The organism is Kitasatospora sp. NPDC096077 (genome assembly GCF_040303245.1).
Classification (GTDB): Bacteria; Actinomycetota; Actinomycetes; order Streptomycetales; family Streptomycetaceae; genus Kitasatospora.
On record NZ_JBEOSV010000006.1, the window covers coordinates 1 to 115,343 of the forward strand.

General features: G+C 75.4%; 68 protein-coding genes (1 of these 68 running past the window's edge). 31 read left to right on the forward strand and 37 right to left on the reverse strand.

Features of this window, described 5'->3' with window-relative positions; translation table 11 throughout:
• Positions 1-96: 96 nt before the first annotated feature.
• Positions 97-1,305, reverse strand: coding sequence for an RsbRD N-terminal domain-containing protein (locus ABTZ03_RS08290; RefSeq protein ID WP_350512076.1), 1,209 nt, complete (start codon positions 1,303-1,305; stop codon positions 97-99).
• Positions 1,306-1,405: 100 nt separating this feature from the next.
• Between ABTZ03_RS08290 and ABTZ03_RS08295 the strand changes: the two genes are divergently transcribed.
• Positions 1,406-3,088 carry an FAD-binding dehydrogenase gene (locus tag ABTZ03_RS08295; RefSeq protein WP_350512077.1) on the forward strand — a complete coding sequence of 561 codons (1,683 nt, stop codon included), beginning with the start codon at positions 1,406-1,408 and terminating at the stop codon, positions 3,086-3,088.
• Positions 3,089-3,113: 25 nt separating this feature from the next.
• Here the strand turns inward: ABTZ03_RS08295 and ABTZ03_RS08300 are convergent, their stop codons facing one another.
• Positions 3,114-3,911: a hypothetical protein gene (locus ABTZ03_RS08300; RefSeq protein WP_350512078.1), complete on the reverse strand. Its 798-nt coding sequence runs from the start codon at positions 3,909-3,911 to the stop codon at positions 3,114-3,116.
• A gap of 171 nt (positions 3,912-4,082) precedes the next feature.
• Entirely contained in the window at positions 4,083-6,845 is a 2,763-nt protein-coding gene (locus ABTZ03_RS08305) for an SdrD B-like domain-containing protein (protein ID WP_350512079.1), read from the reverse strand.
• Between the two features lie 459 nt (positions 6,846-7,304).
• On the opposite strand from ABTZ03_RS08305, the gene ABTZ03_RS08310 reads away from it, so the two are divergent.
• The gene (locus ABTZ03_RS08310; protein ID WP_350512080.1) at positions 7,305-8,012 is read left to right on the forward strand and encodes a TetR/AcrR family transcriptional regulator; all 708 of its coding nucleotides are present in this window, start codon (positions 7,305-7,307) and stop codon (positions 8,010-8,012) included.
• Between the two features lie 66 nt (positions 8,013-8,078).
• On the opposite strand, the gene ABTZ03_RS08315 is transcribed toward ABTZ03_RS08310, so the two are convergent.
• Positions 8,079-9,716, reverse strand: coding sequence for an amidohydrolase (locus ABTZ03_RS08315; RefSeq protein ID WP_350512081.1), 1,638 nt, complete (start codon positions 9,714-9,716; stop codon positions 8,079-8,081).
• Between the two features lie 68 nt (positions 9,717-9,784).
• On the reverse strand, positions 9,785-11,203 hold the full coding sequence (locus ABTZ03_RS08320; RefSeq protein ID WP_350512082.1) for an APC family permease: 1,419 nt from the start codon (positions 11,201-11,203) through the stop codon (positions 9,785-9,787).
• A 256-nt stretch (positions 11,204-11,459) separates the two neighbouring features.
• Between ABTZ03_RS08320 and ABTZ03_RS08325 the strand changes: the two genes are divergently transcribed.
• Positions 11,460-13,382 (forward strand): glycoside hydrolase family 5 protein, encoded by a 1,923-nt coding sequence (locus tag ABTZ03_RS08325; RefSeq protein ID WP_502894417.1) that lies wholly within the window; start codon positions 11,460-11,462, stop codon positions 13,380-13,382.
• Positions 13,383-13,552: 170 nt separating this feature from the next.
• Positions 13,553-14,749: a cytochrome P450 gene (locus ABTZ03_RS08330; protein ID WP_350512255.1), complete on the forward strand. Its 1,197-nt coding sequence runs from the start codon at positions 13,553-13,555 to the stop codon at positions 14,747-14,749.
• 6 nt (positions 14,750-14,755) lie between these two features.
• On the opposite strand, the gene ABTZ03_RS08335 is transcribed toward ABTZ03_RS08330, so the two are convergent.
• Genes ABTZ03_RS08335 through ABTZ03_RS08345 form a run of 3 tightly spaced genes read right to left on the reverse strand, consistent with a single transcriptional unit; the run spans position 14,756 to position 17,648 of the window.
• Positions 14,756-15,577: an ABC transporter ATP-binding protein gene (locus tag ABTZ03_RS08335; protein ID WP_350512084.1), complete on the reverse strand. Its 822-nt coding sequence runs from the start codon at positions 15,575-15,577 to the stop codon at positions 14,756-14,758.
• A complete protein-coding gene (locus tag ABTZ03_RS08340) occupies positions 15,574-16,653 on the reverse strand; it encodes a FecCD family ABC transporter permease (RefSeq protein WP_350512085.1) in 1,080 nt (359 codons plus the stop codon). The genes ABTZ03_RS08335 and ABTZ03_RS08340 overlap by 4 nt, the downstream gene beginning before the upstream one ends.
• On the reverse strand, positions 16,650-17,648 hold the full coding sequence (locus ABTZ03_RS08345) for a FecCD family ABC transporter permease (protein ID WP_350512086.1): 999 nt from the start codon (positions 17,646-17,648) through the stop codon (positions 16,650-16,652). Before ABTZ03_RS08345 ends, ABTZ03_RS08340 begins: the two co-directional genes overlap by 4 nt.
• Positions 17,649-17,730: 82 nt before the next feature.
• On the opposite strand from ABTZ03_RS08345, the gene ABTZ03_RS08350 reads away from it, so the two are divergent.
• On the forward strand, positions 17,731-18,714 hold the full coding sequence (locus ABTZ03_RS08350; RefSeq protein ID WP_350512087.1) for an ABC transporter substrate-binding protein: 984 nt from the start codon (positions 17,731-17,733) through the stop codon (positions 18,712-18,714).
• 188 nt (positions 18,715-18,902) lie between these two features.
• Positions 18,903-19,415: a signal peptide protein gene (locus ABTZ03_RS08355; RefSeq protein WP_350512088.1), complete on the forward strand. Its 513-nt coding sequence runs from the start codon at positions 18,903-18,905 to the stop codon at positions 19,413-19,415.
• Between the two features lie 66 nt (positions 19,416-19,481).
• On the opposite strand, the gene ABTZ03_RS08360 is transcribed toward ABTZ03_RS08355, so the two are convergent.
• Complete coding sequence (locus ABTZ03_RS08360) at positions 19,482-20,915, reverse strand: FAD-dependent monooxygenase (RefSeq protein WP_350512089.1); 1,434 nt, start codon at positions 20,913-20,915, stop codon at positions 19,482-19,484.
• A 70-nt stretch (positions 20,916-20,985) separates the two neighbouring features.
• Between ABTZ03_RS08360 and ABTZ03_RS08365 the strand changes: the two genes are divergently transcribed.
• The 5 genes from ABTZ03_RS08365 to ABTZ03_RS08385 all read left to right on the forward strand — a co-directional run bounded on the left by ABTZ03_RS08365 (position 20,986) and on the right by ABTZ03_RS08385 (position 27,419).
• Positions 20,986-21,630: a TetR/AcrR family transcriptional regulator C-terminal domain-containing protein gene (locus ABTZ03_RS08365; RefSeq protein WP_350512090.1), complete on the forward strand. Its 645-nt coding sequence runs from the start codon at positions 20,986-20,988 to the stop codon at positions 21,628-21,630.
• A gap of 235 nt (positions 21,631-21,865) precedes the next feature.
• Entirely contained in the window at positions 21,866-23,701 is a 1,836-nt protein-coding gene (locus ABTZ03_RS08370) for a phospholipase C (RefSeq protein ID WP_350512091.1), read from the forward strand.
• 115 nt (positions 23,702-23,816) lie between these two features.
• Positions 23,817-24,773, forward strand: a complete 957-nt coding sequence (locus ABTZ03_RS08375) for a TAXI family TRAP transporter solute-binding subunit (protein ID WP_350512092.1) — start codon at positions 23,817-23,819, stop codon at positions 24,771-24,773.
• Positions 24,774-25,258: 485 nt separating this feature from the next.
• Positions 25,259-26,932 carry a hypothetical protein gene (locus tag ABTZ03_RS08380; protein WP_350512093.1) on the forward strand — a complete coding sequence of 558 codons (1,674 nt, stop codon included), beginning with the start codon at positions 25,259-25,261 and terminating at the stop codon, positions 26,930-26,932.
• A gap of 1 nt (position 26,933) precedes the next feature.
• Positions 26,934-27,419: a hypothetical protein gene (locus ABTZ03_RS08385; RefSeq protein ID WP_350512094.1), complete on the forward strand. Its 486-nt coding sequence runs from the start codon at positions 26,934-26,936 to the stop codon at positions 27,417-27,419.
• A 47-nt stretch (positions 27,420-27,466) separates the two neighbouring features.
• Here the strand turns inward: ABTZ03_RS08385 and ABTZ03_RS08390 are convergent, their stop codons facing one another.
• The 4 genes from ABTZ03_RS08390 to ABTZ03_RS08405 all read right to left on the reverse strand — a co-directional run bounded on the left by ABTZ03_RS08390 (position 27,467) and on the right by ABTZ03_RS08405 (position 31,696).
• Entirely contained in the window at positions 27,467-28,834 is a 1,368-nt protein-coding gene (locus tag ABTZ03_RS08390) for a sensor histidine kinase (RefSeq protein ID WP_350512095.1), read from the reverse strand.
• On the reverse strand, positions 28,831-29,577 hold the full coding sequence (locus tag ABTZ03_RS08395) for a response regulator transcription factor (protein ID WP_350512096.1): 747 nt from the start codon (positions 29,575-29,577) through the stop codon (positions 28,831-28,833). The genes ABTZ03_RS08390 and ABTZ03_RS08395 overlap by 4 nt, the downstream gene beginning before the upstream one ends.
• Before the next feature lie 25 nt (positions 29,578-29,602).
• Positions 29,603-30,961, reverse strand: coding sequence for an MFS transporter (locus tag ABTZ03_RS08400; RefSeq protein ID WP_350512097.1), 1,359 nt, complete (start codon positions 30,959-30,961; stop codon positions 29,603-29,605).
• Between the two features lie 117 nt (positions 30,962-31,078).
• A complete protein-coding gene (locus ABTZ03_RS08405) occupies positions 31,079-31,696 on the reverse strand; it encodes a WD40 repeat domain-containing protein (RefSeq protein ID WP_350512098.1) in 618 nt (205 codons plus the stop codon).
• 86 nt (positions 31,697-31,782) lie between these two features.
• Between ABTZ03_RS08405 and ABTZ03_RS08410 the strand changes: the two genes are divergently transcribed.
• Both ABTZ03_RS08410 and ABTZ03_RS08415 read left to right on the forward strand, forming a co-directional pair.
• A complete protein-coding gene (locus ABTZ03_RS08410) occupies positions 31,783-32,304 on the forward strand; it encodes a DUF6584 family protein (RefSeq protein ID WP_350512099.1) in 522 nt (173 codons plus the stop codon).
• An 84-nt stretch (positions 32,305-32,388) separates the two neighbouring features.
• Complete coding sequence (locus ABTZ03_RS08415) at positions 32,389-32,829, forward strand: PPOX class F420-dependent oxidoreductase (RefSeq protein ID WP_350512100.1); 441 nt, start codon at positions 32,389-32,391, stop codon at positions 32,827-32,829.
• A gap of 40 nt (positions 32,830-32,869) precedes the next feature.
• Here the strand turns inward: ABTZ03_RS08415 and ABTZ03_RS08420 are convergent, their stop codons facing one another.
• The gene (locus ABTZ03_RS08420) at positions 32,870-34,471 is read right to left on the reverse strand and encodes an alpha/beta hydrolase (RefSeq protein ID WP_350512101.1); all 1,602 of its coding nucleotides are present in this window, start codon (positions 34,469-34,471) and stop codon (positions 32,870-32,872) included.
• 323 nt (positions 34,472-34,794) lie between these two features.
• On the opposite strand from ABTZ03_RS08420, the gene ABTZ03_RS08425 reads away from it, so the two are divergent.
• A complete protein-coding gene (locus ABTZ03_RS08425; RefSeq protein ID WP_350512102.1) occupies positions 34,795-35,484 on the forward strand; it encodes a Tat pathway signal sequence domain protein in 690 nt (229 codons plus the stop codon).
• 146 nt (positions 35,485-35,630) lie between these two features.
• Positions 35,631-36,884 (forward strand): threonine/serine exporter family protein, encoded by a 1,254-nt coding sequence (locus tag ABTZ03_RS08430; protein ID WP_350512103.1) that lies wholly within the window; start codon positions 35,631-35,633, stop codon positions 36,882-36,884.
• Positions 36,885-36,915: 31 nt separating this feature from the next.
• Here ABTZ03_RS08430 and ABTZ03_RS08435 read toward each other — a convergent pair whose 3' ends face one another.
• On the reverse strand, positions 36,916-38,094 hold the full coding sequence (locus ABTZ03_RS08435) for a PP2C family protein-serine/threonine phosphatase (protein ID WP_350512256.1): 1,179 nt from the start codon (positions 38,092-38,094) through the stop codon (positions 36,916-36,918).
• A gap of 439 nt (positions 38,095-38,533) precedes the next feature.
• On the opposite strand from ABTZ03_RS08435, the gene ABTZ03_RS08440 reads away from it, so the two are divergent.
• Both ABTZ03_RS08440 and ABTZ03_RS08445 read left to right on the forward strand, forming a co-directional pair.
• Complete coding sequence (locus ABTZ03_RS08440) at positions 38,534-38,869, forward strand: GNAT family N-acetyltransferase (protein ID WP_350512104.1); 336 nt, start codon at positions 38,534-38,536, stop codon at positions 38,867-38,869.
• A gap of 149 nt (positions 38,870-39,018) precedes the next feature.
• Positions 39,019-39,741 (forward strand): sigma 54 modulation/S30EA ribosomal C-terminal domain-containing protein, encoded by a 723-nt coding sequence (locus tag ABTZ03_RS08445; protein WP_350512105.1) that lies wholly within the window; start codon positions 39,019-39,021, stop codon positions 39,739-39,741.
• A gap of 173 nt (positions 39,742-39,914) precedes the next feature.
• Here the strand turns inward: ABTZ03_RS08445 and lpdA are convergent, their stop codons facing one another.
• Positions 39,915-41,321 carry a dihydrolipoyl dehydrogenase gene (lpdA, locus tag ABTZ03_RS08450; RefSeq protein ID WP_350512106.1) on the reverse strand — a complete coding sequence of 469 codons (1,407 nt, stop codon included), beginning with the start codon at positions 41,319-41,321 and terminating at the stop codon, positions 39,915-39,917.
• A gap of 267 nt (positions 41,322-41,588) precedes the next feature.
• The gene (locus ABTZ03_RS08455) at positions 41,589-43,139 is read right to left on the reverse strand and encodes a M28 family metallopeptidase (protein ID WP_502894418.1); all 1,551 of its coding nucleotides are present in this window, start codon (positions 43,137-43,139) and stop codon (positions 41,589-41,591) included.
• A gap of 225 nt (positions 43,140-43,364) precedes the next feature.
• On the opposite strand from ABTZ03_RS08455, the gene ABTZ03_RS08460 reads away from it, so the two are divergent.
• Positions 43,365-43,541 carry an antitoxin gene (locus tag ABTZ03_RS08460; protein WP_350512108.1) on the forward strand — a complete coding sequence of 59 codons (177 nt, stop codon included), beginning with the start codon at positions 43,365-43,367 and terminating at the stop codon, positions 43,539-43,541.
• 39 nt (positions 43,542-43,580) lie between these two features.
• Here the strand turns inward: ABTZ03_RS08460 and ABTZ03_RS08465 are convergent, their stop codons facing one another.
• On the reverse strand, positions 43,581-43,766 hold the full coding sequence (locus ABTZ03_RS08465; RefSeq protein WP_350512109.1) for a hypothetical protein: 186 nt from the start codon (positions 43,764-43,766) through the stop codon (positions 43,581-43,583).
• A gap of 73 nt (positions 43,767-43,839) precedes the next feature.
• Here ABTZ03_RS08465 and ABTZ03_RS08470 point away from each other — a divergent pair, with 73 nt between their 5' ends.
• The 3 genes from ABTZ03_RS08470 to ABTZ03_RS08480 are packed head-to-tail and all read left to right on the forward strand — an operon-like array spanning position 43,840 to position 46,362.
• Positions 43,840-44,442, forward strand: coding sequence for a TetR/AcrR family transcriptional regulator (locus ABTZ03_RS08470; protein ID WP_350512110.1), 603 nt, complete (start codon positions 43,840-43,842; stop codon positions 44,440-44,442).
• Positions 44,439-45,806, forward strand: a complete 1,368-nt coding sequence (locus tag ABTZ03_RS08475; protein ID WP_350512111.1) for an MFS transporter — start codon at positions 44,439-44,441, stop codon at positions 45,804-45,806. Before ABTZ03_RS08470 ends, ABTZ03_RS08475 begins: the two co-directional genes overlap by 4 nt.
• A 49-nt stretch (positions 45,807-45,855) precedes the next feature.
• Positions 45,856-46,362 (forward strand): hypothetical protein, encoded by a 507-nt coding sequence (locus tag ABTZ03_RS08480; protein WP_350512112.1) that lies wholly within the window; start codon positions 45,856-45,858, stop codon positions 46,360-46,362.
• A gap of 59 nt (positions 46,363-46,421) precedes the next feature.
• Here ABTZ03_RS08480 and ABTZ03_RS08485 read toward each other — a convergent pair whose 3' ends face one another.
• The 5 genes from ABTZ03_RS08485 to ABTZ03_RS08505 all read right to left on the reverse strand — a co-directional run bounded on the left by ABTZ03_RS08485 (position 46,422) and on the right by ABTZ03_RS08505 (position 87,750).
• Positions 46,422-46,934, reverse strand: a complete 513-nt coding sequence (locus ABTZ03_RS08485; RefSeq protein WP_350512113.1) for a GNAT family N-acetyltransferase — start codon at positions 46,932-46,934, stop codon at positions 46,422-46,424.
• 128 nt (positions 46,935-47,062) lie between these two features.
• Positions 47,063-47,266, reverse strand: a complete 204-nt coding sequence (locus ABTZ03_RS08490; protein ID WP_350512114.1) for an MbtH family protein — start codon at positions 47,264-47,266, stop codon at positions 47,063-47,065.
• A 57-nt stretch (positions 47,267-47,323) separates the two neighbouring features.
• Positions 47,324-67,258: a non-ribosomal peptide synthase/polyketide synthase gene (locus ABTZ03_RS08495; RefSeq protein WP_350512115.1), complete on the reverse strand. Its 19,935-nt coding sequence runs from the start codon at positions 67,256-67,258 to the stop codon at positions 47,324-47,326.
• A 13-nt stretch (positions 67,259-67,271) separates the two neighbouring features.
• Positions 67,272-86,138: a non-ribosomal peptide synthetase gene (locus tag ABTZ03_RS08500; RefSeq protein ID WP_350512116.1), complete on the reverse strand. Its 18,867-nt coding sequence runs from the start codon at positions 86,136-86,138 to the stop codon at positions 67,272-67,274.
• Positions 86,139-86,388: 250 nt separating this feature from the next.
• The gene (locus ABTZ03_RS08505; protein ID WP_350512117.1) at positions 86,389-87,750 is read right to left on the reverse strand and encodes a serine hydrolase domain-containing protein; all 1,362 of its coding nucleotides are present in this window, start codon (positions 87,748-87,750) and stop codon (positions 86,389-86,391) included.
• A 980-nt stretch (positions 87,751-88,730) separates the two neighbouring features.
• Between ABTZ03_RS08505 and ABTZ03_RS08510 the strand changes: the two genes are divergently transcribed.
• The 4 genes from ABTZ03_RS08510 (at position 88,731) to ABTZ03_RS08525 (ending at position 92,231) form a co-directional block, all read left to right on the forward strand.
• Entirely contained in the window at positions 88,731-89,207 is a 477-nt protein-coding gene (locus ABTZ03_RS08510; protein WP_350512118.1) for a flavodoxin family protein, read from the forward strand.
• A 184-nt stretch (positions 89,208-89,391) separates the two neighbouring features.
• A complete protein-coding gene (locus ABTZ03_RS08515; protein ID WP_350512119.1) occupies positions 89,392-89,931 on the forward strand; it encodes a PadR family transcriptional regulator in 540 nt (179 codons plus the stop codon).
• A gap of 228 nt (positions 89,932-90,159) precedes the next feature.
• The gene (locus tag ABTZ03_RS08520) at positions 90,160-91,035 is read left to right on the forward strand and encodes a class I SAM-dependent methyltransferase (protein ID WP_350512120.1); all 876 of its coding nucleotides are present in this window, start codon (positions 90,160-90,162) and stop codon (positions 91,033-91,035) included.
• Between the two features lie 314 nt (positions 91,036-91,349).
• A complete protein-coding gene (locus tag ABTZ03_RS08525) occupies positions 91,350-92,231 on the forward strand; it encodes an isocitrate lyase/PEP mutase family protein (protein WP_350512121.1) in 882 nt (293 codons plus the stop codon).
• Positions 92,232-92,445: 214 nt separating this feature from the next.
• Here the strand turns inward: ABTZ03_RS08525 and ABTZ03_RS08530 are convergent, their stop codons facing one another.
• The 6 genes from ABTZ03_RS08530 to ABTZ03_RS08555 all read right to left on the reverse strand — a co-directional run bounded on the left by ABTZ03_RS08530 (position 92,446) and on the right by ABTZ03_RS08555 (position 98,114).
• Positions 92,446-92,919 (reverse strand): hypothetical protein, encoded by a 474-nt coding sequence (locus ABTZ03_RS08530; RefSeq protein WP_350512122.1) that lies wholly within the window; start codon positions 92,917-92,919, stop codon positions 92,446-92,448.
• A gap of 83 nt (positions 92,920-93,002) precedes the next feature.
• The gene (locus tag ABTZ03_RS08535; RefSeq protein WP_350512123.1) at positions 93,003-93,845 is read right to left on the reverse strand and encodes a hypothetical protein; all 843 of its coding nucleotides are present in this window, start codon (positions 93,843-93,845) and stop codon (positions 93,003-93,005) included.
• Positions 93,842-95,650 (reverse strand): GMC family oxidoreductase, encoded by a 1,809-nt coding sequence (locus ABTZ03_RS08540; protein ID WP_350512124.1) that lies wholly within the window; start codon positions 95,648-95,650, stop codon positions 93,842-93,844. The genes ABTZ03_RS08535 and ABTZ03_RS08540 overlap by 4 nt, the downstream gene beginning before the upstream one ends.
• Positions 95,647-96,144, reverse strand: coding sequence for a hypothetical protein (locus ABTZ03_RS08545; protein WP_350512125.1), 498 nt, complete (start codon positions 96,142-96,144; stop codon positions 95,647-95,649). Before ABTZ03_RS08545 ends, ABTZ03_RS08540 begins: the two co-directional genes overlap by 4 nt.
• Positions 96,145-96,338: 194 nt before the next feature.
• Entirely contained in the window at positions 96,339-97,385 is a 1,047-nt protein-coding gene (locus ABTZ03_RS08550) for a TIGR03617 family F420-dependent LLM class oxidoreductase (protein WP_350512126.1), read from the reverse strand.
• 111 nt (positions 97,386-97,496) lie between these two features.
• Positions 97,497-98,114 carry a TetR/AcrR family transcriptional regulator gene (locus ABTZ03_RS08555; RefSeq protein WP_350512127.1) on the reverse strand — a complete coding sequence of 206 codons (618 nt, stop codon included), beginning with the start codon at positions 98,112-98,114 and terminating at the stop codon, positions 97,497-97,499.
• A gap of 110 nt (positions 98,115-98,224) precedes the next feature.
• Here ABTZ03_RS08555 and ABTZ03_RS08560 point away from each other — a divergent pair, with 110 nt between their 5' ends.
• On the forward strand, positions 98,225-99,715 hold the full coding sequence (locus ABTZ03_RS08560; protein ID WP_350512128.1) for a carboxylesterase/lipase family protein: 1,491 nt from the start codon (positions 98,225-98,227) through the stop codon (positions 99,713-99,715).
• A 70-nt stretch (positions 99,716-99,785) separates the two neighbouring features.
• Here the strand turns inward: ABTZ03_RS08560 and ABTZ03_RS08565 are convergent, their stop codons facing one another.
• From ABTZ03_RS08565 to ABTZ03_RS08575, 3 genes are all read right to left on the reverse strand, one after another.
• The gene (locus ABTZ03_RS08565) at positions 99,786-101,231 is read right to left on the reverse strand and encodes an RtcB family protein (RefSeq protein WP_350512129.1); all 1,446 of its coding nucleotides are present in this window, start codon (positions 101,229-101,231) and stop codon (positions 99,786-99,788) included.
• Positions 101,232-101,254: 23 nt separating this feature from the next.
• A complete protein-coding gene (locus tag ABTZ03_RS08570) occupies positions 101,255-101,710 on the reverse strand; it encodes an archease (protein WP_350512130.1) in 456 nt (151 codons plus the stop codon).
• Between the two features lie 99 nt (positions 101,711-101,809).
• On the reverse strand, positions 101,810-102,766 hold the full coding sequence (locus tag ABTZ03_RS08575) for a CPBP family intramembrane glutamic endopeptidase (RefSeq protein WP_350512131.1): 957 nt from the start codon (positions 102,764-102,766) through the stop codon (positions 101,810-101,812).
• Between the two features lie 112 nt (positions 102,767-102,878).
• Between ABTZ03_RS08575 and ABTZ03_RS08580 the strand changes: the two genes are divergently transcribed.
• Complete coding sequence (locus tag ABTZ03_RS08580) at positions 102,879-104,147, forward strand: sensor histidine kinase (protein ID WP_350512132.1); 1,269 nt, start codon at positions 102,879-102,881, stop codon at positions 104,145-104,147.
• Positions 104,135-104,794 carry a LuxR C-terminal-related transcriptional regulator gene (locus ABTZ03_RS08585; RefSeq protein ID WP_350512133.1) on the forward strand — a complete coding sequence of 220 codons (660 nt, stop codon included), beginning with the start codon at positions 104,135-104,137 and terminating at the stop codon, positions 104,792-104,794. Before ABTZ03_RS08580 ends, ABTZ03_RS08585 begins: the two co-directional genes overlap by 13 nt.
• Positions 104,795-104,802: 8 nt before the next feature.
• On the opposite strand, the gene ABTZ03_RS08590 is transcribed toward ABTZ03_RS08585, so the two are convergent.
• Together ABTZ03_RS08590 and ABTZ03_RS08595 are read right to left on the reverse strand one after the other, a co-directional pair.
• Entirely contained in the window at positions 104,803-106,035 is a 1,233-nt protein-coding gene (locus tag ABTZ03_RS08590) for a styrene monooxygenase/indole monooxygenase family protein (RefSeq protein WP_350512134.1), read from the reverse strand.
• 144 nt (positions 106,036-106,179) lie between these two features.
• Entirely contained in the window at positions 106,180-106,932 is a 753-nt protein-coding gene (locus ABTZ03_RS08595) for a thioesterase II family protein (RefSeq protein WP_350512135.1), read from the reverse strand.
• Positions 106,933-107,260: 328 nt separating this feature from the next.
• Between ABTZ03_RS08595 and ABTZ03_RS08600 the strand changes: the two genes are divergently transcribed.
• The 3 genes from ABTZ03_RS08600 to ABTZ03_RS08610 all read left to right on the forward strand — a co-directional run bounded on the left by ABTZ03_RS08600 (position 107,261) and on the right by ABTZ03_RS08610 (position 110,268).
• Positions 107,261-108,268, forward strand: coding sequence for a glycoside hydrolase family 113 protein (locus tag ABTZ03_RS08600; RefSeq protein ID WP_350512136.1), 1,008 nt, complete (start codon positions 107,261-107,263; stop codon positions 108,266-108,268).
• 73 nt (positions 108,269-108,341) lie between these two features.
• The gene (locus ABTZ03_RS08605) at positions 108,342-109,937 is read left to right on the forward strand and encodes an AMP-binding protein (protein WP_350512137.1); all 1,596 of its coding nucleotides are present in this window, start codon (positions 108,342-108,344) and stop codon (positions 109,935-109,937) included.
• Between the two features lie 148 nt (positions 109,938-110,085).
• Positions 110,086-110,268 carry a hypothetical protein gene (locus ABTZ03_RS08610; protein ID WP_350512138.1) on the forward strand — a complete coding sequence of 61 codons (183 nt, stop codon included), beginning with the start codon at positions 110,086-110,088 and terminating at the stop codon, positions 110,266-110,268.
• A 7-nt stretch (positions 110,269-110,275) separates the two neighbouring features.
• On the opposite strand, the gene ABTZ03_RS08615 is transcribed toward ABTZ03_RS08610, so the two are convergent.
• The 3 genes from ABTZ03_RS08615 to ABTZ03_RS08625 form a co-directional block, all read right to left on the reverse strand.
• Positions 110,276-111,265, reverse strand: coding sequence for an ABC transporter ATP-binding protein (locus ABTZ03_RS08615; protein ID WP_350512139.1), 990 nt, complete (start codon positions 111,263-111,265; stop codon positions 110,276-110,278).
• 103 nt (positions 111,266-111,368) lie between these two features.
• Complete coding sequence (locus ABTZ03_RS08620) at positions 111,369-114,194, reverse strand: hypothetical protein (protein WP_350512140.1); 2,826 nt, start codon at positions 114,192-114,194, stop codon at positions 111,369-111,371.
• Positions 114,191-115,343 carry the final stretch of an ABC transporter permease gene (locus ABTZ03_RS08625; RefSeq protein ID WP_350512141.1) on the reverse strand. The gene runs 2,222 nt beyond the window's last position, so only the last 1,153 of its 3,375 coding nucleotides appear in the window; the start codon falls outside the window, past its right edge; the stop codon is at positions 114,191-114,193. Before ABTZ03_RS08625 ends, ABTZ03_RS08620 begins: the two co-directional genes overlap by 4 nt.

A 115,343-nucleotide genomic window follows, 5' to 3' on the forward strand; every position in this document is an offset into this window, starting at 1 on the left:
TGCAGATGTCGCAATCCACACCGAGCCAGAAGGCCCTTACTCATTTCAAGACCACCCGACCGTGAACCCCGTCACCAACCTCTGTGGTCAGTACACCTAGCGCGGGCCGGCCAGCAGGGCGGTCTGGAAGACGAAGCGGTTCCACGGGGTCCGCGGATCCCGGCCGGTGACGGCGGCCAGCCGGCGCAGCCGGTAGCGGACGGTCTGCGGGTGGAGGTGCAGCCGGGCGGCGGCCGCGGCGGCGCCGTCGGCGTAGATCACGGTGTCGAGCGTCCGCCGGGTGGTCGCGTCCGCCGCGAGCGGACCGAGGACGGCTTCGACGACCCGGGCGGGGTCGGCGTCCGGGTGTCCGGTCACCAGGGCCACCACCTCCAGGTCGCCGCGGTCGAGCACCCGGCGCTCGGTCCACACCAGCGGCGGGGCGTGCCGCAGGCCGTGGACGGCGAGCCGGTAGGAGCGCGGCGCGGTGGCGGCGGTGACGCCGGTGAGCAGCGCGCCGGTGAGCCCGTGCCCGTCGGCCAGCCGGTGCAGTTCCGCCGGGTCGACGGCCTTGACCAGGGCCACCCCGACGCCGTCCAGGACGGTGTGCAGCGCGGAGATCCCGGGGCCGGCCGGTTCGCCCGCGGCCCGGGCGTCCAGCGACTCGGCCACCAGCGCCGCCGCGCCCGCCACGTCCTCCCCCGCCGGGGAGACCACCGACAGGTCGAAGGCGGCGGGCAGTTCCGCGTCCAGTTCGCGCAGCCGGGCGCGCAGGGTGCCGGCGTGGCTCTGCCGGCCGAGCAGCAGGTCGGTGAGCAGTGCGCGCAGCGAGCGCTCACGGTCCTCGCCGAGGCGGCGCCCGGTGGACTCGTAGCCGTCGAAGATCGCCTCGGAGGACTGGTCGAGCACGGTCAGCCAGACCCGGGCGAGGGCGCTCAGGTCCCGGACGGTGACGGCGTCGTCGAAGCGTTCGCCGATCCGCTCGAAGAAGGCCAGTGCGGCCACCCGGTAGGCGCGCAGCACCGCCGCCAGCGGGCGGGCGTCGCGCGCCCTGACTGCGCCCACGCCGCGGAACATCCGGAGGTCCTCGGCTTCCAACTCCCCGTCCGACGCCCAGAGTTCGAGCACCCGGCGGAAGGTCCAGACGATGATCGAGCGGACCTCGTCGAGCTGCCGGGGGTCCAGGTTGGCGTAGGCCGGGATCTCCCGGGCGACGGCGGCCAGGAAGGCCTCCACCATGCCCGGCTCGTCCGCCAGGATCCGCGCCACGGCCCGGTGCCGCTCCGCCGAGGGGTCTTGTGCCGGCGGCACAGTCTTCTTCGTCACCACCTGACAAGCCTAGTGTCGGCGCCCGCGGCCCGCCCGCGACCATGGGAGGGCACGGCCGTCGCGCCCGGCGACGGCGACTGCCCGGAGGGAGAGCCGCATGCCGTTCCAGCCCGAGGTGATCGTGGTCGGGGCCGGACTGGCCGGACTGGTGGCGGCCCACGAGCTGGCGCTGGCCGGCCGGCGGGTGCTGGTGGTCGAGCAGGAGAACCGGCGCAATCTGGGCGGCCAGGCCTTCTGGTCGCTCGGCGGCCTGTTCTTCGTGGACAGCCCGGAGCAGCGCCGGTTCGGCGTCAAGGACTCGCTGGAGCTGGCCCGGCAGGACTGGTTCGGCTCGGCGGCCTTCGACCGGCCGGACGACGAGGACCTGTGGGGGCGGCGCTGGGCCGAGGCGTACCTGGCCTGGGCGGCCGGCGGCAAGCGCGAGTACCTGCGCGGGCTGGGCCACCGGGTGGTACCGCTGGTGGGCTGGGCGGAGCGGGGCGCCGGTTCGGCGACCGGCCACGGCAACTCGGTGCCGCGCTTCCACATCACCTGGGGCACCGGGCCCGGGGTGGTGGAGGCCTTCCTGCGGCCGGTGCTGCGGGCGGAGCGGGCCGGGCTGGTGCGGTTCGCCTTCCGGCACCGGGTGGACGAGCTGCTGACCGAGGACGGCGCGGTGGTCGGCGTCCGGGGTTCGGTACTGGCGCCCGACGACTCCGCACGCGGGGTCAGCTCCTCCCGCGAGGAGGTCGAGCCGTTCGAGCGGCGGGCCGCGGCGGTGGTGGTGACCTCCGGCGGCATCGGGCACAACCACGCGCTGATGCGCGCCAACTGGCCCGTCGAGCGGGTCGGCCCGGCGCCCGAGCACCTGATCTCCGGTGTGCCCGCCCACGTGGACGGCCGGATGCTGGCGATCACCGAGCGGGCCGGCGGCCGGGTGGTCAACCGCGACCGGATGTGGGCCTACACCGAGGGCGTGCACAACTGGGACCCGGTCTGGCCGGACCACGCCATCCGGATCCTGCCCGGCCCCTCCTCGATGTGGTTCGACGCCGAGGGGCGCCGGCTGACCGGCATGTCCGGGGTGCCGGGGGCCGACTCGATCGGCGCGATGAAGCAGATCCTGGCCACCGGTCACGACTACTCGTGGTTCGTCCTGACCCAGTCGATCATCGAGAAGGAGTTCGCGCTCTCCGGCTCGGAGCAGAACCCCGATCTGACCGGCCGGGACCTGGGGTTCGCGCTGCGGAGCCGGCTCGCCAAGGGCGCGCCCGGCCCGGTGGAGCGGTTCAAGCGCTACGGCGAGGACTTCGTGGTCGCCCGGACCCTGCCCGAACTGGTCGCGGCCATGAACGGGATCGCCCGCGGCCCGAAGCTGGACGCCGCCGACATCGAGCGCCAGATCGTCGCCCGCGACCGGGAGTTGGACAACGAGTTCAGCAAGGACGTGCAGGTGATGGCGATCCACAACGCCCGCCGCTCGCTGACCGACCGGATCGCCCGGGTGGCCAGGCCGCACCGGATCCTGGACCCGGCGCACGGCCCGCTGATCGGGGTGCGGCTCAACATCCTGTCCCGCAAGACCCTCGGCGGCCTGCAGACCGACCTGGACTCCCGGGTCCTCGGCGACGACGGGGCCCCGGTCCCCGGGCTGTACGCCGCCGGGGAGGTGGCCGGCTTCGGCGGCGGGGGCGTGCACGGGTACAACGCGCTGGAGGGCACCTTCCTGGGCGGCTGCATCTTCTCGGGCCGGGCCGCCGGGTTGGCGCTGGGCCGGGCCCCGAGGAGCACCGGTCGGTGAACCGGGCCCGGCCGATGGGCCGGCGTCAGTCGGTGAGCCAGGGCGCCTCGGGGAGCTTGGCGTCGGCGTTGCGGCCGGAGAAGTCCATGGCGGTCGGCGTGCCCAGGCCCGGCATCCGCATGGTGAGCCGGCCGAGGGTGCCGTCGCCGTCCACCCAGTAGGTGAGCGGCGAGCGGTTGCCGTCCGGCGCGGCGCCCTGGGCGCGCGGGCCGGCGAAGCGGTCGAAGTCGCGGCCGTCGATCCGGTCCCGGCCGAGCCAGCGGGCGCCGGACTGGGCGAGCAGCAGCGGGTTGTCCGGGCGGTCCGCGCCGACCTGGGTGAGCAGTTGCAGGCCGGCGTCCAGCGGGTCGGCGGTGTAGCCGCGCGGGGACCAGCCGGCCCGGGGGACCTGCTCGGCCTGCTGCCAGTACGGGCTCCGGTCGTCGGCCGGTTCGGGGGCCAGGCCGAGGCCGTCGGTGTCCCAGATGATCAGCCCGTGGTCCAGCGCTCCACCGCCGGCGCCGGTCGACCGGTAGCGGCCCACGCCCCGGTGGGTGCGGTAGTCCACCACGCCCTCGACCCGGATCCGCACTCCCCCGCCCTCGTCGGCGGTGAGCACCACCCCCACCGGACTGGCCTGGTAGAGGTGCAGCCGGGAGAGCGCCAGCCGGGCGGCCTCGTCGGTGGTGACCGGCCGGTCGGCGGCCCCGGCGGAGGTGGCCCGGTACACCGCGAACCCGCCCGCCGCGGCGGCGCACAGCGCGAACGCGATCAGCGCCGTCCACCAGCGGGTGCGGCTGCGCCGGGGCGGTGGGACGGCGGCGGCCTTCGTCTTCCGGGCCATGCTCTCGGGTTCTCCGATCGGTGCGTCGGGTGGGCGGTCGGGCGGGTGGGCGGTCGGACAGCGGTCGGACCGCAGTCGGACAGTGGTCGGACACGGGAATCGGGCGGGTCCGCGGGCCTTCCGGTCCGCGAACCCGCCCGGTCCGGGCGTCACCCCGTCAGTGCGGGTCGGTCATCGGTGCTGGGCCCGGCGTCGGCGCACCAGCACGAACAGCGCCGTGCCGAGCACGATCAGCGCCGCGGCGCCGGTCGCGATCAGCGGCATCCCGCTGCTGGCGCCGGTGTGCGGCAGTTCGCCGCCGGGAGCGGGCGCCGGTGGGGCCGGCGTGCTCGGCGGGGAGCTCGGGGTCGGGGTCGGGGTCGGCGTGGGTGTCGCCGACGCGGTGGGTGTCGGAGTGGGGATCAGCTTGTTGACGGCCGTCACGCTGACCCCGTCGTCCAGGTTGTCGGCGGTGAGCACCAGCGGTCCGAAGACCGTGTTGTCGGGCGCCGAGTAGCCGTCGGGCGGGCTCAACTCCTGCCAGTAGTACGTCCCGGGCACACCGCTGCCCTGGCAGAGGCCGTCGGTCCCGGTGGTGCAGGGGTCACCGACGGGCGTGTCGGGCGTGGTACCGGTGGTCTGCAGGCCGTCGGTGCCGTTGGTCTCGTGCCACAGCTGGAACTTGGCACCGGCCAGCGGCTTGCCGTCCTGGTCGTTCTTCACCAGCTTCAGCGCGCCCTCCTGCTGGCGGTAGCCGAAGTCGAAGGTGTGGTCGTTCTCGCCCGGACCGCCGGTGGTCAGCGCCCGTTCGGGGAACCTGGCCCCGGCCGGGACGATGCCCTTGGAGTCGATGAAGTGGTTGTCGCCGACGTCGTGGTCCGTGGGCACCCAGTGGTACAGCGGGCCGCCCTTGGCGTAGTCGGCGGGGTTGTCGATCCTGATGGTGTACTTGGTGTGCGGCTTGAGGCCGCCGGGGACGTCGCTGTCGTCGAAGTAGTACTCGCCGCGCACCGTCGTCTTGGTGGTGCCGACCACCTTTCCGGACTCGTCGTAGAGGTTGACGGTGGCTCCGGCCACCGGCTTCTGACCCGGGTTCTGGATGCCCTTGCGCTCGGGGTCGTACCAGACCCGGTTGCCGATCTGCAGCGGCGCCTGGTCGCAGAGCACTTCGAGGTCACCCATCGCCGCGCCCTTGCCGAACGGCGAGCTGGTGGTCGCCGGGGTCAGCCGCAGGCCGAACTTCGGGTCGTGGCTGCCGTCCGCGCGCTCCATGAAGGAGGTGCCGTAGCCGACCGGGGTGTGGTCCGGGTCGAAGGCGGAGGCCGCCACGGTGCTCTCGACCTTGGAGAGCGCCGCGCCCGCGAACACCGTGTTGTGGTGGCCGACCTCGTCCCAGCCGGTGGAGAAGAACCGGGCGCCGCGGACGGTCTTGCCGCAGCCGAGGTTGACGTCCATCACGTACATGCCGTTCGACGACAGGCAGGCCTTGTCGAGGTCGCCGCCGGACATGACGGTGGCCGAGTTGGGCGCCGGGGCGCCCGGGCCGCGGTCGGCGAACCGGTCCTTGAAGGCCACCAGCATCGTGCCGTCGGTCTCGAACAGGATCTTGCCCAGCTCCGGTTCGGGGAACGCGATGGTGGTGATGTTGCAGGGCTTGCCGTTCTGCGAGGCCGGGAAGGTGCTGGTCCACGGGAACCAGCCCGCCCCGTCGCAGGTGCCCGAACCGACGGTGGACAGCCGCGGGTAGTCCATCGGCTGGTCCAGCACCGGCTTGCCGAACGCCCCGGAACCGAGGTCGAACGGCATCACCAGGGCGCGCACGTCGCCGAGCTTGCCGGTGGACTCGCCGGAGCAGACCCCGCCGAGGTAGCCGACGCCGTCGTTCAGGCCGAGGCCGTACGGACGCCAGTCCCCGGCCGACGGACAGCCGGGGTCGGGGATCGGGTACGAGGCCTTCGGCGCCGCGGCCGTCGGCGCGGTGGCGTCGTAGCGGTAGAGCTTGCGGTCGTTCAGGTTGACGACGAACAGGTCCTTGCCGTCGTCGGTGATCTTGATGCCGCCCAGGCTCTCCTTTCCGGGCACGTCGAGGAAGGCGTCGTCCGTCCCCGTCCCGTGCGCGGTGCTGCCCGCGTTCGGCACGGTGGTGAAGACGGTCGTCTTCGCCGGGGTCTGCGTCATGTCGGTGACGTAGATCCCGCCGGAGCCCGCCGGGCCGTAGTCGGTGGTGCGCTTGGCCGTCGCCGCGGAGAACACCCGCTTGTCGGCCTTGCTCCAGGTGATGCCGAAGATCGTGCCGGTGTCCCCGTCGGTGGCGAGGTTGGTCGTCACCGCGTTGCCCGGCGCGCCGTCCTGGCCGCGCGAGTTGTACGGGTAGGTGACCAGCGTGCGCTGGGCCTTGCCCTGGTACGTCGCGGTCTGGCAGGCGGTCGCCAACGGCGCGTTCTTCTGGCAGTAGTCCGCCGGGTTCCACAGCCCGGTGGTGTAGGAGACGTTCTTGCCCCCGCTGAGGTCGACGAACTCCTCGTTGGAGCTGAGCTGGGTCGGCGCGCCGTCCAGCCCCTGCCGGGAGGCGAAGGCCGGGAAGAGCACGCCCGGCTTCGGGTTGATCACCTGGACCCGGTACTTGCCGCCGGTGGCCTTGCTGGTCGCGGGCGACAGGGTGACCGTGCCGTCCGCCGCCGTGGTGCCGTCGATCGAGACGCCGGCGTCATCGGTGAGGGTCACCTTGACGCCCGCCATGTTCGGTTCCAGCGCGGGCGTCCAGGTGCCCGAGTTGTCCACGGCCCGGATCACCCGGACCGTGACCGAACCGTCGCCGGTCTGCGAGACCGCCGAGGGGACCGCCGCCAGCGAGCTGCCGCCGACGACGATGGCGAGCGCCGCGATGCGGCCGACGGCGCGACGGCCGGACCGGCCCGGCCGCGGCCGGTCCGGGCCGCATGCGGCGCCGTTCATCAGTTCATTCGTTGTTCTCATCCCTGCTCTCATCGTCCGAAAGGCCTAATGGCCCGACTATCTGAGGAGGCCCACAGCGTGGCCTGAAACCGCCGTGGTTAACGTGAGCTTAAAGGGAATTCACCCAACTGGGTGGCAGAACGTGGAACTTTGACGATCCCTCAGACGTCTCCATGACGCAGCCCCTCAGTGGGTACTCCCGGCGCGGCCGGTCCGACCAGCGCGAATCGGGCTCCGGACACACTCCGGACACGGAACAAGCGGTAAGTCGACAAAGATGCTCGACTGCGGAGGGTGACCGCACCTCGAACAGCACTACGAATGCCCCGGAAATTCGGCACAGCCCGCACAGAACCGCGCACGATTCATTCCAACCCACCAGCCCCAGGAGCAACCTTCGCCCGCGATCCGCGGCCGACCCCTGTTCTCCGTCAACACCGCTGACATAATCTGCGGGGCATGAGCGAACGCGTGGTCCCCGAGCCCCAGCGCCGCCGCCGGCGGCCCACCAAGCAGGGCGTCGTGCTCTCGGCGGAACTGATCATCGACACCGCCCTGCGGCTGGTCGAACAGCACGGCGCCGAAGCCCTCACCGTCCGCCGGCTCGGCGCGGCCCTCGGCGCCGACCCCAGCGCCGTCTACCGCTACTTCCACAGCACCGACGACCTGCTGCTGGCCCTCGCCGACGAACTCATCGGCCGCGCCCAGGACGGCTGGCGGCCCACCGGCGACTGGCGCGCCGACCTGCGCGCCATCGGCCTGCGGATCCACTCCGCCTACCTGGCCCACCCCCAGGCCGCCCTGCTCGCGGCCCACCGCACCACCGGCCGCAGCCACGAGACCGCCGCCGTCGAGGCCATCCTCGGCGTGCTGCGCACCGCCGGCTTCCCCGACCCGGAGGCGGTCCGGATCTATCACGCCTTCGTCGACCAGAGCCTCGGCTTCGCCGCCCTCGACGCCGCCGCCCTCGCCCTGCCCGCCGCAGCGGCCGACGCCGACCTCCGGGTCTGGCAGGCCTGCTACGCCCGGCTCGACACCACCACCCACCCCCACATCGCCGCCACCGCCCACCTGCTCACCACCGACATGCGCCGCAGCGGCTACCCGTACGCCCTCGACCTCCTCCTCGACGCCGCCGCGGCCCGCCTCCCGGCGGAGGCCCGCTGAACAGGACGGATCCGCCGCCCGCCGACCGAGGGCGGCGGGCGGCGGTGCCCGGAGCGGGCGTCCTCCTCACTCGGCGACGTAGACCGCCTCACCCCCCACGTACGTCCGCAGCACCCGGGCGTCGGCGATCTCCTCGGGCGGGGCGGTGAGGATGTCGCGGTCGAGGACGACCAGGTCGGCCAGGTTCCCGACGGCCAGGGTGCCGGCGTCGTCATGGCCGTTCACATGGGCGGAGCCCGCGGTGTACGCGGCGATGGCGGAGGCCAGGTCGAGGCGCTGCTCGGGGAGGAAGACCCGGCTGTCGACGGCGCCCGGTTCCCGCCGGTTGACCGCCACGTGCAGTCCGGCCAGCGGGTCCGGGCTGCTCACCGGCCAGTCGCTGCCCGCCGCCAGGGTGGCGCCCGCCCGCTGGAGCGCGCCGAACGGGTACTGCCGGGCGGCGCGTTCGGGACCGAGGAAGGGGATGGTCAGCTCGTCCATCTGCGGTTCGTGGGCGGCCCACAGTGGCTGGATGTTGGCGACGGCGCCGAGCGGCGCGAAGCGGGCCAGGTCGTCCGGGTGGACCACCTGGAGGTGGGCGAGGTGGTGCCGGGTGCCGCGCCGGCCGTTCTTCGTCCGGGCGGCCTCGACGGCGTCCAGGGCCTCGCGGACGGCGCGGTCGCCGAGCGCGTGGAAGTGCACCTGGAAGCCGAGCGCGTCCAGTTCGGTGACGTACCCGCACAGTGCGGCCGGATCGACGAAGCTGAGGCCGGAGTTGGCGGTGGCACAGCCGCAGCCGTCCAGGTAGGGGCTGGTCATCGCGGCGGTGAAGTTCTCCGCGATGCCGTCCTGCATGATCTTCACCGAGCCGGCCCGGAACCCGCCGTGGCTCAACTCCACTCGCCGCTCGACGAGTTGGGGGATCTGCTCGGCGCCCCGGTCGCGGTCCCACCAGAGCGCGCCGGTCACCCGGGCGGTCAGCGCGCCGGAGCGGGCGGCGGCCAGGTAGGCGTCGGAGGGGTCCGGCTGGCCGTTGAACTCGCCGAGCAGGGCGTCCTGCCAGCCGGTGATGCCGAGCGAGTGCAGCAGGCGCTGGGCCCGGAGCAGGCCGGTCAGCCGCTCGGCGGCGGTGGGCGGCGGCACCAGCCGGGCGACCAGGGCGGTGGCGCCCTCCTGGAGGGTGCCGGCCGGGGTGCCGTCGGGTTCGCGTTCGATCCGGCCGTCGGCCGGGTCGGGGGTGTCGCGGGTGAGCCCGGCGAGTTCCAGCGCCCGGGTGTTGACCCAGGCGCCGTGGTGGTCCCGGTTGGTGAGGTAGACCGGGCGGTCCGGGACCACGGAGTCGAGCAACTGCCGTGTCGGCAGGCCGCCTTGGAAGCTCTCCAGGGACCAGCCGCTGCCGGTGATCCAGGCCTGACCGGGGTTGGCCCCGGCGTAGGCGCGGATCCGGTCCAGGTAGTCGGCCACCCCGACGGTGCCGGAGAGGTCGCAGGCGGCCAGCTCGACGCCGCCGAACACGGCGTGCACGTGGGCGTCCTGGAAGCCGGGCAGCAGCAGCCGGCCGGCGAGGTCCACGACCTCGGTGTTCGGCCCGATCAGCGCGCGGACCTCGTCGTGGCCGACGGCGGTGATCCGCTCGCCGGTGACGGCCAGGCTGCTCGCCCGGGTGCGGGCGGCGTCGCCGGTGTGGACGGGGCCGTTCGTGAGGACCAGATCGGCCTCGGTCATGGGTGGTGCTCCGTTCTCGTGCGGTGGTTCTCGTTGCTGCGGTTCGGGTGCTGCCGTACGGGAGTCGCTCAGCCGGTCGGGTCGAGGAAGTACGGCGAGCGGCGGCGCCATCGCGCCCAGGCAGCCGCCGGGAGGCCGGTGACGACCATCAGTACCACCACGGTCAGCTCGAACCAGCCGTTGTCGGCGGAGAGTTCGAAGTGGTCGGTGGAGTCGTAGAAGGTCCAGGCGAGGTAGCCGCCGACGGCGAGCAGCGCGGCGGCGCCGAGCAGCGGGCCGACCACGGCGCGCAGGCCCTGGAGCGGGTCGGTGCGCAGCAGGTGGCGGAAGCGGACGGCGGCCGCGACGGCGGTGAGCGCGTAGTAGAGGGCGACGATGATGCCGATCGCGTTGACGGCGGCGGAGATCAGGTCGTTGACGGTGGGGATGGCGAGCGAGACGAGGGCGAGCAGCACGGCGATGCCGGTGATCAGCAGGGTGCCGACGGCGGGGGTGGCGTGCCGGGGGTGCAGTCTGGTCCAGACCGGGCCGAGGACGCCGTCGCGCCCCATGGCGTACATGCCGCGCGCGGTCGGGATGACCGAGGACTGCAGCGAGGCGACGGCGGAGAACAGCAGCGCGATCAACGGCAGGGCGGCGAGCGGCTGGTGGGCGAGCCGGGTGCCGAAGTAGGTCAGCCCGTGGGCACCGTTGTCGGCCAACTCGTCGAGCGGGAGCACCCGTTGGAAGGCGGTGCCGGCGAGCAGGAAGAGCAGCAGCATCACCACCAGGGCGAGCAGGCCGCCCCGGGAGGCGTCCCGTGGGTCGCGCACCTCCTCGCCGACGCTGAAGACGGACTCGAATCCCCAGTAGCAGAACACCGCGAGCACCATGCCCTGGGCGACGGCGTCGAAGGAGGGGATGTCGAAGGGGTTGAACCACTGGAGCGAGAACGGCTGGTCGCCGGCGAACAGCCCGTAGCCGCAGAAGCCGAGCAGGACGGCGTACTCGAAGAGCAGCAGCGCCTTCTGCAGCCGGGCGGCGAGGTCGAGGCCGCGGACCGCGACGAGGGCGGCGCCGATCAGCACGACCAGGCCGAGCAGGGTGCACTGGACGGTGGAGTCGGCGTCCAGCCGCAGCCCGGCGACGCTGCGCAGGTGGGCCTGGTCGAGGAGTTGGATGGTCGCCGAGCCGGTGACGGTGGTGGTGTAGGCCATGAAGACGACCGTGCCGACGGTGTTCACCCAGCCGGTGAGGAAGCCCAGCCAGGGGCTGAGCGTGCGGCCGACCCAGCGGTAGCTGCTGCCGGCGTCCGGTTCGACCGCGTTCAGCCGCCCGTAGCCGCCGGCGATGGCGAGCACGGGCAGGAAGGCCAGCAGCATGATCGCGGGCAGGTGGAGGCCGACCACCCCGGCCATCAGGCCGAGACCGATGCCGATGCTGCTGGTGGCGGCCGTGCTGGAGGCGGCGATCGCCGCGCCGTCCAGCAGGCCGATGGAGCGGTGCATGGTGCCGTGCGTCGTGCCGGCTCTCGGGCCGCTGCCCGTGTCGTCCTTGACCGTGGAGGCCAACGGATCACCGCCTTGCTCGTGGGGAAATGTGGGGGTGGGGCGGGGGAAGTGCAGCCATGAAACCGGTGGGTTCGTTTCACGTCAATGCCGTTGTCATAAGGGGTTCAACCGGTCCACGGTCTCGTCCTGAACAGTTGTTTTGACGTACCGTCGACAAACCCCTGCCCCTGTCACCCTCGCCGGAGCATCCGTGATCCCCCTTCGTAGAGCCCGCACCGCCGTGCTCACGGTGGCGGCCCTGCTGGCCGCACTCCTGAGCACCGCCCCCACCGCCCAGGCGATCGCCTCCCCCGCGCCGGTCCCGACCGGCACCCGGCTCGCCGCCTCCTGGACCGGCCCGCTGAGCACCCGCGGCCGGTACGTGGTCGACGCCGACGGCGACCGCTTCAAACTCAAGGCCGGCAACTGGTCCGGTGCCCAAGGCACTTGGGAGGGCAGCGGCTCGACCACCGACCCGGCGGACAACCAGGCCGGCCAGGTCTCCTACGACCTCCCGCTCGGCCTGGACCGGGCGCCGATCGACCGGATCCTGGCGGGCTTCCACGGCCTGGGCCTGAACGCCGTCCGGCTGCCGTTCGCCAACGCGCTGATCCACGACACCAGTACGGTCCCGGACGCCGCCGTCGCCGCCAACCCCCAGCTCAAGGGCAAGACCCCGCTGCAGGTCTACGACGCCGTGGTGGCCGCGCTGACCGCCGACGGCTTCGCGGTCGTCCTCAACGACCACACCACCAGCTACCGCTTCTGCTGCGGCCTGGACGGCAACGAGCGCTGGAACAGCGGCCAGAGCACCCAGCAGTGGGAGGACGACTGGGTGTTCATGGCGCAGCGCTACCGGGCGAACAAGCGGGTGGTCGGCGCCGACCTGCGCAACGAGGTGCGCCGCGACACCTGGGACGACCCCAACTGGGGCCTGGGCGACGCCCATGACGAGTACGGCGCCTTCGAGGAGGCCGGGAACCGGATCCTCCAGGCCGACCCGGACCTGCTGGTCATCATGGAGGGCATCAACTGGTACGGCATCCCGGCCGCCGGGTTCTCCCACGGCCGGCCGATGCTCACCCCGGTGGCGACCCTGTCCAACACCCTGATCCACTCCGACAAGCTGGTCTACGCCGCCCACTTCTACGCCTACACCGGCCCGGCCAACACCGGCGCGGCCGCCGGCAGCCCCGGCTCGACCGGCGACCCGCGCTACGAGGACTTCACCCCCGACCAGCTCGCCCAGGTGGTGGACCAGGAGGCGCTGTTCGTCACGCAGTCCGGCCAGCACTTCACCGCCCCGGTCTGGGTCAGCGAGTTCGGCGCCGCCGGGCGGGGCTCCACGGACGCCAAGGAACAGGCCTGGTTCGACCGCTTCACCGACCTGCTGGCCGCCGACGACACCGACTTCGCGATCTGGCCGCTGGTCGGCTGGCAGCACAACGGCGTCCCCAACGACGACTGGGCGCTGCTCTCCTACGACGCGACCGGCAAGCAGCTCGGCCTGGACGACCCCGGGGACTGGCGCGCCGCCGACTGGCACAAGCTGGTCGACGCCCCCTCGTACACCGGCCAGGTCGCCCCGGCCGCCCGCTGGAACATGCTCGACCTCGACCACGGCGACCAGAACGTGTCCGCCCGGATGCTGGCGCAGTCCGACTGGAGCCCCGGCAACCGCAAGGGGAACTGCCCGGACGGCCAGCGCCTGGCCGGCCTCGGCCGCAGCAGCAGCCGCGGCCTGTGCACCGACGCCGGGCAGCCCGCCCCCGGCACCGGCGACTGGGTGACCGTCACCGACCAGCGCTACGTCACCGAGGGCGACTGGGCCTCCGGCTACGACAAGCTGCAGTGCCCCGACAACACCTTCGCGGCGGGCTACAGCGTGCACGGCAACGCGATGTCCGCGCTGCTCTGCGCCCCGGCCGCCACCGCGCTGCCCACCGGCGGCCGCACCGTCTGGTTCGACCACGGCGACGACCGGCCCGCAGGCGGCGGCTCGACGGCGAGCGACTGGGCGCCGGGCACCTACAAGGGCCAGTGCGCCGACGGCGAGTACGTCGCCGGCGTGGCCGACACCTGGCGCTGGCTGCAGTACGGCGTCCCGGACGCGCTGCTCTGCCGCCCGCTGAGCTGACGGGCGCCGAGCTGACAGACGGCGGGCCGACGGGCGCCGGGCCGACGGGCGCGTAGCCCGGCCCGGGCGCCCGGGGGCGCACACCCGCCACACCCCGGTCGTACTGACCGCGCGGCCCGCGCGGTCAGTACCCTGGCCTCGGCGGCGACCGCACGACCGGGCTGGTGACCATGCCGAAGCAGCTCCCCTTCCACCGGCCCGACCCCCTGGCGGTGGCCCCGGAGTTCCGCGCCCTCCAGCTCTCCGGCGGGATCGCCCGGGTGCGCACCTTCGCCGGGCACCCGGCCTGGCTGGTCACCCGGCGCGCGGACGTCGTGCGGATGCTCTCGGACGACCGCTTCGGCCGGGCCCACCCCGATCCGTCCTCGGCGCCCGTGCTCTCCGCGACCGGGCAGTTCTACGGGCCGCAGGGCACCGACCACGAGCGGCTGGAGGAGGAGTTCCGGATCCTGCGCCGGGTCACCGCGAACTCGCTGTCCGTCCGCCGGGTCCGGCGACTGCGGCCGCGGATCGAGGCGCTCGCCGCCCACCGGATCGACCGCCTGGTGGCCGCCGGTCCCCCGGCCGACCTGCACGCCCTGCTCGCCGAGCCGCTGCCGGTCGACGTGGTCTGCGAGCTGCTCGGCGTCCCGGTCGCGGACCGGGCGGAGTTCCAGGCCTGGACCGCCGACGTGGTCTACCTCGCCGAGCCCGAGCGGGTCTGGACGGCGCTCGGCCGGCTCAACGACTACATGCGGGCGCTGATGGAGCGCAAGCGCGCCGCCCCCGCCGCGGACGCCCTCACCGACCTGGTGCGGGCGCAGGACGAGGGCCTGATCGACGCGAACCTCGCGGTGCTGTGGGCGGTGGCCCTGCTGTTCGCCGGTCACGTCACCACGGTCACCAGGATCGGCACCGGGGTGCTCCAGCTGCTCGCCCGTCCCGAGCAGCTCCGGGCCGTGCCGGCCGACCCGGGGCGGCTGGCCGCCACCGTGGAGGAGCTGCTCCGGGTCGGCCAGCCGGACCTCGGCCTGGTCTGGCGCTGGGCGGTGGTCGACGTCGACACCGCGGACGGCCGGATCGCCGCCGGGGACCTGGTGCTGTTCGCCAACGGCCCGGCCTGCCTGGACCCGACGGCCTACCCGGACCCCGACCGCTTCGACGCCGACCGCTTCCTCGGGGACCGCCCGCAGCCGCCGCACACCGCCTTCGGCGCCGGGCCGCACCTGTGCGTCGGGGCGAGCCTGGCCCGGCTGGAGCTGGAGGTGGTGTTCGAGCAGCTCTTCCGGCGGCTGCCGGGCCTCCGACTGGCCGTCCCGGAGGCCGAACTGCGCTGGCGGGAGAGCCAGTTGACCGGCGGCCTGGCGGAGCTGCCGGTCACCTGGTGAGCTCGCTCAGGCGGTCCGGGCCGCCAGGCCGACCGGGCAGACCACCGGGGTGCCGTGCACCGGGTCGGTGAGGATCGCGCTCTCCACCCCGTACAGCTCGCGCACCAGCTCCGGGGTGACGATGTCACGCGGCGCGCCCTGGGCGGCGATCCGGCCGTCCCGCATCGCGACCATGTGGTCGGCGTAGCGGCAGGCGGTGCTGAGGTCGTGCAGCACCAGCACGACGGTGCGGCCGCGCCCGGTCAGGCCGCGCACCATCTCCAGCACCTCCAGGGCGTGGCCCATGTCCAGCGCCGAGGTGGGTTCGTCCAGCATCAGGATGTCGGTGTCCTGGGCGACGGCCATGGCGATCCAGGCGCGCTGGCGCTGGCCGCCGGAGAGGGTGTCCAGCGGGCGGTCGGCCAGGTCGTGCAGGTCGGCCGCGGTGAGCGCGTGCTCGACCGCCTCGGCGTCGGCGGCGGACCACTGCCGCAGCAGGCCCTGGTGCGGCTGGCGGCCGTAGCGGACCAGGTCCCGGACGGTCAGCCCGTCGGGGGCGGTGGCGGACTGCGGCAGCAGGCCGATGATCCGGGCGATCGCGCGGGTGGAGAGCGAGCCGAGCGGCTTGCCGTCCAGCAGCACGGCGCCGGAGCGCGGGGCGATGGTCCGGGCCAGGCCGCCGAGCAGGGTGGACTTGCCGCAGCCGTTCGGGCCGACGATCACGGTGACCTGTCCGGTCGGCAGCCGGAGGTCCAGCTCGCGCACCACCAGGGTGCGGTCGTGGCCGAGGGTGAGGCCCGCGGTCTCCAGCCGGGGCGCCGGGGCGGTGGCGGTACGGGCGGCGGTCATGCGGTCCTCCGGGGACGGGTGGTGAGCAGCAGCCAGAGCAGGTACGGCCCGCCGACGACGGCGGTGACCAGCCCGGCCGGCACCTCCAGCGGCGACAGGACGGTCCGGCCGAGCAGGTCGGCGAGCAGGGTGAGGGCGGCCCCGGCGGCGGCCGAGGTGAGCACCGGCACCGAGCGCGGGCCGGCGATCCGGCGGGCGGCCTCGGGCGCGGCCAGGGCGATCATGCCGAGCGGCCCGGAGACGGCCACCGCCAGGCCGGCGCAGACCACCGCGACCAGCAGCACGGAGATCCGCAGCCCGCGCACCCGGACGCCCAGCCCGGTGGCGACGGCGTCGGAGAAGCGCAGCAGGGCGAGCCGGCGGCCGAGCAGCATCCCGGCCGGGACGCAGACCAGCAGGCCGAGTTGCAGGTACCCGACCGCCTCGGCGGAGCGGCCGTTGAGGGTGCCGACCGTCCAGGCGTAGGCGGCGTTGGCGGAGTCGATGGCGGCCCGGGAGAGCATCAGATTGGTCACCGCGCCGAACACCGCGCCGACGCCCAGGCCCACCACCAGGAAGCGGTAGCCGTTGCGGCCCGCCCCGCCGCCGAGCGCGAAGGCGAGCGCGGCGGCGGTCGCGGCACCGACCAACGCGGCTGCGGAGGGCAGCAGTTGGGTGGCCGTGCCGGTGACGGAGGCGACCGCGAAGGCGGTGGCGCCGTTGTTGAAGCCGACGGTGTCCGGGGTGGCCAGCCGGTTCTGGGCGAGGGTCTGCATCAGGCAGCCGGCCACGCCGAGCGCGGCGCCGACGGCGAGCCCGGCCTCGGCCCGGGGCAGCCGCAGCCGCTCCACCAGCAGGACGTCCCGCGGGGTGCCGTGGCCGAAGGCGGCGCGCAGGGCGTCGACCGGGTTCAGCCGGGTCTCGCCGACCGACAGCGCGACGGCGGTCACCAGGACCACGACGGCCAGCAGGGCGAGGCCGCCGAGCAGCGGACGGACCGGCAGCAGCACCGAGCGGCCGCCGAACGCGAGCAGCCGGGTGCCGGGCGGGACGGGGAGGGCGGCCGGGCGAGGGGGGTTCGGAGGAGTAGGAGTCACAGCGCGGGCATCCTCTGCGAGCGGACGACGGCGACCAGCACGGGGGCACCGAACAGCGCGGTCATCACGCCGAGCGGCATCTCGTACGGGCGGGCGAACAGCCGGGAGGCCACGTCGGCGAGCAGCACCACGACCGGCCCGAGCAGCGCGGACACCGCGAGCAGCCGGCGCAGGTCGGGGCCGACCAGTGCCCGGGCGGCGAACGGCACCACCAGGCCGACGAAGGAGACCGGCCCGGCGATCGCGGTGGCGGAGCCGACCAGCAGCGCGACGGCGGCCACCGCGAGGGCGCGGGCCCGCCGGGGCTTGTGGCCGAGCCCGGTGGCGACGTCGTCGCCGAGGCTGAGCGCGGTCAGGGCCGGGCCGGCGGCCGCCGCGAGCAGCAGCCCGAGCACCAACACCGGTAGCACGGAGAGGAGTTGGTCGGTGCCGCGGCCGGCCACCGAGCCGATGGTCCAGAACCGGATCTCGTCGGCGGCCCGGGCGTCGGAGAGCAGCAGGACGGAGGAGCCCGCGTTCATCAGTCCGCTGAGCGCGGCTCCGGCCAGCACCAGCCGGACCGGGTCGTCACCGGCGCCGCGCAGCCGGGCGGCGCCCAGGGCGAGCAGGCAGCCCGCCGCGGCGCCGAGCACGGCGACGTACGGGCCGACGCTCGCGGCGCCGGCGCCGAGCACGATGGCGACCACGACGGCGAAGGAGGCCCCGGTGCTGACGCCGAGCAGCCCGGGCTCGGCCAGCGGGTTGCGGGCGGCGGCCTGGAGGACGGTGCCCGCGACGCCGAGGGCGAGGCCGACGGCCACCGCCACGGCGGTGCGGGGGGCGCGCAGTTGGAAGACGGTGAAGCGGGAGTCGGAGTCGCCGTCACCGAGCAGGGTCGCGAGGGCCCGTGACGGTCCCACGTCGCCCGCGCCGAGCAACAGGCTCGCCAGGACGGCGGCGAGCAGCAGGGCGGCGGCGGGTATCAGCCCGCGCAGCAGTAGTGATCGGAAGGTCACACCGGTTCTCCCCGTCAGGGTTTTGCCTTTGGTTAGGCTAACCTCATAATCAATTCGTCCGTAAACTACCATTGCTCGGAGAATGTCCATGCTTGGCACCCGCTTTACCAAGACCCTGCTCGGTGCGGCCGTGGTCGGCGCCCTCTCCCTGGGCCTGACCGCGTGCGGCTCCTCGGGCTCCAAGGACTCCGCGGGTGGTGGCAGCGCGTCCTCCTCGGCCGCCAAGGACGGCAAGGACGCCAAGGACGGCAAGCGCGGCATCGAGACCGCCTTCGGCCGGGTCGAGGTGCCGGCCGAGGCCAAGCGGATCGTCGCCCTCGGCGACACCGCGCTGGACACCGCGCTCTCGCTCGGCTTCACCCCGGTGGGCACCAGCTCCAGCCGCGGCGGCACCACCGCGCCGGCCTACCTGAAGGCCGACGGCATCCCGCTGGTGGCCACGGTCAAGGAGCCCAACATCGAGGCGATCCTGAAGGCGAACCCGGACCTCATCCTGACCTCCTCCAGCGTCGAGAAGTCCCAGTACGAGCAGCTCGCGGCGGTGGCGCCGACCGTGGTGCCCAAGAGCGGCGACTGGCGCTCGGTGCTGGGCGTGTACGGCGACGCGCTCGGGCACAAGGACGACCTGACGGCCAAGCTCGACGCGCTGGACAAGCGCGCCGCCAAGGCGGGCGAGGGCAAGTCCGGCTCCGCCGTGGTGATGCGCTGGATGCCCAGCGGCCCGATCGTGATGAACACCACCAACATGCCCGGCGAGCTGCTGAAGAAGGCCGGCGCCGCCACCCTGCCGATCGCCGACGACCTGGGCGCCCAGCCGCACTCCGACCCGCTGTCGCTGGAGAACCTGGGCAAGGCCGACGCGGACCGGGTGTTCGTCGCCACCCTGAACGCGGAGGGCGAGAAGGCCCTGGAGACGGCCCGCAGCCAGCCCGCCTTCACCCGCCTCAAGGCGGTCGGCGCGGGCCAGGTCGCCGGGGTGGACGGCCAGGTGTGGAGCAGCAGCTCCGGCCCGATCGCGGCGGAGAAGGTCGTCGAGGACATCGAGAAGGCCTTCGGCGCCAAGTAATCCCCCCCCCCCCGCAGCTCCGGCGATCCCCTTCGGAACAGCGGCGACGTGCCCGGCGGATGCGCCATCCGCCGGGCACGTGCAAGGTGGTGGAGTACGAACCGCCCGGCCGGCCACGGTCCGTGGCCCTGCGGACACCGTCCGCCGGGCGACCGGCCCCCAGCCGCCCCTCGACCGAAGGAGGCGCCATGCCGACCAGGACGATCCCGCGTCGGGTGCTGGTGCTGACCGCCGCCGCCCTCGCCGTCCTGCCCGCCGCAGCGCTCACGGCGCCCGCGCGGGCGGCCTCCGCTCCCCCGGCCGCCACCGCCACCACGGCCGGCCGGGCCCCCGCCGCGCCGGTGCGCTTCGTGGACCTGCCCGAATCCGCTCTGCCGACCGACCGGGCGCCGCACAAGATCACCTTCAGATACCGCAACGACACCCCGACGGACCAGACGATCGCCCCGCAGATCCTGCTGGAGTCGCCCGACCGGGGTCCGTACCTCAGCCCGTCGGACTTCCGGCTGGAGCTGCTCGGGACGGACGGCCACTGGCACACCCTGCCGCTCGGCAACCAGACCGGGACGCTCTACACCTCGCTGACCCCGGCCAAGCTGGTGCTGCACTCCGGCCACACCCTCACCGAGAGCTACCGGCTCACCGTGCTCCACGGGCCCGCCCGGGGGACGGTCGAGCCCCGGATCGCGATCTACGCCTGAGCCGGCAGGCGACGGCCGGCGGCCGGCTCCGGCCGACTGGCTCCGGCCGGCCGCCGCCCCTGCCTTTCAGCCCCGCGCGGCCCCGTGGCGGGCCGCGTACTCCGCCAGGCCCGCGGCGTCCGCGCCGGCCCAGCCGACGTAGCCGTCCGGACGGACCAGGAACACCCCGGTGCCGTACGCCCCGTAGGGCGGGATGCGGACCACCGGGACGCCCAGCTCGGGCAGTTCGGCACCGGTGCCGACGGCCAGCAGCGTCCAGTGCGGGCCGCGGAAGGCGTCGAACAGCCGGGTGCCGCCGCGGCGGCCGTCCGGGGCGCGGTCCCCGGCCCGCAGGGCGTCCGCCGGGAGGTCCGGCCGGGTCTCCACCGCGAGCGCGGACTCCCGGTAGCCGAGGCCGAGTTGCTGGGTGGCCCGGCCGCGGCGGACCTCGCCGCGGTGGACCCCGGTGGACAGCGCCAGCATCGCCTCCGCGTTGGCCCGCCGCTCCTCCTGGTAGCTGTCCAGCAGTGCGTCCGCCGCCCGGCCGGACAGCACCGCGGCCAGCTTCCAGCCCAGGTTGTAGGCGTCCTGGACACTGGTGTTGAGGCCCTGGGCGCCCGCCGGGGAGTGCACGTGGGCGGCGTCGCCCGCGAGGAACACCCGGCCCTCCCGGAAGCGGTCGGCGAGCGCCGCGCGCGGCCGGAACTCGGAGGTCCAGCGCACTCCGGCGACCTGGTCGGCGGTCAGGTGGGTGCGCTCGGCGACCAGCGCGCGGATGCCGTCCAGGGTCGGGGTGACGACCTCGCCCGTCGGGAAGCCCGCGACCAACTGGAACTCCTCCGTCCCGGCCAGCGGGCAGAGCGCCAGCAGGCCCTGCTCGGCCTGGAACACGTGCCAGTGGGTGCGGTCGAGCCCCTCGACCCGGACGTCCGCGACCAGCATCGGCGCCGGGTCGACGGTCTCGCCCGTCATCGCGATCCCGAGCAGCCGGCGCACCGTGGAGCGCCCGCCGTCGGCGGCGACGGCGTAGCGCGCCCGGATCCGCCCCCCGTCCGCGAACCCGGCGGTCACGCCGTCCCCGTCCTGGGTGAGGGAGACCAGTTCGCGCCCGAAGGCGACCTCGCCGCCGAGTTCGCGCAGCCGCCCGTACAGCACCTGCTGGGTGCGCCACTGGGGCAGCATCAGGGTCTCGGTGTACGGCTCGGCCTCGGAGGGCTCGGTCGGGTCGTACATCCGGCGTTCGCCCTGCGGCTCGCCGTCCCGCCAGAACAGGTTGGGCGGGTAGTGGCCGGCGGTGGCGCGGATCTCCGCGAGCACGCCGAGGTCGTCCAGCACCTCCAGGGTGCGCGGCTGGAGGCCCTTGCCGCGTGAGCCGGGGAACAGTTCCGCGCCGCGTTCGACGAGCCGGGCGGCGACGCCGTGCCGGGCCAGGTCGACGGCCAGCGCGAGGCCGGTGGGCCCGGCGCCGACGATCAGGACGTCCGTGCGGACCTCGTGGACCTCCGTGTCGTGATCGGTCACGACAACCTCCTTAACGTTGTTAAGTAGCCGGTGCACGCAGCTTGCACTTAACGGCGTTAAACTGTCAACCGTGACGCCGCAGAGAACCCCCAAGCTGGACCGCGCCCTGGTCGTCGACACCGCCCTGACGCTCCTCGACGAGGTCGGCCTCGACGGCCTGACCCTGCGGGCGATCGCCGCCGAACTGGACGTCAAGGCGCCCGCCCTGTACTGGCACTTCAAGGACAAGCAGGCGCTGCTCGACGAGATGGCGACCGAGATGATGCGCCGGATGTACGCCGCGGCCGCCCCGCCCGCCGGCGACTGGCGGCAGGCCTACCTCGGGGCCATGCGCGCACTGCGCGCCGAGCTGCTGCGCCACCGCGACGGCGCCCGGGTGTACAGCGGCTCCCGGTTCACCGACACCTCCTACGCCCCGGGCCTGGACGCCGCGCTGCGCGTCCTGATCGAGGCCGGCTTCACCCCGGAGGCCGCCGCCCGCGCCTGGTACACCGCGTACAGCTACACCGTCGGCTACGTCATCGAGGAACAGGCGATGGGGCCCGACCCGCTCCGGGGCGAGGCCGGCTACGACGTCGAGGCCCGGGCCGAGCGGCTCGCCGAACACCCGCTGGCCGCCGCGGCGGGCCGGGTGATGTTCGATGACTTCGAGCACGGCTTCGAGCAGGGGCTGACCGCGATCCTGGCCGGGATGGAGGCGGTCTTCCTGGCCTGAAACCCTCGGGTCGCGTCCGGCAATCGCCGGATTCGCGGGGCATTCACCGGACTTGTCTGCCGAACGGCAGTCCTGACGCACAGTTCCGTATCCCCGTGATTAACCTCGCGTTCACGTGTACTCGTCAACCGTGTTCACCGCTACGCTCTAGCGTCGTGCCGCCGCGCCGCTCGCACTACGCGCGTCACGGCCCCAACTTCTGACACATATGACGATGACGTCCGAGGAACCGACCATGCACGCAGTTCCCAGCCGCAACAGGTGGCTCCGCCGTGGTGCCGGCCTGATCGGCGCGGTCTCGCTGGCCGCCTTCGGCGGTGCGCCGGCGGCCTTCGCGGCCGACGGCCCGCAGACCGCCACCCCGATCAAGCACCTGGTGGTGATATTCCAGGAGAACGTCTCCTTCGACCACTACTTCGGCACCTACCCGAACGCGGCCAACACCGCCGACGACAAGGTGAAGTTCACCGCCAAGCCCGACACCCCGAAGGTCGACGGCCTCAGCGACGACCTGCTGCACAAGAACCCGAACCGCAACAACCCGGTGCGCCTGACCCCGTCCCAGGCCGTGACCTGCGACCAGGACCACACCTACAAGGACGAGCAGCTCGCCTTCGACGGCGGCAAGATGGACAAGTTCGTCGAGCACACCGACATCGAGAGCTGCAAGGCCCCGATGTACACCGCGCCCGGCCTGGTGATGGACTACTACGACGGCAACACCGTCACCGGCTACTGGAACTACGCCCAGCGCTTCGCGATGAGCGACAACTCCTTCGGCACCAACTACGGGCCCTCCACCCCCGGCGCGATCAACCTGGTCTCGGGCAACACCCACGGCGGCTACCCGGTCAGCCCGAAGGACGGCTCGCAGACCACCGACGCCTACGTGGTCGCCTCCCCGGACGCCAAGGGCGTCGGCACCGTCATCAACGACCCCGACCCGGGCTACGACGAGTGCTCCAGCTCCGCGCACAACCAGCTGGTCATGACCGGCAAGAACGTCGGCGACCTGCTCAACGCCAAGGGCGTCAGCTGGGGCTGGTTCCAGGGCGGCTTCAAGCCGACCGGCACCAAGGACGGCAAGGCCGTCTGCGACGCCGCGCACAACAACATCGTGGGCGCCTCGCAGACCGACTACAACCCGCACCACGAGCCGTTCCAGTACTACAAGTCCACGGCGAACCCGAAGCACCTGGCGCCCAAGGACGTGGCGGAGATCGGCCACGACGGCCAGGCCAACCACCAGTACGACCTGACCGACTTCGACGCCGCCCTGCAGCACGGCGACCTGCCCGCCGTCAGCTACCTCAAGGCCGCCAACTACCAGGACGGGCACGCGGGTTACTCCGACCCGCTGGACGAGCAGCACTTCGTCGTCGACACCCTGAACAAGCTGCAGAAGTCCAAGGACTGGGCCTCCACCGCCGTCGTCATCGCCTACGACGACTCGGACGGCTGGTACGACCACAAGTTCGCCGAGCCCGTCAACGGCTCCGCCGACAAGGCCAACGACAGCCTGAGCGGCGCCGGCCAGTGCGGCAAGGACGCCGGCTGGGGCGGCTACGCCGACCGCTGCGGCTACGGCCCGCGCCTGCCGCTGCTGGTCGCCTCGCCGTACGCCAAGGCCAACTTCGTCGACCACACCCAGACCGACCAGTCCTCGATCCTGCGCTTCGTCGAGGACAACTGGAAGACCGGCCGGATCGGCGACACCTCCTTCGACGAGCACGCCGGCTCCATCGAGGGCATGTTCGACTTCAAGAACCCGCAGTCGGCCACCCTGATCCTGGACCCGGCCACCGGCGCACCCGTCGGCGGCGACACCCCGACCGGCCAGCCCACAGGCGGCGCCTCCACCACCCCGGGCGGCACGGCCACCACGTCCGCCGGCACCGGCACCGGCAGCACCGCCGTCGCTGGGGCCACCAGCAGCGCCTCCGGCCCGCCGCTGGCCGAGACCGGTGCCGACTCCAACACCGGGCCGATCGCCATCGCGGCCGTCGCCCTGCTGGCGGTCGGCGGCGGCGCGGTGTTCGTCGCCCGCCGCAAGCGCGGCACCCGCGCCTGACGCGGCGACGCCCCACCACCGGCACCGCCGGGCCCCGCATTCGGGGGCCCGGCGGTGTCCGCGTTCCACTACCGCCGTGCCGGCGGGCCCGCCCCGGCGGCTACCCTTCCTAGCCATGACCGCCGCCACCCCGCGCCGCCGCACCCTGCTGGGCGCCGCCCTGGGCGCGGCCCTGACCGTCGGGTCCACGGCCGGCTGCTCCGCCGGGGACGACCCGGTGCGCACGCTCCGGCTGGCCACCGGGCCCGAGGGCGGACCGTACAACGCCTTCGGCCGCTCCTTCACCGAGGCCGTCGCGCACAGCGGTCGGCTGACCCTCACCCCGGTCGGCAGTTCCGCCAGCGTGGACAACCTCCGGCAACTCGCCGACGGCTCGGTGGACCTCGCGCTGACCACCGCCGACGTGGCCGAGGACGCGGTGCTCGGCCACGCCGCCTTCGACCGCCCGATCGGCCTCACCGCGCTGGCCCGGGTGTACGTCAACTACCTGCACCTGCTCGCCCCCGCCGACGGACCGGTGCGCCGACTGGCCGACCTGGCGGGCCGCCGGGTGGCGACCGGCGCGGTGGGCTCCGGGAACCAGGTGACGGCCGGCCGACTGCTGCGGCAGGCCGGGATCGACGTCCGGCAGCACCCGCTCGGGCTGGCCGAGTCCCTGGCGGCGCTGCGCTCCGGCGAGTTGGACGCGGTGTTCTGGTCCGGCGGCGTGCCGACGCCCGCGGTGTCCGCACTCGCCCGCGAACTGCCCCTGCGCTTCGTGCCCCTGGACGCGGTCGCCGCCCTGCTGCGGGAGCGCTACGGCCCGGTCTACACCGCGGTCACCCTGCCCGCCGGCGCCTACGGCCTGCCCGACCCGGTCGCCACCCTCGGCGTCGGCAACTACCTGACCGCCCGCCCCGCCGTGCCCGAGGACGCCGTCCGGCGGCTGCTCGGGATCCTGTTCGACCAGTGGGCCACCCTGCTGCGCTCCGTCACGGCGGGCGCCCGGCTGGAACCCCGGTTCGCCGTCTCCACCGGCGCCGTCCCGCTGCACCCGGGGGCGGCGGCCTACTACCGCTCGGTGTACGGCTGAAGCGGCCCCGAGCGCTGACGAACCGTTGACTCGGAGTCGCCCATTCCGCCGACGGCCCCGGCTACCCTGCTTCCTGGCGGTCGACCGCGGGGGAAGCGGCCCGGCCCGCCGACGGCCGACCGGAACTCCGGGACCGGCGTTCAGGGGAGGGACGACAAGTGACGGACAACGGCGACTTCACACACCCCACCGGACCGCCGGAGCAACCGGGTCGGCCACCCGCGGCGCCGTACATACCCCCGCCGCCACCGTACGCACCCGCGCCGCCACCGGGCCCGCCCACGGGGTACGGCCCGCCCGGGGGCTACGGGCCACCCGGGGCGTACGGACCACCCGAGACGTACGGGCCACCCGGGGCCTACGGTCCGCCGCCACCGGCCTGGCCCGGCGGTCCCGGCGCTCCCGGCGGTCCGGCCGAGCCGCGGCCGCCGCGGAAGTGGAAGGGCAAGGCCATCGGCACCGGCGTCGTCGTCCTGGCGGGCGCCGTGGCCGCGGCGGTGGTGTTCTGGCCGTCCTCGCCCGCGAAGCCGCCGGAGCTCAACGAGGTGCCCTTCTACCAGGCGGTCGCCGCCCTGGCCAACCAGCCGGTCGTGCACTACGCGGGCAACCAGGCCGCTGGCACGACGAGTTGGGACATCAAGGCGACCGCCGGCGGCGAACAGCTCGGGACGGTCACCATCGCCGGACAGCAGATGGCGATCCTGAAGGTCGGCGACCGGACCTATCTCAAGCCACCGCAGAGCCTGCTGGGCGGCTCGTCCAAGGGCTCCTCCGCGACCTCCCTCCAGGGTCGCTGGATCACCGGCGACGACCGGCTCACGGCACTGCTCCCGCAGGACCTGAGTGCCCCGCCGGAGCTGGCCCGGTCGCTCTGGCAGGACCTGGCCGCGACCACCGCCTTCCCCCTCCCCGGCGCCCCGACCAGCACGGTCGACGGCGTCACCGCCCTGGAAGTCACCACGCCCGGGGGCGTGTTGGACGTCTCGGCCGGAGCGCCGTACCGGGTGCTGCGGTTCACGCCCACGCCGGGCGGGGGCGCCTCGACCGGGGGCACGCCGGGCGGCGACCCCGGCACGGGCAGCGGGTCGCCCTCCGTCGCGCCCGCCGACTGGTCGGACCGTACGCTCACCGGCGCGGTGCCCGCCGCGGACTCCTCGGGACAGCACAGCTTCTCCCCGATGTCCCCGTCCGACGTCGGGCAGCTGTACAGCGACCTCATCGACCAGACCAAGCAGCTCGCCCAGGCGGTCGACGTCGGCATCAGCTTCGACTTCAACCAGACCGGCAACCTCCAGTGCTCCGAGGCGAGTTGCACGGTCACCGAGAACGTGAGCAGCTCCACCACCAGCCGGCGCCCGGCCAGCCTGTCCGGCACGGTGACGGCGACGATGACCGCCACCCTCACCGTCAACGGCCAAGCGGCAGGCAACTGCACCCAGACCGCCGCCCTGCCGATCAACGGCAGCGGGACGCTCAGCTGCGTCGACCCCGGCATCGCCCCGGTCGTCCAGCAGATCAAGGCGCAGAAGCAGGCGGAGGCCGATGCCGAGGCGAAGGCCACCGGCCACAGCGTCCGGATCCCGTACACCCTGGACAACGAGGCCTCCGTCCAGATCGAGGCCCGCGCCCAGGTCCAGGCCGAGGTCGACAAGGCGGTCCAGGCCGAGCAGGCCGAGCAGGACACCGCGAAGCAGGACCCGCCCCCGCCGCCGAGCTCCGCCCCCTGCCCGGCCGCCCTCGGCGACGGCGGCGCGACCGGCACCCGGGTGACACCCGCACGCTGGGCACCGACCCCCGCCGGGCAGGCGCGGCCCGGTGCCGCCGACGCGCCGCAGATCGTCCCGGCGGGCGACAAGGACCCGCTCAAGTTCTTCAGCGGCTACACCGGCCGCGTCGACCAGTTCACCTCCGCGACCGGCCGGGCGAGCTTCGAGATCCACGTCTACTACAAGGGCAAGGAGTACGGCCTCTACGGCCCGGCCGGCTGGTTCCCCAAGCACGGACTGAACGTGCCCCGGAACCCGCCGCCGCAGCTGGAGTCCGTGCTCAAGGGGTACTCCGTCGACTGGATGCGCCGGGCCGGGGTGATCAAGCCGGGCGATACCATCAAGGGCGACGACTGGAAGCGCCCGGGGCTGACGCAGGGGACGGATTGCTGACATGCAGCTGGTGAGGATCGAGCGGACGGCCACGGGCTTCGCGCTCGATCCTCGCCCGTACCTGGCGCGCCTGCCCGCCCTCCGGCCCGAACTGCCGCCGGGGGCAGAGGCGTTCGCCACCGACCCGGCGCACTACGACTTCGCCTCCGAACGGTGTGTCAAGGACCTCAAGCTGGCGTCGCTGGTGGTGACGGAGGACGCGGTCGTCCTCCGCTGCTCCTTCAACGACGTGGCGCCCGAGCAGCTGGTGATCCGGTACACCGGCGTCACCGCCCTGCTGATCGAGGCGGCACCGCCGACCGGCGCGGGCGGCCCGACCGGCCCGGACGGCCAGGACGGGCTGCGGGAGCGCCTCGGCCCGCTGCAGCTCGACGAAGTCCTGCCGCACCCGCACGGGTGCACCCATGAACTCGGCCACATCGGCGGCACGGTGCGGATCACCGCCGGGGACCTCACCGCCACCTGGCTCCCCCGCCCGCCGGCCTGACCCCTCCCCCATACCGGACGACGATCCGGCCGAACGGCCGGACCGGCTCACGCTCCGGGCAACCGGAACTCCACGGTCAGCCCGTGCGGCCGGGCCGGTGCGACGGTGAGCGATCCACCGCTGGCGCGGGCGAGTTCGTCCGCGATGGCCAGCCCGAGTCCGGTGCCGGGGACGTTCTGGTGCTCCGGCGAGCGGGTGAATCGCCTTAGCAGAAGCGGGAGTTGCTCCGCCGGGACACCCGGCCCGCAGTCCGTCACCCGGACCGCCGCACCCCCCTCGGGCGGGGCGACGGCCACCACCCGGACCCGCTCCCCCGCCGGGACGAACTTGCCGGCGTTGTCCAGCAGCGCGTCCAGGATCCGCCCGGCCGCGTCCGGGAGCCCGAGCGCCCGCAGTCCGGGCGCGAGTTCGGCCGTCAGCTCCAGCCCGCCCGCCTCGAACACCGGCACCCAGGCGGCGACGCGCCCGGCCACCGCCGCGGTGACGTCCTGCTCCGCCACCGGCGCCGCGGCCGCCTCCAGCCGGGCCAACACCAGCAGGCCGTCCAGCAGTTCGCCCAGCCGGTCCGCCTCGTCCAGGGCCAGCGCGTGCGCCTGCCGCCCGGGGCCGGGCCCGACGTGCGGCTCGGCGTTCTCCAGTTGCAGCACCAGGGCGGCCAGCGGGTTGCGCAGCTGGTGCGAGGCGTCCGCGACGAAGTCCCGCTGGCGGCGCAGCGATTCCGCGACGGCCTGCGCCATGCCGTCGAAGTGCCGTCGCAGCCGCAGCAGTTCGGGCGGCCCGGTGTCGGCGGCGACCCGCAGCTCGAACCGGCCGCCGGCCACCGTGGCCACCGCGCGGTCGAGTTCGTGGACCGGCCGCAGCAGCCAGCGGGCGAGCCCGGCGGCGACCAGCGCGGCGGCGCCGAAGGCGGTGACGGCGCCGGCCGCGATCAGCGCCCAGCGGACCAGCACGTCGTGCCGCGCGGCGCCGGTGGGGACGGTCACCAGCACGGCACCGCCGACCCGTTCGTCCTGGCCGACCGGTTCGGCCAGTACCACGGTGTCCGGCCCCCAGGGCAGCACGGTGGGCAGCGCCTCGGTGGAGCGGCCGGTGAGGGCGCGGTCCTCGGCCTGTCGCGCGGCCGGGCCGGTCGGGGCGGGCCCGGCCCGGCCGACGGTGTTCCCGGCGGTGTCGACCACGGTCACCGCGGCGCCGTAGAGCTGGGCGTAGCGGGTGAGTTCGGCGTCGAGTTCGCGGCGGTCGGCGTCGGTGCGGATCCGGTCGGCGAGTTCGGCGAAGCGCACGCCGTCGGCGCGGCGCTGCAGCAGCAGGTGCTCGGTGCGGCCGCGGGCGTAGGAGTCGGCCAGCGGCAGGGCGAGCAGCAGGACGGCGGTGCCGATCAGCGCGGTGAGCACGGCCAGCAGGCGGCGTCTCACCGGCCGTCCGGACCGTTCGCGCCGTTCAGGGTGTTCGCGCCGTTCAGGGTGTTCGCGCCGTCCGGGCCGTCCGGGGTGCCGAGTCGGTAGCCGTAGCCGCGGACGGTGCGGACCAGGGCAGCCCGGCCGGTCTTGGCCCGGATGCCGGCCACGTGGACGTCCAGCGAGCGGGAGGAGGCGAGGAAGGCGTCGCCCCAGATCCGGTCGAGGATCTCCTCGCGCGAGCGGACGTCGCCGGGCTGGGCGGCGAGCAGGGCGAGGACGTCGAACTCCCGGCGGGTGAGCCGGATCTCGGTTCCGTCGACGGTCACCGTGCGGGCGGCCGGGTCGATCTCGACGTCGCCGGTGCGCACCCGCCGCTCCGGGCCGAGCGGTTCCGGAGCGCCGGTGCGCTGGGTGCGGCGGCGCACGGTGTCGATCCGGGCGATCAGCTCGGCCATCCGGAACGGCTTGACCACGTAGTCGTCGGCGCCGGCCCGCAGCCCCTGGAGCACGTCCCGTTCCTCGCCGCGCGCGGTGACCACGATCAGCGGCAGGTCGCACACCGTCCGGAGCTTGCGCAGCAGTTCCAGGCCGTCCAGGTCGGGCAGCCCGAGGTCGAGCAGCACGAACTCGGTCTCCCGGGCGTGCCGCAGCGCCTCCGCGGCGCGCACCACCCGGCGCACGGTGTGGCCGCGCCGGGCGAGCGCGGTGGCGAGGGCCTGGGCCATCCGGTCGTCGTCCTCGACCAGCAGCATGTGCACGGAACCCTCCCCGGTGATGAGGGGACTACCGTACGGTCCCGGCCGCGGCGGGCGCCGCCGGGGTCTCGGCCGGGCTGAGCACGGCGTGCCGGGTGTCCGGCATCAGGACGTAGACGACCAGCGAGACCAGGGCGCAGCCGGAGACGTACCAGAAGAAGCCGGATTCGTGCCCGGCGTTCTTGAACCAGAGCGCGATGTACTCGGCGGTGCCGCCGAACAGCGCGTTGGCGACGGCGTACGGGAGGGCGACGCCGAGGGCGCGGATCCGGGTGGGGAACAGTTCGGCCTTCACCGCCGCGTTGATCGAGGTGTAGCCGGTGACGATGAGCAGCGCGACCAGCGAGAGCCCGAGCGCGGACCAGTAGCCGGAGGCCGAGCCGAGCGCGCTCATCAGCGGGTAGGTGCCGACGGTGCAGCCGAGCGCGAAGGTGATCAGCAGCGGGCGGCGGCCGATCCGGTCGGAGAGCAGTCCGGCCAGCGGCTGGATCGCGGCGAAGACGGCGAGCGCGGTGAAGCTGACCAGGGTGGCGGTGTTCTTGTTCAGGCCCGCGCTGCCGATCAGGTACTTGGTCAGGTACGTGGTGTACGTGTAGTACGCGACGGTGCCGCCGAGGGTGAGGGCCATCACCAGGGCGCCCTGGCGCCGGTGCTCCCACAGGCCGCGCAGGGTGCCCTGGGCGCTCGCCGGGGTGTCCCGGTCGGCGGTGAACGCCTCGGTCTCCGGCAGCCGGCGGCGCAACCAGAGCACCACGACGGCCAGCACGGCGCCGAGCAGGAAGGGGACCCGCCAGCCCCAGGAGTGCAGTTGGGCGTTGCTGAGGGTGTGCTGGAGGACGATCAGGATGCCCAGGCCGAGGAGTTGGCCGACGGTCATCGACACATACTGGAAGGAGGAGCCGAAGCCGCGCCGGTTCGGCGCGGAGGCCTCGGTGAGGTAGGTGGCGCTGGCCGCGTACTCGCCGCCGATGCTCAGGCCCTGGAGCAGCCGGGCGAGCAGCAGGACGACGGCGCCCAGGTAGCCGCTCGCGGCGTAGGTCGGGGCGACGGCGATCAGCACGGCGGCCGCGGACATCATGGTGACGGTCAGGGTGAGGGCGCTCTTGCGGCCGTGCCGGTCGGCGGCCCGGCCGAGCAGCCAGCCGCCGACCGGGCGCATCAGGAAGCCGACGGCGAAGATGCCGGCGGTGTTCATCAGCTTCGCGGTGGAGTTGCTGCCGGGGAAGAAGTCGTCGGCGAAGTAGACCGCGAAGCTGGCGTAGACGAACCAGTCGTACCACTCCACCAGGTTGCCCAGCGATCCGCCGACCAGGGCGAGCCGCCGTCGGGCGCGCTCCTCCCCGGGCGGCGGCTGGGTGGCGGCTTCGGGCCGGGGGGACGGGGACATGGCGGCTCCGGGGGCTGGTACGCGGCGGGTGGGTGCCCAGAGCGTGCCGCCGCCCGCCGGGCGACGGCAAGGAGTGCCGCCCAGAACTTACGTCCCGCTAAGGAAGCGGGGGTCGCCCTACCCCTGGCGGGTGTGGTGACGGCGGGTCGGCGGTGCACTCAGCCGGGCGACGGTCCGACGGGCGGCCTCGCGCTGGTCCGGGCGGGGCGCCGGCCCCCGGGGGCCGGTCAGGTCGCGCTCGGTGAGCGACCCGGCGCCGACCGCCGCCCAGTCGGCCCGGCGCACCACGGCGAGGTGGCCTTCCCGGTGGGCGCCGTCGTCCTCCCAGTCGTCGTACGGCGCCATCAGGACCCGGAGTTCCTGGTCGTTCAGCCACTTGAGGCCGAGGACCTGACGGCCGAAGGCATGGCCGATGAGCGACCGGACGGTGCCGTCCTCCAGATCGACGAGCAGGAGCTCCCCCTCGAAGTGGTAGCCGCCGTCGTACTCCCCCGTTCCCACGGCCAGCAGGGGGCGGGACGGATGGAAGGCCATCGCGTTCACGGGGTACGGCGACCCCAGCAACCAACGGCGCCGGGCCCGGTCGGTGACGTGGAAGAGCCCGACCGTCCTGGCCTCGCCGTGCTCCCGCGCGCCGGCCACGGCGACCAGGCCCCGCCGCTTGTCCGTGACGGCGAGGCAGGGGTCGCCGAGCTCGGCGAAGGGGTCGTCGGCCACGGGCCGGTCCTCGGGCATCGCTGCTCCTCACGTCGGGGTCAGGAGTCTAGCGATCGGTGGTCAACTCCTTTGACCGGGGACGATTCGTCAACGATCATGCTCCGGTGACCGTCGAAAGCACCCTCGTCAAGGTCGACGCGGACCTCCGCTCCGGCCGGATACCGCTGGCCCGGCAACGTCTGCGCGGCCTGGTGGTCTCCTACCCGGCCGACCTGACGGCCAGGCGGCGGCTGGCCGAGGTCTACCGGCTGTACGGCGAGCCGGCCGAGGCGGGCCGCTGGACCTACCTCGACGAGGAGCGGGATCCGGACGAGACGGCGGCCTTCGAAGCCCGGTACGGCGATCCGCTCCACCGGATGGCGGCCGTCGCCTGGCGCGGCCCGGAGGAGTCGGCGCCGACGGCGGCCGCCCGGGCCCGGCTGGCGGTCCTCCGCGAGGCGGCCGCGCTGCACCTGGGTCACCCGGTCGACTGGCGGCCGCTGCCCGAGCCGCTCCCGCACGACGGCCGGCCCGACGGCCAGGAGGACTCGGGCCGCCTGTTCTGCGCCGCTCTCGCCACCGTCGGTGCACTGCTGGCGGGCTTCGCCGTGCTCGGCGTCGTCACCTTCGTCGGCTGGTGGTTCTGAGCCCCTCGTGTCGCGGGCCGGCCACCGGTCGACGCCGCGTAGCCTGCCGGGGCAGCTTTGCGGGAGCGACGTGAGAGGTGGCCGATGAACGGTTGGACGGAGGAGCTCCGGGCCCGGGTGGCGGCCGAGCCCCGGATCTGGTTCGTGGCGACCACCGGGGCGGACGGCGCCCCGCACGTCACCCCCATGTGGCTCGGGCTGGAGGGCGACCGGGTGTACTTCAACACCTCGATCGGCCGGATCAAGGAGCGCAATCTGCGCCGCGATCCCCGTGTCTGCCTGTCCGGCGCCGCCCCGGCCGACCCGTACGACCGGATCCAACTCCACGGTCGGGCAGTCGAGTTCGTGACCGGCGAGGCGGCCGACCGGCAGATGGACCGCCTCGCCCGGAAGTACCTCGGGGTCGAGCGGTACGGCTGGCGCATCCCCGGCGAGCGGCGGGTCACCGTGTTCGTCGAGCCCACCCGGATCCGCCGGATCGTCGGGGTCGAACCGCTGCCGGCCGCCGCCCGGCACGCGGACTGACCTCGTCGCCTGACGACGGATCGCTCCGCCGCCGGGGCGGCTACTGGAACGGCCGCCGGTCCGGCGCGCAGACCTGACCGCGCGGCGGCAGCGCGCCGTCCACCAGGTAGCGCTCCTCGTAACCGGCCGCGCAGGCGCTCGGGTTGCCGAGCACGGTGTGCCCGTCGCCGTCGACGGTCAGCAGTCGGCCCCGGGCCAGGGTGTCGGCCAGCGCCCGCGAGCCCTCGTAGGGCCAGACCGGGTCGCCGGTGTTGGCGACGACCAGGACGGGTGCGGCGGTGCGGCGGTCCCAGGGGCCGTCGTAGCGGTCCCGGGCGGCCTCGGCCGGCCAGTCGGCGCAGCGCTGGGTCGGCCAGACCCAGGACGGGCCGAGCTCGCCGGAGCGGTCCCGGGCCAGGTCGGCGAACGCCGAATGGTCGGCGCCCGCGGGCGGGTTGACGGTGTCGGCGCACAGCGTGCCGAGGACCTGGGCCTGGTGCGCCGGCGCGCCGGTCGGCAGCGCCGCCGCCGGGGTGTCCGGCGCGGTCCACAGGCTCTGCAGCCAGCCGCCCAGACCGGCCCAGCCGGGGGTGCCGAACGTCGCCACCGGCTGGGCGCCGTACAGCAGTTGGGAGACGGTGGTGACGGCGGCGGCCTCGTCGTACGTGACGGCCTGCGGTCCGGTGCCGACGGTGATCGGGCCGCGCTCCAGCCGGTCCATCAGCGCGGCGTACCTGGCCCGGGTCGCCTCCGGGCTGCCCGCCGAGAAGGCGCAGCCGGCCGGGGCGGCGGCGCCGCAGCGGTCCAGGAAGGTGTCGAGGGAGCGGGCCGAGGCGAGGTCGCTGCCGGCCCGCAGGAAGGGCGGCAGGGCGGCGTCCGCCGGGGTGCGGCCGGTGGACCAGGCGACCGGGTCGACGGCGCTGTCCAGGATCATGGCGCGCACCCGGCCGGGGAAGAGGTTGGCGTAGGTGGCGCCCAGGTACGTCCCGTACGAGGTGCCGAGGTAGTTCAGCCGGCGGTCGCCGACGGCCTGGCGCAGCAGGTCGAGGTCGCGGGCGACGTCCGCGGTGGACAGGTGGGCGAGCAGGCCGGTGCGGTCGTTCTCGGCGCACTGCCGGCCCAGCCGCGCGTAGGCGTCGGCCCACTGGGACTGCTGCGCCGCTCCGATCGGGTAGCCCGCCGGGAGGCCGCCGAGCAGGGCCTGTTCGCCGGCCTCCTGGCCGTCCTGGTCGCCCGTCCGGTCGGGGAAGCAGTTCAGCGTGGTGGAGGCGCCGATGCCGCGCGGGTCGAAGCCCACCAAGTCGAAGCGCCGGCGCAGTTGTGCGGGGAGCAGCATGGCCGCGGCGGGCAGTGCCGTGGTGCCGGGGATCCCCGGCCCGCCCGGGTTGTAGAACAGTGTGCCGATCCGGTGCGCCTGGTCGTCGGCGGGGCGGCGGATCAGCGCCAGGTCGACGGTGCGGCCGTGCGGGTCCCGGTAGTCCAGCGGCACCTGCGCGGTGTCGCACTGGAAGCCGGGCGCGCAGGGCTTGCTCCAGGTCAGGGCCGGTACGGGTGGGGCGGGCGCGGCGGCCGAGGCCGCGGCCGGGGTGAGGCCGGCCAGCAGCAGGCCGGCGGCGGTGGCGGCCGCGGCGCGGAGGGGGGCGGTGAGGCGGGGTCGGGGCATGGGCGGCGCTCGCTCGTGGGTCGCAGGGCCCGGCTGCCTCCGAGGGTTTCGGAGGAGTCATCCGGTCGGACGGCACGGAGTCTTTCGTCCGCCACGGTCAGGACACCCACAGCTCACCGGCAGATCACCGGCAGATCGCTGTCATGTCGTCGGTGGCCGGGGCGTTGCGTCCAGGTGTTGTTGACGAAAAGTCAGCAAGTTGACCGCAGCGCCTTGACGGCGCACCGACACGGTCCTAGAACGTAGTCAGCTCCCCGTTCCCCGCCTCCCGGGAGCAGTGAAAGTTCGTCTTCTCGCCCCCTCACCGAGGAAGAGGCTTTCCCATGCGCGCATTCCCCCACCGCACCGCCCCGGCGGCCCTCGCCGCGCTCGCCGCACTCGCCCTGGTCGCGGCGGCCCCCGCCTCCGCCGCCCCGACCGCCCCGACCGACGCCACCGGACCGGTGCTGACCGCGGGCGGCGCCGCCGTCGCCGCGGGTGACGCCCTCGCCGCGCCGCTCGCCGCCGGTGCCAGCGCCACCTTCTACTCCACCGCGACCAGCACCACCGGTGTCACCTGCGCCACCTCCCAGCTCAACGCCACCGTGCTGACCAACCCGACCGCCCCCGGCACCGCCACCGAGTCCCTCACCGGGCTCACCTTCGACTCCTGCACCGCCAACGTCACCGGCGTCACCTCGGTGCAGAGCCTGAGTGTCGACACCCTCCCCTACGGCCTCACCGTCGACGACGGCGCCGGCCTGCCGGTCACCCTCACCGGCGGCAGCGCCGGCCAGATCCAGGCCACCGCCGTCCTCAACAGCTGGTTCGGCACCATCACCTGCACCTACCAGCTCAGCGGCGCCTTCACCGGCACCGCCGACAACGGCGGTAACAGCCTGACCTTCGGCAACGAGCACTTCGCCAAGAGCGGCGGCGACGGCCTCTGCCCCGCCGACGGCTACTTCTCCGCCGCGTACGGCCCGGTCACGGACACCGGCCAGGCCGGCAGCCCGGCGGTCACCGTGAACTGACCCGTCCGGCCCCGACCCCGGTCCTGGCCCCGGCCCCGTCCCCGACCCCGGCCCTGGTCTCCGCTCCGCCGCCCGCTCCGCCCCGCGATCGCGCTCAGACCGGGGCAGAGTCGGACCGACCAGGGCGGGATGGGACGATACCTGCCATGTCTAGCAAGTCTCCATCGGTCCGGGGCATCGAGGCCCCACCGGACCCGCTCCGCCGCCTGCTGCTCGAACTGGGCGAAGCCCTCCTCGGCGGCGGCCTTCCCGTCCACGACGTCGAGGAGGAGCTCCACGGGCTGGGACGGGCGATGGGGGCTCCCGACGTACGGGTGGCCGCCCTCACCAACGGGCTGTTCGTCACCCTGGCCGCCGACGACGCCACCCGGTTCCAGCCGGTCGACACCGCGCTGCGGTTCGAGCAGACCGCCGACGTCCTCGACCTGGTGCACCGGCTGCGCGCGGGCCGGCTCGACCGGCGGCAGGCGCTGGCCGAGCTGGACCGGATCCGCCGGGCCCCGGCCCGCTGGCCCACCTGGGTCGCCGACCTGGGAGCGCTGCCGGTCGGGGTCGGGGTCTGCATCTTCCTCCAGCCGGTCACCGCGAACGTCCTGGCCGCCGCGGCCGGCTCGCTGATCGTGGTCGGGCTGACCATGCTGGCCCGCCGACTGCCCCGACTGCGGCCGCTGCTGCCGGTCACCGCCGGGTTCCTGGTCGCCCTGCTCGTCCTCTCGCTCGCCCGGGCCGGGCTGCTGGACGGGCCGCTGCGCACCATCGTGGCCACCCTGGCGATCCTGCTGCCGGGCGGGCTGCTGGTCACCGGCCTGTCCGAGGTCGCGGCCGGTGCCGCCAGTGCCGGGACGGCCCGGCTGGTGTCCGGCACGGTGCAGCTGGCGCTCTTCCTCGCCGGGGTCGCCGCGGCCGCCACCGCGATCGGCATGCCCGCCTCGGCCCTCGCCAACGTCCAGGTCGCCAAGCCGAGTTGGTGGGTGATCGGACTGGGGCTGGCGGTCGCGACGGCCGGCCTGGTGGTGAACGTCAGCACCCCGCCGGCCGCCATCCCGTGGATCCTCGTGGTGATCGCGGTCAGCGTGACCGTCCAGGTCGCGGTGGGCTCGGTGCACGGCGCGGCGATCGGCGGCCTGGCCGGTGCGGTCAGCGCCGCGGTCGCGGCCACCGTGGTGCACTGGCTGCCGGGCGGGCCGCTCTGGCAGGTGCTCTACCTCCCGGCGTTCTGGATCGTGGTGCCGGGCTCCTTCGGGCTGCTGAACACCGCGCAGATCGAGGTCGGCAACGGGGCCCAGTCGGTACTGGCCGCCGTGTCGGCGGTGTTCGGGGTGTCGATCGGCACCCTGATCGGCTCGGTGATCAGCCGGATCCCGCGCCCCTCGCTCGCGGTGGCCCGGCTGCGGGCCTGACCGGGGGCACCGGTACCGGCCGGACGCCGGTTCAGCCCGAGGCCGTCCCGATGCCGGTCCAGTCGGCGGCCGTTCCCCTGCCGTGCCGGACGGCGAGCAGCGCGGTGTCGTCCGTCCGCCGGCCGCCGGTGTGCCGGACGACGCCGGCCGCGACGGCCGCCACCAAGTGCTCGGGCCGACCGGCCCCGGGCTCGCCGGCCAGCCCCTCCAGGTGGGCCCGCAGGTCGAAGAAGACGCCCTGGCGGTCCCGGGCCTCGGTCACCCCGTCGGTGACCAGCAGCACCGTCTCGTCCGCGCCCAGCCGCAGCCGCCGGACCGGCGGCAGCCCGCCGGCCAGCTGGGCGAGGCCGAGCGGCGCGCCGTCGCCCGGCGGCAGCTGACGGACCCCGTCCGGGCCCAGGACGTACGGGCTGTCGTGGCCGAAGTTGACCACCACGATCTCCTCCGGGGCGACCGCCGGGAACCAGACCACCACCGCGGTGGCGTACCGCTCGTCCTGCTCGCCCAGCCGGGCGGCGAGCTGGTTCTGCCGGAGCACCCGCTCCTCCAGCCAGGCGGCGACGGTGCCCAGGTCCGGCTCCCGGAAGGCGGCCTCCCGGAAGCAGCCGACCAGGGCCGCCGCCGTGGAGACGGCCGGCAGCCCCTTCCCCTGGACGTCCCCGAGGATGACCCGCGCCCCGAACGGGCTGGCCACCACGTCGTAGAAGTCGCCGCCCACCCGGGCCTCGACGTCCGCCGCCAGGTAGCGGGCCGCCGAGTCCACCCCGCCCCAGTCCGGGGGCACCGGACGCAGCACCACCTGCCGGGTGGTCTCGGCGGCGCCCTGGAGGTGCCGGACGTAGACGGCGGCCTGGGCGCGGAAGACGCTGAGCGGCAGCGCGAGCGCGCAGCCGGCCACCACCAGCAGGAAGTCCTCCGTCCCGTGGGACTTGGTCCAGAAGACGCCCAGCGCCGGGTAGCAGGCGATCGAGAGACAGGCGAACACCACGGTGGTGACCGGGCCGCACAGCCCGGCGGCGACCACCGGCACCAGGGCCAGCCAGCTGGCGGAGGCGAACCACTCGGGCGTGACCGCGTCCACGACCACCACCGCCACCAGCAGCACCATCGGGATCAGCCAGGACCGGTGGCCGTACCGGACCAGCACCGGCAACTGGCCGCCCGGCCCCGACCACGGCCACGACCGCCCGCTCGCCTCCGCGGTACGCACCCGCAACGGCCCCTCCGCTCCTCCGGTGTTCCACCGACGTCCCGCCCGTCCCCGCGCGCCGAGGGGGCGGGGCGTCCGGCCCAGGGTAGGGCGTGTCTGGCAATTCGCGTCGGATCAGCGCGCGGCGTCGGGGTGCGTGCATCGCAAGGCGGAGGAGGGAGGCGATGCGGTGGGGGCACCTCCCGGCCGAAGGCTGGGGGCCATCGGGCGACCGACGACAACGCGGCGAGGTGCGTGCCCCGGCGTCGCGCGCCCGGCGGGAATTGCCAGACACGCCCTAGGAGGAGCTGAGGCCCGCCGCGACCCTCCGATCGGGTCCGTGCCCCGCACCCCTTGCCCGTTCGGCCCAGCCGGGCCGGGCCGGTCGGCCGCTCCGGCCCCGGGCTACCCTGGGCCCGCACCGAGCCCGTACGGGCCCCACGAACGAAAGGCCTCCGCGATGAGTACTCCCGGCACCACCGTCGTCGAGCGGTCGGACGACCGGCACCGCTACGAGATCCGGGTCGACGGCGAACTCGCCGGGTTCACCGAGTACTTGGACCACGACGGGCAGCGCGTCTTCTACCACACCCTGGTCGAGGAGGCGTTCGCCGGACGCGGGCTGGCCGGGCTGCTGGTCCAGGAGGCGCTGACGGACGTCCGGGCCGCCGGGCTGCGGATCGTGCCGGTCTGCCCCTACGTGGCCAAGTTCCTGATCAAGCACCAGGAGTTCGCCGACCTCACCGACGAGGTCACCCCGGAGGTCAAGGACTGGCTGCGCGCCCGGCTGCGCTGAGCCCCGGTCCCGCACCCCGGACGGTCCGGAGCCGACCGGCCCGGGGGGGTGGGGCCGTTGGGCCCTGGCCGCACGCCCGGGCCGGCCGGGATCCTGGTCGCCGGTCGCGCCGAAGGGACGCGGCGGGAGACGGCGAAAGGGCCTGGGCGATGGGCGGGTTGGTCACGGTGGGGACGTTCGAGGAGAGTCCGGCGTGGGCCGAGGCGCGGGGGCGGATCGCCGCCGTCGCGGCGGTCGCCGGCGCGGCCGGCACCCTGGTGGAGTCGCTGCGGATCCGGCTGGCCGCGGTGGCCGGCGGGGTGCTGGCGCAGGTGAACGCCGAGGTGGACGGGCGGCGGATCCGGGTGCAGCGCTCGGCGGCCGGACCGGGCGACCCGTTCGACCGGCTGGCCGACTGCCTGCTCGGCCGGATCCGGGCCGTCAGCGGCGCCTGGGCGCCCCGCCCGTGGGCCGCGGCGCAGCCGCCGGCTCCCCCGGCGGCGCCCGCCGGAGGGCGTCGGATCGTCCGCCGCAAGGAGCCCTCGCTGGTGTGGTGCACGCCCGAGGCGGCGGCCCGGACGATGGACGCGATGGACTACGACATCCACCTCTTCACCGACCCGGCGACCGAGACCGACGCCGTGGTCTTCCGGGTCGGCCCGACCGGCTACCGGCTGGCCCGGACCAGGCCCGCCGGGCCGTTCGGCCGCCGGACGGCGCCGATCACGCTCAGCCCGCACGGCGCTCCGCTGCTCACCGAGCCGCAGGCGGTCGAGCGGCTGGAGCGGGCCGAGCTGCCGTTCCTGTTCTTCGCCCACCCGGCGGGCGGCCGGGGCCGGGTGCTCTACCGGCGCTTCGACGGCCATCTCGGCCTGATCACCGGCCGGTCCTGAGCCGGTGCTGAACCGGTCCCGAGCCGGTGCTGAGCCGGTCCTGAGCCGGGGGGACGGACCTGACCCCGCAGGCCCGTCCCTCCTCCCATGGGCGCCCCCGCCCATGCGTGGCCCCGCCGGCGCGACAGGCGTCCGGCGGGGCCACGGTCGTCACGGTCGTCCCGGTCGGGTCGTCACATGTTGATCATGTGACCGGCGAGGCCGTGGATGGCCTCCTTGACCGCCTCGCCCAGGGTCGGGTGGGCGTGCACGTTGCGGGCCACCTCGTGGACGGTGAGGTCCCACTGCTGGGCCAGCGTCAGCTCCGGCAGCAGCTCGGTGACCTCGGGGCCGATCAGGTGGGCGCCGAGCAGCTCGCCGTACTTGGCGTCGCTGATCACCTTGACGAAGCCGATCGGGTGGCCGAGGCCGTGCGCCTTGCCGTTCGCGGTGAACGGGAACTTGGCGACCTTGACGTCGTGGCCCAGTTCGCGGGCCTGCGCCTCGGTGTAGCCGAAGGAGGCGATCTGCGGCTGGCAGTAGGTGGCGCGCGGGATCATGGCGAAGTCGACCTCCATGGTCTCCGCCCCGCCGATGGTCTCGGCGGCGATCACGGCCATGGTCTCGGCGGCGTGCGCCAGCATCAGCTTGGCGGTGACGTCGCCGATCGCGAAGATGTGGTCGACGCTGGTGCGGCCGCGGCCGTCCACCGCGATGGCGTTGCGGTCGGTGAGCTTGACCCCGGTGTTCTCCAGGCCGTAGCCGTTCACCCGCGGCGCGAAGCCGATCGCCTGGAGCACCTTGTCGGCCTCCAGCACCTGCTGCTGCCCGTCCTTGGTGACGGTGACCCGGACCTTGGCGTTCGGGTCGCTGTCGTCGATCGACTCGACCCGGGTGGAGGTGAGCACCTCGATGCCCAGCTTGCGGTACTGCTTGGCGAGTTCGGTGGAGACCTCGACGTCCTCCAGCGGCACCACCCGGTCCAGGAACTCGACGATGGTGACCTTCACGCCGTAGTTGTGCAGCACGTAGGCGAACTCGACGCCGATCGCGCCGGCGCCCGCGATGATGATGCTCTCCGGCAGCTGCTCGGTGAGGATCTGCTCCTCGTAGGTCACCACGCGCTCGCTCAGGCTGGTGCCGGGCAGCAGGCGGGTGGTGGCGCCGGCGGCGATGACGCAGTGGTCGAAGGTGACCACGTCGAAGCCGCCGCCGCTGAGCGCGACCTGGAGGGTGTGGTCGTCGACGAAGGTGCCCCAGCCGTCGTACTCGGTGATGCCGTTCTTCTTCATCAGGTAGTGGACGCCCTTGACCCGGCCGTCGGCCACCGAGCGGCTGCGCTTGAAGGCCTCGCCGAAGTCGAAGCTCACCGTGCCCTCGACCTTGATGCCGAAGGTCTTGGCCTCCTTGGTGAAGATGTGGGCGAGCTCGGCGTTGCGCAGCAGGGCCTTGGAGGGGATGCAGCCGACGTTGAGGCAGACGCCGCCCCAGTACTTGGCCTCGATGACCGCGACCTTCAGACCCAGCTGGGCCGAGCGGACGGCGGCGGTGTAGCCGCCGGGGCCCGCGCCGAGGACGACGACGTCGTAGTGGGTGCTCATCTTGCTGGCTCCTCCGGGGGTGTCCCTGTGTCGTGATCTCGGTCCCATGGTGTCAGGACCGGGCTCGGCGCACCCACCGGGTCCCGGCGGGCACGCTCCCGGGCGGCACCGTACCGGGCCCGGGCCGAATTGTCAGTGGGGCCCGTTACGGTGGCCCGTACCCGGCTCCACCAGGGGCGATGACGGAGGGAGGGTTCGAATGGACGGAACGCGCACGGCGGGCGGGTGGGCCCGCCGCCCGAGGACGACAGCGGGCCCACCCGGGCGTCAGGCCGTCACCTCACGACCTGCGGCGCCGCTCGTGCCGGCACTGCCCGATCCGGCACGGCCCGGGGTGCTCATACCCGTTCCGGCGGTCGGCTGACCGGCCGGGCGCCGGGCCGCGGGCGCGTCCGCCGCCGGCCGTCGCAGCGAGGAGAGGTCCCAGGCGTAGGTGCCGACGGCGTGGGCGATCACGTCGATGTTGGCGTCGAACACGTCGGGGTCGAGGTTGTCCAGGTCGTCGCAGGCCTTGTGGTAGCAGGAGTCGAAGGCGGCGCCCGCCGTGCCGCCGTAACGGGCCTGCTGCTCGGGGGACTTGATCACCTCGGCGCCGGTGTCGGTGCCACCGGCCGGGATGCCCGCGTCGATGAACGGCCCGTAGTCGGAGCGGCCGTCGAAGGCGGTCGGGTCGTGCGGCAGGCCCCGGCCGTCCAGGTACGCGTTCAGGTCCCGTTCGATCTGGGCCGAGCCCTCCGGACCTGCGGGGCCGCCCGTGCTGCCGGAGCCGTTGTAGACGAACTGCGCGTAGTTGGGGGATGCGATCATGTCGAAGTTGAGGTAGAGCCGGATCCGCTGCCGATCCGCGTCGGAGAGCGACTTCACGTACGCCTCGGAGCCCTTGAGGCCGAACTCCTCGGCGGACCACCAGGCGAACCTGACCTTGTTCTTCACCGGGCGGGCCCCGAGGTTCCGGGCGACCTCCAGGGTGCCGGCGGTGCCGGAGCCGTTGTCGTTGATACCGGGGCCGGCCGGGACGGAATCCAGGTGGGCGCCGATCATCACGGTGTTCGCCGGGTCCCCGCCGCGGGTCTCGGCGATGACGTTCCAGGTCTTGCGCGGCTCCATGACGGTCTTCAGGTCGAGGGCGACCCGCACCGGCCCGGCGGCGGCCTTCGCGGCCAGCGCCTCGCCGTCCGCCCTGGCGATCCCGCCGGTGGGGATCCGCCCGGCGGTGGGCTCGCCCAGGGTGCCGCTGAGGGCGCCGTCGGTGTTGTTGTAGATCAGCGCCCCGACGGCGCCGGCGGTCGCCGCGGCCGCCTGCTTGTCGGCGAAGGGGCAGCCGCCGCGCCGGATCAGCGCGATCCGGCCGGTCACCGAGCCGGCCGGGTAGTCGGCGGCCGTGCAGCCGGTGGCCGCGCCGACCGGGGCGACGCCCAACTCGGCGGTCAGGCCCCCGTCCGGGCCGCTCACCGAGTACGTCATGGCGGACACCGGCACCGACTCGGCCTGCGGGGAGAGGACTTGGAGGTGCTCCGAGCGGGCCTCGAAGAAGGTGTACTCGAACTCCTGCCGGGAGACGAGGAGTCCGGCCCGCCGGGCCTGCTCGTAGACGTAGCGGGCGGATTCGTCGTGGCCCTTCGAACCCGCCGCTCTGGTGCCGCCGTTGCGGTCGGCGAAGCGCTGCAGTGCGGCCAGGGTGCGGTGCGCGGAGTCGGCGCTGCTGGCCGCGACCAGGCGCTCGGCCAGCCTGGCGCCCCGGCGGGCCGGGTCCGGATCGGCCTGGGCGCTGCCGGCCCCGACCAGTAACACCGGGGTGACCAGCGCGGTGACGGCCAGCGCGGCGCCCGCACGACGGCGGGCTCGGCTGGTGCGGGTGCGGGCGGAGTGGGTGGGACGGGCGGTGCGCGACTGCAAGGCGGCTCCTTCCGACGGTCCGTGGACTCACGATTGGACCCGAACCGTCCCGCCTTGCCAAGGCCGCCGCGCGGCCGCGAGGTGCGGAGGCGGCCGTCGGCGGTGATCCTGGAGGGGTGGGGGCGTCTCATCCAGGAGGGTGAACAGATGTCCATGCTGGATAAGCTCAAGCAGATGCTCAAAGGGCACGAGGACCAGGCCGAGAAGGGGATCGACAAGGCGGGCGACGCCTTCGACGAGCGCACCCAGGGCAAGTACAGCAGCCAGGTGGATACCGCCCAGGACAAGCTGAAGGAACAGTTCCGCGACCAGCCGCCGCAGTAGCGCGCGGTCGCGGTCCCGCCCGGCCGGGACCGGCGGCGCTCAGCGCCGGCCCCGGCCCTCCCGCGCCGACTCCCCGCCGTCGCCTTCCCCGCCATCGCCTTCCCCGGCGTCCTCGCCGCTGTAGCCGCAGTTCTCGCACGGCCCCGGGCCCGGCCGGTCCCGCAGCCGCCCGCACTCCGGGCACACCCGGTCCAGCCAGCAGGCCGACTCTCCGCCTTCGTCCATGCCCCGATTCTGCCCGGCGCCTCCCCGGCGAGGCGAGTAGACACCGTCTACGGCGATCCGGTAGACAGTGTCTATGCACGAGAACCACACAGCGAACGACCAGGACCTGCGCACCCGCCTGGTGGCCGCCGGGGTCGAGCTGGTGAGCCGCGACGGCGTGCAGGCGCTCGGCCTGCGCGAGATCGCCCGGCACGCCGGGGTCTCCCACGGAGCGCCGCGCCGCTACTTCCCCACCCACCGGGAACTGCTCGCCGCCATCGCGCGGCACGGCTTCGGCCGGCTCACCGACGCCCTGGCCGGCGCCGACGCGCTCGCCGCCACCACCGGTGCCGGCGCCCGCACCCGGATCGAGGCGCTGGCCCGCGCCCACCTCGGCTTCGCGGCCGCCAACCCCGGCATGTTCGAGCTGATGTTCCGTCACGACCTGCTGGAGGGCAGCGGCACCGAGCTGCGCCACACCACCCTGCCGCTGTTCCGCACCCTCGCCGGGCTGGTCGCCGAGGTCCATCCGCACCTGGAGGACCCGACCGCCGCCACCGCCGCCCTCTGGGCCAACCTGCACGGCCTCGCCCAACTGCGCGGCTGGGGCAGCCTGCGGCTGGCCACCGGCGGCGACGACCTCGAACCGCTGCTGCGCGCCGCCCTGGACGCCCACCTCGGCCCGGTCCCCCGGTGAACCCGCGGCACCGCCGGGGGCTCGCCCTCGCTGCCAGCATCACCGGCGCCGTCCTGGTCGCCCTCGACGGCACGGTGCTGAGCGTCGCCCAGCCCACCCTGCAACGCGACCTGCACGCCTCGGTCACCGCCGTCCAGTGGACCAGCACCGGCTACCTGGTCACCGTCGCCGCCCTGCTGGTCTTCGCCGGCCGGCTCGGCGACCGGTACGGGCACCGGCGTCTCTTCGTCCTCGGCGTGACGGGCTTCGCCGCGAGCTCGGCCGGGATCGCCGTCGCCCCCGGCATCGGCTGGGTGATCGCCCTGCGGGTCACCCAGGGCGTGGCGGGCGCCCTGCTCCAGCCCGCCACCCTCGGCCTGCTGCGGGCCGGCCGGCCCGCCGACCGGCTGCCCGGCGCGATCGCCGCCCGCACCGCCGCGATCGGCCTGGCCGCGGCCGCCGGACCGCTGGTCGGCGGCGCACTCACCACCCACCTGGGCTGGCGGGCGGTCTTCCTGCTCGGCCTGCTGCCCGCCGCGGCCGCCCTGCTCGCCGCCCTCGCGGTGCCCGCCACCCCACCCGCCCGGACCGCCACCGGCCTGGACCTGCCGGGCGCGGGCCTGCTCGCCCTGGCCCTGGTCGCCCTGGTGCACACCCTGGTGACCCTGCCCACCGACGGCTGGACGCCCGGCACCGCCCTGGTCCTCGCCGTCGCCGCGCTGGCCGCCCTCGCCCTGGCCCGGCACGAGCGGCGCACCGCCCACCCGCTGCTGCCCGCCGCCCTGCTGCGCTCCCCCACCGTGGGGCCCGCCCTCGGCGTCCTGCTCGCGGCCTCGGCGGCGGTGCTCGGCGTGCTCTTCCCGGCCACCTACTTCCTCCAGGACGTCCTCGGGCTCGACCCGCTGCGCAGCGCCCTGCGGGCGGCCCCGCTCGCGCTGACGATGATCCTCGCCGCGCCCGCCTCGGCCTGGCTGGCGAAGCGTCACGGGGTGCGCCGGACCGTGCTGGCGGGGATGGCGCTGATCACCGCGGGCATCCTGCTCACCGCCCGGCTCGACCCCGCCTCCGGCGACACCGCGATCGGCTGCTGCTTCCTGCTGCTCGGCTGCGGCCTGGGCGCGGTGATGGCCACCGCCACCTCGGCCATCGTCCAGGCCGCGCCCGCCGCCCAGTCCGGGGTCGCGGGCGGCCTCCAGCAGACGGTGATGAACATCGGCCCGGCGCTGGGCATCGCCCTCGCCACCACGGTGGCCGGCCGCACCGCCCCGGGCTCGGCCCTCACCCCGGTCGCCCTGGCCACGGCCGCCACCGCGGCGGCCGGCGGGCTGCTGGCACTGCGACTGCCCCGGGGGCGGGCGTCACGAGCCTTGCCCGACGTGACCTAGCACCGCCATCATGAAGCTCCGATTACAGCTTCAACACCTAGGCGGGGAAATGAAGTTGAGGATCAGGGCGGCGCTGACGGCGGCCGCCCTCACAGCCGGGTCGATGGTCGGCCTGGCCGTGGCGCCCGCTGCGCAGGCGGGCACCTGTACCGAGAGCGTCGGTGCCGTGATGGAGGTCGTCACCACCGGCGGGTACGACCTCGGCACCTTCCACCAGGGCTACGACTTCTGCCAGAAGCGGGCCTACGCCGAGTTCTACTTCAAGGACCTGTGGGTCTCGCAGGTCGCGGACGGCAACAGCAAGGTCTGGATCGTCAGCGGCGCGTCGAACGACCCGGGCATGCACACCGGCAGCCCGGCCGGTGCCACCTGGTGGGACGCCGGCAGCCAGAGCATCTACAGCACCAGCAGCGAGGTCTACCAGGCCGGCTTCTACCTCTCCTGGAAGGGCAACATCTGCCAGGGGCACAGCGACTGGTACTACGGCAGCGGCACCCCGCTCGGGGCCGGCGTGGGCGGCCCCAGCTGCAAGACGGTCGGCGACGGCCCGACGTAGGGAGTACCGGACCCGAACCGGCCCCCGGCGCGCTCGCACGCGCCGGGGGCCGGCCGGTGTCAGCCCGCCTCGGCAGTGGAGACCACCACCACCTTGGCCACCGTGCCGTCCTCGCCGACCGAGTCGCGCAGGTGGCGGAAGCCCAGCCGCTCGCACAGCGCCAGGCTCGCCCGGTTCTCGGCGCCGACCAGGCCGTAGACCTCCTTGAGGCCGAGTTCGTCCCCGGCGTAGCGGATCAGGCCGCGGACCACCTCGGTGCCCAGGCCCCGGCCCCAGCACTCCGGGACGAGGGCGGCGACCAGCTCGTGGCCGTCCACGTTCCCGGTCGGCTTCACCTCCGCGTGGCCCGCGTAGGCGCCGTCCAGCCACAGGCCCCAGATGTCGAAGAGCCCCTGGGGGTAGATCTCGCTGAGGATGGCGCGGAACAGGGTGCGCAGTTCCGGTTCCGGCACCAGGTCCTGGCCCATCCAGCGGCACACCTCCGCGTTGCGGAGCAGGCCGACGAAGGCGTCCTCGTCCTCGGGTCTGTACGGGATGAACTCCAGGCGTTCGGTGCGCAACACGGGGGTCACGGCGGCTCCTTCGGGGACGTACTCGGGGAAGTACCTGGGGTGGTGCGGGGTCCCGGGGTCAGGCGGCCGTGGTCAGGCGGCCGGGGTCAGGCGGCCGGGGTCAGGCGGCCGGGGTCAGGCGTGCCGGGTCAGGCGCCGGCGTTCTCCATCCGCTCGCGCAGGCTGCGCGGGCGCATGTCGGTCCACACCTCGTCGACGTAGGCGGAGCACTCGGCCTCGGTGCCCTCGTGGCCGACGGACTGCCAGCCCGCGGGCACCTCCAGGTCGACCGGCCAGAGCGAGTACTGCTCCTCGTCGTTGCGCAGCACCTGGTAGCGGGTGTTCTCGTCCATGGACTTGCTCCTTCTCGTGATGGATGGGTCGGTCTCGTGACGGATGGGGCGGGCGGGTCAGCGGGACTGCCGGGCGTGCCGGGCGAGTTGGCGCAGCGCCTCGGCGAAGTCCGCCGCGGCCCGGCGCACGGCGGCCGGGTCGTGGAGGGCGGGGCGGTGGTGCCAGGTGAAGGCGAGCCGGCCGCCCTGGGCCGCGCCCACCACCTCCAGCGGGTGGGAGCCGCCGTCCCGGGGGTCGTGGTCCTGGCCGCAGGAGCCGAGTTCGGCCCGGACCAGGCCGTCGCCGGGGGTGTCCGGCCGGGCGTCCCACTGGCCGAGGTAGTTGAAGACCACCTGGCCGTGGGCGCCGGCGGCGAGCCGCTCGCGGACCTCGGGCGGGCCGAAGGTGCGCAGCGCGCCGAAGCCGAGCCCGTTGCCGGGCACCGCGCGCAGCTGGCGGCGGATCGCCTTCACCAGGGCGCGCCAGTCCCGGTCGGGGTCGAGCCGCTCGGGGTCGGGGACGTCCAGGGCGACCGGGAAGACGGTGGTGAACCAGCCGACCGTGCGGGACAGGTCGACGCCCTCCAGCAGGTCCTCGCGGCCGTGGCCCTCCAGGTCCAGCCGGATCCGGTCCTGCCCGGTCCAGCGGGCCAGCGCCAGGGCGAGGGCGGCGAGCAGCACGTCGTTGACCCGGGTGCGGTAGGCGGCGGGGGCGGCGCGCAGCAGGGCCTCGGTGTCGGCCTCGTCGAGTTCCACGGTGACCGTCGCGGTCTCGGCGCCCGCCGCTTCGGCGGGGCGGCCGGGGAGTTCGGCGTGGGCGGTCACCGCCTGTTCCCAGTGCGGCAGTTCGTGGTCGAGCCCGCCCTCGGCGACGTGCCCGGCGAGCCGCTGCGCCCAGTCCCGGAAGGAGGTGCCGCGCTCCCCCAGGGCGATCGGGCCGCCCTCGCGGGCCTGCTGGTAGGCGCTCTCCAGGTCGTCCCGGAGCACCCGCCAGGAGACGGCGTCGATCACCAGGTGGTGGGCGACCAGCAGGAGCAGCGGCGGGCGGTCCGGCTCGCCGGTGAACAGGGCGGCCCGCAGCAGCGGTCCGGCGGCCAGGTCGAAGCCGCCGTGCAGGTCGTCGGCGGCCTTGGCGAGGGCCGCGTCGGCGGATTCGGCGGACTGGCCGGTCAGGTCGTGGTGGACGAGCAGGTCCTCGCCGGGGGCCGGCGGCGGGTTGAACTGCCGCCAGCCGGAGGCGTCCCGGGTGAACCGCATGCGCAGGGCGTCGTGGTGCTCCAGCAGGGCGTCCAGGGCGGCGCGCAGCGCGGTGTGGTCGGGGTCGGGGGCGAGTTCGAGCAGCGCGGACTGGTTGAAGTGGTGGTGGGCGGCGCGCGGGGTGGTGAGGAACCACTCCTGGATCGGGGTGAGCGGCACCGCCCCGGTGACCGGGCCGTCGTCGGCGCGTTCGGGGGCGCTGCGCACCACGGTGGCGAGTTCGGCGACGGTCTGGTGGGTGAAGAGGTCCCGGGTGGCCAGGTGCAGGCCGTCCCGGCGCAGTCGGGAGACCACCTGCATGCTGAGGATGGAGTCGCCGCCGAGCAGGAAGAAGTTGTCGTCGGCGCCGACCTGTTCGAGGCCGAGGACGTCGGCCCAGATCCGGGCGATCCGTCGTTCGGTGTCGTTCTGCGGCGGGCGGTGCGGGCCGGCCGCGGCCTGGACCGGTCCGGGGTCGGGCAGGGCGCGCCGGTCGGTCTTGCCGTTCGGGGTGAGCGGCAGCCGCTCCAGCGGGACGAACACCGCCGGGACGAGGTGCGGCGGCAGTGCCTCGGCGAGCTGGGCGCGCAGTTCCAGGGCGGTGGCGGCGGGGTCGGCGGCGCCGGTGGCCGGGTCGGTGTAGACCACGTGGGCGACCAGCCGGCCGCCGCCGGGGGCGTCGGTGCGGACGGTGACGACGGCGTCGCGGACCAGCGGGCTGCGGCGCAGCGCGCTCTCGATCTCGCCGGGTTCGATCCGGAAGCCGCGCAGTTTGATCTGCTCGTCGGCCCGTCCGCAGTACCGGAGTTGGCCGTCGGCGTCGCGGCGGGCGAGGTCCCCGGTGCGGTACATCCGGTCGCCGGGGGCGCCGTACGGGTCGGGCAGGAAGCGCTGGGCGGTCAGGCCGGGGCGGCCGTGGTAGCCGCGGGCCAGGCCGGGGCCGGCCAGGTGGAGTTCGCCGGTGACGCCGGGCGGGACGGGCCGCAGGGCGGCGTCCAGCAGGTAGGCGCGGGTGGCGCCGCTGGGGCGGCCGATGGCGGGGGCGGTGCCGGTGCCGGCGGCCAGCGGGCCGGTCCAGGTGGCGACCACGGTGGCCTCGGTGGGCCCGTAGGAGTTGACCATGCGGCGGCCGGGGGCCCAGGTGTCGACCAGGTCGGCCGGGCAGGCCTCGGCGCCGACCACCAGGGTGCGCAGCCCGGGCAGTTCGGCCGCGGTCTCCCGGTCCAGGGTGGCGAGGGCGGCCGGCGGGATCAGCGCGTGGCTGATCCGCCGTCCGGCGAGGGCTTCGGCGAGCCGTTCGCCGACCAGCGGCCCCTCCTCGCCGGTGACCAGTGCGGCGCCGCTGAGCACGGAGATGCACAGTTCCAGGACGGAGGCGTCGAAGCTGGGCGAGGCGAACTGGAGCACCCGGTCGCCGGGGCCGACCGCGTACCGGTCGGCGGCGGCGGCCGCGAAGGCGGCGAGTCCGGCGTGGGTGACCAGGACGCCCTTGGGGGTGCCGGTGGAGCCGGAGGTGTAGACCACGTACGCCGGGTGGGCGGGGGTGAGGGCGCGGGCGGGCGGGGTGTCCGGGCCGTCGGCGGACCACACCTGGTCGGGGTCGTCCAGCAGCACGGCGGCGCCCGCGTCGCGGACCATGAACTCCCGGCGGGCGGCCGGGTAGTCCGGGTCCACCGGGAGGAAGGCGCCGCCGGCCTTGGCGACGGCGAGTTGGGCGACCACGGCGGCGGCCGAGCGGGGCAGGGCGAGGGCGACCAGCCGCTCCGGCCCGATGCCGCAGCGGACCAGCCGGTGGGCGAGCCGGTTGGCCGCCCGGTCCAGTTCGGCGTAGCTCAGGGTGCGGTCGGTGTCGAGCAGGGCCGGGGCGTCGGGGGTGCGGGCGGCCTGCCGTTCGAACAGCTCGGGCAGGGTGCTCTCGGGAACCGGCGGGAAGTCGCCGCGGGCCCGGTCGAGTTCGGCGGCGAGCCGGTCGGCGGCGGCCAGCGGGAGGGTGCCGACGGCGCGGTCCGGGCCGTCGGCGACGGCGGTCAGCAGGGTGGCGAGCTGCTCGGCCATCCGGGCGGCGGTGGCCGGTTCGAACAGGTCGGTGTTGTAGGTGAGCAGGCCGTGCAGGGCGCCCTCGTCGCCCCGGGCGAACTCCAGCACCAGGTCGAAGGCGGTCCGGGTGGTGTCGGTCTCGACGTCCGTCACCGCCAGGCCGGGCAGGTCGAGTTCGGCCGCCGGGGTGTTCTGCAGCACCACCAGGGTCTGGAACAGCGGACTGCGGCTGGTGTCGCGGACCGGCTGCACCTCGTCGACCACCCGCTCGAAGGGCACGTCCTGGTGGGCGAAGGCGTCCCGGACGGTCTGCCGCACCTCGGCGAGCAGGTCGGTGAAGGGCTGCCGGGGGTCGACCCGGGAGCGCAGTACCAGGGTGTTGACGAAGAAGCCGATCAGCTGCTGGGTCTCCGGGCGTTCGCGGCCGGCGGTGACGGTGCCGACGGCGATGTCCTGGTCGCCGCTGAGCCGGGCCAGGTAGGCCTGGGCGGCGGCGACCAGGGTGGTGAACAGGGTGGTGTCCCGGTCCCGGCCGACCCGGGCCAGCCGCCGGGCGGTGGCGGCGGGCAGCTCCAGCCGGACGGTGCCGCCGTTGCTGGTGCGCACCGCCGGGCGGGGGCGGTCGAGCGGCAGCCGGAGTGCTTCGACGCCCGCCAACTGATGCTTCCAGTAGTCGAGTTGTTCCTCGGCGTCGGAACGGCGCTGCCAGTGGGCGTAGTCGGCGTACTGCACCGGCAGCGGCGTCAACGGCGGTTCGGCGGGGTCGAGTTCGGCGCGGTAGAGGTGGGCCAGGTCGGTGAGCAGCACGGCGGTCGACCAGCCGTCGGTGATGATGTGGTGCAGGGTCAGCGCCAGGACGTGGTCGTCCTCGGCGAGTCGGAGCAGCGCGGGGCGCAGCAGCGGGCCGCGGCGCAGGTCGAAGGGGCGGGCGCGTTCGGCGGCGAGCAGCCGGCGCAGTTCCGGGTCCCTTTCCTGCTCCGGGAGTTCGGCGAGGTCGTGGCGCGGCAGCGGCAGCTCCCGCGGCGGGTGGACGCGTTGGACGCCCTGCCCGTCGACGCTCTCGAAGGTGGTGCGCAGCGACTCGTGCCGGTCCACCAGGGCGAGCAGGGCCGCGCCGAGGGCGTCGGTGTCCAGCGGGCCGCGCAGCCGCAGCGCGAGGGCGGTCACGTACTCGGCGCCGCCGGGCGCGAACTCCTCCAGGAACCACAGGCGTTGCTGGGCGTAGGACATCGGTGCGGCGGTGTCCCGGGGCACCGGGACGACGGCCGGGCGGGCCGGGTCCGCCGTCCGGGCGGTGAGCAGCGCGGCCAGTCCGGCCGGGGTCGGGTGGTCGAACACCGCGCGGGGGGTGAGCTCGGTGCCGAAGGCCTCGGTGAGGCGGCCGGCGAGCCGGATGCTGAGGATGGAGTCGCCGCCGAGCTGGAAGAAGCCGGCGGTCACTCCGGGCGGGCGGATGCCCAGCACCTCGCCGAAGACCTCGGCGGTGCGGCGCTCGGCGTCCGTGCGCGGTTCGACCCGTTCGGCGGGTCCGGCGGCGTGCTCCTGCTCCGGGGCGGGGAGGGCGGCCCGGTCGACCTTGCCGTTGCGGCTGAGCGGGAGGGCGGCGAGCGGGACGAAGGCGGCGGGGACGAGGTAGTCGGGCAGGGTGCGCACCGCGAAGGCCCGCAGTTCCGCGGGGTCGACGGCGCCGTCGGCGCCCACCAGGTAGGCGACCAGCCGCCGGGCGCCGGGCCCGTCCGTCCGGGCGACCACGGCGACGTCGGTGACCCCGGGGTGGGCGGCGAGCGCGGCCTCCACCTCGGCCGGTTCGACCCGGAAGCCGCGGATCTTCACCTGGTCGTCGGCCCGGCCGAGGAACTCCACGGTGCCGTCGGGGCGGCGCCGGGCGAGGTCCCCGGTGCGGTACATCCGGGCGCCGGGCGGGCCGTCCGGGTCGGCCAGGAAGCGGGCGGCGGTGGCGCCGGGGCGGCCGAGGTAGCCGCGGGCCACGCCCTCGCCGGCCAGGTAGAGCTCGCCCGCGCAGCCCGGCGGGACGGGCCGCAGCCGCCGGTCCAGGACGTGGACGCGCCGGTCGTCCAGCGGTCGGCCGATCGGCACGGTGTCGGGCACCGCGGCCGGGTCGGCGAGTTCGAAGGCGGTGGCGAAGGTGGTGGTCTCGGTGGGGCCGTAGCCGTCCACCACGGTCAGCCCGGGGCAGGCGGCCAGCACCCGGCGGACGGCGGCGGCGGGCACCACGTCCCCGCCGGTCCACAGCGTGCGCAGGCCGGCGAAGCAGTCCGGGGCGTCCTGGGCGAGCAGCCGGAAGAGTCCGGCGGTGAGCCACAGCGCGGTCGGCCCGTCCGGTCCGGCGAGGCGGCGCAGCAGGGCGGCGTCCACCGGCCCGGCGGGGGCGACCAGGACGCAGCCGCCGGTCAGCAGCGGGGCCCAGACCTCGAAGGTGGCGGCGTCGAAGGCGACCGGTGAGTGCAGCAGCACCCGGGCGCAGCGGCCGTCGGCGAACCGGCTGTCGGTGCCGAGCGAGGCGATGTCGCGGTGCCGGACGGCCACCGCCTTGGGCTCGCCGGTGGAGCCGGAGGTGTACATCACGTACGCCAGCCGGTCCGGGTCGGCGGGCGGCAGCTCGCGGGGCGCCGGGTCGGTGCGGGCCGCGGTGATCTCCTCGGCGGTGAGCCGCCGGGCCGCGCCCGCGCGGTCGATCAGGGTGCGGCGGCGCTCCTCGGGGGCGCGCAGGTCGACGGGCAGGTAGGCGCCGCCCGCCTTGAGCACGGCCAGTTGGGCGACGACCAGTTCGGCCGAGCGTTCCAGCTCCAGCGCGACCGGCTGTTCGGGGGCCGGGCCCTCGGCCAGCAGTCGGGCGGCGAGCCGGTCGGACCAGGCGTCGAGCCGGCGGTAGGTCAGGATGCGGTCGCCCTCGCGGACGGCGGGGGCGTCGGGGGTGCGCCGGGCCTGCTCGGCGAAGACGGTCAGCGGGCTGCGCGGGTCGGCCGGGCGGGCGGTGGCCCGCCAGTCGGCGAGCAGGGCGCGGTCGGCCGGGGTGAGCGGGTCCAGCGTGTCCAGCGCGCGGCCGTCGGCCAGGGCCTCGGTGAGGCCGGTCAGCAGCAGGGTGAGCCGGTCGGCGGCGTCCCGGGCGGCGCGCGGGTCGAACAGCGCGGGGTCGTAGGCCAGGTCGAAGCCGAGCCGGTCGCCCAGGTGGGCGCGCAGGCACCAGGGGTAGGTGGTGGCGTCGTCGGCGCGCACCTCGACCACCCGGACCCCGGTCCGGTCCGCGGCCGACTCGTCGACGGGGTAGTTCTCGAACACCAGCATGCTGTCGAACAGCGGTTCCCCGGAGGGGAGTTCGCCGAGCGCCTGGATCCGGGGCAGGGCCAGGTGGTCGAACCGGCGGGCCTCGCTCTGCCGGTCCTGGAGCTCCCGCAGCCAGGGCAGCACGCCGCCGGGGGAAAGCCGCACCCGGGTGGGGACGGTGTTGATGAACAGGCCGATCATCGCCTCGACGCCGGGCAGTTCGGCGGGGCGCCCGGACACGGTGGTGCCGAAGACCACGTCCTCGCCGCCGCCGTGCCGGGCGAGCAGCAGCGCCCAGGCGCCCTCCACCACGGTGTTGACGGTCAGTCCGGCGGCGGCGGCGTGCTCGCGCAGCCGGGCGGAGAGCGGTTCGTCCAGTTCGCGGTGGACGGCGGCGGTGGAGCGGGCCCGGTGGGCCTCGGCCGGCCGGCGGTCGTACGGCAGCGGGGTGCGGGCGGTGAACCCGGCGAGTTCGGTGCTCCAGTGGGCCTCGGCGGCCACCGTGTCCTGCTCGCGCAGCCAGCCGAGGAAGTCGGCGAACGGCCGCCGGACCGGTCGGGGTGCCTGCGGGCCGCCGGTCAGCGCGGCGTACTCCTCGCACACCTCGGTGAGCAGCTGGCCGGTGCTCCAGCCGTCCAGGATCAGGTGGTGGGTGGACCAGAGCAGCAGCACCTCCTCGCCCGGCAGGGCGGCCAGGGCGAGCCGGGTGAGCGGCGCGGTGGTGAGCTCCAGCGGGGTGGCGCGTTCCTCGGCGAGCAGCCGCTCGGTCTCGGCGGCCAGCTGCTCCGGCGCCGCCGGGCCCAGGTCGAGGTGGCGCAGGTCGAGGTGGCGGACGGGCAGGGCGGCGTGCCGGGCGACCAGTTGGACGGGGTGCGGCAGCCCGCGCCAGTGGACGGCGGAGCGCAGCGCCGGGGTGCGGTCGGCGACCCGCTGCCAGGCGGCGGCGAAGGCCTGCGGGTCGGCGACCCCGGCCAGCCGGACCGCGATCCGGTCGACGTAGGCGCCGTCGGTGTCCACCAGGCCGTGGAAGAGCATGCCGGACTGCAGCGGGGTCAGCGGCAGCACGTCCTCGACGGCGCCGCCGTCACCGACCAGCCGGTCCAGCCGCGTCTGGTCCAGCCCGGCCAGCGGGAAGTCGGAGGGGGTGCGGCCGCCCGCGTCGGGGCGGGCGCAGTGCTCGGCCAGTTCGCGCAGGGCGGTGCGCATCCCCTCGGCGAGGCCGCGCACGGTGGCCTCGTCGTGGATCGCCGGGGAGTAGGTCCAGCCCAGTTCGAGCCGGCCGTCCTGGACCGCGCCGGTGACCTCCAGCAGGTAGGGGCGCGGCTCGTCCGGGTCGGTGTCGCGTCCGGCCGGCGGCAGCGGGCCGCGGACCAGGCCGTCGGCGCCGGCGGCGGTGTCGAAGCGGCCGTGGTAGTTGAAGCCGATCCGCGGGACGGCCGCCCCGGCGAGCGGGCCGTCGGGGTGGAGGTGGCGCAGCGCGCCGTGGCTGAGGCCGCGCAGCGGGACGGCGCGCAGCTGCTCCTTGACGGCGCGCAGGGTGTCGTGCCAGCCGGCCGCCGGGTCGACGCGCAGGGCGAGCGGGAACTCGGCGGTGAACCAGCCGACCGTGCGGGAGAGGTCGAGTCCGTCGAGGAGCTCCTCGCGGCCGTGCCCCTCCACGCCGATCAGCACGGTGTCCCGGCCGCACCAGCGGGCCAGGGTGCGGCCCAGGGCGCTGAGCAGGACGTCGTTGACCTGGGTGCGGTAGGCGGCGGGCGCCGCGCGCAGCAGGGCCTCGGTGGTCGGCTCGTCCAGGGTGACGGTGACGGTGGCCGCGTCGGCCTGGGTGGCGGCGCCGGGGGTCGTGGCCGAGGGGTGGTCGGTGGGCAGGTCGGCCGGGGCCGCGCCGGTGCGGGTCCAGTACCCGGTGTCGCCGTCCAGGGCGCCCGCGCGGGTGTGCCGGCTCAGCCGGGCGGCCCAGCGGGCGTAGGAGGTGCCCTCCGGCGGCAGTTCGATCGCGGCTCCGGTCCGGGCGGTGCGGTAGCCGGTCTCCAGCTCGGCCAGCAGGATCCGCCAGGAGACCCCGTCCACGGCCAGGTGGTGGACGGTGAGCACGAGTTGGCCGGGCCGCTGCGGGCCGGCGTCGAAGAACAGGGCGCGGATCAGCCGGCCCCGGACGGGGTCGAGGGAGCGCTGGGCCTCGTCCGTGGCGCGCTGCACCTCGGCCTCCAGCGCGGCGGGGTCCGGGCTGCTCACCGTGAACAGGTCGTCGGGCAGCTGCTCCTGGACCTCCTGGTACCAGCCGGACCCGTCCCGGCCGAAGCGGGTGCGCAGCGCCGGGTGCCGGTGGACCAGGGCGAGGACGGCCGCGCCCAGGGCGGTCGGGTCGGTGTCGGGGGCCAGTTCCAGGCGCTGGGTCATGCTGAAGCGCAGCGGTTCGCCGGGGCGGCGGGCGTCCAGGTACCAGTGCTGGATCGGGGTGAGCGGTGCCCGGTCGGGCTCCGCCTCCTCCTGATGTTCCGTCACTTCCCGTGTGACGAGCGCGAGTTCGGCGACGCTCTGGTGCCGGAAGACGTCCTTGGTGGTCAGCGCCAGCCCGGCGGCCCGGGCCCGGGAGACGATCTGGATGCTCAGGATGGAGTCGCCGCCGAGGGCGAAGAAGTTGTCCCGGGCGCCGACCCGGGCCACCCCGAGGACCTCGGCCCAGATCGCGGCGAGCCGCTGCTCGGTGCCGGGTCGCGGGGCGACGTACGGGGTGGCGCGGTCGGGCTGGGCGGGCGGGGCGGGCAGCGCGCGCCGGTCGGTCTTGCCGCCGGCGGTGCGCGGGATCCGGGCCAGCGGGACGAAGGCGGTGGGCACCAGGTGGTCGGGCAGGGTGCGGCGCAGCCAGGCCCGCAGTTCCTCGGCGGGCGGCACCCGGTCGGCGGCCGGCACCGGGTAGCCGACCAGCAGGGTGCGCCCGGCGTGTTCGCGGGCGGCCACCGCACAGTCGGCGAGGTCCGGGTGGGCCAGCAGCGCGGCCTCCACCTCGCCGGGCTCGATCCGGAAGCCGCGGATCTTGACCTGGTCGTCGGCCCGGCCGAGGAACTCCAGCTGTCCGGCGGCGGTCCAGCGGGCGCGGTCCCCGGTGCGGTACATCCGGGCGCCGGGCGGGCCGTAGGGGTCGGCGAGGAAGCGGGTGGCGGTCAGTCCGGGGCGGTGGAGGTAGCCCCGGGCGACCTGCGGGCCGGCCAGGTAGAGCTCCCCGGGCATCCCGGGCGGCACCGGGCGCAGCGCGCCGTCCAGCAGGTGGGCGGTCAGGCCCCGGCCGGGGCGGCCGATGACCGGGCCGGCGGGGTGGTCCGCGCAGCGGGCCCAGGTGGCGTCCACGGTGGTCTCGGTGGGGCCGTACACGTTGTAGGCGGTGACACCGAACTCCTGCTTCACCGCCGCCAGTTGCCGCCAGGTGGCGGCGGGGACGGCCTCGCCGCCGACCAGCAGCAGCCGCGGGTGGTGGCGGCCGGGGGCGAGCAGCCCGGCGGCGGTGAGTTCGCGCAGGAAGGACGGGGTGACGTTGACCAGGTCCAGCCGCCGGTCGGCGACCAGGGCGCAGAAGGCCTGCGGGTCCAGCCGGACGTCCTCGTCGACCAGGTGGAGTTCCTGGCCGAGGGCGAGCAGCAGCGGGCCCTCCCAGCTGGTGTCGAAGGAGAAGGAGGCGCTGAGCGCGATCCGCAGCCGCTCGCCCTCGGCGGTGTGCGGGGCGACCAGGCCGTGCCGGTGGTCGCGGCAGAGGTGGACCAGCTGGCGGTGCTCGACGGCGACGCCCTTGGGGCGGCCGGTCGAGCCGGAGGTGAAGATGACGTAGGCGGTGTGCTCCGGCCGCAGCGGGGCGGTCCGCTCGGCGTCGGTCAGGTCGTGCCCGGGCAGGGTCGCCCAGGGCACCCCGGGCAGGTCCTGCTCGGTGAGCACGGTGTGCGGCCGGGCGTCGTCGAGCAGCAGCGCGGCGCGCTCCTCGGGCAGCTCCGGGTCGACGAAGAGCAGGGCGGCGCCCGCCTTGAGCACCGCGAACAGCGCCACCACCAGGTCGGCGGTGCGCGGCAGCCGGACGGCGACCAGCCGTTCCGGGCCGGCGCCGAGGGCGACCAGGTGGCGGGCGAGCCGGTTGGCCCGGGCGTTGAGGGCGGCGAAGTCGAGGGTGGCGTCCCGGGCGACCAGGGCGGTGGCCCCCGGGGTGCGGGCGGCCTGGGCCTCGAACAGGGCGGGGAACACGGTGTCCGGTTCCGCGGGCAGCGGTTCGCCGCGGCCCAGCCGTACGGCCCGGTCCCGTTCCTCGGCGGTCATCAGCGGCAGCGCGCCGACCGGGGTGTCCGGGCCGTCGGCGACGGCCGTCAGCAGCACGGTCAGCCGGGCGGCGAGCTGCTCGGCGGTGCGGGCGTCGAACAGCCCGGTGCTGTACTCCAGGTGGCCGGTCAGGCCGCCGTCGGTCTCGACGAAGTCGAAGGAGAGGTCGAAGGTGGCGTGGCGGATCGGCGGGGTGATCGGCTCCGCCTCCAGGCCGGGCAGCCGGGGCGGCTCGGCGCCGAGGTTGTGCAGGGCCACCATGACCTGGAACAGCGGGGTGCGGCTGGTGTCGCGTTCCGGCTGGAGGGCGTCCACCAGCCGTTCGAAGGGCACCTCCTGGTGGGCGAGCGCGTCCAGCACGGTGTCCCGGGCCTCGGCCAGCAGGGCGCGGAACGGCAGTTCCGGGCGGACCCGGCCGCGCAGCACCAGGGTGTTGACGAACATCCCGACCACGTCGTGGAGTTCGCCCTGGTCGCGGCCCGAGGTGACGGTGCCGACCGCGAGGTCCTGCTGCCCGGACCAGCGGGCCAGCAGCACCTGGCAGGCCGCCAGCAGCACGGTGTAGAGGGTGCCGTCGGCCTCCCGGCCGCGCTCGCGCAGCCGGGCGGTCAGCTCGGCGGACAGGGCGAAGGTGACCAGCGCGCCGTCGGTGCCGCGGACGGCCGGGCGGGGGCGGTCGGTGGGCAGTTCCAGCGGCGGAAGGTCGGCCAGCAGCTCGCGCCAGTGGTCGAGTTCGGCCTCGGACCGGTCGCCGCGGGCGCGCTGCCAGGCGGCGAAGTCGGTGTAGCGGACCGGGAGTTCGGGCAGTTCGGGACGGTGGCCGGCGACGGCGGCCCGGTACAGTTCGGCGAGGTCGCGGCCGAGCACGCCGATCGACCAGCCGTCGGTGGCGATGTGGTGCACCGCCAGGACGAGCACATGCTCCCGCTCCCCGGTGCGGACCAGCCGGGCGCGCAGCAGCGGGCCGGCGGCCAGGTCGAAGGGGGTGTCGGCGGTCCGTTCCAGCAGGGCGTCCAGGTCGGCCGGGTCGAGGTCGGTGACGGGCAGTTCGACCGGGTACGGCGGGTGCACCACCTGCCGGGCCCGGCCGTCCCGCTCGGCGAAGGTGGTCCGCAGCGCCTCGTGCCGCACGACCAGGCCGTCCAGGGCCGCGCCCAGCGCGTCCCGGTCGAGCGTTCCGCGCAGTCGCAGCACGGACAGCGTGGTGTACGCGGTGTCGCCGGGCGCGAAGCGGTCCAGGAACCAGAGCCGCTGCTGGGCGTAGGAGAGCGGCGGTTCGGCGTCCGGGTCGTCGACCACCGGGATGACGGCCGCGCCGGGGGCCGCCGCGGGCGTCCCGAGGGCGGCGGCCAGGTCGGCCAGCACGGGGTGGTCGAACAGCAGCCGGGGGGTCAGGTCGGCCCGTCCGAAGGCGGCGCGCAGCCGGGCGGTGGCGCGGACGGCGAGGATGGAGTCGCCGCCGAGGGCGAAGAAGTCGTCCTCGGCGGCGACCTCGGCGGTGTCCAGCACCTCCGCCCAGGCGGCGGCGACCAGCTGCTCGGCCGGGGTGTGCGGGGCGGTGCGGTCGCGGCCGGCCGCGGTCGCGTAGCCCTGGGGGCCGGGCGCGGGCAGCGCGCGCCGGTCGAGCTTGCCGTTGGGGGTGAGCGGCAGGGCCGCCATCGGGACGTACGCGGCGGGCACCAGGTAGGCGGGCAGCAGCCGTTCCAGGTGGGCGCGCAGCTCGGCGGCGGACGGCGGCTCGGCCGTCCCCTCCGCGGCGACGACGTGGGCGACCAGCCGGCGGGTGCCGGCCGGGTCCTGGTGCACGCCGACGGCGGCCTGGCCGACGCCGGGGTGGGTGAGCAGGGCGGCCTCGATCTCGCCGGGTTCGATCCGGAAGCCGCGGATCTTGACCTGCTGGTCGGCCCGGCCCAGGTAGTGCAGGGTGCCGTCGGCCCGGCGGCGGGCCCGGTCGCCGGTGCGGTACATCCGGGTGCCGGGCGGCCCGTACGGGTCGGCGAGGAAGCGGCCGGCGGTCAGGCCGGGGCGGTCGAGGTAGCCGCGGGCCAGGCCCTCCCCCGCCACGTACAGTTCGCCGACCGCGCCCGCCGGGACGGGCGCGAGGTCGCCGTCCAGCAGGTAGAGCCGCAGGTCGGCCAGGCCGTCGCCGATCGGGGCCGGGCCGCCCGCGGCGGCGGTGGCCGGGCCGAGTTCGGCGTGGGTGACGTGCACGGTGGTCTCGGTGATGCCGTACATGTTCACCAGCCGCGGCGCGCTCTGCGGGTGCCGGGCGTACCAGTCGGTGAGCCGGGTGGCGTCCAGCGCCTCGCCGCCGAAGACCACCGTGCGCAGCGCCAACCGCCGTGACAGCTCGGGGTGTTCGGCGTCGGCGCGGACCAGCGGGTGGAACGCGGACGGGGTCTGGTTGAGCACGGTGACGCCCTCGTCGGCGAGCAGCCGCAGGAACTCCTCCGGGGAGCGGGCGGTGTCCTCGGGCACCACGACCAGTCGGCCGCCGTGCAGCAGCGGGCCCCACAGCTCCCAGACCGAGAAGTCGAAGGTGTAGGAGTGGAACAGCGTCCAGACGTCCTGGGGGCCGAAGTCGAAGAGTTCCCGGGTCTGTTCGAACAGCCGGACCACATTGGCGTGCGGGACGACGACGCCCTTGGGGCGGCCGGTGGAGCCGGAGGTGTAGATGGCGTAGGCGGGGCTGTCGGGCAGCGGGCGGTGGGCGGGGCCGAGCGCGCCGGGGCCGAGCGCGCCGAAGTCGGCCGGCTCGGAGTCGGTCGGCTCGGAGTCGGTCGGCGACAGCACGGGGACGGAGGCGGGCTCGTCCGCGAACGTCACCAGGGCCACCGGGGCGGCGTCGGCGAGCAGTTCGGCGCGGCGTTCGGCGGGCAGCTTCGGGTCGAGCGGCAGGTAGGCCGCGCCGGTCTTGAGGACGGCGAGGACGGCCACCACCAGCTCGGCCGTCCGGGGCAGCGCGAGGGCGACGAACCGCTCCGGCCCGGCGCCGAGTCCGGCCAGCCGGTGGGCGAGCCGGGTGGCCCGGTCGTCCAGGGTGGCGTAGTCGAGGTGTTCCGCGCCGCAGGTGACGGCCCGGGCGTGCGGGGTGCGGGCGGCCTGCGCCTCGAACAGGTCGACCAGGGTGCGGTCGGGCCGGCCCTGGGCGGTGCCGTTGTGCTCGGCCAGCAGCCGCCGGCGTTCCTCGGCGGTGGTCCAGGCCAGCGCGCGCAGCGGGCGGTCCAGTCCCCGGGCGAGGTCGGTGAGCAGCAGGCAGAGCCGCCCGGCGAGTTCGCGGACGGTTCCGGCGTCGAACAGCTCCGGGTCGTAGGCGAGGTCGAAGCCGAGCCGTTCCCCCTGGTAGGCGCGGAGCACCAGCGGGAAGTTGGTGGCGTCCCGCGAGCCGACCTCGACCAGGCGCACCCCGGTGCCGGCCGCGCGGGCGTCGTCGAAGGGGTAGTTCTCGAAGGCGAGGATGCTGTCGAACAGCGCGCCGCCGGACGGCACCCCGCTGTAGCCGGTGAGTTCGGCGAGCGAGACGGCGGCGTGCCGCCGGGCCCCGGCCTGGTCCTCCTGGAGCGCGCGCAGCCAGTCGGCGGCGGTGCGGCCGCTCTCCACCCGGACCCGGGTGGGCAGGGTGTTGATGAACATGCCGATCATCGACTCGACCCCGGGCAGTTCCTCGGGGCGGCCGGAGACCGTGGTGCCGAACAGCACGTCCGGCTCGCCCGCGTAGCGGGAGAGCAGCAGCGCCCAGGCGCCCTGCACCACGGTGCCCAGGGTCAGTCCGGCCCGGCGGGCGGTGTCGGCGAGGCGCTCGGACACCTCCTCGGAGAGGCCGGCCCGGTGGCTGTCGGCCGAGCGGGCCCGGTGCGATTCGCGCCGGGGGCGGTCGACGGGCAGCGGGGTGGCACCGGCGAAGCCGGCCAGCACGGCCCGCCAGTGCGCCCGGGCGGCCTCGGTGTCCTGCCCGGCCAGCCAGCGCACGTAGTCGCCGAAGGGGCGGCGCACCGCCGGGGTGGGCGCGGCGCCGGTGGTGAGCGCGGCGTACTCCTCGAACACCTCGGTGAGCACCTGGGCGAGGCTCCAGCCGTCCAGGATCAGGTGGTGCGAGGTCCAGAGCAACTGCAGTCGGGCGTCCGGCAGTTGGACCATGGTGAGCCTGGTCAGCGGCGCGACGGCGATGTCCAGGCCGGCGGCGAGGTCCTCGGCGCGCAGCCGGTCCAGCCGGTCGGCGCGCTGTTCCGGGTCGAGCGCCCGCAGGTCGTGGTGGATGACGGGCAGCCGCACGCCCCGGCGCACCAGCTGGAGCGGGGCGGGGACGGACTCCCAGAGCACCGAGGTGCGCAGCGCGGGGGTGCGGTCGGCGACCCGCTGCCAGGCGAGGGCGAGCGCCTGCGGGTCGGTCACGCCCTCCAGCAGCAGGGCGGCCTGGTCCAGGTAGACGTCGTCGGGGCCGCCGACCAGGCGGTGGAAGAGCATGCCCTCCTGGAGCGGGGTGAGCGGCAGCAGGTCCTCGACGTCCCGGCCGTCGCCGACGATCCGGTCCAGCGCGGCCTGGTCGAGCCCGGCGAGCGGGAAGTCGGCGGGGGTGCGGCCGCCGGTGCCGGGGGCGGTGCAGTGCGCGATGACGGCGGTCAGGGCGTGGCCGACGGCCTCGGCGAGGGCCTGGACGGTGGCGGTCCGGTGCACCTGTTCGCTGTAGTGCCAGGTCAGTTCGAGTTCGCCGTCGGCGATCACGGCGGAGATGTCCAGCAGGTGGTCGAGCGGTTCGTCGGGGGCGTGGTCGCGGCCGGGGGCCGGCCCGGCGGGGGCGAAGTCGCCGCTCGCGGGGGCGGTCCACTGGCCGTGGTAGTTGAAGCAGACCTGGGGCAGCGGGAGCTCGCGCAGGGCGAGGGCGGCCGGGTCGCCGTCGCGCAGCCGGGCCAGCGCCTCGTAGCCCAGGCCGCGGTGCGGGACGGCCCGCAGCTGCTCCTTGACCTGCTTGAGGGTGGCGGCCCAGTCGGGGGCGTCGGCCGGGCCGGCCGGGGTGAGGGTGACCGGGTACTGGGTGGTGAACCAGCCGACGGTCCGGGCCAGGTCGGGGCCGTCGAACAGCTCCTCTCGGCCGTGGCCCTCCAGGGCGACGGTCACCCGCCCGGTGCCGGTCCAGTCGGCGAGGGCCCGGCCGAGGGCGCTGAGCAGCACGTCGTTGACCTGGGTGCGGTAGGCCTCCGGGACCTTGCGCAGCAGGGCCTCGGTGGCGGCCCGGTCCAGCCGGGTGCGCAGGGTGCGGACGGAGCCGGCGGTCGGGGTGCCGGGGTGGTCGACGGGCAACGGGTGGGCCGGCTGCCGGGTGGCCTCCGTCCAGTACGGCAGGTCCCGGTCGAGGCCGCCGGACCGGACGTGGGCGGCGAGTCGGTGCGCCCAGGTGGTGAACGGGGTGTGCTCGGCCTCCAGCCGGGGTTCGGCGCCGGACTCGGCCTGCCGGTAGGCGCGTTCCAGGTCGGCGAGCAGCACCCGCCAGGAGACGCTGTCCACCGCCAGGTGGTGGGCGGCCAGCAGGAGTTGCGGACGTTCGTCCCCGGTTCGCGGGAACAGCACGGCGCGCAGCAGGGTGCCGGCGGCCGGGTCCAGTCCGGCGCGGGCGGCGTCGGCGGTCTCGGCCCGGTCGCGGGCCGGGTCGGCTCTGTCGAGCAGCCGGGTGGGCGGGGTGTCGACCGGCTCCTGCCGCCAGCCGTCCCCGTCCCGGGTGAAGCGGGTGCGCAGCGCCGGGTGGGCGGCGAGCAGGGCCCGCAGCGCCGATTCCAGGGCGGCCTCGTCGAGTCGCCGCGGCAGGTCGAGCAGCATCGACAGGGCGTAGTGGCGCAGCGGGCCGTGGGTGGCGAGGAACCACTCCTGGACCGGGGTGAGCGGGGCCGGTCCGTCGATCCGCTGCGTCGCGGCGGCGGGGCCGGTCTCCGGGCGGGCGGCGGCGGCCAGGTCGGCGACGGTCTGGTGGCGGAAGACGTCCTGGGAGCCGATCCGCAGGCCGGCCGCGCGGGCCCGGGAGACGGCCTGGATGCTCAGGATGGAGTCGCCGCCGAGCGCGAAGAAGTTGTCGGTGACGCCGACCCTCGGCACGCCCAGCACCTCGGCCCAGATCTCGGCCAGGGTCCGCTCCGCCGGGGTCCGCGGGGCGACGAACTCGGCCTCGCCCTCCCCCAGTCGGGGCGCGGGCAGGGCGCGGCGGTCCAGTTTGCCGCTGGTGGTGAGCGGCAGGGCGGCCAGGGTGGTGAAGGAGGAGGGCACCAGGTGGTCGGGCAGCACCCGGCGCAGTGCGGCCCGCAGTTCGGCGGCGGGGAGCTCCGCCGCCTCGGCGGGCACCAGGTAGGCGGCCAGCCGGGTGTGGCCGTGGGCGTCCGGCCCAGCGGCGACGGCGGCCGCGGCGACCCCGGGCAGGTCGAGCAGCGCGGCCTCGATCTCGCCGGGCTCGATCCGGTGGCCGCGCACCTTGACCTGGTCGTCGGCGCGGCCGAGGTACTCCAGCCGGCCGTCGGCGGTCCAGCGGGCCAGGTCGCCGGTGCGGTACATCCGGGTACCGGGCGGCCCGTACGGGTCGGCGGTGAACCGGGCGGCGGTCAGCCCGGGGCGGCCCGCGTAGCCGCGGGCGACCTGGGCGCCGGCCAGGTGGAGCTGGCCGCTGACGCCGGGCGGCACCGGCTGGAGCCGGTCGTCCAGGACGTACGCCCGGAGGTTGGGCAGCGGGCGGCCGACCAGCGGGCGGTCCGCGGCGGCGATCCGGTGGGCCAGCGCGTCGACGGTGACCTCGGTGGGCCCGTAGTAGTTGTACGCGGCGGTGTCCGGGTGGGCGGCGAGTTCGCGCCAGAGCCGGGGGCCGACCGCCTCGCCGCCGAGCATCAGCACCCGGGGGCGGTGCCGGGGGTCGTCCAGCAGTCCGGCGGGCAGCAGTTGGCGCAGGTAGGAGGGGGTGAGGTCGAGGAAGTCGATCCGGTGCCGGACGACGTACTCGACCAGGGCGGCCGGGTCCATCCGGGTGGTCTCGTCCACCAGGTGCAGCGGGTGGCCGTCGGCCAGCAGCAGCACGCCCTCCAGGGAGGTGTCGAAGGAGAACGAGGCGGTCAGCGCGACCCGCAGCGGGCCGCCGCCCGCGTCGGCGACGAAGCCGGCGCGGTGGGCGGCCAGCAGGTTGACCAGGGCGCGGTGCGGGACGGCGACGCCCTTGGGGCGGCCGGTGGAGCCCGAGGTGTAGAGCACGTAGGCGGTGTGCTCGGGGTCCAGCGGGGTGGTCCGGTCGGCGTCGGTGGGGTCGGTGGCGGTCCGGTCGGTGACGGTCCGGTCGGCGTCGGTGGGGTCGGTGTCCGGCCCGTCGGCGGCCAGGGCGCGCAGCGCCGCCTCGTCCAGGACGAGCGCCGGGCGGGCGTCCTCCAGCAGGTAGTCGACGCGTTCGGCGGGCAGCGAGAGGTCCAGCGGCAGGTAGCCGGCGCCGGTCTTCCAGACCGCGAGGATCGCGGTGATCATGTCGGCGGTGCGCGGCAGATGCAGGGCGACCAGCCGCTCGGGGCCGATGCCGCGGGCGATCAGCCGGTGGGCCAGCCGGTTGGCCCGGGTGTTGAGCGCCACGTAGTCGAGCACGGTGTCACCGGCGGTCAGGGCCGGGGCCTGCGGGGTCGACTCGGCCCGGCGGCGCAGCAGTTCGGGGTACAGGGCGGGTTCGACGGGCAGCTCGGTGGCGTTCCAGTCCCGGGTGACCTGCCGGGTCTGTTCCGGGGAGAGCAGCGGCAGGATGCCGAGCGGGCGGTCGGGTTCGGCGGCGGCGCCGGCCAGCAGGCGCAGCAGTTGGTCGGCGGCGCGGCGGGCGGTGGCCGGGTCGAAGAGGTCGGCGCGGTACTCCAGCAGGCCGGTGAGCTCCTCGCCCTCCTCGCCGGTCGGCACGAACTCGACGCTCAGGTCGAAGGTGGCGGCCTGTCGGGGCACCTCGACCGGGGTGATCGCGGTGCCCTCCGGGGCGGCGGCCACGGGCGGTGCGGGGTGCAGCAGCACCAGCACGTCGAACAGCGGGTTGCGGCCCGCCTCACGGGGTGCGGCCACCGCCTCGACGATCCGCTCGAAGGGGGTGTCGCCGTGTGCGAGGGCGTCGTTGCCGGTCTCGGCGGCGGCCGCCAGCAGGGTGCGGAAGGAGTCGGCCGGGTCGACCCGGGTGCGCAGCACCACGGTGTTGACGAAGCAGCCGACGGCGCGTTCCAGTTCGGTGCGGGAGCGGCCGGGCGTCAGCGAGCCGACGGTGATGTCCTGTTGGCCGGACCAGCGGGCCAGCAGCGCCTGGACGCCCGCCACCAGGGCGGTGTTGAGGGTGCCGTGCCGCTCGCCGGCGAGGGCGCGCAGCCGGGCGGTGAGCGGGGCGGGGACGGTGAAGGCGTGCACGGCGCCGGGGCCGGCCTCCTCGCCGCGCCGGGGGTGGTCCAGCGGCAGTTCGGGCGGCACGGCGCCGTCCAGTTTGCCCTTCCAGTGGGCGAGTTGGGCGTCCAGTCGGGCGCCGGAGAGCTGCTCGCGCTGCCAGGCGGCGAAGTCCGGGTACTGGACGGCGACGGGTGCGAGCTCCGGTTCGGCGCCCCGGGCCAGGGCCGCGTAGGCGGTGCACAGTTCGTCCAGGACGACGCCCATCGACCAGCCGTCGGTGACGATGTGGTGCGCGGTCAGCTGGAGCACGTGCGAGTGCTCCGACTCGCGCACCAGCAGGGCGCGCAGCAGCGGTCCCCGGCGCAGGTCGAAGGGGTGGGAGTACTCGGCGAGCAGCAGCGCCGCCAGGCCGTCCGCCGGGTCCGGCTCGGCCTCGCGCACCGGTACCGGTCCGGCCGGGCGGACGGTCGGCACCGGGCGCCCGTCGACCTCCTCGAAGACGGTCCGCAGCGCCTCGTGCCGGGCCACCACGGCGGCCAGCGCCCCGGCCAGCGCCGCGCCGTCCAGCGCTCCGGTGAGGCGGACGGCCAGCGCGCTGTTGTAGCGCGGGTCGCCGGGCCGCAGCCGGTCCAGGAACCACAGCCGCTGCTGGACGGAGGACGGCGGCAGCGGTCGGGTCCGGTCGGCGCGCGGGATGGCCGCGGTGGTGCCGGACCGTCCGGCCAGCCGGAGCCGGAGCGCCTCCCGCAGGTCGGCGGGGAGCGCGGCCGCGCGGTCTCGCTTCGAAGGCGTCATGGTCGTCGGATCCTCACCGTTCGTCATCGTCGGGGTCGCCGGACGCGGCGTCTTCGAGTTCGCTGAGCACCAGGTCCTCCACCAGTTCGGCCAGGTCGGCCACGGTGCGGGAGACCAGTACGTCGCGGGGGGTGAGCGTGACGCCGAAGGCGTCGTTGGCGCGGGAGGCGATCAGCAGGGCCCGCATGGAGTCGCCGCCGAGCAGGAAGAAGTCGTCGGTCACGCCGACCGCGGTGCCCAGTGCCTCGGCCCACAGCTCGGCGACCGCCTCCTCGGTGGGCGTGCGCGGGGCCAGTCCTTCGAGCGCGTGCCCGGTGGCGGGCTCGGGTGCGGGCAGCGCGGCGCGGTCGGTCTTGCCGCCGGGAGTGAGCGGGAAGCGGTCGAGGACGGCGAAGGCGGTCGGGACCATGTGGCCGGGCAGTGAGCGGGCGGCCAGCGCCCGCAGTTCGGCGCCGGTCGGCGGTTCGGCGCCGGGGGCGGCCAGCAGGTGGGCGACCAGCCGGGGCTGTCCGGGCTCGTCCTCCCGGATGCCCACCACGGCGTCCAGCACGGCCGGGTGGCGCACCAGGGCGGCTTCGACCTCGCCCGCCTCGATCCGGTGGCCGCGCAGCTTCAGCTGGTGGTCGGTGCGGCCCAGGTAGTGCAGTTCGCCGTGGCGGTCGCGGCGCACCAGGTCGCCGGTGCGGTACATCCGGCCGCCGGGCGGCCCGTACGGGTCGGCGGTGAACCGGGCGGCGGTCAGGCCCGGGCGGCCCAGGTAGCCGCGGGCGAGCGCCGGTCCGCTCAGCCAGAGTTCGCCCGGGGTGCCGTCGGGCACCGGGCGCCGTCGGGCGTCCAGCACATAGGCGCCGGTGCCGGGCAGCGGGCGGCCGATCGGCGGGGCGGCGCCGTCGGCGGTCAGCGGCGCGGACCAGGTGGCGACCACGGTGGCCTCGGTGGGGCCGTAGGAGTTGACCATCCGGTGGTGCGGGGCCCAGCGGGCGACCAGGTCGGCGCCGCAGGCTTCGGCGCCGACGATCAGGGTCCGCAGCGCGGGCAGTGTGCCGGGGGTGTCGGGCGGCAGGGTGGCGAGGGCGGCGGGCGGCAGCAGGGTGTGGGTGATCCGCTCGGCCCGCAGCAGGTCGGCCAGCTGGGCGCCGAGCAGCGGCCCGGGCGGCGGGACCACCAGCCGGGCGCCGTGCGGCAGGGCCAGGCAGAGTTCCAGCACGGAGGCGTCGAAGCTGGGCGTGGCGAAGGCCAGCACCCGGTCCCCCGGGGCGACCTGGTAGTGGGCGGCCTCGGCGGCGGCGAAGCCGGCCAGGCCGCGGTGGGTGAGCACGACGCCCTTGGGGGTGCCGGTGGAGCCGGAGGTGTAGATGACGTAGGCGGGGTCGTCGAGGTCGAGCGGGCGGGTCCGGTCGGCGTCGGTGGGGCGGTGTGCGGCGGTGCCGTTCGGTGCGGCGGCCAGCAGGGCGGCGGTCTCCTTGGCGTCCAGGGTGAGCGCGGGCGCCGCGTCGCGCAGCATCGACTCCACCCGCTCGTCCGGGTAGGTGGGGTCGACGGGGAGGAAGGCGGCGCCGGTCTTGGCGACCGCCAGCTCGGCCAGCAGCATGTCCGCCGAGCGCGGCAGCAGCAGGGCGACGAGTCGGCCGGGGCCGGCGCCGCGGGCGATCAGCCGGTGCGCCAGGCGGTTGGCGTGGGCCTCCAGTTCGGCGTAGGTCAGTTCCAGGCCGTCGGCGCTCAGTGCCACGGCGTCCGGCCGGCGGTCGACGGCGGCCTCGACCAGGGCGGGCAGGCTCACCGGGACGACCGGGTCGGCCGGGTCGGGCTCCGGACGGGCCGGTCCGCGCAGCAGCCGGTCCCGTTCGCCGGGCGGCAGCAGGTCGAGTTCGGCCAGCCGGACGGTGCCGTCGGTGGCGGCCAGCGCGTCCAGGATGTGCAGCAGTTGGTCGGCCAGGCCGCGGGCGGTCTCCCGGTCCAGGTAGCGGGGGTCGTGGCCGAGTTCGACGGCGAGCCGCTCCCCCGGCGAGACGACCACGGTGAGCGGGTAGTTGGTGGCCTCCCGGGCGTCCAGTTCGCGGATCCGCAGGCCGTGGGCGCCGGCCGTCGACTCGTCGACCGGATAGTTCTCCATCACCACCAGGCTGTCGAACAGCGGGGTGCCGGGCGGGAGTTGGCTGAGGCCCTGGATCTCGGCCAGCGGCACGTGCTCGAACCGGCGGTCCTCGGCGCGCTCCTGCTGGAGGGCGCGCAGCCAGTCCGCGCAGCCGCGGTCGCCGTCGACGGCGACCCGGGCCGGCAGGGTGGTGATGAACAGGCCGACGATGGCGTCGGCGCCGGGCAGGTCGGCCGGGCGCCCGGAGACGGTGGTGCCGAAGCACACCCGGTCCTCGCCGCTGCGGTGGGCGAGCAGCAGCGCCCAGGCGCCCTGCACCAGGGTGTTGAGGGTGACCCGGTGGCGGCGGGCGAAGTCCCGCAGCCGGTCGGTCGCGGCCGGGTCGAGCCGGTGCGAGAGCCACTGTCCGGAGCGGGTGGTGGCGCCGGGGGCGGGGCGGCGGTCGTAGGGCAGCGGGGTGGGCGCGGCGAGGTCGGCGAGCACCGTGCGCCAGTGCTCGGGGGCGGGGTCGGCGCCGGCCGCCCGGGCGGTGTCCCGGGTCCGCTCGCGGGCGGCGAGCCAGCCCACGTAGTCGGCGAAGGGCCGGCGTTCGGGCAGGTCCGGCCGTTCCCCGGCGGCCAGCGCGGCGTGCGCGGCCAGGACGTCGGCGAGCACGTGGAAGACGCTCCAGCCGTCCAGCAGCACATGGTGGAAGGTCCACACCACCCGGACGGCGTCCGGGCCGAGCCGGATCAGGTGGAGCCGCAGCAGTGGGGCGCGGTCCAGCGCGAGCGGGCGGGCCCGCTCCTCGGCGAGCAGCCGGTCCAGCCGGGTGCCGCGGTCCGCCTCGGGCAGGGTGCTCCAGTCGTGGTGGGTGACCGGGAGGGCCGCCCGCCGGTGCACCACCTGCAGCGGCACCGGGACGTCGCGCAGGGCGACGGCGGTGCGCAGCACGGGGGTGCGGTCGACCACGTGCTGCCAGGCGGCGGCCAGCGCCCCCGGGTCGCGGGCGCCGTCCAGCACGAAGGTGAGCTGCTCCACGTAGAGGCCGCTGCCGGCCTCGTCCAGGCCGTGCAGCACCATGCCGGTCTGGGTGGGGGTGAGCCGTTGGAGGTCGGCGACCTCGCGCCCGTCGCCGACCAGCCGGTCCACGGTGGCCTGGTCGAGCGGGGCGAGCGGGAAGTCGGACGGGGTCCGACCGCCGGCCCCGGGTGCGGTGCAGTACCGGGTGATCTCCCGCAGTTCGTCGAGCAGTTCGGCGGCGAGCCGGGCGACGGTGGCCCGGTGGTGCCGTTCGCGGGAGTAGGACCAGCTGAACTCCAGTCGGCCGTCGGCGACCCGGCCGAGCACGTCGAGCAGGTGCGGCCGTTCCGCGGTGCGGTCCAGGCCGCCGGTGAGCGGCCCGTACGGGGAGTGCAGCAGGCCGCCCGGGGTGGCGCTCCAGTCCTGTCGGCCGAGGTAGTTGAAGCCGATCTGCGGCAGTCCGGGCAGGTCGGGGGTGTCGCTCAGGTAGCGCAGGGCGCCGTAGCCGACGCCGCCGGACGGGACGGCGCGCAGCCGTTCCTTGACGGCCTTGAGCACGGTGCCGGTGTCGGCGGTGCGGGGGACGTCCAGGACGACGGGGTACATCGCGGTGAACCAGCCGACGGTGCGGGAGAGGTCGAGGCCGAAGAGGCCCTCGCGGCCGTGGCCTTCCAGGGCGACCGCCGCGGTGTCCCGTCCGGTCCAGCGGGCGAGCACCCGGCCGAGGGCGCAGAGCAGCACGTCGTTGACCCGGGTGCGGTAGGCCTCCGGCACGTCCTGGAGCAGCCGGGTGGTCTCCTCGGCGGCCAGGGCGACGGTCAGCGTCTCCTCCTCGGCGGCCGTGTTGGCGCCCGCCAGGTCGGTCGGCAGGGCGGTCGGCGGTTCGGCCCGCTGGCCCTGCCAGTGGGCGAGTTGGCCGTCGAAGTCGCCCTCGGCGGCGGCCCGGGTGAGCTGCTCGGCCCAGGCCCGGTAGGAGGAGGTCCTGGCGCCGAGGTCGGGCCGGCGCCCGGCCCGCAGGGCGCGGTGGGCGGTGTCCAGGTCCTCCAGGATCAGCCGCCAGGACACCGCGTCCACCACCAGGTGGTGCGCGGCCAGCAGCAGCACGGGGTGCGGGTCGTCCGGGAGGTGGCACAGCGCGGCGCGCAGCAGCGGTCCGGCGGCCAGGTCGAAGCCCTCGGCGAGCTCCTCCCGCAGCCGGTCCAACTCCTCGGCGCTGCGCGGCCGGTGGATGGTCGGACCGGGGTCCTCGGCGGGTTCGGCGAAGTACTGGTGCCACCGGCCGTCGGCGAGCGGCCGGTAGCGCAGGCGCAGCGCGTCGTGCTGGGTCAGGACGGCGGCCAGCGCGTCCCGCAGCAGCCGCTCGTCGGTGTCGGGGGCGAGCCGGTAGGCGACGGACTGGGTGAGCCGGGCCGGGTCCCCGTCGAGGGTGTCGAACAGCCAGTGCTGGATCGGGGTGAGCGGGGCGTCGCCGGTCACCGGGCCCTGGTCGTCGGCGCCCGGCGCGACCGGCGACTGCTCGGCGGCGCGGGCGAGTTCGGCCAGCGTCTGGTGGGCGAACAGGTCGCGCGGGGTCAGGGTGAGGCCGGCCCGGCGGGCCGCCGAGACGATCTGCAGGCCCAGGATGGAGTCGCCGCCGAGTGCGAAGTAGTTGGACTCGGCGCCGACGTCGGGGACCTTGAGCACCTCGGCCCAGATCGCGGCCAGGGTGCGTTCGGCGTCGGTGCGCGGCGGCGTGCTGCCGCCGGCGGCCGGGGTGTGCCAGGTCGGTACGGGCAGGGCGCGCCGGTCGAGCTTGCCGGTGGCGCCGAGCGGCAGCCGCTCCAGCGGCACCACCAGGGCGGGCACCAGGTGGTCGGGGAGGGTGCGGCCGAGGAAGGCCCGCCACTCGGCCGGGTCCGGCAGGTCGCCGTCGCGGGCCACCGCGTAGCCGACCAGCCGCTTGTGGCCGTCCTGTTCCAGTACCCGGGCGGCGGCCGCGGCGACCTGCGGGTGGCGGGCCAACGCGGCCTCCAGCTCGCCGAGTTCGATCCGGAAGCCGCGGACCTTGACCTGGTCGTCGGCGCGGCCGAGGTAGGTCAGGTCACCGCCGGCCGTCCAGCGCACCAGGTCCCCGGTGCGGTACATCCGGGCGCCGGGCGGGCCGAAGGGGTCGGGCAGGAAGCGGGCGGCGGTCAGGCCGGGGCGGCGCAGGTAGCCGCGGGCCACGCCGGTGCCGGCCAGGTACAGCTCCCCCGGTGCGCCGACGGGCACCGGGCGCAGCCGCTCGTCCAGGACGTAGGCGCGGGCGCCGCCGACCGGTCGGCCGATCGGCGGGTCGCGGTCGGGGTCGGCCGGGTCGCAGAGGGCGGCGGTGGCGTAGACGGTGGCCTCGGTGGGGCCGTAGACGTTGAGCACCCGGCAGCCGGGGACGGCCTCCCGGAGCTGTCGCACGGTGCGGGCGGGCAGGGCCTCGCCGGCCAGCAGCACGGTCTGCGCGCCGAGCCGTACGGTGTTCTCGGCCAGCAGCCCGCCGAGGGCGGAGGGCACGGCGCTGACCAGTCCGGCCTCCCAGGGGCCGGGCCGTTCGGCGAGGGCCAGCAGGTCCCGGACGAGTTCCACGCAGCCGCCGGCGAGCAGCGGCGCGAAGAGCTCGAACACCGACACGTCGAAGTTGAGCGAGGTCGCGGCGAGCACGTGGGCCAGGCCCCGGTCGCCGAACTCCCGCTCCGCCCAGTCGGTCAGGGCCAGCACGGAGGCGTGGGCGACCACCACGCCCTTGGGGCGGCCGGTCGAGCCGGAGGTGTGGATGACGTACGCGGGGTGGCCCGGCAGCAGTAGGGCGGATCGTTCCTGCGCGTCCACCGGTTCGGCGGACGCGGCGGCCAGCCGGGCGGCGCAGTCCGGGTCGTCCAGGACGATCCGGGTGAACGGGCCCTCCGGCAGCCGCTGCTGGGACCCGAGGCCGGTGATCACGGCGTCGGGGCGGACGTCCTCGAACAGGTAGGCGATCCGCTCGGCCGGGTAGCCGGGGTCGACCGGCAGGTAGCCGGCACCGCTCTTGAGCACCGCGAGCAGCGCCACCACCAGCTCCGCGGTGCGTGGCAGCGCGAGGGCGACGAAGCGCTCGGGGCCCGCCCCGGCCGCGATCAGCAGCCGGGCCAGCCGGTTGGAGCGCTCGTCCAGCTCCCGGTGGCTCAGCAGGGTGTCGCCGCAGCGGACGGCCGGGGCGTCGGGGGTGCGGGCGGCCTGCCGGGCGAAGGCCTCCGGCAGGGTGCCGTTCGGCAGCGCGAGCCGCTGCCCGCCGAGGCGTTCGACCAGTGCGCGGCCCTGCTCCGGGGCCAGCAGCGGCAGGTCCCCGGCGGTCCGGTCGAGGCCGTCGGCCAGCGCCGCCAGCAGGGTGCGCAGGCTCGCCCCGAGCCCCTCGACGGTGACGGTGTCGAAGGCGGCCGGGTCGTGGTCCAGGTCGATCTCGACGGCCTCGCCGGGGTTGACCACCACGCTGAGCGCGTAGCTGGTCGGCTCCAGGACGTGTTCGGTCGCCACCGACAGGCCGTACCGGCTCAGCGACCCGGCGTCGAACGGGTAGTTCTCGAAGACCAGGATGCTGTCGAACAGTCCGGTGCCGCCCGGCAGTTCGCTCCAGGTCTGGAGCTGGGCCAGCGAGACGGCGTCGTACCGGCGGGCCTCGGACTGGGTGTCCTGGAGCTCCCGCAGCCAGTCCCGCAGCGGGCGCCGGGGGTCGATCCGGGCCCGGGTCGGCAGCGCGTTGATGAACAGCCCCACCATCGAGGTGACGCCGGGGAGTTCGGCCGGCCGGCCGGAGACGATGGTGCCGAACACCACGTCCTCGCCGCCGCCGTAGCGGGAGAGCAGCAGCGCCCAGGCGCCCTGGAGCACGGTGTTGACGGTGAGCCCGGCCTGCCGGGCGGTGTCGCGCAGCCGCTCGGAGAGCCCGGTGCCCAGGCCGATCCGCACCTTGGCGGAGGCGGCGGCCTGGTGGGCCCCGGCGGGGCGGCGGTCCCGGGGCAGTTCGGTGGGGGCGGGGAAGCCGGCCAGGGTGTCCCGCCAGTACCGTTCGGCCCGCGCCTGGTCCTGCTCGGACAGCCAGCGCAGGTAGTCGGCGAAGGGCGCGCGCTCGGCGAGCTGCGGCGGGCGTCCGGCGGTCAGCGCGGCGTAGCGCTCGCAGACCTCGTCGAAGACCTGGGCGGCGCTCCAGCCGTCCAGCAGCACATGGTGGAAGGTCCACACCAGCCGGACCCGGTCGGGGGCGAGCCGGATCAGCGAGAGCCGCAGCAGCGGCCCGGCGGCCAGGTCGATGCCGGCGGCCAGGTCGGCGGCGAGCAGCCGGGCGGTGTCGCGCTCGACCTCCTCGGCGGACTGCTCGCTCCAGTCGTGCCGGGCCACCGGCAGCACCACCCGCTGCTGCACGACCTGCACCGGCTCGGCGGTGTCCTGCCAGCTGAGCCGGGTGCGCAGCACCGGGTTGGCGTCCGCGGTCCGCTGCCAGGCCTCGGCCAGCGCCCCCGGGTCGGTGACCCCGGTCAGCAGCAGCTGGACCTGGTTGACGTAGGTTCCGCCGTCCGGCTCCAGCAGGCTGTGGAACAGCATGCCCGCCTGCATCGGCGTCAGCGGGAGGACGTCGGCGACGCTCCGGCCGTCCCCGGCGATCCGGTCCACCGCGGCCTGGTCCAGCCGGGCCAGCGGGAAGTCGGACGGGGTGCGGCCGCCCGCCCCGGGGCGGGCGCAGTGGGCGAGGATGCCCTCCAGCGCGCGGAGCATCGCCTCGGCCAGGTCGGTGACGGTCCGTTCGGTGTGCCGGCCCGCGCTGTAGTGCCAGCCGATCTCCAGCCGCCCGTCCTCGACCCGGGCGACCACGTCCAGCAGGTGCGGGCGCTCGGTGCCGGGCGCCTCCGCGCCGCCGAGGCCGCCGGGGACGGCGCGCACCAGGGCGGCGTCGGCGGCGGACCAGTCGAAGCGGCCGAGGTAGTTGAAGCTGATCCCGGGGGCGGGGGCGTCGGTGAGCACCGCGTCCCGGGCGAGGTGGCGCAGCGCGCCGTAGCCGAGGCCGCGGTCCGGCACCGCGCGCAACTGCTCCTTGACGGACTTCAGCGCGGCGCCCCAGTCGCCGTCCGAGGCGTCCGGGGCGTCCGAGCCGTCCGGCACGTCCGGGATCTCCAGGGCGACCGGGTACAGCGAGGTGAACCAGCCGACCGTGCGGGACAGGTCGACGCCGTCGAACAGCCCCTCCTCGCGGCCGTGCCCCTCCAGGCCGACGGCGACGGTGCGCCGCCCGGTCCAGTCGGCGAGCGCCCGGCCGAGGGCGGTGAGCAGCACGTCGTCGATCCGGGTGCGGTAGACCGCGGGCACCTGGCGGAGCAGCCGCTCGGTGCGCTCGCGGTCCAGTCGGACGGTCACGCTGCGCAGGTCGGCGGCGGTGTTGCCGCCCTCGCCGTCCACCGGCAGCGGCGCGGCGCAGGCCGCGGCGGCGGCCGCCCAGTGGGCGCGCTGGTCGGCGAAGCCGCCGTCCGCGGTGTGGGCGCGCAGTCGGCGGGTCCACTCCCGGACGGAGCTGGTGCGGGCGGGCAGCCGCAGCGGGCGGCCCTCGACGGCCTGTCGGTAGGCGGTCTCCAGGTCCTCCAGCAGCACCCGCCAGGAGACGCCGTCGACCACCAGGTGGTGGACGGCGAGCAGCAGCCGGTCGGGCCGGTCGCCGCCGGTGAACAGCCGGGCGGTGAACAACGGCCCGCGGTCCAGCCGGAAGCCGGCCTGGGCGGCCTCGGTCACCGCCGCCTCGTCGTCCCCCGGGTGGACCTCCAGCAGCTCGGGGGCGGTGGCGTCGGCGGGGGCGCAGTGCTGCTGCCAGTCGCCGTCCGGGCCGGGGGTGAAGCGGCAGCGCAGGGCGTCGTGGTGGGCCCACAGCGCGGTCAGGGCGCGGCGCAGCGCCGCCGGGTCGACCGCGCCGGGCGCCTCCACCACCAGGGACTGGTTGAAGTACTGGGCCTGCGCCGGGCCCGGGTCGAGGAACCAGTGCTGGATGGGCGTCAGGGCGACCTCGCCGCTGACCGTCTCGGTGCCGAGGACGGTGACGGCGGTGCCGGCGGCCGCGGCCAGCGCGGCGACGGTGGGGTGCCGGAACAGGTCGCGGGGGGACAGCGCCAGTCCGGCGGCGCGGGCCCGGGAGACCACCTGGATGCTCAGGATGGAGTCCCCGCCGAGCAGGAAGAAGTCGTCGTCGACGCCGACCCGTTCCACCCCGAGCAGGTCCGCCCAGATCCCGGCGAGGGCGCGTTCGGCCTCCGTGCGCGGGGCGCGGTGGGCGGCGCCGCCGGCCGTGGACCAGTCGGGGGCGGGCAGCCGGCCGCGGTCCAGCTTGCCGTTGGCCGTCAGCGGGAGTTCGGGCACCGTGACGAAGGCGGCGGGCAGCATGTAGTCGGGCAGGTCGGCGGCCAGGTGGGCGCGCAGCTCGGCGGCGGTGGGCGGTGCCGCGTGACCGGCGGCCCCGGCGCTCTCGGCGGCCCCGGTGGCCTCGGCGGGCACCAGCACCAGGTGGGCGACCAGCCGCTTGCGCCCGCCGTCCCGGTTCAGCGAGACCACGGCCTCGGCGACGGCCGGGTGGGCGGTCAGCCGGGCCTCGATCTCGGCGGGTTCGATCCGGAACCCGCGGATCTTGATCTGGTCGTCCGCACGGCCGACGAAGTGCAGTTCGCCGTCCTCGCTCCAGCGGACGGTGTCCCCGGTGCGGTACATCCGGCTGCCGGGCGGACCGTAGGGGTCGGCCAGGTACCGGGCCGCGGTCTCCCCCGGCCGGCCGGTGTAGCCGCGCGCGAGTCCGGCCCCGGCGAGGTACAACTCACCGGTGATGCCCGGGGGTTGAGGCTGCAGCGCGCCGTCCAGGACGTACGCCCGGGTGTTGTCCAGCGGGCGGCCGATCGGCAGCACGGCGGGCAGCGGCTCGCCGGCGCGGAAGGGCCGGCGGGTGGCGAAGGTGGTGGTCTCGGTCGGACCGTAGACGTCGACCACGGTGAGCTCGGGGCAGGCCTCCAGCACCCGGCCCACCACCGCGCCGGGCACCGCCTCGCCGCCGGTCCACACCTCCCGGGCACCACGCAGGCTGCCCGGGTCGTCCTGGGCGATCAGCCGGAACAGCCCGATGGTCAGGAACAGGTGACGCACGCCCTGCTCGCGGACGGCGTGCCGGACGGCGGCGGCGTCCAGGTCCCCGGGCGGGGCGAGGACGGCGGTGCCGCCGTGCAGCAGCGGCGCCCAGAGTTCGTAGGTGGAGGCGTCGAAGGCGTGCGGGGAGTGCACCAGCACCCGGTCGTGCCCGGCGAAGGCCCGGTCCAGGGCGAGCGCGGCGACGTCCCGGCGGCGCACCGCGACGCCCTTGGGGGTGCCGGTGGAGCCGGAGGTGAACATCAGGTACTGGAGGTGGTCGGGGTGGACCGGCGCGGCCTCCGGTGCCGGTCCGGCCGGTTCGGCCGGTCCGGGCCGGTCGGCGCGCAACACCCGCTCCGCCGGGAGCAGTTCACCGGCGGTCGCGGCCCACTCGGCGTCGGTGAGCAGCAGTTCGGCGCCGGCCGCCGCGAGCATCCGGTGCAGCCGCTCGCGCGGCGCCCGGCCGTCCAGCGGGACGTACACCCCGCCGGCCCGGACCAGGGCCAGCTGGGCCACGACCAGCGCGACGGAACGGTCCATCAGGACCCCGACCGGGCGCTCCGGGCCGACCCCGAGCGCGGCCAGCCGCCCGGCCAACCCGGCCGCGCGGGCGTCGAGTTCGCGGTAGCTCAGCTTCTCCTCGCCCGCCTCCAGGGCGATCGCCCCGGGGACGCGCCGGACCTGTTCGGCGAACAGCTCGGCGATGTCCCGCTCGGGCCGCTCGACCGCGGTGTCGTTCCAGTCGACCAGCACCCGGCGGCGCTCCTCGGCGGCCAGCAGCGGGATCCGCGCGGGCGGGCGCCCGGCCGCCCCGGGCAGGGCGGTCAGCAGGGCGGTGAGCTGCCGGGCGGTGCGCCGGACGGTGGCGGCGTCGAACAGCCGGGGGTCGTAGCACAGCCGCAGGGCCAGCTCCGGCCCCGGGTAGGCCAGCAGGGCGAGCGGGTAGTTGGTGGTCTCGATGCCGTCCAGCTCGCGCAGCCGCAGGCCGTGGGCGGCGGCCGCGTCCTCGTCGACGGGGTAGTTCTCGAAGACCACCAGGCTGTCGAACAGGGCGCTCTGCTCCGGGAGTCCGGTACCGGCCCGGAGGCGGGTGAGCGGCAGGAAGCCGTGTCGGCGGTCCTCGCTCTGCGCCTCCTGGAGGGCGCGCAGCCAGTCCAGCAGGGTGCCGTCGGCGGGCACCGCGGTCCGGGTGGGCAGGGTGGTGATGAACAGCCCGGTCATCGTCTCCACGCCGGGCAGCTCGGGCGGCCGCCCCGAGGAGGTGGTGCCGAACAGCACGTCGGCGCGGTTCGCCTGGCGGCCGAGCAGGATCGCCCAGGCGCCCTGGACCACCGTGTTCAGGGTGAGTCCGGCGCCCCGGGCGAGCTCCTCCAGGGCCCGGGTCGCGGCGGCGGGCAGGGTGAACGGCACCGCCCGGGTGGACTCCGCGCGGTGGCTCTGCCGCGGTTCGCGGTCGTAGGGCAGCGGGGTCGGCTCGGTGACCCCGGCCAGCCGCTCCCGCCAGTGCCGTTCGGCCTCGGCGGTGTCGCGCTCGCGCAGCCAGGCGACGAAGTCGCGGTAGGGCCGGCGCTCCGGCACGGTGCCGTACGGGACGTCCGCCCCGGCTCCGGTCCGGGCCAGCGCGGCGTGCACGGCGAAGACGTCCGAGAGCACCTGGAACAGGCTCCAGCCGTCCAGCACGAGGTGGTGGAAGGACCACAGCACCCGCACCCGGTCGTCGGTGAGGCGGATCAGCACCAGCCGCTGGAGCGGGGCCAGGTCGAGGTCGAGGCCGCGGGCCCGGTCGCGGTCCAGCAGTTCGGCCAGCCGGGCCGGGCGGTCGGGCTCCGGCACCGCGCGCCAGTCCAGCCGGGCGACCGGCAGCTCGGCCCGGCGGTGGACCACCAGCACCGGCTCGGGGACGCCCTGCCAGCGGACCTCGGCGCGCAGCACCTCGGTGCGGTCGCTCACCCACTGCCAGGCCTCGGCCAGCCGCCTCGGGTCGGGCACGCCGTCCAGCACGAAGTCGAGCTGCTGGAAGTAGGCGCCGCTGTCCTCCTCGGCGAGGCCGTGGAAGAGCATTCCGGCCTGGGTGGGCGTCAGCGGGAGGACGTCCTCGATCGCGCCCGGGTCGTCCCCGGCGATCCGGTCGACGGCCGGCTGGTCGAGCCGGGCCAGCGGGAAGTCGGACGGGGTCCGGCCGGCCGCGTCGGGGCGGGCGGCGAAGCGGGCGAGGTCGGCGAGTTCCTCCGCGTAGCGCCGGGCCAGTGCCTCGACGGTGGCCGGGCGGTGCCGGGAACCGGCGTAGCAGAAGGTGAACTCCAGGCTCTCGTCGACGAGTCGGCCGATCACCTCCAGGGCGTGCGGGCGCCGGGCGGCCGGGTCGGCGTCCAGTTCCAGCGGGCGGAAGGTGCCGCGCAGCAGCCCGCCGGGCCGGCCCGTGCCGTCGGCGTCGCCGGTGCCGGTGCCGGTGCCGGTGCCGTCCGAAACGTCCATCCGGCCCAGGTAGTTGAAGCTGATCCGGGCGGCCGGGGCGGCCGGTGCCGTCCCGGGGCGGCCGAGGTGGCGCAGCGCGTCGAAGCCGAGGCCGCGCCGGGGGACGGCCCGCAGCTGCTCCTTGACCTGCTTGAGCACGGTGTCCCAGTCGGCCCCGGCGGGCACCGCCAGGGCGACCGGGTGGCGGGTGGTGAACCAGCCGACGGTGCGGCCGAGGTCGAGCTCGGGGAACAGCTCCTCGCGCCCGTGCCCCTCGACCTCGACCAGCACCCGGTCCCGGCCGCTCGCCCCGCACAGGGCGCGGCCGAGGGCGCCCAACAGCACGTCGTTGGCCTGGGTGCGGTAGGTGTCGGGCAGGGTGCGCAGCAGGACGGCGGTGTCGGCGGGGGTCAGCCGGACGGTCACCTCGCGGGCCGAGGCGTAGTCGTCGGCGCCGGTCGGGTCGTCGGCCGGGAAGGGGTCGGCGGCAGGAGCCGACTCCGAGCCGAAGCCGGAGTCGGAGTCGGAGTCGGAACCGAGGCCGGACTCGGCGCCCTGCGGGAGGGCCCGCGCCCAGTACTCCGCCTCGTCCTCGAAGCCGCCCGCGGCCGCGAACTCGGCCAGCCGCTGGGACCACTGACGCAGCGGCGAGGACTTCGCGGGCAGCGCGCCCGCACCGTCCCGGCCCGCGCGGCGGGCCCGGTAGGCGGTGTCGAGGTCCTCCAGCAGGACCCGCCAGGAGACCCCGTCGACCACCAGGTGGTGGACGGCCAGGTGCAGCACCGGCGGCCGGCCCGCGCCGCGCTCGTGCAGCACGGCGCGCAGCAGCGCTCCGCCGCCCAGGTCGAACGGGCCGAAGTGCGGGGTGTCGTCGTCCGGTCCGTGGTGCCGGCCCAGCCGCAACCGGGCGGTCCGGTCCTCGACCCGCCAGCGCACGGTGTCCGGTTCGCCGCCCTCGAACGAGGAGCGCAGGGCGTCGTGGTGCCCGACCAGGTCGTTCAGCGCCTCCTCCAGCGCCGCCGGGTCGAGGTCGGCGGGCAGCAGCAGGGAGAGCGCCTGGTTGAAGTGCCCGGCCCGGCCTGCGGACTGCTCGAACCACCAGCGCTGGATCGGGGTGGGCACGCCCGGGCCGCTCGCGGCCACCGCGGGGACGGCGGCCGGGCGTTCGGCGGCGTCGGCGCAGCGGGCCAGCGCGGCCACCGTCTGGTGCCGGTAGAGGTCCCGGGAGGTCAGCGGCAGCCCCTCCTGCCGGGCCCGGGCCACCACCTGGATGCCGAGGATGGAGTCGCCGCCGAGGTCGAAGAAGTTGTCGTCGGCGCCGACCCGGTCCAGCCGCAGGACGTCCGTCCAGATCGCGGCGAGCGCGTGCTCGGCGGAGGTGCGGGGGGCGACGTGGCGGACGGTCCGCTCGGCCGGCCCGGGGTCGGGCAGCCGGCCGCGGTCGAGCTTGCCGTTGGGGCTGAGCGGCAGGGCGGGCAGCAGCAGGACGGTCGCGGGCACCAGGTGGTCGGGCAGGGTCAGGGCGAGCGCGCGGCGCACCTCCTCGGGCGTCGGGCCGGCGTCCGGGGCGGGCACCACGTAGCCGACCAGACGCCGGTTGCCGTCGCCGTCGACGACCGCGGCGGCCGCCTCGGCGACGCCCGGGCAGCGCCGCAGGGCCTCCTCCACCTCGCCCAGTTCGATCCGGAAGCCGCGCACCTTGACCTGCTGGTCGATCCGCCCGACGTACTCCAGGTCGCCGTCGGCGTTCCACCGGGCGAGGTCCCCGGTGCGGTACATCCGGCCGCCCGGCTCGCCGTACGGGTCGGCCACGAACCGGGTGGAGGTCAGCCCGCTGCGGCGCAGGTAGCCGCGCGCCAGGCCACCGCCGCCGAGGTACAACTCGCCGACCACTCCGGTCGGTTGCGGGCGCAGTCCGGAGTCCAGCACATAGGCCCGGGTCAGTCCGATCGGCCGGCCGATCGGCGGTGCCTGCTCCGGCAGCCGGTCGCCGGCGAACCAGGCGGTGGCGTACACGGTGGCCTCGGTGGGGCCGTACAGGTTGGCGACCGCGCTGCCGGGCAGCACCTGCCGCAGGTCCCGCACCGCCCGGGCGGTGACGGCCTCGCCGGCCAGCACCACGGTCTCCGGGTCGACCGGGGCCGCTCCCCCGGCGATCAGCCGGGACACCACCGAGGGCACCCCGCTGAGCAGGCCGACCGGACGCGGCTCCGCGCCGTCGGTCTCGGCGAGCACGGTGAGGTCGGCGACCACCTCGACCGACCCGCCCACCAGCAGCGGGCAGAGCAGTTCGAAGACCGAGACGTCGAAGTTGAGCGAGGTCGCGGCGAGCACGTGGGCCAGCCGGTCCGGGCCGAAGCGCTCGGCGGCCCAGTCCGCCAGGACGGCGACGGTGCGGTGGGTGACCACGACGCCCTTGGGGCGGCCGGTCGAGCCGGAGGTGTAGATGACGTAGGCGGGGTGGTCTGGCAGCAGCGGCTCGATCCGGTCGGCGTCCGTCAGGTCCGCGTCCGTCGACTCCTTGGACGTCGACTCCTTGGACGTCGACTCCTTGGACACCGGCTCGGCGTCCGGCTCCGGGAGCTCGTCCAGCAGCAGCACCGGGAACCCCGGCGGCAGCGCGGCCGCGGTCTCCCGGGTGGCCAGCACGATCGCCGGGTCGGCGTCGGTCAGCATCAGCCGGATCCGCTCGGCCGGGTACCCCGGGTCCACCGGCAGGTACGCCCCGCCCGACTTCAGCACCGCCCAGACCGCGACCGGCAGTTCGGCCGAGCGCGGCAGGCAGATCCCGACCAGCCGGTCCGGGCCCGCACCCCGGGCGACCAGCAGCCGGGCCAGCCGGTTGGCGCGCCGGTTCACCGTCGCGTAGTCCAGCCGCACCGGGCCGTGGACGACGGCGGTGCGCCCGGGGGCCTCGGCGGCCCGCGCCTCGAACAGCCCGGGCAGCACGGCGCCGGGGGTGTCCGGTCCGCCGCCCACCGGCGGGTTCCAGGAGTCGAGCAGGGTGCGCTGCTCCTCCTCGGAGAGCATCGGGAGTTCGGCGAGGGTGCGCTGCGGGCCGTCCGCCATCCCGGCGAGCAGCCGGTGCAGGTGCCGGGCCATCCGGGCGACCGTGCGCCGGTCGTACAGGTCGGTGTTGTACTCCACGGTCAGCGCGCAGCCGCCGGCCTGGTCCGGGGTGAACTCCAGCACCAGGTCGAACCGGGCGGCCGGGCGGGGCAGCGGGTGCTCCGCGAAGGCCAGGCCGCCGCCGGACGGCGTGGCGGCGGGCGTCTGCTGGACGACCAGCACCTGCACCAGCGGGGTGCGGCTCGGGTCGCGGGGCGGCGCCAGTTCCTCGACCACCCGGTCGAAGGGCGCGGCGGCGTGGGCGAAGGCGTCCAGCAGGGTGGTGCGCATGGTCTCGGTGAAGCGGTCGACGGTGGCCCGGCCGTCCACGTCGGCGCGCAGCACGACGGTGTTGACGAAGAAGCCGGTGACCTCCTCCAGCTCCCGCCGCTCGCGCCCGGTGGTGACGGTGCCGAAGGCGATGTCCCGCTGGCCGGAGTAACGCGCGAAGAGCAGCGCGGCCGCGCCGGCGAACAGGGTGAACGCGGTGGTGCCCCGCCCGGCCGCCAAGTGCCGCAGCCGGGCGACCAGTTCGGCCGGGAGGTGGTGGCGGTGGGCGGCGCCGGCGGTGGTGCGCAGCGCGGGCCGGGGCCGGTCGGTGGGCAGTTGGAGCGGCTGGAGGTCGGCCAGGCAGTGCTTCCAGTAGCCGAGGTCGGCAGCCGTCCCGGGGTCCGCGCGGTGCTGCTCCCAGTGCGCGAAGTCGGGGTACTGGAGGGCGGGTGCGGGCAGTCCGTCCGGCTCGCCGGTGGCCTCCGCCCGGTAGAGCGCGGCGAGTTCGCGGGTGAGCACGCCGACGGACCAGCCGTCGGTGACGATGTGGTGCTGCCCGAGCAGCAGCAGGTGGTCCCGGTCGGCGAGGCGCACCAGCAGCGCCCGGGTGAGCGGACCGCCGGCGAGGTCGTACGGGCGGCCGAGCTCCTCGGTCAGCAGGCGTTCGGCGGCGGCTTCCCGCTCCTCGGCGGGCAGCGCGCCCAGGTCGGCGGTGCGCAGCGGCACTTCGACGGCCGCGGCGACGTGCTGGACGAGCCGTCCGTCGACGGTGCCGAAGGTGGTGCGCAGCGAGTCGTGGCGCTCGGCGAGCCGGTGCAGGGCCCGGCGCAGCGCCTCGGTGTCGGGCGTGCCGCGCAGCCGCAGGGCGACCCCGGTGTTGTACTCGGTGCCGCCGGCGTCGAGGTCGTTCAGGAACCAGAGCCGGCGCTGGGCGGCGGAGGCGGGCGCCGGCCGGCCGGCCGGGGCGGGCGGGATCGGCGCGGGCGGGGCGGCGGAGGGGCGGTCGTCCAGCAGCGCGGCCAGGGCGGCGACGGTCCGGGCGGTGAAGACGTCCCGGAGGGTGAGCCGGACGCCCAGCCGTTCGGCGGTCCGGGCCAGGGTGCGGGCGGCGAGGATGGAGTCGCCGCCCAGCTCGAAGAAGTCGTCGCCGACGCCGACCGGGTCGACGCCGAGCACCTCGGCCCAGACGGCGGCCAGGGCGCGTTCCGCGTCGGTGCGCGGGGCGACCGGCTCGCGGGCTTCGGCGCGGGCGGGCGCGGGCAGCGCGCGCTGGTCGATCTTGAGCTGCGGGGTGAGCGGCAGCGCGGGCAGCACGACCACGGCGGCGGGCACCAGGTGGGCGGGCAGCGCGGCGGCCAGGGCGGTCCGCAGGGCGGCCGGGTCCGGGGCGTTCCCCTGGTCGGCGGGGGTGGCGTAGCCGACCAGCCGGGGCCGGCCGGGCTCGTCCTCGCGGACCACCACGACGGCCTGGTCGACGGCCGGGTGGGCCCGCAGCGCGGCCTCGATCTCGCCGGGTTCGATCCGGAAGCCGCGGAGCTTCAGCTGCCGGTCGAGGCGGCCGAGGAACTCCAGCTGCCCGTCGGCGGTCCACCGGGCGCGGTCGCCGGTGCGGTAGAGCCGGGCGCCGGGCGGCCCGAAGGGGTCCGGTACGAAGCGGGTGGCGGTCAGGCCCGGGCGGCCCAGGTAGCCGCGGGCGACGCCCTCGCCGCCGATGTACAACTCGCCGTCGGTACCGGCCGGTTGCGGGTTCATGGCGGCGTCGAGGACGTGCACCCGGGTGTGCGGCAGCGCGCCGCCGATGGTCGGGGTGCCGCTGCCGGCGGTGAGCGGGCCGGTCCAGGTGGCGACGATGGTGGCCTCGGTCGGACCGTAGGAGTTGATCATGCGTCGGCCGGGCGCCCAGCGGTCGACCAGGTCGGCCGGGCAGGCCTCGGCGCCGACGATCAGGGTGCGCAGCTGCCGGCCGGCGCCGGCCGGCACGGTGGCCAGGGCGGCGGGCGGGATCAGCGCATGGGTGATCCGCTGCTCGTCCAGCACGGCGGCGAGTTCGGCGCCCAGCCAGGGACCGTCCGGCGGGACCACCAGGGTGGCCCCGGCCAGCACGGAGCTGAACAGTTCCAGGACGGAGGCGTCGAAGCTCGGCGAGGAGAACTGCAGCACCCGGTCCCCGGGCCGGATCGCATAGCGCTCGACAGCCGCCGCGGTGAACCCGGCGATGCCCCGGTGGGTGACCACCACGCCCTTGGGCGTCCCGGTGGAGCCGGAGGTGTAGATGACGTACGCCGCGTGGTCGGGGCCCACCTCCACCGTCTCTTCGGCTTCGGCGGCTTCGGCGGTGTCGACCGTGTCGGCGGCTTCGGCGGTGTCGGCCGTCTCCAGGACCGCGCGGACCCGGGCCGGATCGTCCAGCACCACCGCGGGCGCGGCGTCGGCGAGCATCATCGCCCGCCGCTCGGCCGGGTAGCCGGGGTCCACGGGCAGGAAGGCGGCACCGGCCCGGGCCACCGCCAGCTCCGCCGCGACCAGCTCCATCGAGCGCGGCAGCACCAGCGCCACCGTCCGGTCGGGACCGGCGCCGCGCAGTCTCAGCGACCGGGCCAGCCGGTCGACCCGGTCGGCCAACTCCCGGTAGCTCCAGGTGCGTCGGCCGTCGGTCAGCGCGGGCGCGTCCGGCGCCTCGGCCACCCTGGCGGCGAACAGTCCGTGGAGCGTCCGCCCGGCCGGGGACGGGTCGACGGCACCCTCCGGCACCCCGGCGCCCCGGGGCTGCGGCGGGGCGCCCGACGGACGCGCGGACTGGGCGGGCTGGGCGGACATGGCGAAGGTCCTTCCGGACGGGGAGGGCACGACGCGGGCACCGGAACGGGCGGGGACCAGACCCCGGTGCTGCGGGGGGCGTGTGACGGTGGTGCGGTGGTGCGGGTGTGACGGCAGAACAGGCGGTGCGGGTCCGCGCCGGGGTGAGCCGGGCGGCGGGTGGTGCGGGTTCCGTACGGCGGGTTCCGTACGGCGGGTTCCGTACGGCGGGTGCGGCCCGCCGGGTGCGGCCCGCCGGGTGCGGCGCCGCTCAGGCGGGCCCGACGCGGCGGGCCGTGCGCCCGGACACCTGCACCCGGTCGACCACCCCGCTGTCGGGGTCCCGGTGGAACCACCCGCCGGGCTCGGGGCGGCCGGTCTCCGGGTCCAGCAGGTCGTAGCTGAGGTCGGCGTAGCAGCGCAGCGGGAGCGGCAGGTCACCGTCCACGGAGAGGGTGAGCCCTCCGTCGCGGGTCGGCTCGACCCGGTACCGGATGCCGCCGTTGGCGTAGCCGCCGACGCACCCGGGCGGCACGACCGGCTCGCCCGAGGCCACCGGGGCGATCGCGGCGGGCACCGCGATCCCGGTCAACTCGTGCAGGTCCGCCGTGAGTTCGCGCCAGAGCGCGGTGGCCGAACCGGCGTTGCCGGTGAAGGCGACCACGGTGCCGCCGTCCGGCTCGGCCCGCAGGTGGCAGGAGGTGCCCATGGCGTTGCCGTCGTGGCCGCACCACAGCCGGTCGTCCTGGCGGTAGAGCGCCAGGCCCGGCCCCCAGCCGTCGGCCAGGGCGCCCGGCCGGGCGCCGGGCTGCGGGCGGCGCAGTTCCTCGGCGGCGTCCGGGGGCAGCACCTTGGAGCGCCCGATCGCGGCGGCGCCGAGCGCGGCGAGGTCCGCGGCGCTCACCAGCAGCGCTCCGGCCGGCGCCTCCAGCGGGGCGAGGTTCTGCCGGACCGGCCGGACCCGCCCGGTCGCGGCGTTGCGGGCGTGCCCCGCGGCGACCGGGCGGGCGGGCGCGGCGGCGGTGGTGACGGTGTCGACGAAGGCGGGCACGGTGTCGAGCGGTTCCAGCAGCAGGGCGGCGACGGCCTCCGGCCACGGCATCCCGGTCACCGCCTCCACCAGGCGTCCGGCCGCGACGTAGCCCGCGTTGGAGTAGGAGAAGCCCGTCCCCGGCCGGAACAGCGCGTCCTGCGCGGTGCAGACCGAGGTCAGGTAGTGCGCCGCGGTGGTCCGGGCGGCCGCGTCGGAGTCCGGGCCGGTGGGCAGCCCGCCGGTGTGGCTGAGCAGCTGGCGAATCGTTACTTCGGGAAGGTGCCGGAGTTCCGGCAGATGGGCGGCGGCCCGGTCGTCGAGGTCGAGGTCCCCGTCGTCGGCGAGGAGCAGCACCAGGGCCGCGGTGTAGGGCTTGGTCAGCGAGCCGACCGGTACGGCGGTGTCCCCGGTGAACGGGGCACCGGTGGCGGCGTCGGCCACACCGGTGTGCAGGGCCAGCACCTCCGACCCGGTGTCCAGCACCAGTTGGGCACCGGGCACCCGGTGGCGGCGCGCGAGCGTGTCGAGCCGTTCCTGCAAAGCCCGCCGCAACAGCTGCGGCGTGCGCTCGCGGACCGGCGCCAAGGCGGGGTACGGCATGGGCGGTGGCTCCCGTTGAGTGGTTCTCGGCCGCGGGCTGCTGCCGGCGCCCGCGGATGAATTTCCGGATTACTGAGGAACGCCTTGCCAAATTTCCGGCGCCCGGCGCGCAACGGCGCAAAGACCGCGCGGACAACGGGAATGACCGGACGCCGTCCCGGCCGGGGCCGGTACGGCAGGAACACGAATGGAGTCGGCTACCGGCGCGACACTGCGCGACAACGGCGCACGCGGAGCGGTTCCGGGCCACGACGTCGTGCCACGGCCGGGTGGCACGAATACGACCCGATTTCCCCGCTACTCGGCAAACTCCGGGCAACCGAATGCCCGCGCCCGGCCCGCCGGACCGGACGGCCACCCCGAACACACCGGCCTGCGGCCCTCTCGGCCCGCACCCCGAGCGGTAGCCCCATCCGGCATCGTGATCCCCCCTACGCCCTTCCCCGGGCCACCGAACGGAACCCGCCGCAACAGCCGGGGAACCGGCGCAATCCTTGGCGACCCGAACACGGCTCGAACGCTCCGAAAGTCGAACGCGGAACAGTCTTCACGGCCGATCACCCGCTCGCAACCCCTTCCGATTGAACGGAAAGCAATTCTCATAGGAATCGGACCGGCAAAAACCCTGGTGTGGCTCCCGACCACGGGCGGAACCCCTGATGACGGATGTGAATTGGTTGGCCGAAACCGTGGCAGTCCGCCTCCGGCTGGCCGATACCAGATTTTCGCAGGCTCGACAGAGTGACCGGAATGACGGCCGGGGCGGGTGTGCGGGAATGTGACGGGAGTTGCCATCGGGGAAAGGGATGCGCCTGGGGCCGGCCGACGCCCTGTCCCGTCCCGTCCCGTTCGGTTCGGCTCCCCGCCCCGCCCGGGCCCGCTCCGGACGGCGATGTCACGTTCCCCCGCGCCACCCGGTCCCTCTGGTGGGCGCGGACGTTCCGCACCCCCCGCACCCGCGGAGCGAAGGGAGCAGCATCATGAAGGCCGTCATCGTGTGCGTCTCGGTGTCCCACGGCAACACCCGGCGGATCGCCGAGGCCATCGCCCGGCCGCTGGCCGCCCAGGTGGTCGAACCGGAGGAGCTCGACCCGGCCGACCTCGCCGAAGCCGACCTGGTCGGGTTCGGCTCGGGCGTCTTCACCGGCCGCCTCCACCCGCGCCTGCGCCGCTTCGTGCACGCCCTCCCGGCCACCCGACAGCCGTGCCGGGCCTTCGTGTTCGCCACCAGCGGCCTCCCGGAGCCGGGCTTCCGCCCGTTCACCCGCCCGTTGGAGCGCCGGCTGGCGGCGAAGGGCTTCGAGGTGATCGACGGTTTCACGGCCCGCGGCCACGACACCTGGCTCCCCTTCAAGCCGATCGGCGGCATCAACAAGAACCGCCCCGACGCCCGCGACCTGGCGGCGGCCCACACCTTCGCCGCCGCCCTCACCGCCCGGACGGGCAGCGCATCCTGAGCGCCGACGCGGGTCGGCGACGCGCCCTCACCCGGCCGTCGCCGACACCCGCCCCCGGGGCCCCACCGTCTCCGCCGGCCCCATCACCTGGATATACATCGATCCGAGGTGCATCGACAAGAGGTAGCACGAGCCGCGCTCCAGGGCGCATCATGGGGCGCACTCCGACGAAAGGGCTCCGACCGTGCTGACCCTCGCGATCCTCGGCTTCCTCTACGACCAGCCCCTGCACGGCTACGAACTCAAGTCCCGGATCACCGGGTTGACCGGTCACGTCCGCCCGGTCAGCGACGGCGCGCTCTACCCCGCGATCACCCGACTGGAGAAGGGCGGGCTGCTGCACCGCCGCACCGAGCCCGGCAGCGGCGCCGCGCCGCGCCAGACCCTGGAACTGACCGAGGCGGGCCGGGTCGAACTGCTGCGCCGGCTGGCCGACCCGGAGCAGGGCGAGATCACCGACCAGATCCGCTTCTTCGCCCTCGCCGCATTCCTCCACCAGCTGGCCGACCCGCCCCGGCAGGCCGCGGTGCTGCGCCGCCGACTGGCCTTCCTGGAGGCGCCGAGCAGCTTCTTCTACGACGGGGACGGCCGCCCGGTCACCGCCGAACGGGAGCCGAACCCGTTCCGGCGCGGCATGCTGCTGGTCGCCCGCGCCTCCGGCGCCGCCGAGCGGGCCTGGCTGACGGAGACCCTCGCCGCCCTGGAGGACCCGGCGGCCGGCTGAGCCGGGGAAGGCCGCCGAACCCCGGAACGCCGCCGAACCGGGGAGGACCGCCGGGCGCGTACGACCGGCCCGCGCGCCCCTTCGAACAACACGCCGACGAACCGGAATTGCGCATCACCGCAGCTCGCACCGCACCCCCCGGCCCTCGCTATGATGACCTGCCACACGACCACGGCGCCCCTCCGCGGCGTGACCCACCACCGCGCCCCGCCCGTCCTGGAGGCAGCCGTGCCCAGCGAAGTGACCGCCACCGCCCCCGCCGCCCCGCAGCGGCGGGACGACATCCCCGGCTGGTTCTTCGGCCTGGACCGGGCCGCGTTCGCCCACCTGCTGTCCGCCCAGACGGCGGCCGGGGTCACCGGGGACGTCCTGGAGCTCGGCAGCTACCTCGGCCGCAGCGCGGTGCTGCTCGGCGACCACCTGCGGCCGGGCGAACGGCTGACCGTCTGCGACCTGTTCGACTCCGAGGCGGGCGACGCCGACAACGCCGCCGAGATGGCGATGTCCTACCGCAAGACCCTCACCCGCAGCGCCTTCGAGTCCAACTACCTGGCCTTCCACGACGAGTTGCCCGAGATCGTGCAGGCGCCCACCTCGGTCCTGGCGGACGGCCGGATCCCGGCGGGCAGTTGCCGCTTCGTCCACGTCGACGCCTCGCACCTGTACGAGCACGTCCGCGGGGACATCCTGGTGGCCCGGGCCGCGCTCGGCGAGAACGGCTTGGTCTCGCTGGACGACTACCGCTCCGAGCACACCCCGGGCGTCTCGGCGGCCGTCTGGGAGGCGGTCTTCACCGGCGGACTGCGGCCGGTGCTGCTCACCCCGATGAAGTTCTACGGGACCTGGGGCGACGCCGACGCCGCCCGGCAGGTCCTGCTGGAGCGCGACTGGCGGGCCGACGGCTACACCGTCGACGAGGACACCATCGCCGGGCGCCGGGTGCTGCGGCTCAACTACCAGGTCAAGACGCCCGCCCAGCTCCAGCGCTCCACCCCGCGCCGGCTCGCGCTGGACCTGCTCCCGCCGGTCGCCACCCGGGCGACCCGCCGGGTGCTGCGGACGCTGCGCGAGCGGCGCGCCGTCCGGCCCACCCCGAGCGCCTGACCCACCGGCTCCCCACCCCCGGCCCCGGCCCCGGCACTCCGACCCCTGGAGCACCGGGGCCCTCTCGCGTCCCGACCGGGCTTCCCGACCGGGCGTCCCGACCGGGCGTCCTGACCGGCTTCCTGACCGCATGTCATGCGTCGTGTGCATGTCATACGATGGACGCACTACCGCATGCTCCCCCGCCTGCGCGAGTGGATCCACCGTAAAGACTTGCCCATGGAACCTTAAAGAATGCATAGTGTGTACATGCCAACTCGGCCCCGCAAGGGCCGGGTTGAGGACTTTCCGTCGCGAGTAGGGAGAGACCCTTGTTGCACGGTTCCAACGCTTCGGGCCCTGGTCAGCGCCTCCGCTCCGAGATCGCGGACGCCGGCACCACCCCCTTGATCGGCGTTCACGACATGTACTCGGCCACCATCGCCGCCGGGCACTACAACGGCATGTTCGTCTCCGGCTTCGGCTTCGCCGCCTCCTACTACGGCCTGCCGGACATCGGCTTCATCGCCTGGCCCGACATGGTGGCCTTCGTCGAGCGACTGCGCGGCGCCTTCCCCGAACACCACCTGCTGGTCGACATCGACGACGGCTACGTCGATCCCGAGGTCGCCTGCCACGTGGTGCGCCGGCTCGAACGCATCGGCGCCTCGGGCGTCATCCTGGAGGACCAGAAGCGCCCGCGCCGCTGCGGCCACGCCGACGGCAAGCAGGTCCTCCCGCTGGAGGAGTACCTGGCGAAGCTCGAACTCGTCCTGGCCGAGCGGACCGACCTCCTGGTGGTCGCCCGCACCGACGCCACCGAGGAGGAGGACATCCTGCGCCGCGCCCGCGCGCTGGCCGAGACCGACGCCGACGTGGTGCTGGTCGACGGCGTGCGCAGCGAGGAGTGGATCCGCCGGATCCGCAAGGAGGTCGGCGACAAGCCCCTGCTGTTCAACCAGATCGCGGGCGGCAAGTCCCCCCGGCTGTCGCTCACCGAGCTCACCGACCTCGGGGTGGACGTGGCGATCTACAGCACGCCCTGCCTGTTCGCCTCCCACCGGGCGATCGACCGGGCGCTCACCGAGCTGAAGGGCGACGACGGACGGCTGCCCGCCACCGCCGGGGAGGTCCGGCCGGTCGGCGTGCGGGAGTCCACCGAACTCCTGGAGCAGAACATCGCCCGCTCCCGCGGGCGCGTGGACGTGACGGTGTGAGCGCCGGGCCGCGTCGGCCCCGCCCCACCGACGGCGGGCGCGGCCCGAGGCGGGACCCACTTCGGGGGCGGAGGCCGCTTCGAGAACAGCGGCCGCTCCGAGAACCGGGACCACTTCGGGAACAACGGCCGCGGCTCGATCCTGTCGGTCGTCCACCCGGCGTTCGGCGCGGCGGTGGCCCAGGGCATCCAGGCCCGGTCCGGCCGAGCACCGCTCAGCCGGACGGGCGGGCCGCCAGCGCGCGGCCGATCCCCCGCCGCAACCGCCTGGAGGCACCCGGCAGGTGCCCCAGCCGGGTGACCCGCTCGGCCGGCACCTCCGGCCGCCGGGCCAGCAACAGGACCGCCGCGTACGGCCGTTCGCCCTCCCGCAGCCGCTCGGCCACCACCTCGACCAGCCCGTCCAGGACCTCGACGGTGAGGTCCGGGCGGGCCGCGACCAGCTTCAGCCGGTCGTTGTCGTCCCAGCTGGAGTTGCGCCGCGCGGCGAGTGCGGCCAGCACCTCGACCGGCGTGGCGGCGTTCCGGGCGATCACGCGCCAGACGAACGGGTAGTCGCCCCCGGCCAGTACCCGCAGCACCTCCGGGTCGGCGGTCCGCTCGGCCAGCCGCAGGTGGTCCCCGGGCTCGTGCAACCGCCCCAGCGCCTCGACCCCGTAAGCCGCCTCCGGCAGGTCCACCGCGTCCATCCCGCCCCCTCGTTCGTATCGAGGGGGAACTCTAACCCCAGCCGGACGGGGTGCTCAGCGCGCCGTCGGTCCCGGTTCGACCGTCACCGGACGTAGTAGGGGCGGTGGTGGGCGGCCACCGGGGCGGACTGGTAGGTCCAGACCCCGGCGGCCGGGGCGTCGCCGAGGAGTTGGGCGAGGTCGCGGGCGGCCTCCTCGGCCGGGTTGCCGAGGTCCAGCCGGACCCGTTCGGCGGTGCGGTCGTCCAGGGCGTAGTAGCGGTACGGCTGGTGGACGGTGAGCGGTCCGGCGAGCAACTTGCCCTCGTCGTCGGTGCCGTAGCCGGTGATCGGGGTGTTGTTCACCGACTCCGGGGTGAGGCCGACCAGGTCGACGTCCAGGGCGAGGATCTCCTCCTGGTGCCGGCGCAGCCCGTCCGGCCCGAGCTCGGCCCGGCGGCAGGAGACGCTCCACCGTTCGCGCACGGCGGGCGCGTTGAGCGAGGGCAGGGTGGTCTCGAACCAGCCCGGGTGCTTGGGCTCGGCGTACAGCCGGCGCCCGGCGTCGATGGCCAGCGGGTTGTCGCAGAGCACGTGCAGCCGGGCGATGCCGAGCAGCTTGGTCTGGTCGTACCCACGGGCGTACTGGCCGTAGTTGACCGCCGGGATGCGCTCCTCGGCGAACGCCGGGTGGGCGATCAGGTTGATCTCCAGTTCCTCGGTGATGCCGCCGCCGTCGGGGTACTGGGCGAAGTACAGCTGGTAGTTGAGCGAGACACAGGCCCCGCCGTCGAAGACGGCCGCGGTCAGCCCGGGGTGGCGCTTGGCGAGCAGCCGGCGGGCCCGCTCGGGTTCCACCAGGTAGTCGACGCCGATGTTGTGCAGCGCGCCGTAGTGGAAGGGCAGGACGTACGGCTCCGGGACGGGCGGCAGCGGCAGACCGGTCATGAGGACTCCGAGGACGAGGAGGGAGAGGAGGGGGAGGAGGGGGAACCGAGGGTGGCCGGCCGCCGCAGCTCCAGCAGGTCCCGGTGCATCCGTTCGGCGCTGCGCAGGGCGAGGGCCGCCATGGTGAGCGAGGGGTTGGAGGTGCCGAGCGAGGGCATCGAGCCGCAGCCGACGGCATACAGGTTGGGGTGGTCCCAGCTGCGCTGCCACTGGTCGACCACGGAGGTGCCGGGGGCGTCGCCCATCAGGTGGGTGCCGCCGGCGTGCCCGGCGCCCCGGTAGCCGTGCACCCGGCCGCGGTGCTCCAGCCGGCCGGGCCAGCCGCCGCCCGGGTAGGCGGTGTGGTCCTCGGCGCCCAGCAGGGTGAAGATCTGGTCGGAGACGGCCCGGGCGGAGGCCATGCCCTCGCGGACGTACCCGTCCAGGTCGTAGTGGATCGCCGGGACGGGCAGGCCGAGCGGGTCGCGCCGCTCCCGGTCGAGGGTGACCCGGTTGGTCGGGTCGGCGGTCTGCTCCAGCTCGAACTGGAACGAGAACTGACGCCCCAGCCGGTCGCCGAGCCGTTCCCGCAGCTCCTTGCCGCGCACTCCGGCGGCGAGCAGCGCGGCCGTCTCCGCCTCGGGGCCACCGCCGGCCCAGGACCAGCCCCAGTTGCCGATCTCGATCCGGAACGGCGCCCGCCGACGGCGCGCCCCGCCGAAGCGGAAGGCCTCCAGTCCGCTGGTGGAGCCGGGCCCCCGGTAGGGGCCGACCGGGCCGGGCATCAGGCCCCAGGTGAGCAGCACGGGGTGGTCCATCAGGTTCCGGCCGACCTGGTCGCTGCGGTTGGCCAGGCCGGACAGCAGCAGCAGTCGGGCGTTCTCGATCGCGTGCGCGGCGAGCACCACGAGCTCCGCGGTGACCCGGTGGGCGGTGCCGTCGGCCAGGTACTCGACCCCGGTGGCCCGGCCGGTCACCGGGTCGGCGAGCACCCGGCCGACCACGGCCTCGGTGCGCAGCTCGACGGTGGGCGCCCAGCGGGCCTGGGTGCGCAGCGGGGTGTACTTGGCGCCGCTCGGGCAGACCGGGACGCAGCTGGCGCTGCCCGCGCAGGGCGGGCCGTGGTCGGCGCCGGGCCGGGTGGGCAGGCCGTTGCGGGCGTGCGGGGTGGCGGTGACGGCGAGCCGGGCCGGGTCGGGTGCGGCGGGGTCGCGCACGGTGCGGCCGTCCAGGGCGCGGGCCAGCTGTCGGTCGAGGTAGCTGGCCGGGACGGCCCGCATCGGGTAGGCGTAGCCGTCCGGGATCGGCAGTCCGACGGCCCGGCGCTGTTCCTCGGCGTCGGCGGCGACGCCGAGTTCCCGTTCGGCCTCGCGGTAGTGCGGTTCCAGGTCGTGGTAGCCGATCGGCCAGTTGCGGCCGTGGCCGAGGTCGCCGGTGCGGAAGTCCTCGGGGTGCATCCGCGGGGCGAGGCCGGTCCAGAGCAGTCCGGTGCCGCCGTTGGCGCGCAGGTAGCCGCTGGCGTAGGGCAGCGGTCCGTACTGGCGGAGGTACCCGGTGGCGGTGAAGCCGCCCTCGGGGAGGCCGGTGAGGTCGCTGGCGTCGGGTGACGGCGCGTCGGGGCTGTGCGGGTAGGGCGCGGTGGGCGGGCCGCCGCCGGCGGCGCGGTGGGCGGCGGCGGTCTCGGCGGCGCCGGGCGCGGTCCGGCCGGCCTCCAGGACGAGCACCCGCCAGCCCCGTGCGCCGAGCCGCTGGGCGACCAGGCTGCCGGCGAAGCCCGCGCCGACCACGACGGCGTCCCAGTGCGGGGTGTCCGCGGATCCGTTCACCGCTCCTCGCCCTCCCTCCGGGCCTCGGCCCCGCCCGGCGCCTCGGCCCAACTGCCGTGGCCGGGTGCGGCGGAGCCGGGCGGGACGGCCCGGAAGGTGCGCCAGACCAGGCCCCGGTCGTGGGCGCGGGCGGAGGAGGGGGCCTCGCCGGGCCAGCTGCCGACGTACCAGAGGTGGACCAGGGCGTGTTCGTCGCGGACCCGGTGGGACAGGGCGGTGCGGTGGTGCTCGTCCGCCATGCCGGTGGCCCGCAGTTCGGGGACGTCGAAGCCGGTCAGTTCGGCGCAGACGCGCAGGAAGTCGTCGAGGTCCGCCAGTTCGTCGTCCTCGACGGTCCCCCAACTCCCGTACGGGTCCTCGGTGGTGTGCGAGTAGTCGGCGATGTGCGGGTACGCGGGACCGTACGGCTCCTCGGCGGCCGGCTCCGACGGGCCGTCGGCGCGGTACGGTTCCTCCGGCGGTCCTGCTGCGCTGCGGTCGTCGGACACGGACACCCGGGCACCCCCGTGATCGACATCGAGTGGCCAAGACATGACAGTCACGCGCCGCTCCCGGCGCGATCCTGCTGCTCAGCGCGATCCTGCCGCCCGAGCGGACCGCCGGGGAACCGCTTGCGCGAATGTGCCCGGTCTTGATCAGTCTCTGACCGATTAGCATCCCTGCGGCAACGGCTCCGGACCGCTTCCGCTCAGCCCAGCGCCCGCACCGCCGCCAGCACGTCCAGGCCGAGCACCGGGTCCGCGTCCTCGGGCAGGTTCACGGACAGCCGGGTGACCAGCCCCGCGTACCGCCGGTGGATCTCCCGCGCGGCCTCCTCGACCGTGCCGGACACCGCGAAGGCGTCGAACACCTCGTCGGAGATCAGCGCCGTCATCTCCGCCCAGCGCCCGCGCACCGAGTGGGTGTGCAGCTCCTCCTGCAGCCCCTCCCACCCGTGCTGGGCCAGCACCGGACGGTAGGCCGGGGTGGAGGCGTAGAACGCCAGCCGCTCCCGCACCCCGGCCCGGTTGGCCGCCAGCTCCTCCTCGGTCCGGCCGGTGGCGGTGAGCACGTTGCCGACGATCTCGAACGGCCGCCCGGTCCACTCGGCCCCCTCCGCCTCGGACCGCCCGCGCGCCTCGGCCAACCCGGGCAGCACCTGCTCGGTGAGGTAGGCGGTGGAGGAGAACGGGTGGCTGAGGAAGCCGTCCGCCACCGCCCCGGCGGTGCGGGTCATCAGCGGCCCGACCCCCGCCAGCAGGATCCGGGGCACCCCGCCCGGGACGGGGTCGGGCGAGAAGACCGGCGTCATCAGCGTGTGGCGGTAGAACTCGCCGCGGAACCGCAGCCGTTCACCGGTCTGCCAACTGTGCCAGATCGCCCGCACCGCGTGCACGTACTCGGCCATCCGCGCCGCCGGGCGGTCCCAGGGCATCCCGAAGCGCTTCTCGATGTGCGGCTTGACCTGTGAGCCGAGCCCGATGACGGCCCGTCCGCCGGAGGCCGCGTGCAGTCCCCAGGCCTGGTAGGCCAGCGTCATCGGGGTCCGGGCGAAGGCCACCGCGATGCCGGTGGCCAGTTCGATCGACTCGGTGCGGTCGGCGGCCCGGGCCAGCTGCAGGAACGGGTCGTACGCGGTCTCGGCGACCACCAGCCGGTCCATGCCCCGGCGTTCGGCCTGCTCGGCGGCGTCGAGGATGCCGGCCGGGTGCCCGGAGGCGGTGGCGTCGAGGCGGAAGGCGGCGGGTCGGTCCATGCTGGTGCTCCTGGTCACGGGGCCGGCGGGCGGCGCCTTCTGCGGTGCTGGGCTGCTGTGCTGCTGTGGCGCGGTCCTGCGGTGGTGCGGTCCGCCCAGCCTGCCACGCCGTCACCGGCCCGCCGACCCGCCCTCCCCCGCGAACAGCCCGTCCAGGTGCCGGTCGACGGCCGTGAGCGCCGCCTCCGGCCCGACCACGCTCAGCTCCAGCAGGGTGGTGAACCCGGTGAGCGCGAGCAGCAGGTCGGTCTCCACCACGGGATCCCGGTCGGCCCCGATCAGCCCGTCGGCGATCGCCTGCCGGACCACCTGCTCGACCGTCCCGCGGCCCTGCAGCAGACCGCTCCGGGCCCGGGCGCGGACCTCCTCGTCGTGCAGCGCCTCCAGCACGTAGGCGGCGCTCATCCGGCTGGTCACCCGGGAGTCGGCGTGCAGTGGCAGCAGTTCGACCAGCAGCGCGCGCAGCACCGCGCGCGGGTGCGGCCGTTCGCCCAGCTCCGACAGCGCCCGCTCGACCCGCCGCCCGCTCTGCTCCCCGGCCAGGTCCATCGCGAAGCCGAGCAGCTCGGCCCGGGAGCCGAAGTAGTGCTGCAGCTGCCCCAGCGAGATCCCGGCCTCCTGCGCCACCTCGCGCAGCGTCAGGTGCCGGGCCCCGCGCCGCTCCACCACCCGCCACAGCGCGCGGGCGATGGTCTCGCGCCGCTCCTGGTGGTCCACCTGCTTGGGCATGGCCCGGCCCTCCTCCCAGACTCCTCCGGCTCTCCCGGCGTTTCCCCATACGCTTGACATAATACAGGTGACCGATAACGCTGAGGGCATTCCGAGGGAGGAGTGCCCACATGCTCGTGCAGCCCGTCGCCCACACCACCGAAGGAACCCTCCGCGGCCGCCTCGACCGCGGCCTCGCGGTCTTCCGCGGCGTCCCGTACGGCCGGCCGCCGGTCGGCCCGCTCCGCTTCGCCGCACCCGTCCCGCCCGAACGCTGGGACGGCGTCCGCGACGCCTTCGAGTTCGGCCCCGTCGTCCCCCAGTCCGGGCCGCTGACCGCCGAACCGACCACCGGCACCGACTGGCTGACGCTCAACGTCTGCACCCCGGACCCGGGCACGGCCGGCCTGCCGGTGCTGGTCTGGATCCACGGCGGAGGCTTCATGGCCGGCACCGCCGGCGACCCCCTGTACGACCCGACCGAGCTGGCCCGGGCCGGGCTGGTCGTGGTGGCCGTCAACTACCGGGTGGGCGCGGAGGGTTTCGCCCTCCTCGACGGCGTCCCGGCCAACCGGGCCTTCCTCGACCAGGTCGCCGCCCTGGAGTGGGTCCGGCGGAACATCGCCGCGTTCGGCGGCGACCCCGACCGGGTCACCGTCGCCGGACAGTCCGCCGGCGCCTCCTCGGTCGCCGCGCTGCTCACCATGGACCGGGCCCGCGGCCTGTTCCGGCGGGCCGTCGCCCACTCCGTCGGCGGCAACCTCGCCACCCCCGCGCTGGCCGCCGAGGTCACCGCCGCCCTGGCGAAGCAGGTCAGCACCGCCCCCACCGCCGCCGCCCTCGCCGAGGTCGACCCCTGGCGGCTGGCGGCCGCGGTCACCGAACTGAACGCCACCCTGCCCGAGCACCTCCCCCGCTGGGGGCGGCTCGCCCAGACCGGTGTCACCACCGTCCCGGTGGTCGACGGCGAGGTCCTCACCGAGGAGCCCTGGACCGCCCTGGCCGCCGGACGGGCCGCCGGCACCGAGCTGCTGGTCGGCCACACCCGGGACGAGTTCCGGCTGTTCGCGGTGCTGGCCGGCCGGCACGGCGGCTTCACCGAGCCGGAGGCCCGCGCCGCCCTCGACCAGCTCGCCCCGCGCCCCGCCGGCCCGGACGCCTACCGCGCCGCCCTCCCCGGCGCCACCCCCGAGGACCTGCTCACCGCCGTCACCTCCGACGCCCTGTTCCGGATGCCCTCGCTGCACCTCGCCGAGGGCAACGCGGCGGCCGGCGGCACCTCGTACCTCTTCGAACTCGCCTTCCCCGCCCCCGGCATGGACGGGCTGTTCGGCCCCTGCCACGGCCTGGACGTCCCGCTCGCCTTCGGCACCCTGGACAGCCCGTCGGCCCGGCCCTTCCTCGGCGAGCCGCCCACCCCGGAGACCGTCGAGGTCTCCCGGGAACTCCGGCAGGCCTGGATCGACTTCGTCACCACCGGCGACCCCGGCTGGGCCCGGTACGAGCCACAGCAACAGCTCACCCGGGTCCTGGACGCGCCCTCGGAGACCGTCCGCTACCCCGAACAGGCCTCCCGCACCATCTGGGCGGGCCAGGGGCCGACCGCCTTCGACCTGACCTGAGCCCCGTCGGCGGGCCCGGACCGGTCGAAGCCGGTCCGCGCCCGTCCCGCCCCTCCCTTCCCACCCTCGGTCAGCCCTTGCACACCCCGAGCGGCACCAACCGGGCGACCGGCCGGGCCAGGCCGGCCGCCTCGGTGGTGACGGCCACCGCGTCCACGTCCTTGTACGCCTCGGGCGTCTCCTCGGCCAGGGCGCGCAGCGAGGCGGGCCGGACCGCGACCCCGCGCGCCTCCAGCTCCTCCCGCAGCCGCTCGCCGCGCACCATGCGCAGCGCCTGGTGGCGGCTCCACACCCGTCCGGCGCCGTGGCAGGCCGAGCGGAAGGCCTCGTTGCCGGGCAGCCCGACCATGACGTACGAGGCGGTGCCCATCGTCCCCGGCACCAGCACCGGCTGCCCGGCCCCGGCCAGATCGGCGGGCAGCTCCGGGTCCCCGGGCGGCAGGGCGCGGGTGGCGCCCTTGCGGTGCACGCAGAGCCTGCGCGGCGCGCCGTCCACCTCGTGGGTCTCCAGCTTGGCGAGGTTGTGCGAGACGTCGTAGACCAGCTCCAGCCCGACGCCCAGCGCGGTGGCGAAGGCCCGCCGGGCGGCCTCGGAGAGCAGCTGCCGGTTGGCCCGGCCGTAGTTGGCCGCGGCGGTCATCGCCCCCAGGTAGGCCCGGCCGCGCGCGGAGTCCACCGGGGTGCAGGCGAGTTGGCGGTCCGGGAGCTCGATCCGGTGGTGCTGCAGCTCACGGTCCATGGCCCGCACGTGGTCGGTGCAGATCTGGTGCCCGAGGCCGCGCGAGCCGCAGTGGATCATCACGCAGACCTGGCCCGCCCGCAGCCCGAACGCGGCGGCGGTGGCCGGGTCGTGCACCCGGTCGACGGCCTGCACCTCCAGGAAGTGGTTGGCCGAGCCCAGACTGCCGACCTGGTGGAGACCCCGCTCGACGGCCCGGGTGCTCACCTCACCGGGGGCGGCGCCGGGCAGGACGCCGTGGTCCTCGCAGCGCTCCAGGTCGCGCGGCACCCCGTGGCCGTGCTCGACGGCGTACCGGGCCCCGCCGAGCAGCAGCTCGTCCAGCTCCTCCGGCCCGGACAGCTGCCACAGGCCGCCGCGGCCGAGCCCGCGCGGGACGGTCCGGTCCAACAGGTCCATCAGGCGGCGGATCCGCTCGGCGTCGAGCTCCTCCCGGGCCACCCCGGCGGCGAGCAGCCGGACCCCGCAGGAGATGTCGAAGCCGACCCCGCCCGGCGAGACCACCCCGCCCCGCTCGACGTCGGTCGCGGCGACCCCGCCGATCGGGAAGCCGTAGCCCCAGTGCACGTCCGGCATCGCGTAGGAGGCGCGGACGATCCCGGGCAGCGCGGCCACGTTGGCGACCTGCTCCAGCGCGCGGTCCCCGGTGTCCTGCGGCAGCAGCGCAGCGGTCGCGAAGACCACGCCCGGCACCCGCATCGGCGGGCGCGGCTCGATCCGCCAGCGACAGCGACCGGCCTCGACCAGTGCGATCTCCACCTCGCTCACCCCACTCACCCGGCTCACCTCGGCTCACCCGTCTAGACGTCGATGGTGGCCGCGCAGGCCCAGCCGCCCGGCCCCTCGGCCAGTTCCAGGCCGTGCAGCGAGACGGCCTTCGGCACCGAGCCGACCGGCGCGACGGTGGCGGTGTCGACCATCCGGAAGCGCACCTCGACGCCGAGGGCGCCGTCCAGGCCCCGGATCGGTCCGAGCGCGAGCGCGAGGGGCAGTTCGCCGTCGGCGTCCATCCGGTAGATGACCTCCTCCAGGACGCCCGCGAGCAGGTCCGGCCCGCTCGCCGCGAGCACGGTGCAGGCGCGCTCGCCGACGACCCGCGCCCCGGACAGGTCGGCGAAGCCGCCGACCACGGCGTGCACCAGCTCGCCGATGCAGCCCTCGGCCGTCGGCGCCCACGCCTCCACCCGCAGGTCCGCCGTGTGCGGCACGCTCCGGTGGCCGCGCCCGGACCGCCCGGCGGGCCGGGGACCGTCCACGACCGACGCCTCCCGCACCCCCTGCCGTCCTCCCTCCAGCCTGGTCCCGCGACCGGGCCGGAGGCAACCGGGATCAGGGACGATCAGGACCGGCGGCGATCAGGACCGGGGCACGGCCGGCACCGGGGCGCGGCCGGCACTCCGTCGGTGGGCGAGCCAGATGCCCAGCACGGCCAGCCCGGTCACCGGCCAGGTCGAGACGGACAGCGGGCCCGCGAGCAGCGGGTCGACCACCCGGCCCGACACCACCCGGGTGAGCGGAAGCGTGAACTCGTTGAGCGACAGGTGCGCCGCGACGGCCGCCCACACCGACCCGGTGGACAACCGGATCGAGGCGATCACCGTTCCGAGCAGCATGGCGGTCACCACGGCCACGGGCACGCCCAGCAGCACCGAATGGCCCGGATAGCTTCCGCCGAGCGCCGTCATCGGCACGTGCCACGCCCCCCAGATCGCGCCGCCGAGCAGCAGACCCCGCATCCTGCCGAACCGGAGCAGTCGCGGCAACAGGTAGCCCTGCCAGCCGAGTTCCTCACCGAAGTACAGCGGAACGGACAGCACCGCGCTCAGCACCAGCGGCAGCACCTCGGCCGGCCCCGGCAGGTGCGCGGGGTCGTACCAGCCGACCAGCGCGGCCAGGGTCAGACCGGCGGCGGTGAGGCCGAGCGGGATCGTCAACGCGACCGCGACCGAGCGGAGTTCGTGCCGCCACGGGTTGGCCCTGGCGAGCCCGAGGTCCCGCGCGGCGCGGCGCGGCCCCCGGCCGCGCGCCGTCGGTCCGAACGCCGTCAGGCCGAACGCGGTCAGCGCGGGCACCAGCATCATCAGGACCATGCACAGCGCGGCCAGCCGGGGCGTCCCCTGCCCGGCGCTGGTCCGGCGCAGGCCGTCCGCCCAGAGCGGGACCATGGTGATCCAGGCGCCGACGAAACTGATCGTCAGGAAGAGCGGGAGCTCGGCGCGGTGGCGTCCCGTGGAACCCGCCGCACCCGCCGAACTCGTTGAACTCGCCGCACTCGTCGCACTCGTGGAACTCGTCGTACTCGTCGATTTCATGGCCGTGACGCTACGAACCGCGGGCCGACCCGGGCGATCGCGCAGGCCCGTCGATCAATGGTGTAGCACGCTCCACTGCGTCGGGGGCCGCGGAGCGGCAAGACTGGTCGGCGTGAACCAATCGTCGACAACGCGGGCGCGGGCAGCGCGTTCCGCCCGGGCCGCCGGGTACTGCGCGACCGCGCTCGGCCAGGCACTGGCCCTGGCCGTGCTGGTGCCCGTCCTGATCTACTCGGCCGTCCTCTGCCTGGTCGGTGCGGGACTGCTCGTCCTGCCGCACGAACTCCGGCTGCTGCGCCGGCTGGCCGACCGCGAACGCACCCGGCTGGGACGGTGGGCGCCGGCCACGCCGCCGGCCGGACCGCACGCGCGCCGGCGCCTGGTGACGGTGCTGTCGGATCCGGCGACCGGCCGGGACCTGCGGTGGGCAGCCGCCACGGTGGTCGTCGGCACGGCGCTCGGGCTGCTCGGCACGGCGCTGTTCCTGTTCCCGGCGGCCGTGCTCGTGCTCGGCTGTCTGTGGTGGCTGTTCCCCGCGGACGATCCGATCAGGCTGATCCTGAACATCCCGATCGACAGCTGGGGATCGGCGGTCTACGCCGGTGTGCCGCAGTTGGCGCTCAGCGTGCTGCTCGCGCTGTTCGGCCCGCCGCTGCTCGCCCGGCTGGCGGCCTCCGTGAGCCGGTGGCTGCTCGCCCCCTCGGCCGCCGCGGTGCTCGCCGAGCGGGTGTCGACGCTGGACCGGACCCGCACCGGGGCGCTCGACGCGCACGGCGACGAACTGCGCCGCATCGAGCGTGACCTGCACGACGGCACCCAGGCCCGGCTGGTGACGCTGGCCATGCAACTCGGACTCGCCGAAAGGACGTTGGGCAAGGACCCGACCGCCGTCGGCCCGTTGCTGACCCGGGCCCGGGAGGGCGCCGAGGAGGCGATGGTCGAGCTGCGCGACGTGCTGCGCTCGGTCTACCCGCCGATCCTCGCCGACCGGGGCCTCGCCGGTGCGATCGCGGCGGTCGTCGCCCGCTGCCCGGTGCCCGCCACCGTCGAACTCGGCACACCTGGCGAACTCGGCACACTCGGCGGACTCGGCGACGTGCCGGCGCGGACCGAGGTGGCCGTGTACTTCGCCATCACCGAGGCGCTCACCAACGCCGCCAAGCACTCCGGGGCCGGATCCGTCGCCGTCACCCTGGCCCGGACCGGTGACACGCTCCGCGCGGAGATCACCGACGACGGCTGCGGCGGCGCGGCCGAGGGCGGCGGCACCGGGTTGCGCGGCATGCGGCAGCGCGTCGAGGCGGTCGACGGCACGCTGCGGGTCCAGAGCCCGTCCGGCGGCCCCACCCTGATCACCGTGGAGTGCCCGTGCGGATCGTGATCGCCGAGGACAACGCGCTGCTCGCGCAGGGGCTCACCGCACTGCTGGAGGCCCTGGGGAACCAGGTGCTCGCCACCACCGGGGACGCCGAGTCCTTCGTGGCGGCCGCCGTCGACCACCGGCCGGACGTGGCGATCGTGGACGTCCGGCTCCCGCCGTCCTTCACCGACGAGGGCATCAGGGCCGCGCTGCGCGCCCGGGAACGGATCCCCGGCCTGCCGATCCTCGTCCTCTCCCAGTACGTCGAGGACACCTACGCCCGGGAACTCCTCGACGACGGCGCCGGCGTCGGCTACCTGCTCAAGGACCGGGTCGCCCGCGTCGACGACTTCCTGGAGGCGCTCCACCGCGTCGCGGCCGGCGGCACCGCCCTGGACCCCGACGTGGTCCGGCAGTTGCTCGCCACCCGCGGCAACCCGCTGTCCCGGCTGACCGAACGCGAACGCGAGGTGCTCGCCATGATGGCGCAGGGGTACGGGAACTCCGAGATCGCCGATCGCCTGGTGGTCACCGAACGGGCCGTGCACAAGCACGTCGGGAACATCTTCGTGAAGCTCGACCTCCCGCCCGAGGACAGCGGCGACCGGCGCGTCCTCGCGGTCCTCACCCACCTCGGAGCCCCCCAGCGCCGGGCTCGCCGACCGTAGAACGACGGTCAGAGGGACGACAGGTACGCGGTGGCCAGCTCGGGCCTGGCCAGCCAGGCGGCGTGGTCGCCGGGCTCGGCGTAGGTGTTGGCGAGGCGGCGGGCGACCGCCGGGTGCTCGGCGGCGGCCGCGAAGACGCCCTGGAGGTGGTCCGGCATGGTGAGCACGGCGGCGGTGAACTCGACGGCGTGGCGGGCGTGCTGCTGCCAGAACCGCTCGGCGGTGCGGCACATCCAGTCCGCCGTGAACGGGGCGTCGCCGTGTTCACGGATCGCCCGCCGGTACGCCTCGGCCGCCCGGGCGGCGCCGTTGGCCCCCTGACCGGTGATCGGATCGTTGACCACCACCGCGTCGCCCAGGCCCAGGACGTGCACGGCGTCGACGCCGGAGCCCAGTTCGGCGACCGGGCGGCGGACCGTCGGGGTCACCGCGCCCGAGAGCCCGGCACCGGGGTCGGTCGGCTCGGCGTCCCGCCAGAGCTCCGCCTCCCAGGGCAGGTACTCGGCCAACAGGGCGCGGATCCGGTCGAGTTGGGCGCCGACGGCGGGCCCGTCGCCGAACACGTCCAGCGGGCCGCCGGGCAGCGCCTCCCAGAGCAGGATGTCGCACGGGCCGGAGAGCGTCAGGGCGGGCTGGAGGTAGAGCTCGCCCAGGCCGGGCAGGGCGTGCATCCGGGCCCGGGGCCCGGCGGCCGGGTCGGGCGCGCCGACACCGTGGGCGTACAGACAGGACAGCGCGCGCTGCGGCCGGTCGAAGGGCGAGCGGGCGGGGTCTCGTTCGAAGATCCCGGCCAGGTCGCCGCGCCCGGCCGCGACCACGGTCAACTGGTGCCGCCGGGCCAGTTCGTGCAGCCCGGCCCGGTCCAGCGAGCGGTACTCGACCCGGCCGCCGCGCTCGGCGAGCAGCTCCAGCCAGCGGGCCAGCTTGATCCGCTGGTCCACCGACTGGGCGGGCTCGTCCAGGGTCATGGTGAACTCCAGCGCGCGGGTGGCCGGCGGGGCCACCAGCGTCGCCTCGACCGAGTCCACCGCCGGGGCGTCGCCCGCCCACAGGTCCAGCCCGGCCGCCGCCTCGATCCGCAGTGCCGGACCGAACATCGCCTGGGTGGACAGCACCCGCCCGCCCCGCACCCGCTCCGGAGTGCGCTCGGCGACCAACGTCACCTCGTACCCGTCGGCCACCAGCCCGAGCGCGAGTTGCAGGCCGGCCTGGCCCGCTCCGACGACGGCGATCCGGCGCATACGGCGGCCTCCCGGTGGTCGGAGAGTGTGGTGAGAGCGCGTCAAGCACGCACACTAGCCGAGTCGCCGGGCCACGGGCAGGGGCCCGACCGGATCGGCGGCACCCGGGCGCGAGTTCCACCCGGGCGCCGCCGGCCCGGGCGCTCAGCCGCGCAGGTGCGAGGTGAGCAGCCGTACCACGGCGTCCAGTTGCTCCGCCACGTAGAAGTGCCCGCCCGGGAAGACCCGCAGGGTGAAGCCGCCGGTGGTGTGCTGCTCCCACGGGGCCATGTGCTCGACCGTGGCGTTGGCGTCGCTCTCCCCCACCAGGGCGGTGATCGGCTGGGGGACGACGGCGTCCGGCGCGGCCCGGTAGGTCTCGATGGCGGTGTAGTCGGCCCGCAGCGCCGGGATGATCAGCTCACGCAGGGCGGGCACGTCGAGGATCCGCTCGTCCGTCCCGCCGAGCCGGATGATCTCGTCCAGCATGCCGTCGTCCGACAGCGTGTGCACCGCGGTGTCCCTGGGCATCGAGGGCGCCCGGCCGGCGGACACGAAGAGCCGCTCGGGCCCGGCCAGGCCGTCGCGGGCGAAGCAGCGGGCGGTCTCGAAGGCGACCGCCGCGCCCATGCTGTGCCCGAAGAAGTGGATCGGCCGGTCCACCCACTCCCGCAGCTCCCGGTAGATCTGCTCGGCGAGTTCGGGCACCGAGTCGATCGCCGGCTCCGCGAAGCGGTTCTGCCGGCCCGGGTACTGGACGGCGAGCACATCGGCGTACGGCGCCAGCGCCTTGGCGTACTCCATGTAGTAGCCGGCCGAGCCCCCGGCGTGCGGGAAGATCACGATCCGGGCGGGAGCGAAGTCGGACGGGTTGAACCGGCGGAACCACGGGTTGTCGACGGCTGCGCTGCTGGGCATGCGGGGTGTGACCTCTCTCCGTGACGGACTCTGCTCGCCCCAGTCTCGCAGTGCGGCCACCGTGCCGGGGACGGGTACGGCCTGCGACCTGGATCACCCGGCCCGGCCACCCCGGCCACCCCGGCCACCCCGGCCGCGCGCCGCCGCTGCGGTCCTGCGGTGCTCAGTCCTCCGCCGCACGGTTCAGCAGGGCCTCCCAGGGGTCGACCCCGGTGTCCGGCTCGGTGACCCAACCCGCCGCCACTGACAGTCGGCGGGCGGATCGGCCGGTACGCAGGTATGCCGATCCGCCGTCCGGGACGATCATCGTCCTGGTAGAACTGGGGCGGTGAAGATCAAGGGCGTCACCTACGACATCGGCACCCCGACCGTCGACGGCTCGGTCACCCGACCGGACCTCGCCGCGGCCACGATCGAGCGGGAACTGACCGCCATCGCGGAGGAGTTGCACTGCACTGCGGTACGGATCACCGGTGACGACGTGCCCGGACTGCGGCTGGCCGCGCGGACGGCGATCGGGCTGGGCCTGGCGGTGTGGCTCTCCCCCATGGCGCCGAACGCCGACGAGGCGACCACTCTGGCGACGATCGCCGCCGCGGCCGAGGTCGCCGGGGAGCTCCACCGCGCGGGCGGCGACGTCACCCTGGTCGTCGGCTGCGAGCTGACCCTCTTCATGGCCGGCCTGGTCCCCGGCGCCGACATCCCCACCCGGCTGGCCGCGCTCGCCGACCCGCTGGGCTGGCCGCCGGAGTTCTTCGCGGCGGGCCCGCCGCCGGTGCGGTTCAACGCCCTGCTGGCCACCGCGGTCGCGACGGCCCGGCAGCACTTCACCGGCCCGGTCGCCTACGCCGCCGGACTCTGGGAGGACGTCGACTGGACGCCCTTCGACCTGGTGGCGGTGGACGCCTACCGGGACGCGGGCAACACCGACACCCTCCGCACGACCCTCGAAGAGCTCCACCGGCACGGAAAGCCGGTGGTCGCCGCCGAGTTCGGCTGCGCCACCTTCACCGGCGCGGAGGCCCACGGCAGCGCCGCCTGGACACTGGTCGACCGCTCGGACGGAACGCGTCGGCCGCGCACCGGCCTGGTCCGGGACGAGGAGGCCCAGGCCCGCGAACTGACCTCGCTGCTCGACCTGTTCACCGCCGCCGGACTGGCCGGCGCGTTCGTCTTCACCTATGTGACCCCCTCCTACCCCACCACCGACGATCCGGCGGCGGACCTCGACACGGTCGGCTACGGTCTGGTCCGCTCCTGGCCGGACGGCCGCACCACGTCCAAGGCCGCCTTCACCGCCGTCGCCCACGCCTACGCGGCGACCCGGACGGACTGACCGCCCCCGCCCACCCGCCCGGTGGCCGCCGACCACTAGGCTGACGCGTCGTCAAACGAGCGGGAGCGCGGGCATGGCCGAGGCTGGGCGGACGTACACCGAACTGGTGCTGGACGGGCTGGCGCGGGATCCCGGGCGGACGGCCCTCCATCACGGCGGGACGGCGCTGACCGCCCAGGAGTGCCTGGACTCGGTGTGCCGGATGGCCCGCGCCCTGGACCGGGCCGGGCTGGGGCGCGGCGACGGGGTCACCGTGTTCGCCGGGAACACCCCGGAGGCGCTGCTGGTACGACTGGCCGCGAACCTGCTGGGCTGCCGGGTGGCGATGCCGCACCCGGACGCCCCCGTCGCCGACCTGGTGGCGCTGACCGCGTTCGCGGACACCACGGCGCTGGTGTTCGATCCGGTCCGCTGCGCCGCGGCGGCCCGGGCGGTGGCCGTCGCGCTCCCGTCCGTCGGCCTGCTCTCCCTCGGCCCGACCCCGTTCGGCCCGACCCCGTTCGACGGGTCTGCGCTCGGCACCGATCTGCTGGAACTCGCCGCGGCCTGCTCCCCCGCCCCGCTGGAGCCGCGCTGCCGCCCCGAGGAGGTGATGGCCGTGCGGTTCACCAGCGGCACCACCGGGCGACCGAAGGGCGTGCTGCGCCGCTTCGCCCGGCCGCCCCGGCCCGCGCTGCTGTCCGGGTCCTGCTTCCTGCTCTGCACCCCGCTCAGCCACGGCGGCGGAACCAGCGCCGACCTCGCCCTGGCAGCGGGCGGCACGGTGGTGCTGCAGGAGGGCTTCGCCGCCGAGGAGGTGCTGGCGGCCGTCGAGCGGCACCGGGTGTCCCGGGCGTACCTGCCGCCGCACCTGCTCTACCGCCTGCTGGACCACCCGCTGCTGGCCGAGACCGACACCGGGAGCCTGCGCCGGGTCGGCTACACCGGCTGTCCGCCCTCGCCGCGCCGGCTGGCGGAGGCGACCCGGCGGCTGGGCCGGGTGCTGCACCAGACCTACAGCCTGACGGAGTGCGGGCCGGTCACCCGGCTGAGCCCCGACGAGCACCTGGACCCGCGGCTGCTGACCACCGCCGGGCGCCCGTACCCGGACACCGAGGTGCGCGTGCTGGACGAGGAGGGCGTGCCGCTGCCGCCGGGACGGACCGGGGAGATCTGCGTCCGCACCCCGACCGCGATGGCCGGTTACTGGCGCGACCCGGAGTCGACCGAGCGGGTGCTGCGGGACGGCTGGCTGCACACCGGCGACCTGGGCAGTCTCGATGTGACGGGCTATCTGACCGTGGCCGGTCGGCGGGACCCGATGGCGATCGTCGAGGGGCACAATGTGTTCCCCCACGAGGTCGAGGAACCGCTGCGGAGCCACCCGGACGTCCGCGACGCGGTGATGTTCGCCACCGCCGCCCCGGACCGTCTGGAGCGGGTGCACGCGGCGGTGACCGTCGGCCCGCACTCCCGGGTGACGGCGGACCACCTGCGCCACTGGGCCCGGGAGCACGGGGACGCCCGGTGCACCCCGGACAGCGTCCTGATCCTCCCGGCGATCCCGTTGGACGGACTCGGCAAGCCGGACCTGCGGACGCTCCGCGCCCTGGCCACGGAGCGAGCTGAAGGACGGGTCGAGGAGCACGCCGCCACCGCGACCCCCACGGGGGCGCGCAAGGGAGCGTGACACGCCCCTCCGCTGCTTCGAGCGCCCACTCGGGCCACCTGTCGCACCGCGACCGGCGGGCATACCGACCGTGGGCACTCGACCGTGCGGGCCGAGCTGCCGATACACCCGGCGGCGCTCCCTCGCACCGTCCCCAGGAGGCACTCCCTTGACCTGGCTCCGCGTCCTGACCGCACTGGGCATCCTCGCCCTGGCGGCCAGTGCCCTGCTCGTCTTCGCCCTGTGCACCGCCACCGCCCGGGGGGAGCGCTCCTCCGCGGGCACGCCGCCCGACCTCCGGAAGGACGCCGAGGGCAGCGGCCTCTTCCAGCGGACGGGCGGCGACGGCTGAGGTCGGCTCAGCCCTCCGTGACGTCGTCCGGGCGGACCTCGATGTGGTCGGCCGCGAGGTCGACCGCCACCCGGTGCTCCATGCCGAGCGCCTCCAGGAACTTGACCGGCAGCTGCACCCGCCCGGTGCGGTCCAGCATCACGTACTCGCGCTCGTTGACCGACTCCTCGCCGTGCTCGTCGGTCACGGTGCGGCGCAGCACCTCGCTGCTGGTCCGGCCGTCCCGGATGGCCACCGTGCGGCGCACCTCGCCCGCGACCATCGGGTCGTGGGTGACGATCACGACCGTGGTGCCGAGCTCCCGGTTGACGGTGCGGAAGGACTCGAAGATCACCCCCGCGGTCTCGGAGTCCAGCTCACCGGTGGGCTCGTCGGCGAGCAGCACCGGCGGGTTGTTGGCCATCCCCACCGCGATCGCGACCCGCTGCTGCTGGCCGCCGGAGAGCTCGCTGGGTCGCCGGTGGGCGAGGTCCCCGATCTCCAGCGCCTCCATCAGCTCGGCCACCCGGACGGCCTGCTGCTTGGAGCCGACCGCCCCGGAGCGGCGGCCGCGCAACTGCATCGGCAGGGCGATGTTCTCGGCGGCGGTCAGGAACGGCAGCAGATTGCGGGCGGTCTGCTGCCAGATGAAGCCAACCACCTCGCGCCGGTAGCGCAGCCGCTCCTTGGCGGACATCTCCAGCAGGTCGCAGCCCGCGACGGTGGCGGTGCCGGCGGTCGGTACGTCCAGCCCGGCGAGGATGGTGAGCAGGGTGGACTTGCCGCTGCCGGAGGCCCCGACCAGGGCGACCAGGTCGCCCTGCTGGATGGTCAGCTCCAGGCCCTGCAGCGCCTGGACCTCGATCCCCTCCGCGCTGAAGATCCGTACCAGCCGGTCGCAGACGATGGCCGCGCCCGCTCCGTACGCCTTGGGCGAGGCGGCGGCGAGGGCCCGCTGCCGGAGCTCCTGGAGGCTGGGGGCCTCGGCGGTCGGCTGCTCCTGGGAGATGCTCTTCACCGCTGGTCTCCTGTCTCGACGGTGTGAACGAGGTGAACGGTCCGGCCGGTTCGGCCGGCCCGGCTGATCGGCACGGTCACGGCCCGTGCCACTGGTCCCGCTGTCATGCCTGCTCCCCCGCCCGCAGTTCGGTGGCGATCTGGCGCCGGCCGGCGACCAGCGTCTCCACCACCACCCCGAGCCCGACCAGCAGGGCCAGGCCCAAGGTGGGCAGCAGCACCGGCAGCAGCGTGGGCGTGACGGCGTCCCCGACCTTGGCGCCGACCAGCGTCGAGATGTCGAAGGCACCGCCCAGCAGGGCGACCGCCAGCGCCGCGACCAGGCCGCCGCCGACCGCCGCCGCCAGGGTCTGCGGCAGCGCCTCGGTGACGATCAGCGCCAGCCCCTGACGGGGCCGCAGCCCCATGGTGCGCAGCCGGGCGAGCACGGCCGTTCGGTCGGGCGCGGCCCGGAACAGTGTCAGCAGCACGGCGAGCAGGGCGTACCCGGCCCCGGCCGCGGCCGCATACCAGAACAGGCGCTCGGCGGCGTGCTGCAGCGGGTCGTCGGCGAGCTGGGCGGTGGTCTCCCGGCTGCTGTGCACCGTGTATCCGGCGGGCAGCCCGTGGGTGGCCTTGCCCGCCGCCGCGGCGTTCTCCGCGATCAGCTTGGCCAGGCCGGTCGGCTGGGCACCGCCGTTGTTCCGCAAGGTCTCCCGGACCTGCTCGGGGTCGACGTCGCCGACGGCGAACCACTTGTTGGCCCGTTTGACGTCCGGCAGGCGCTCCCAGGCGGGACCGGCCGGGACGACGACGAACGGCTTGCCCGGGTCCGGCAGCGCCGGGGTGGCGGCGACGATCCCGGCCACGGTGGTGTGCAGGTCGTTGCCGTTGGGCGTGCGCACCGCGGCCGGGCCGGCGGCCAGGCGCTTGGCCAGGTCGCGGCTGAACAGGGCGGGCACCGGGGTGGTCTGGCCGCCCGGCGTGCCGGCCAGCTTCGCCGGGTCGAACTCGCCGACCCCGAGGGTCCGGGCGATCTCGGCGTAGGCCGTCGGCTCGACCACCACCAGGTAGGCCTCGGTGTAGTCCTGGTCGGCGCCGACGAAGCGGGCCTTGGGCTCGACCCAGGCCCCGGTCGAGGCCCGGACGCCCGGCAGGGCGGCGGCGGCCTTGGTGAACGACTCGGACAGGGTGCTGTAGTCCGGGAGGGACACGCTGATGTCCCCGCCGGTGGCGATGCGCGCGGCGCGGGCCCGGACGTGCTCGACGGTGTCCAGCACGGTGGCGCCGAAGCCGGTCGTGGTGACGGCGATCAGCAGCGCGAGCAGCGGCAGTACCGAGGGCCTGCGGCGGCCCGAGTTGTCCCGGGCGGCCCGGGCCAGCCCGAGGAAGCCGATCAGGCCGCGGCCCCGGCCGGCCAGCGCGGACAGCCAGCCGACCAGCACCGGTTCGACCCGGGCCAGCACCAGTCCGCCGGTGACGGCGAGCAGCAGCGGGGCGGCGACCAGCAGCGGGTCCAGCCCGGCGCCGGTGCCGACACCCCGGCGCCGGACCTCCGCCACGGCCGCGGCGGTGACCGCCAGCACGGCGAGTTCGCCGACCAGCCGGCGCCGTCCGCCGACCGTCCGGCGCCGCGACCACAGCAGGGCCGCGCGGGCCGGGAAGGCCAGCAGGGCGATCAGGGTCGCGATCAGGGCCGCCAGCACCGCGCGGTCCCACCGGGCGGTGGGCAGCAGCACCAGGGCGAGCACCGTGCCGAGTACGGCGGCGGGCAGGACGGTGACCGCGCCCTCGCCGATCAGCCGGCCCAGCACCCCGGTACGGGAGCCGCCGCGGGCCTGGAGCAGCCGGATCTCGGCGGTGCGCCGGTCGGTGCTGAGGGCGGCGGCCAGGAACAGCACCACGGTGGCGACGCCCGCGACACCGGCCGGGCCGATCGTGCTGAGCGGCAGCGAGGCCCGGTAGCGGTCGTCCGCCCGGCCGAGGAGGTCGGGTAGGAGCGAGGTGGTGTGCAGGTCGAGGCGGCCGGTGTCGTTGGCCATCGCGGTGGCGTCCCGGCCGGTCAGGAAGGAGCTGAGGATGGCGCGGGTGCGGTCCAGCTGATCGGCCTGCAGCGCGGAGGTGTCGATGGGCAGCCGCCAGAAGTTCTCGGCGTTCGACCCCCAACGGGCCAGCGCGGGCAGGCTGCCGCCGTCGACGAATCCGCTGGTCATCAGGTGTTCGTGCTCGGGGTCGGTGCGCAGACAGGCGCGGGCCGGGCAGCCGAGGTCGTCCCAGAACGGGTCCTGGGGGTCGTTGACCCGGTAGAGGCCGACCACCACGGTGGTCCGCGGGGTTCCCGAGCCCTCGAAGCCGTTGTCGATGACGTCACCGAGCTTGATGTGGATGGCCTCGGCGGCCGTCTTGCTGATCACGATCGGCAGCGGTGCACCGATCTTGCCGGGGGTCGGCCAGGTGCCGTCGGTGAGGGTGGCCCGGGCGGCCAGGTCGTGCAGGTAGAGCAGGCCGAGGGTCGGATCGGTGTGCTTCTCCGCGATCCGGAGGTACTCCGGATTGGCCATGCCCCGCTCGACCAGGGCGCGGGCTCCGTAGGCCTGGCCCGACGGGGCCATCGGCAGCTGCCGGCCGACCGTCTCGGTGACCTGCCGCTGCACCCGGTCGAGGTCGACGGCCTTGTCGTCCTCCATGGTCTTGGAGGTGGTCTGCAGGCTGGCCGCGTTGAGACCGGCCTGGCTGACGAACTCCCGGAGCGCCGTGTCCGCACCCCGGTCGGTGAGCCGGGGGAAGGCCGCCGCCAGGAACACGGTGACGAGGGCGAGGGCCGCCATCAGCACCGCGGCCAGCGGGTTCGCCCGCAGCCTGGTGCGGACCCAGCGCGCGGGGCGGTGGGCGGGACCGGGGCGGTGGGCGGAACCTGGGGTGGGCACGTGGGTGCCGGCCTGGGTGGTCACATCTCCTCCACGTGGCGCAGCCGGCTGGCCACGTCTCGACGGCGGCGTCCGATCAGGAAGGCCGACAGCAGCGGGGCGACCGCGATCGCGGCCGCGAACAGGACGGCCTGGCCGACGGGCAGTTCGATCAGGGCCTCGGGCATCGGTCGACGGGCGGCGGGCGTCAGCACGGCGAAGGGGACGATCAGGTGGACGAGCAGGGCTCCGAGGGCGAGCCCGACCGTCCCGCCGAGCCCGACCAGCAGCGCCTGTTCGGCCGCGACGGTCCGGGCGACCTGCTTGCGCGGTGCGCCCAGGGCGAGCAGCAACGCGGAGTCCCGGGCGCGCTCGTGGGCGGAACCGGCCACGGCGGCGACGAAGCCGATCGCGGCGAGCAGGGCCGTGACCACGGCGATGGCCATCAGCGCGTTCTGCGGGGCGGCGCCCACCGGGTCGCGGAGCATGCCTTCGGAGACCTCCTGGTCGAGCTGGACGTCCTGGGAACCGGGGGCGCCCCGCAGGGCGGCGGCGGCCTGGGCCGGAACGCGGTCGCCCGGCCCGGTGGCGGGCAGCCACCACTCGGCGTGGGCGGGCAGCACTCGGCCCTGCTCGGCCAACAGCCGTGCGGTGGTGGCCAGATCGATCACCAGGGCGTCGCGCCCGGTCGCCGGCACGGCCTGGACCACTCCGGTGATCTTGACCTGGAGCAGCGTCGCGGCGAACGGCGCCCGGATGACGTCCCCGACCCGGGCACCGACGAGGTTCAGGTAGTCCTGGGTGGCGACACCGGCCAGGACGTCCGGGACGATCGGCCCCGAGATGTGGAGGACGGCCCGCCAGGAGGTGTCGGTGCTGCTCCCCAGCCGGTAGCCGACGGTGAACAGCCGCCCGGTGTCGGCCGTTTCGGGCCGGACGGTGGCAAGCGGCAGGGTACTGGGGTCGGGCGGCGGTCCGTCGACCACACCGCCCCGCCAGGAGAGTCCGGCCGGTACCGGGACATCGGTCGCGGGTCCGTCGGCGGTGTCCGAGACGGCCAGCCGGTGGACGGCCACCTCGCCCGAGGCCCGGTCGCTGAAGGTGACGGTCGCTCCGATGAGGCTCAGCGGTGCGGCGACGGAGCCCGTCGGCGCATCGACCAGCGCGCTCAGCGGGGCCGAGGCACGCTGCTCC

Coding starts and splice junctions, on each gene's coding strand:
- ABTZ03_RS08590 (WP_350512134.1), bottom strand. CDS start 106,035: ATGCGCCGGATCGCCGTCGTCGGAGCGGGCCAGGCCGGCCTGCAACTC.
- ABTZ03_RS08555 (WP_350512127.1), bottom strand. CDS start 98,114: ATGCCCAAGCAGGTGGACCACCAGGAGCGGCGCGAGACCATCGCCCGC.
- ABTZ03_RS08490 (WP_350512114.1), bottom strand. CDS start 47,266: ATGGACGAGAACACCCGCTACCAGGTGCTGCGCAACGACGAGGAGCAG.
- ABTZ03_RS08330 (WP_350512255.1), top strand. CDS start 13,553: ATGCCGAAGCAGCTCCCCTTCCACCGGCCCGACCCCCTGGCGGTGGCC.
- ABTZ03_RS08405 (WP_350512098.1), bottom strand. CDS start 31,696: ATGCCCGAGGACCGGCCCGTGGCCGACGACCCCTTCGCCGAGCTCGGC.
- ABTZ03_RS08335 (WP_350512084.1), bottom strand. CDS start 15,577: ATGACCGCCGCCCGTACCGCCACCGCCCCGGCGCCCCGGCTGGAGACC.
- ABTZ03_RS08300 (WP_350512078.1), bottom strand. CDS start 3,911: ATGGCCCGGAAGACGAAGGCCGCCGCCGTCCCACCGCCCCGGCGCAGC.
- ABTZ03_RS08605 (WP_350512137.1), top strand. CDS start 108,342: ATGGCCGAGGCTGGGCGGACGTACACCGAACTGGTGCTGGACGGGCTG.
- ABTZ03_RS08595 (WP_350512135.1), bottom strand. CDS start 106,932: ATGCCCAGCAGCGCAGCCGTCGACAACCCGTGGTTCCGCCGGTTCAAC.
- ABTZ03_RS08370 (WP_350512091.1), top strand. CDS start 21,866: ATGCACGCAGTTCCCAGCCGCAACAGGTGGCTCCGCCGTGGTGCCGGC.
- ABTZ03_RS08420 (WP_350512101.1), bottom strand. CDS start 34,471: ATGCCCCGACCCCGCCTCACCGCCCCCCTCCGCGCCGCGGCCGCCACC.
- ABTZ03_RS08445 (WP_350512105.1), top strand. CDS start 39,019: ATGGGCGGGTTGGTCACGGTGGGGACGTTCGAGGAGAGTCCGGCGTGG.
- ABTZ03_RS08575 (WP_350512131.1), bottom strand. CDS start 102,766: ATGAAATCGACGAGTACGACGAGTTCCACGAGTGCGACGAGTGCGGCG.
- ABTZ03_RS08310 (WP_350512080.1), top strand. CDS start 7,305: ATGAGCGAACGCGTGGTCCCCGAGCCCCAGCGCCGCCGCCGGCGGCCC.
- ABTZ03_RS08500 (WP_350512116.1), bottom strand. CDS start 86,138: ATGTCCGCCCAGCCCGCCCAGTCCGCGCGTCCGTCGGGCGCCCCGCCG.
- ABTZ03_RS08425 (WP_350512102.1), top strand. CDS start 34,795: ATGCGCGCATTCCCCCACCGCACCGCCCCGGCGGCCCTCGCCGCGCTC.
- ABTZ03_RS08465 (WP_350512109.1), bottom strand. CDS start 43,766: ATGGACGAAGGCGGAGAGTCGGCCTGCTGGCTGGACCGGGTGTGCCCG.
- ABTZ03_RS08315 (WP_350512081.1), bottom strand. CDS start 9,716: ATGACCGAGGCCGATCTGGTCCTCACGAACGGCCCCGTCCACACCGGC.
- ABTZ03_RS08400 (WP_350512097.1), bottom strand. CDS start 30,961: ATGTCCCCGTCCCCCCGGCCCGAAGCCGCCACCCAGCCGCCGCCCGGG.
- ABTZ03_RS08415 (WP_350512100.1), top strand. CDS start 32,389: ATGAACGGTTGGACGGAGGAGCTCCGGGCCCGGGTGGCGGCCGAGCCC.
- ABTZ03_RS08480 (WP_350512112.1), top strand. CDS start 45,856: ATGAAGTTGAGGATCAGGGCGGCGCTGACGGCGGCCGCCCTCACAGCC.
- ABTZ03_RS08350 (WP_350512087.1), top strand. CDS start 17,731: ATGTCCATGCTTGGCACCCGCTTTACCAAGACCCTGCTCGGTGCGGCC.
- ABTZ03_RS08375 (WP_350512092.1), top strand. CDS start 23,817: ATGACCGCCGCCACCCCGCGCCGCCGCACCCTGCTGGGCGCCGCCCTG.
- lpdA (WP_350512106.1), bottom strand. CDS start 41,321: ATGAGCACCCACTACGACGTCGTCGTCCTCGGCGCGGGCCCCGGCGGC.
- ABTZ03_RS08430 (WP_350512103.1), top strand. CDS start 35,631: ATGTCTAGCAAGTCTCCATCGGTCCGGGGCATCGAGGCCCCACCGGAC.
- ABTZ03_RS08385 (WP_350512094.1), top strand. CDS start 26,934: ATGCAGCTGGTGAGGATCGAGCGGACGGCCACGGGCTTCGCGCTCGAT.
- ABTZ03_RS08560 (WP_350512128.1), top strand. CDS start 98,225: ATGCTCGTGCAGCCCGTCGCCCACACCACCGAAGGAACCCTCCGCGGC.
- ABTZ03_RS08355 (WP_350512088.1), top strand. CDS start 18,903: ATGCCGACCAGGACGATCCCGCGTCGGGTGCTGGTGCTGACCGCCGCC.
- ABTZ03_RS08530 (WP_350512122.1), bottom strand. CDS start 92,919: ATGGACGCGGTGGACCTGCCGGAGGCGGCTTACGGGGTCGAGGCGCTG.
- ABTZ03_RS08305 (WP_350512079.1), bottom strand. CDS start 6,845: ATGAACGGCGCCGCATGCGGCCCGGACCGGCCGCGGCCGGGCCGGTCC.
- ABTZ03_RS08535 (WP_350512123.1), bottom strand. CDS start 93,845: ATGACCGGTCTGCCGCTGCCGCCCGTCCCGGAGCCGTACGTCCTGCCC.
- ABTZ03_RS08470 (WP_350512110.1), top strand. CDS start 43,840: ATGCACGAGAACCACACAGCGAACGACCAGGACCTGCGCACCCGCCTG.
- ABTZ03_RS08295 (WP_350512077.1), top strand. CDS start 1,406: ATGCCGTTCCAGCCCGAGGTGATCGTGGTCGGGGCCGGACTGGCCGGA.
- ABTZ03_RS08510 (WP_350512118.1), top strand. CDS start 88,731: ATGAAGGCCGTCATCGTGTGCGTCTCGGTGTCCCACGGCAACACCCGG.
- ABTZ03_RS08320 (WP_350512082.1), bottom strand. CDS start 11,203: ATGCACCGCTCCATCGGCCTGCTGGACGGCGCGGCGATCGCCGCCTCC.
- ABTZ03_RS08550 (WP_350512126.1), bottom strand. CDS start 97,385: ATGGACCGACCCGCCGCCTTCCGCCTCGACGCCACCGCCTCCGGGCAC.
- ABTZ03_RS08495 (WP_350512115.1), bottom strand. CDS start 67,258: ATGACGCCTTCGAAGCGAGACCGCGCGGCCGCGCTCCCCGCCGACCTG.
- ABTZ03_RS08440 (WP_350512104.1), top strand. CDS start 38,534: ATGAGTACTCCCGGCACCACCGTCGTCGAGCGGTCGGACGACCGGCAC.
- ABTZ03_RS08505 (WP_350512117.1), bottom strand. CDS start 87,750: ATGCCGTACCCCGCCTTGGCGCCGGTCCGCGAGCGCACGCCGCAGCTG.
- ABTZ03_RS08460 (WP_350512108.1), top strand. CDS start 43,365: ATGTCCATGCTGGATAAGCTCAAGCAGATGCTCAAAGGGCACGAGGAC.